This is a genomic window from Coleofasciculus sp. H7-2 (genome assembly GCF_042747725.1).
Classification (GTDB): Bacteria; Cyanobacteriota; Cyanobacteriia; order Cyanobacteriales; family FACHB-T130; genus FACHB-T130.
In genome coordinates, this window is sequence record NZ_JBHZGO010000064.1 from 1 (window position 1) to 114,857 (window position 114,857).

General features: G+C 47.7%; 106 protein-coding genes, 2 tRNA genes and 3 pseudogenes (1 of these 111 running past the window's edge). 62 read left to right on the forward strand and 49 right to left on the reverse strand.

What is annotated here, in order from left to right; translation table 11 throughout:
• Nucleotides 1-172: 172 nt before the first annotated feature.
• Both ACFW2W_RS13140 and ACFW2W_RS13145 read right to left on the reverse strand, forming a co-directional pair.
• Nucleotides 173-2,818: an ATP-binding protein gene (locus tag ACFW2W_RS13140; protein ID WP_378178467.1), complete on the reverse strand. Its 2,646-nt coding sequence runs from the start codon at nt 2,816-2,818 to the stop codon at nt 173-175.
• 168 nt (nt 2,819-2,986) lie between these two features.
• Complete coding sequence (locus ACFW2W_RS13145) at nt 2,987-3,397, reverse strand: DUF6335 family protein (protein ID WP_378178469.1); 411 nt, start codon at nt 3,395-3,397, stop codon at nt 2,987-2,989.
• Between the two features lie 334 nt (nt 3,398-3,731).
• Between ACFW2W_RS13145 and ACFW2W_RS13150 the strand changes: the two genes are divergently transcribed.
• From ACFW2W_RS13150 to ACFW2W_RS13205, 12 genes and pseudogenes are all read left to right on the forward strand, one after another.
• Nucleotides 3,732-3,986 carry a hypothetical protein gene (locus ACFW2W_RS13150; RefSeq protein ID WP_378178471.1) on the forward strand — a complete coding sequence of 85 codons (255 nt, stop codon included), beginning with the start codon at nt 3,732-3,734 and terminating at the stop codon, nt 3,984-3,986.
• Nucleotides 3,987-4,414: 428 nt separating this feature from the next.
• Nucleotides 4,415-5,515 carry a DJ-1/PfpI/YhbO family deglycase/protease gene (locus ACFW2W_RS13155; RefSeq protein ID WP_378178473.1) on the forward strand — a complete coding sequence of 367 codons (1,101 nt, stop codon included), beginning with the start codon at nt 4,415-4,417 and terminating at the stop codon, nt 5,513-5,515.
• A gap of 99 nt (nt 5,516-5,614) precedes the next feature.
• A complete protein-coding gene (locus ACFW2W_RS13160) occupies nt 5,615-6,490 on the forward strand; it encodes an SDR family NAD(P)-dependent oxidoreductase (protein WP_378178475.1) in 876 nt (291 codons plus the stop codon).
• 98 nt (nt 6,491-6,588) lie between these two features.
• Nucleotides 6,589-7,293: an SRPBCC family protein gene (locus ACFW2W_RS13165; RefSeq protein WP_378178477.1), complete on the forward strand. Its 705-nt coding sequence runs from the start codon at nt 6,589-6,591 to the stop codon at nt 7,291-7,293.
• Nucleotides 7,294-7,382: 89 nt separating this feature from the next.
• Entirely contained in the window at nt 7,383-7,787 is a 405-nt protein-coding gene (locus ACFW2W_RS13170) for a hypothetical protein (RefSeq protein WP_378178479.1), read from the forward strand.
• 278 nt (nt 7,788-8,065) lie between these two features.
• Nucleotides 8,066-9,235: a zinc-dependent alcohol dehydrogenase gene (locus ACFW2W_RS13175; protein ID WP_378178482.1), complete on the forward strand. Its 1,170-nt coding sequence runs from the start codon at nt 8,066-8,068 to the stop codon at nt 9,233-9,235.
• 66 nt (nt 9,236-9,301) lie between these two features.
• The gene (locus ACFW2W_RS13180) at nt 9,302-9,739 is read left to right on the forward strand and encodes a hypothetical protein (protein WP_378178485.1); all 438 of its coding nucleotides are present in this window, start codon (nt 9,302-9,304) and stop codon (nt 9,737-9,739) included.
• A gap of 249 nt (nt 9,740-9,988) precedes the next feature.
• The gene (locus ACFW2W_RS13185; RefSeq protein ID WP_378178488.1) at nt 9,989-11,158 is read left to right on the forward strand and encodes a zinc-dependent alcohol dehydrogenase; all 1,170 of its coding nucleotides are present in this window, start codon (nt 9,989-9,991) and stop codon (nt 11,156-11,158) included.
• A gap of 9 nt (nt 11,159-11,167) precedes the next feature.
• Nucleotides 11,168-11,350 carry a hypothetical protein gene (locus tag ACFW2W_RS13190; RefSeq protein WP_378178491.1) on the forward strand — a complete coding sequence of 61 codons (183 nt, stop codon included), beginning with the start codon at nt 11,168-11,170 and terminating at the stop codon, nt 11,348-11,350.
• A 62-nt stretch (nt 11,351-11,412) separates the two neighbouring features.
• Nucleotides 11,413-11,553 (forward strand): hypothetical protein, encoded by a 141-nt coding sequence (locus ACFW2W_RS13195; RefSeq protein ID WP_378178494.1) that lies wholly within the window; start codon nt 11,413-11,415, stop codon nt 11,551-11,553.
• A gap of 79 nt (nt 11,554-11,632) precedes the next feature.
• A pseudogene (locus tag ACFW2W_RS13200) lies at nt 11,633-12,420 on the forward strand (SMP-30/gluconolactonase/LRE family protein); the annotation flags it as partial.
• Between the two features lie 40 nt (nt 12,421-12,460).
• The gene (locus ACFW2W_RS13205) at nt 12,461-12,802 is read left to right on the forward strand and encodes a cupin domain-containing protein (RefSeq protein WP_378178497.1); all 342 of its coding nucleotides are present in this window, start codon (nt 12,461-12,463) and stop codon (nt 12,800-12,802) included.
• Between the two features lie 288 nt (nt 12,803-13,090).
• Here the strand turns inward: ACFW2W_RS13205 and ACFW2W_RS13210 are convergent, their stop codons facing one another.
• Entirely contained in the window at nt 13,091-13,948 is an 858-nt protein-coding gene (locus ACFW2W_RS13210) for a hypothetical protein (RefSeq protein ID WP_378178500.1), read from the reverse strand.
• Between the two features lie 303 nt (nt 13,949-14,251).
• Between ACFW2W_RS13210 and ACFW2W_RS13215 the strand changes: the two genes are divergently transcribed.
• Nucleotides 14,252-14,434, forward strand: coding sequence for a hypothetical protein (locus tag ACFW2W_RS13215; protein ID WP_378178503.1), 183 nt, complete (start codon nt 14,252-14,254; stop codon nt 14,432-14,434).
• Nucleotides 14,435-14,658: 224 nt separating this feature from the next.
• On the forward strand, nt 14,659-14,865 hold the full coding sequence (locus tag ACFW2W_RS13220) for a hypothetical protein (protein ID WP_378178506.1): 207 nt from the start codon (nt 14,659-14,661) through the stop codon (nt 14,863-14,865).
• A 153-nt stretch (nt 14,866-15,018) separates the two neighbouring features.
• Here ACFW2W_RS13220 and ACFW2W_RS13225 read toward each other — a convergent pair whose 3' ends face one another.
• On the reverse strand, nt 15,019-15,279 hold the full coding sequence (locus ACFW2W_RS13225) for a helix-turn-helix transcriptional regulator (RefSeq protein ID WP_378178509.1): 261 nt from the start codon (nt 15,277-15,279) through the stop codon (nt 15,019-15,021).
• A gap of 299 nt (nt 15,280-15,578) precedes the next feature.
• Here ACFW2W_RS13225 and ACFW2W_RS13230 point away from each other — a divergent pair, with 299 nt between their 5' ends.
• Nucleotides 15,579-15,809, forward strand: a complete 231-nt coding sequence (locus tag ACFW2W_RS13230) for a hypothetical protein (protein ID WP_378178512.1) — start codon at nt 15,579-15,581, stop codon at nt 15,807-15,809.
• A gap of 7 nt (nt 15,810-15,816) precedes the next feature.
• Nucleotides 15,817-16,068, forward strand: a complete 252-nt coding sequence (locus ACFW2W_RS13235; protein WP_378178515.1) for a hypothetical protein — start codon at nt 15,817-15,819, stop codon at nt 16,066-16,068.
• Nucleotides 16,069-16,174: 106 nt separating this feature from the next.
• On the opposite strand, the gene ACFW2W_RS13240 is transcribed toward ACFW2W_RS13235, so the two are convergent.
• Entirely contained in the window at nt 16,175-16,519 is a 345-nt protein-coding gene (locus ACFW2W_RS13240; protein WP_378178518.1) for a helix-turn-helix domain-containing protein, read from the reverse strand.
• Nucleotides 16,520-17,081: 562 nt separating this feature from the next.
• Between ACFW2W_RS13240 and ACFW2W_RS13245 the strand changes: the two genes are divergently transcribed.
• The 4 genes from ACFW2W_RS13245 (at nt 17,082) to ACFW2W_RS13260 (ending at nt 20,350) form a co-directional block, all read left to right on the forward strand.
• A complete protein-coding gene (locus ACFW2W_RS13245) occupies nt 17,082-17,276 on the forward strand; it encodes a hypothetical protein (protein ID WP_378178521.1) in 195 nt (64 codons plus the stop codon).
• Nucleotides 17,277-17,524: 248 nt separating this feature from the next.
• A complete protein-coding gene (locus ACFW2W_RS13250; RefSeq protein WP_378178524.1) occupies nt 17,525-19,201 on the forward strand; it encodes a hypothetical protein in 1,677 nt (558 codons plus the stop codon).
• A 16-nt stretch (nt 19,202-19,217) separates the two neighbouring features.
• The gene (locus ACFW2W_RS13255) at nt 19,218-19,553 is read left to right on the forward strand and encodes a hypothetical protein (RefSeq protein ID WP_378178527.1); all 336 of its coding nucleotides are present in this window, start codon (nt 19,218-19,220) and stop codon (nt 19,551-19,553) included.
• Nucleotides 19,554-19,681: 128 nt separating this feature from the next.
• Nucleotides 19,682-20,350, forward strand: a complete 669-nt coding sequence (locus ACFW2W_RS13260; RefSeq protein WP_378178530.1) for an HAD family hydrolase — start codon at nt 19,682-19,684, stop codon at nt 20,348-20,350.
• Between the two features lie 84 nt (nt 20,351-20,434).
• On the opposite strand, the gene ACFW2W_RS13265 is transcribed toward ACFW2W_RS13260, so the two are convergent.
• Both ACFW2W_RS13265 and ACFW2W_RS13270 read right to left on the reverse strand, forming a co-directional pair.
• Nucleotides 20,435-20,707 (reverse strand): translation initiation factor, encoded by a 273-nt coding sequence (locus tag ACFW2W_RS13265; protein WP_378178533.1) that lies wholly within the window; start codon nt 20,705-20,707, stop codon nt 20,435-20,437.
• Between the two features lie 151 nt (nt 20,708-20,858).
• Nucleotides 20,859-21,362: a hypothetical protein gene (locus ACFW2W_RS13270; RefSeq protein ID WP_378178536.1), complete on the reverse strand. Its 504-nt coding sequence runs from the start codon at nt 21,360-21,362 to the stop codon at nt 20,859-20,861.
• Nucleotides 21,363-22,049: 687 nt separating this feature from the next.
• Between ACFW2W_RS13270 and ACFW2W_RS13275 the strand changes: the two genes are divergently transcribed.
• From ACFW2W_RS13275 to ACFW2W_RS13290, 4 genes are read left to right on the forward strand one after another with little or no spacing between them, the layout of a single operon-like run.
• The gene (locus tag ACFW2W_RS13275) at nt 22,050-22,505 is read left to right on the forward strand and encodes a hypothetical protein (protein ID WP_378178539.1); all 456 of its coding nucleotides are present in this window, start codon (nt 22,050-22,052) and stop codon (nt 22,503-22,505) included.
• Entirely contained in the window at nt 22,502-23,716 is a 1,215-nt protein-coding gene (locus tag ACFW2W_RS13280) for an NRAMP family divalent metal transporter (protein ID WP_378178542.1), read from the forward strand. The genes ACFW2W_RS13275 and ACFW2W_RS13280 overlap by 4 nt, the downstream gene beginning before the upstream one ends.
• A 1-nt stretch (nt 23,717) precedes the next feature.
• On the forward strand, nt 23,718-24,077 hold the full coding sequence (locus tag ACFW2W_RS13285; protein WP_378178545.1) for a hypothetical protein: 360 nt from the start codon (nt 23,718-23,720) through the stop codon (nt 24,075-24,077).
• A complete protein-coding gene (locus tag ACFW2W_RS13290) occupies nt 24,077-24,409 on the forward strand; it encodes a hypothetical protein (protein ID WP_378178548.1) in 333 nt (110 codons plus the stop codon). The genes ACFW2W_RS13285 and ACFW2W_RS13290 overlap by 1 nt, the downstream gene beginning before the upstream one ends.
• A gap of 284 nt (nt 24,410-24,693) precedes the next feature.
• On the opposite strand, the gene pdxH is transcribed toward ACFW2W_RS13290, so the two are convergent.
• On the reverse strand, nt 24,694-25,338 hold the full coding sequence (pdxH, locus tag ACFW2W_RS13295; protein ID WP_378178550.1) for a pyridoxamine 5'-phosphate oxidase: 645 nt from the start codon (nt 25,336-25,338) through the stop codon (nt 24,694-24,696).
• Nucleotides 25,339-25,536: 198 nt separating this feature from the next.
• Here pdxH and ACFW2W_RS13300 point away from each other — a divergent pair, with 198 nt between their 5' ends.
• The 4 genes from ACFW2W_RS13300 (at nt 25,537) to ACFW2W_RS13315 (ending at nt 29,636) form a co-directional block, all read left to right on the forward strand.
• On the forward strand, nt 25,537-26,622 hold the full coding sequence (locus ACFW2W_RS13300; protein ID WP_378178553.1) for an AI-2E family transporter: 1,086 nt from the start codon (nt 25,537-25,539) through the stop codon (nt 26,620-26,622).
• A 386-nt stretch (nt 26,623-27,008) separates the two neighbouring features.
• Nucleotides 27,009-27,428, forward strand: coding sequence for a lipopolysaccharide assembly protein LapA domain-containing protein (locus ACFW2W_RS13305; RefSeq protein ID WP_378178556.1), 420 nt, complete (start codon nt 27,009-27,011; stop codon nt 27,426-27,428).
• A 26-nt stretch (nt 27,429-27,454) separates the two neighbouring features.
• On the forward strand, nt 27,455-28,264 hold the full coding sequence (locus ACFW2W_RS13310) for a segregation/condensation protein A (RefSeq protein ID WP_378178896.1): 810 nt from the start codon (nt 27,455-27,457) through the stop codon (nt 28,262-28,264).
• Between the two features lie 202 nt (nt 28,265-28,466).
• Nucleotides 28,467-29,636 (forward strand): sugar phosphate nucleotidyltransferase, encoded by a 1,170-nt coding sequence (locus ACFW2W_RS13315; protein ID WP_378178559.1) that lies wholly within the window; start codon nt 28,467-28,469, stop codon nt 29,634-29,636.
• A gap of 79 nt (nt 29,637-29,715) precedes the next feature.
• Here the strand turns inward: ACFW2W_RS13315 and speA are convergent, their stop codons facing one another.
• Nucleotides 29,716-31,773: a biosynthetic arginine decarboxylase gene (gene speA / locus ACFW2W_RS13320; protein WP_378178562.1), complete on the reverse strand. Its 2,058-nt coding sequence runs from the start codon at nt 31,771-31,773 to the stop codon at nt 29,716-29,718.
• A gap of 368 nt (nt 31,774-32,141) precedes the next feature.
• Here speA and ACFW2W_RS13325 point away from each other — a divergent pair, with 368 nt between their 5' ends.
• Complete coding sequence (locus ACFW2W_RS13325) at nt 32,142-32,819, forward strand: hypothetical protein (RefSeq protein WP_378178565.1); 678 nt, start codon at nt 32,142-32,144, stop codon at nt 32,817-32,819.
• A 117-nt stretch (nt 32,820-32,936) separates the two neighbouring features.
• On the opposite strand, the gene ACFW2W_RS13330 is transcribed toward ACFW2W_RS13325, so the two are convergent.
• From ACFW2W_RS13330 to ACFW2W_RS13345, 4 genes are all read right to left on the reverse strand, one after another.
• Nucleotides 32,937-35,495 (reverse strand): CHAT domain-containing protein, encoded by a 2,559-nt coding sequence (locus ACFW2W_RS13330; RefSeq protein ID WP_378178568.1) that lies wholly within the window; start codon nt 35,493-35,495, stop codon nt 32,937-32,939.
• Between the two features lie 526 nt (nt 35,496-36,021).
• Nucleotides 36,022-36,252: a hypothetical protein gene (locus ACFW2W_RS13335; RefSeq protein ID WP_378178571.1), complete on the reverse strand. Its 231-nt coding sequence runs from the start codon at nt 36,250-36,252 to the stop codon at nt 36,022-36,024.
• The gene (locus ACFW2W_RS13340) at nt 36,249-38,021 is read right to left on the reverse strand and encodes a S8 family peptidase (RefSeq protein ID WP_378178900.1); all 1,773 of its coding nucleotides are present in this window, start codon (nt 38,019-38,021) and stop codon (nt 36,249-36,251) included. The genes ACFW2W_RS13335 and ACFW2W_RS13340 overlap by 4 nt, the downstream gene beginning before the upstream one ends.
• 461 nt (nt 38,022-38,482) lie before the next feature.
• On the reverse strand, nt 38,483-38,659 hold the full coding sequence (locus ACFW2W_RS13345; RefSeq protein WP_378178574.1) for a hypothetical protein: 177 nt from the start codon (nt 38,657-38,659) through the stop codon (nt 38,483-38,485).
• Between the two features lie 869 nt (nt 38,660-39,528).
• Here ACFW2W_RS13345 and ACFW2W_RS13350 point away from each other — a divergent pair.
• Nucleotides 39,529-39,957, forward strand: a complete 429-nt coding sequence (locus ACFW2W_RS13350; protein ID WP_378178576.1) for a hypothetical protein — start codon at nt 39,529-39,531, stop codon at nt 39,955-39,957.
• A 335-nt stretch (nt 39,958-40,292) separates the two neighbouring features.
• On the opposite strand, the gene ACFW2W_RS13355 is transcribed toward ACFW2W_RS13350, so the two are convergent.
• The 3 genes from ACFW2W_RS13355 to hemW all read right to left on the reverse strand — a co-directional run bounded on the left by ACFW2W_RS13355 (nt 40,293) and on the right by hemW (nt 43,278).
• Nucleotides 40,293-40,499 carry a hypothetical protein gene (locus ACFW2W_RS13355; protein WP_378178579.1) on the reverse strand — a complete coding sequence of 69 codons (207 nt, stop codon included), beginning with the start codon at nt 40,497-40,499 and terminating at the stop codon, nt 40,293-40,295.
• 550 nt (nt 40,500-41,049) lie between these two features.
• A complete protein-coding gene (locus ACFW2W_RS13360) occupies nt 41,050-41,778 on the reverse strand; it encodes a rhomboid family intramembrane serine protease (protein WP_378178582.1) in 729 nt (242 codons plus the stop codon).
• A 237-nt stretch (nt 41,779-42,015) separates the two neighbouring features.
• Nucleotides 42,016-43,278: a radical SAM family heme chaperone HemW gene (gene hemW / locus ACFW2W_RS13365; RefSeq protein ID WP_378178585.1), complete on the reverse strand. Its 1,263-nt coding sequence runs from the start codon at nt 43,276-43,278 to the stop codon at nt 42,016-42,018.
• 366 nt (nt 43,279-43,644) lie between these two features.
• On the opposite strand from hemW, the gene ACFW2W_RS13370 reads away from it, so the two are divergent.
• Nucleotides 43,645-44,724 carry a PIN/TRAM domain-containing protein gene (locus ACFW2W_RS13370; RefSeq protein WP_378178588.1) on the forward strand — a complete coding sequence of 360 codons (1,080 nt, stop codon included), beginning with the start codon at nt 43,645-43,647 and terminating at the stop codon, nt 44,722-44,724.
• A gap of 134 nt (nt 44,725-44,858) precedes the next feature.
• Here ACFW2W_RS13370 and ACFW2W_RS13375 read toward each other — a convergent pair whose 3' ends face one another.
• A complete protein-coding gene (locus ACFW2W_RS13375; RefSeq protein WP_378178591.1) occupies nt 44,859-46,100 on the reverse strand; it encodes a VWA domain-containing protein in 1,242 nt (413 codons plus the stop codon).
• Between the two features lie 466 nt (nt 46,101-46,566).
• On the opposite strand from ACFW2W_RS13375, the gene ACFW2W_RS13380 reads away from it, so the two are divergent.
• The 3 genes from ACFW2W_RS13380 to ACFW2W_RS13390 all read left to right on the forward strand — a co-directional run bounded on the left by ACFW2W_RS13380 (nt 46,567) and on the right by ACFW2W_RS13390 (nt 48,720).
• Nucleotides 46,567-47,229, forward strand: coding sequence for an ATP-dependent Clp protease proteolytic subunit (locus tag ACFW2W_RS13380; protein ID WP_378178594.1), 663 nt, complete (start codon nt 46,567-46,569; stop codon nt 47,227-47,229).
• 113 nt (nt 47,230-47,342) lie between these two features.
• Nucleotides 47,343-47,939 carry an ATP-dependent Clp protease proteolytic subunit gene (locus ACFW2W_RS13385; protein ID WP_378178597.1) on the forward strand — a complete coding sequence of 199 codons (597 nt, stop codon included), beginning with the start codon at nt 47,343-47,345 and terminating at the stop codon, nt 47,937-47,939.
• 175 nt (nt 47,940-48,114) lie between these two features.
• Entirely contained in the window at nt 48,115-48,720 is a 606-nt protein-coding gene (locus ACFW2W_RS13390) for a DnaJ domain-containing protein (RefSeq protein ID WP_378178903.1), read from the forward strand.
• Between the two features lie 19 nt (nt 48,721-48,739).
• Here the strand turns inward: ACFW2W_RS13390 and ACFW2W_RS13395 are convergent, their stop codons facing one another.
• The 3 genes from ACFW2W_RS13395 to ACFW2W_RS13405 form a co-directional block, all read right to left on the reverse strand.
• Complete coding sequence (locus ACFW2W_RS13395; protein WP_378178600.1) at nt 48,740-51,217, reverse strand: ABC transporter substrate-binding protein; 2,478 nt, start codon at nt 51,215-51,217, stop codon at nt 48,740-48,742.
• 185 nt (nt 51,218-51,402) lie between these two features.
• Nucleotides 51,403-52,617 (reverse strand): NB-ARC domain-containing protein, encoded by a 1,215-nt coding sequence (locus tag ACFW2W_RS13400; RefSeq protein WP_378178603.1) that lies wholly within the window; start codon nt 52,615-52,617, stop codon nt 51,403-51,405.
• Between the two features lie 119 nt (nt 52,618-52,736).
• Complete coding sequence (locus ACFW2W_RS13405; RefSeq protein ID WP_378178606.1) at nt 52,737-53,030, reverse strand: hypothetical protein; 294 nt, start codon at nt 53,028-53,030, stop codon at nt 52,737-52,739.
• On the opposite strand from ACFW2W_RS13405, the gene ACFW2W_RS13410 reads away from it, so the two are divergent.
• The 5 genes from ACFW2W_RS13410 to ACFW2W_RS13430 all read left to right on the forward strand — a co-directional run bounded on the left by ACFW2W_RS13410 (nt 53,025) and on the right by ACFW2W_RS13430 (nt 56,554).
• Nucleotides 53,025-53,474, forward strand: coding sequence for a late competence development ComFB family protein (locus ACFW2W_RS13410; protein WP_378178609.1), 450 nt, complete (start codon nt 53,025-53,027; stop codon nt 53,472-53,474). The genes ACFW2W_RS13405 and ACFW2W_RS13410 overlap by 6 nt on opposite strands.
• 32 nt (nt 53,475-53,506) lie before the next feature.
• Entirely contained in the window at nt 53,507-53,767 is a 261-nt protein-coding gene (locus ACFW2W_RS13415) for a MoaD/ThiS family protein (RefSeq protein ID WP_378178612.1), read from the forward strand.
• A 251-nt stretch (nt 53,768-54,018) separates the two neighbouring features.
• A complete protein-coding gene (gene thrC, locus ACFW2W_RS13420) occupies nt 54,019-55,311 on the forward strand; it encodes a threonine synthase (protein ID WP_378178615.1) in 1,293 nt (430 codons plus the stop codon).
• A gap of 100 nt (nt 55,312-55,411) precedes the next feature.
• Nucleotides 55,412-55,687, forward strand: coding sequence for a MoaD/ThiS family protein (locus ACFW2W_RS13425; RefSeq protein ID WP_378178618.1), 276 nt, complete (start codon nt 55,412-55,414; stop codon nt 55,685-55,687).
• A gap of 111 nt (nt 55,688-55,798) precedes the next feature.
• A complete protein-coding gene (locus tag ACFW2W_RS13430) occupies nt 55,799-56,554 on the forward strand; it encodes a DUF2996 domain-containing protein (protein WP_378178621.1) in 756 nt (251 codons plus the stop codon).
• Between the two features lie 56 nt (nt 56,555-56,610).
• Here the strand turns inward: ACFW2W_RS13430 and ACFW2W_RS13435 are convergent, their stop codons facing one another.
• Complete coding sequence (locus tag ACFW2W_RS13435) at nt 56,611-57,087, reverse strand: TM2 domain-containing protein (protein WP_378178624.1); 477 nt, start codon at nt 57,085-57,087, stop codon at nt 56,611-56,613.
• A gap of 233 nt (nt 57,088-57,320) precedes the next feature.
• Between ACFW2W_RS13435 and acsF the strand changes: the two genes are divergently transcribed.
• The 3 genes from acsF (at nt 57,321) to ACFW2W_RS13450 (ending at nt 61,603) form a co-directional block, all read left to right on the forward strand.
• Entirely contained in the window at nt 57,321-58,397 is a 1,077-nt protein-coding gene (acsF, locus tag ACFW2W_RS13440; RefSeq protein ID WP_378178627.1) for a magnesium-protoporphyrin IX monomethyl ester (oxidative) cyclase, read from the forward strand.
• A gap of 243 nt (nt 58,398-58,640) precedes the next feature.
• Nucleotides 58,641-59,312: a hypothetical protein gene (locus tag ACFW2W_RS13445; RefSeq protein ID WP_378178906.1), complete on the forward strand. Its 672-nt coding sequence runs from the start codon at nt 58,641-58,643 to the stop codon at nt 59,310-59,312.
• A gap of 95 nt (nt 59,313-59,407) precedes the next feature.
• Nucleotides 59,408-61,603, forward strand: a complete 2,196-nt coding sequence (locus ACFW2W_RS13450; protein ID WP_378178630.1) for an ATP-binding protein — start codon at nt 59,408-59,410, stop codon at nt 61,601-61,603.
• A gap of 191 nt (nt 61,604-61,794) precedes the next feature.
• On the opposite strand, the gene ACFW2W_RS13455 is transcribed toward ACFW2W_RS13450, so the two are convergent.
• Together ACFW2W_RS13455 and ACFW2W_RS13460 are read right to left on the reverse strand one after the other, a co-directional pair.
• Nucleotides 61,795-63,396 carry an NAD(P)H-quinone oxidoreductase subunit 4 gene (locus tag ACFW2W_RS13455; protein WP_378178633.1) on the reverse strand — a complete coding sequence of 534 codons (1,602 nt, stop codon included), beginning with the start codon at nt 63,394-63,396 and terminating at the stop codon, nt 61,795-61,797.
• Nucleotides 63,397-63,539: 143 nt separating this feature from the next.
• Nucleotides 63,540-65,612, reverse strand: a complete 2,073-nt coding sequence (locus ACFW2W_RS13460; RefSeq protein WP_378178636.1) for an NAD(P)H-quinone oxidoreductase subunit 5 — start codon at nt 65,610-65,612, stop codon at nt 63,540-63,542.
• Nucleotides 65,613-65,721: 109 nt separating this feature from the next.
• Here ACFW2W_RS13460 and ACFW2W_RS13465 point away from each other — a divergent pair, with 109 nt between their 5' ends.
• Entirely contained in the window at nt 65,722-65,850 is a 129-nt protein-coding gene (locus ACFW2W_RS13465; protein WP_378178639.1) for a hypothetical protein, read from the forward strand.
• A gap of 136 nt (nt 65,851-65,986) precedes the next feature.
• Here the strand turns inward: ACFW2W_RS13465 and ACFW2W_RS13470 are convergent, their stop codons facing one another.
• A complete protein-coding gene (locus ACFW2W_RS13470) occupies nt 65,987-66,328 on the reverse strand; it encodes a thioredoxin family protein (protein WP_378178642.1) in 342 nt (113 codons plus the stop codon).
• A gap of 242 nt (nt 66,329-66,570) precedes the next feature.
• Nucleotides 66,571-67,287 (reverse strand): NnrU family protein, encoded by a 717-nt coding sequence (locus tag ACFW2W_RS13475; protein ID WP_378178645.1) that lies wholly within the window; start codon nt 67,285-67,287, stop codon nt 66,571-66,573.
• A gap of 306 nt (nt 67,288-67,593) precedes the next feature.
• Between ACFW2W_RS13475 and ACFW2W_RS13480 the strand changes: the two genes are divergently transcribed.
• The 5 genes from ACFW2W_RS13480 to ACFW2W_RS13500 all read left to right on the forward strand — a co-directional run bounded on the left by ACFW2W_RS13480 (nt 67,594) and on the right by ACFW2W_RS13500 (nt 73,896).
• On the forward strand, nt 67,594-68,598 hold the full coding sequence (locus tag ACFW2W_RS13480) for a LysR family transcriptional regulator (protein WP_378178648.1): 1,005 nt from the start codon (nt 67,594-67,596) through the stop codon (nt 68,596-68,598).
• Between the two features lie 96 nt (nt 68,599-68,694).
• The gene (locus tag ACFW2W_RS13485) at nt 68,695-70,143 is read left to right on the forward strand and encodes a protein kinase (RefSeq protein WP_378178651.1); all 1,449 of its coding nucleotides are present in this window, start codon (nt 68,695-68,697) and stop codon (nt 70,141-70,143) included.
• A gap of 29 nt (nt 70,144-70,172) precedes the next feature.
• Entirely contained in the window at nt 70,173-71,207 is a 1,035-nt protein-coding gene (locus ACFW2W_RS13490) for a PstS family phosphate ABC transporter substrate-binding protein (protein WP_378178654.1), read from the forward strand.
• Nucleotides 71,208-71,287: 80 nt separating this feature from the next.
• Complete coding sequence (locus tag ACFW2W_RS13495) at nt 71,288-72,358, forward strand: PstS family phosphate ABC transporter substrate-binding protein (protein ID WP_378178657.1); 1,071 nt, start codon at nt 71,288-71,290, stop codon at nt 72,356-72,358.
• A gap of 122 nt (nt 72,359-72,480) precedes the next feature.
• Nucleotides 72,481-73,896, forward strand: coding sequence for an ABC transporter substrate-binding protein (locus ACFW2W_RS13500; RefSeq protein WP_378178660.1), 1,416 nt, complete (start codon nt 72,481-72,483; stop codon nt 73,894-73,896).
• 65 nt (nt 73,897-73,961) lie between these two features.
• Here the strand turns inward: ACFW2W_RS13500 and ACFW2W_RS13505 are convergent, their stop codons facing one another.
• Nucleotides 73,962-74,660 carry a Crp/Fnr family transcriptional regulator gene (locus ACFW2W_RS13505; protein ID WP_378178663.1) on the reverse strand — a complete coding sequence of 233 codons (699 nt, stop codon included), beginning with the start codon at nt 74,658-74,660 and terminating at the stop codon, nt 73,962-73,964.
• A gap of 175 nt (nt 74,661-74,835) precedes the next feature.
• Between ACFW2W_RS13505 and ACFW2W_RS13510 the strand changes: the two genes are divergently transcribed.
• Complete coding sequence (locus tag ACFW2W_RS13510; protein ID WP_378178666.1) at nt 74,836-75,777, forward strand: DALR anticodon-binding domain-containing protein; 942 nt, start codon at nt 74,836-74,838, stop codon at nt 75,775-75,777.
• Nucleotides 75,778-75,934: 157 nt separating this feature from the next.
• Here the strand turns inward: ACFW2W_RS13510 and ACFW2W_RS13515 are convergent, their stop codons facing one another.
• Nucleotides 75,935-76,813 (reverse strand): Cof-type HAD-IIB family hydrolase, encoded by an 879-nt coding sequence (locus ACFW2W_RS13515; protein WP_378178669.1) that lies wholly within the window; start codon nt 76,811-76,813, stop codon nt 75,935-75,937.
• 86 nt (nt 76,814-76,899) lie between these two features.
• Here ACFW2W_RS13515 and ACFW2W_RS13520 point away from each other — a divergent pair, with 86 nt between their 5' ends.
• Nucleotides 76,900-77,871, forward strand: a complete 972-nt coding sequence (locus tag ACFW2W_RS13520; RefSeq protein WP_378178672.1) for a cation diffusion facilitator family transporter — start codon at nt 76,900-76,902, stop codon at nt 77,869-77,871.
• Nucleotides 77,872-78,155: 284 nt separating this feature from the next.
• Here the strand turns inward: ACFW2W_RS13520 and smpB are convergent, their stop codons facing one another.
• From smpB to ACFW2W_RS13540, 4 genes are all read right to left on the reverse strand, one after another.
• Nucleotides 78,156-78,623 (reverse strand): SsrA-binding protein SmpB, encoded by a 468-nt coding sequence (smpB, locus tag ACFW2W_RS13525; protein ID WP_378178675.1) that lies wholly within the window; start codon nt 78,621-78,623, stop codon nt 78,156-78,158.
• Nucleotides 78,624-79,236: 613 nt separating this feature from the next.
• Complete coding sequence (locus tag ACFW2W_RS13530) at nt 79,237-81,123, reverse strand: protein kinase (RefSeq protein ID WP_378178678.1); 1,887 nt, start codon at nt 81,121-81,123, stop codon at nt 79,237-79,239.
• A gap of 130 nt (nt 81,124-81,253) precedes the next feature.
• Nucleotides 81,254-81,424, reverse strand: a complete 171-nt coding sequence (locus ACFW2W_RS13535; protein ID WP_378178681.1) for a hypothetical protein — start codon at nt 81,422-81,424, stop codon at nt 81,254-81,256.
• Between the two features lie 96 nt (nt 81,425-81,520).
• The gene (locus ACFW2W_RS13540; RefSeq protein WP_378178684.1) at nt 81,521-81,679 is read right to left on the reverse strand and encodes a hypothetical protein; all 159 of its coding nucleotides are present in this window, start codon (nt 81,677-81,679) and stop codon (nt 81,521-81,523) included.
• A gap of 69 nt (nt 81,680-81,748) precedes the next feature.
• On the opposite strand from ACFW2W_RS13540, the gene ACFW2W_RS13545 reads away from it, so the two are divergent.
• On the forward strand, nt 81,749-83,911 hold the full coding sequence (locus ACFW2W_RS13545; RefSeq protein ID WP_378178687.1) for a tetratricopeptide repeat protein: 2,163 nt from the start codon (nt 81,749-81,751) through the stop codon (nt 83,909-83,911).
• A 145-nt stretch (nt 83,912-84,056) separates the two neighbouring features.
• Here the strand turns inward: ACFW2W_RS13545 and ACFW2W_RS13550 are convergent, their stop codons facing one another.
• Both ACFW2W_RS13550 and sfsA read right to left on the reverse strand, forming a co-directional pair.
• Entirely contained in the window at nt 84,057-84,977 is a 921-nt protein-coding gene (locus ACFW2W_RS13550) for an NAD(+) kinase (protein ID WP_378178909.1), read from the reverse strand.
• 132 nt (nt 84,978-85,109) lie between these two features.
• The gene (sfsA, locus tag ACFW2W_RS13555) at nt 85,110-85,871 is read right to left on the reverse strand and encodes a DNA/RNA nuclease SfsA (protein ID WP_378178690.1); all 762 of its coding nucleotides are present in this window, start codon (nt 85,869-85,871) and stop codon (nt 85,110-85,112) included.
• Between the two features lie 129 nt (nt 85,872-86,000).
• Here sfsA and murJ point away from each other — a divergent pair, with 129 nt between their 5' ends.
• Nucleotides 86,001-87,614: a murein biosynthesis integral membrane protein MurJ gene (murJ, locus tag ACFW2W_RS13560; RefSeq protein ID WP_378178693.1), complete on the forward strand. Its 1,614-nt coding sequence runs from the start codon at nt 86,001-86,003 to the stop codon at nt 87,612-87,614.
• 157 nt (nt 87,615-87,771) lie between these two features.
• On the forward strand, nt 87,772-88,032 hold the full coding sequence (gene nrtS / locus ACFW2W_RS13565; protein ID WP_378178696.1) for a nitrate/nitrite transporter NrtS: 261 nt from the start codon (nt 87,772-87,774) through the stop codon (nt 88,030-88,032).
• Between the two features lie 91 nt (nt 88,033-88,123).
• Here the strand turns inward: nrtS and ACFW2W_RS13570 are convergent, their stop codons facing one another.
• From ACFW2W_RS13570 to moaC, 3 genes are all read right to left on the reverse strand, one after another.
• Nucleotides 88,124-88,432, reverse strand: coding sequence for a DUF3181 family protein (locus ACFW2W_RS13570; RefSeq protein WP_378178699.1), 309 nt, complete (start codon nt 88,430-88,432; stop codon nt 88,124-88,126).
• Between the two features lie 103 nt (nt 88,433-88,535).
• Nucleotides 88,536-88,853 carry a 2TM domain-containing protein gene (locus tag ACFW2W_RS13575; RefSeq protein WP_378178702.1) on the reverse strand — a complete coding sequence of 106 codons (318 nt, stop codon included), beginning with the start codon at nt 88,851-88,853 and terminating at the stop codon, nt 88,536-88,538.
• 133 nt (nt 88,854-88,986) lie between these two features.
• Nucleotides 88,987-89,496: a cyclic pyranopterin monophosphate synthase MoaC gene (gene moaC, locus ACFW2W_RS13580; RefSeq protein ID WP_378178704.1), complete on the reverse strand. Its 510-nt coding sequence runs from the start codon at nt 89,494-89,496 to the stop codon at nt 88,987-88,989.
• A 34-nt stretch (nt 89,497-89,530) separates the two neighbouring features.
• Here moaC and ACFW2W_RS13585 point away from each other — a divergent pair.
• Nucleotides 89,531-89,604 (forward strand) — tRNA-Arg (locus ACFW2W_RS13585).
• Nucleotides 89,605-89,736: 132 nt separating this feature from the next.
• Here the strand turns inward: ACFW2W_RS13585 and ACFW2W_RS13590 are convergent.
• Nucleotides 89,737-90,570, reverse strand: a pseudogene (locus tag ACFW2W_RS13590) (Rpn family recombination-promoting nuclease/putative transposase).
• A gap of 307 nt (nt 90,571-90,877) precedes the next feature.
• Between ACFW2W_RS13590 and ACFW2W_RS13595 the strand changes: the two are divergent.
• Both ACFW2W_RS13595 and ACFW2W_RS13600 read left to right on the forward strand, forming a co-directional pair.
• On the forward strand, nt 90,878-91,060 hold the full coding sequence (locus ACFW2W_RS13595) for a DUF6888 family protein (RefSeq protein ID WP_378178707.1): 183 nt from the start codon (nt 90,878-90,880) through the stop codon (nt 91,058-91,060).
• Nucleotides 91,057-91,266 (forward strand): DUF6887 family protein, encoded by a 210-nt coding sequence (locus tag ACFW2W_RS13600; protein WP_378178710.1) that lies wholly within the window; start codon nt 91,057-91,059, stop codon nt 91,264-91,266. The genes ACFW2W_RS13595 and ACFW2W_RS13600 overlap by 4 nt, the downstream gene beginning before the upstream one ends.
• 32 nt (nt 91,267-91,298) lie before the next feature.
• Here the strand turns inward: ACFW2W_RS13600 and ACFW2W_RS13605 are convergent.
• From ACFW2W_RS13605 to ACFW2W_RS13620, 4 genes and pseudogenes are all read right to left on the reverse strand, one after another.
• A pseudogene (locus ACFW2W_RS13605) lies at nt 91,299-91,448 on the reverse strand (DUF5615 family PIN-like protein); the annotation flags it as partial.
• Between the two features lie 20 nt (nt 91,449-91,468).
• Nucleotides 91,469-92,722: an MFS transporter gene (locus tag ACFW2W_RS13610; protein WP_378178713.1), complete on the reverse strand. Its 1,254-nt coding sequence runs from the start codon at nt 92,720-92,722 to the stop codon at nt 91,469-91,471.
• A 22-nt stretch (nt 92,723-92,744) separates the two neighbouring features.
• On the reverse strand, nt 92,745-93,770 hold the full coding sequence (locus ACFW2W_RS13615) for a glycosyltransferase family 2 protein (protein ID WP_378178716.1): 1,026 nt from the start codon (nt 93,768-93,770) through the stop codon (nt 92,745-92,747).
• A 24-nt stretch (nt 93,771-93,794) separates the two neighbouring features.
• Nucleotides 93,795-94,478, reverse strand: coding sequence for a C40 family peptidase (locus tag ACFW2W_RS13620; RefSeq protein ID WP_378178719.1), 684 nt, complete (start codon nt 94,476-94,478; stop codon nt 93,795-93,797).
• Nucleotides 94,479-94,559: 81 nt separating this feature from the next.
• Here ACFW2W_RS13620 and ACFW2W_RS13625 point away from each other — a divergent pair, with 81 nt between their 5' ends.
• From ACFW2W_RS13625 to ACFW2W_RS13635, 3 genes are all read left to right on the forward strand, one after another.
• Nucleotides 94,560-95,501 (forward strand): serine hydrolase, encoded by a 942-nt coding sequence (locus tag ACFW2W_RS13625; protein ID WP_378178722.1) that lies wholly within the window; start codon nt 94,560-94,562, stop codon nt 95,499-95,501.
• Nucleotides 95,501-95,665, forward strand: coding sequence for a hypothetical protein (locus ACFW2W_RS13630; RefSeq protein ID WP_378178725.1), 165 nt, complete (start codon nt 95,501-95,503; stop codon nt 95,663-95,665). The genes ACFW2W_RS13625 and ACFW2W_RS13630 overlap by 1 nt, the downstream gene beginning before the upstream one ends.
• Nucleotides 95,666-95,887: 222 nt before the next feature.
• A complete protein-coding gene (locus ACFW2W_RS13635) occupies nt 95,888-96,823 on the forward strand; it encodes a hypothetical protein (RefSeq protein WP_378178728.1) in 936 nt (311 codons plus the stop codon).
• Between the two features lie 168 nt (nt 96,824-96,991).
• Here ACFW2W_RS13635 and ACFW2W_RS13640 read toward each other — a convergent pair whose 3' ends face one another.
• Together ACFW2W_RS13640 and ACFW2W_RS13645 are read right to left on the reverse strand one after the other, a co-directional pair.
• Nucleotides 96,992-98,362: an ABC transporter substrate-binding protein gene (locus ACFW2W_RS13640; protein WP_378178731.1), complete on the reverse strand. Its 1,371-nt coding sequence runs from the start codon at nt 98,360-98,362 to the stop codon at nt 96,992-96,994.
• A gap of 195 nt (nt 98,363-98,557) precedes the next feature.
• Nucleotides 98,558-98,649: transfer RNA gene (locus ACFW2W_RS13645), tRNA-Ser, on the reverse strand.
• 616 nt (nt 98,650-99,265) lie between these two features.
• On the opposite strand from ACFW2W_RS13645, the gene ACFW2W_RS13650 reads away from it, so the two are divergent.
• On the forward strand, nt 99,266-100,540 hold the full coding sequence (locus tag ACFW2W_RS13650) for a glycosyltransferase family 4 protein (RefSeq protein ID WP_378178734.1): 1,275 nt from the start codon (nt 99,266-99,268) through the stop codon (nt 100,538-100,540).
• Nucleotides 100,541-101,029: 489 nt separating this feature from the next.
• A complete protein-coding gene (locus ACFW2W_RS13655) occupies nt 101,030-102,757 on the forward strand; it encodes a sensor histidine kinase (protein ID WP_378178737.1) in 1,728 nt (575 codons plus the stop codon).
• Between the two features lie 29 nt (nt 102,758-102,786).
• On the opposite strand, the gene ACFW2W_RS13660 is transcribed toward ACFW2W_RS13655, so the two are convergent.
• Nucleotides 102,787-103,575, reverse strand: a complete 789-nt coding sequence (locus ACFW2W_RS13660) for a mechanosensitive ion channel family protein (protein WP_378178739.1) — start codon at nt 103,573-103,575, stop codon at nt 102,787-102,789.
• A gap of 123 nt (nt 103,576-103,698) precedes the next feature.
• Nucleotides 103,699-104,955 (reverse strand): alanine racemase, encoded by a 1,257-nt coding sequence (gene alr / locus ACFW2W_RS13665; protein WP_378178742.1) that lies wholly within the window; start codon nt 104,953-104,955, stop codon nt 103,699-103,701.
• A gap of 494 nt (nt 104,956-105,449) precedes the next feature.
• On the opposite strand from alr, the gene ACFW2W_RS13670 reads away from it, so the two are divergent.
• Nucleotides 105,450-109,487 carry a PAS domain S-box protein gene (locus ACFW2W_RS13670; protein ID WP_378178745.1) on the forward strand — a complete coding sequence of 1,346 codons (4,038 nt, stop codon included), beginning with the start codon at nt 105,450-105,452 and terminating at the stop codon, nt 109,485-109,487.
• A gap of 700 nt (nt 109,488-110,187) precedes the next feature.
• Here ACFW2W_RS13670 and ACFW2W_RS13675 read toward each other — a convergent pair.
• From ACFW2W_RS13675 to ACFW2W_RS13690, 4 genes are all read right to left on the reverse strand, one after another.
• Nucleotides 110,188-110,370, reverse strand: a complete 183-nt coding sequence (locus ACFW2W_RS13675; RefSeq protein ID WP_378178748.1) for a hypothetical protein — start codon at nt 110,368-110,370, stop codon at nt 110,188-110,190.
• Nucleotides 110,367-113,372, reverse strand: coding sequence for an excinuclease ABC subunit UvrA (gene uvrA, locus ACFW2W_RS13680; RefSeq protein ID WP_378178751.1), 3,006 nt, complete (start codon nt 113,370-113,372; stop codon nt 110,367-110,369). Before uvrA ends, ACFW2W_RS13675 begins: the two co-directional genes overlap by 4 nt.
• A gap of 105 nt (nt 113,373-113,477) precedes the next feature.
• The gene (locus ACFW2W_RS13685) at nt 113,478-114,047 is read right to left on the reverse strand and encodes a Uma2 family endonuclease (protein ID WP_378178754.1); all 570 of its coding nucleotides are present in this window, start codon (nt 114,045-114,047) and stop codon (nt 113,478-113,480) included.
• A gap of 122 nt (nt 114,048-114,169) precedes the next feature.
• Nucleotides 114,170-114,857: the end of a pentapeptide repeat-containing protein gene (locus tag ACFW2W_RS13690; RefSeq protein ID WP_378178757.1), read on the reverse strand. Its footprint extends 740 nt past the window's final position; 688 of the gene's 1,428 nt are visible here — the last part of the coding sequence; the start codon falls outside the window, past its right edge — the gene reads right to left on this strand; the stop codon is at nt 114,170-114,172.

Consider the following 114,857-nt stretch of genomic DNA (forward strand, 5'->3'; position numbering starts at 1 on the left):
TATCGATTTTTTCGCATTGCATCGTCCTGATCCTCTGGGACTGGGAGATAGGTTGCAGCTGCATAAGTTCCATACTTTTTCAGCTAGGGTTTTCCTACTAATTCTTAATTATTTCTTAAGATTCCGCACTTGGGAGCATCTGCCACCTAATCAGTGTATCCCTAACAACTGATTACGCAACCTGAGAGGGAGCCATCGGTAGTGGGGTTGCAGATTCGGCAGACTGCTGTAGCGGAATTTCTAGAACAAACTCTGTCCCTTGTCCGGGCGTTGACAGACACTTCAGTTGACCTCCGTGACGCTCCACCACCACTTGGTAGCTAATAGACAACCCCAGTCCAGTGCCTTTTCCTACAGGTTTGGTGGTAAAAAAGGGGTCAAAGATTCGTTTTTGTACGGCTTCGGGAATGCCGCAACCATTGTCTGCAATCCGGATAACTACTTGATTTTTGTTGTTAAGTGTTGTGCAAATCCGAATCGTCGGTAGTGGGGAATTGGCGATGGGGAATTGGCGATCGCCACTTTCTTCTCCATGATTCATCACCCATGACTCACGATCGATTTCCCCTTCCAGGGCATCAATGGCATTGCCCAGCAGATTCATAAAAACCTGATTCATCTGCCCAGGGTAGCACTCCACTTGGGGTAAGTTGCCGTATTCTTTGACAATCAGAATGCCTGGTTTTCCTCCCTGCGGCTTCAATCGATGCTGCAAGATCAACAGGGTACTGTCGATGCCTTCATGCAAATCCACCGGCTTTTTCAGGCTCTCATCATGACGGGAGAAATTCCGCAAGCTAAGGACGATTTGGCGGATGCGCTCCGCCCCCATTTGCATAGAATCCAGTAGTCTTGGGAAATCTTCAACCAGGAATTCCCAGTCGATTGCCTCGGCTTCTGTTTGAATTTCCGCCGCTGGCTGAGGATAGTGCTGCTGATAGAGGTTTAACAAATGCAGCAAGTCTTGGGCATACTGCAAAGCCGGGGTCAAATTACCATAAATGAAGGAGACAGGGTTATTAATTTCATGGGCGACACCCGCCACTAGCTGCCCCAAACTGGACATTTTTTCGCTTTGGATCAACTGGGTTTGGGTTTTCCGCAGCCGATGCAGAGCTTGTTTAAGTTTGGTCGTTTTCTTCCTTAATTGGGCTTCTGATTTCTGTAATGCTTCCTCAGCTTGCTTGCGTTCGACCAGTTCAGCTTCCAGTTGCTCAAATAGCGTCGATTGCTGAATGGCGATCGCTAGCTGCACGCCAAGCTGTTTGAGCAATTCCACTTCCGATGCCTGCCATTGTCGCGTCCCGGCGCAGTTTTGGGCAACGAGCAGTCCCCATAATTGAGGAGTGGATGAGGGATGAGGACTGGATGAGGAGTGAGGACTGAGGGATGAGGACTGAGGAGTGAGGAGTGAGGAGTGAGGACTGGATGAGGACTGAGGACTGGATGAGGACTGAGGACTGAGGGATGAGGACTGAGGACTCAGGACTGAGGACTCAGGACTGGATGAGGAGTGAGGAGTGAGTGATGAGGAGTGAGGAGTGAGGGATGAGGAGTGAGGACTGAGGAAGAGTCCTTTCACCTCAGCCCGGTTTTGCACAATCGGGACGACCAGATTGGCTTTCACCTGAAACTGCGCTAGCCAATCAATCTGACACTGACTGAGATTCGCCGTGTCGATATCCTCAATCGCTTGAATCTCACCTTGTTGGTAAAGAGGAAGCTGATTTTCCCCAAAACATCTGCTGTGGATCTGGGTTCCCAAACTCTCAGCCCAACCCGTGCCGACCGATTCTACAGCCCCGATCCCACGCCCATCTGGATGCAAGCGGTAGATCGTTACCCGGTCGGTGTTGAGAAATTGCCGCACTTGTGCTACAGCCGTTTTCAGGACTTCTTCCAGGTTCAGAGACTGGCGGATGCGCTGATTCATGGTTCTGAGCAGCCGTTCTCCGGTCGCTTGCTGCCACAAGGCTGTTTCTACCTGTTTGCGACCTGTAATGTCCATCACCGTCCCAGCCACCCGTGCCGGTGTATTGGTTTGGTCGCAAAACAGGGTCCCTGTAACGGCAACCCACCGAACTGCACCATCCGGGCAAAGGAGACGATGTTCGATGCTAAAGAGACGACCTGCCAAGTTTTCTGTCTGTGATGCTTCTACAATCTGCGCGATCGCTTGTGTCACGCGATCGCTCTCCTCCGGATGAATACAATTCAAATAAGCTTCATAAGTGCTACCAGAACCGGCTGGGAAACCCAATAAAGATTCTGCATTTGCCGACCAGGTTAATTGACCCGTCTGCATCTCCCACTCCCAAACGCCCATACTGGCAGCATTCAGGGCAAGTCCCAGCCTGGTTTCGCTTTTTTGCAACGCCGCTTGTGACTGTTGAAGAGCTTCCCGGCGTGTAATATCTGTATGAAAAACGAGAAACTGAGTCAGTTCACCAGTGGCGTCCCAGACAGGAGAAATAGTCAGCTCATTCCAAAAAGGCGTGCCATCTTGGCGATAATTCTTTAAGATCACCTGGCACTCTTGCGCTACCTGAAAGGCTTGGCGAATTTGTTCAATCGCAGCGGGGTCAGTATCGACTCCTTGCAAAAAACAACAGTCGCGTCCGATGACTTCTTCTGAAGCATAGCCGGTTATCTTCTCAAAAGCCGGATTGCAATAGACGATAGAAGGCTTGGGGCAGCTAGCATCCATAATGACAAGACCACCGGGCATTGCTGCTAGGACGCGATCGCACAAGCCTAGTCCTTCCGGATGCTTACTAACGTGGTGGAACTTGCCTAACGTGCCTTGCTGGCTTGCCATTGCAGCTCTCCGAAGCGATCGGTAGCGAATATTAAGACCCGGTTTCTTACGCTACACGAATCTTAACTTCTCTCTACTATACCTAACGGCATATCCCTTCAGTGTGATGTGTTATACCAAACCCAGTGCTACCTTCTTAGCGTTCCTACCTGAGGGAATTACAAGAGATTAATCTCTACGCTCCTGATAATCATCAGAAGACATAGGATCTAATTCCCAACGACGGTCATCGCGCTGTTCTAAAATTTCGTTAGTCCGCAGAAATGCGCGATCGTCCATTTCCAATCCGACAGCTTTTTCTAAATCTTCTGTTACGTTCTGATCCGGAGTGGCAGCGGTTCCACCCACGGCTTCATCACCGACTGCATCTGCCTGTTCCCAAGCGGCATCGACATCGCCGCCAGTCAGTACGGGGCTAGTCGCATTATTATATTGCGCGATCTCATCCCGCAGTCGGCGATTTTCACCGATATTGAATCCGGGTTCTGGGTGGACACCAGTGCCATAGGATTCAGTTATTTCCTGCGGTAAATCTTCGTTAGCGGTCTCTTGAGCTTCTGTATCTGGTTGCTCGGTCATACGACTACTCCTTATTCATATCGCTATCTATGCAAAATACCCAACTTAGAAATTTATCTAAATCCTCAAATAGGAAGAAAAGGGGTGCGCTCATTTAAGTTAATAACGACTTGCTACTCGCAATGCTTAGAATTGTCCGCACCCCGCAAAAATTACGGTGATTAGATTTCAGCATAGCGATTTGGTGGCAAGTAGACCTATGACTTTGGAGCGAATTAAAAGCAAATATATATATCACCTAGGAGCGAAGCAGACCGTTCGAGGGAATACATAGGCTTAAAGTCAAGACCTAGCCTCTATCGCTGAGTTGTTAGGGAAAGCAAAAGGAGGGAAAATGACGCATCACGACCATGATGATGAGCGCATCACAGGAACCGCAGACGAACACTACAACCTGATCAGCGTGCTATATCATGCCCTAGAGGGTGCTAGTACCTACGAGATTTATATTCAGGATGCTGAGGAAGCTGGAGATGATGAACTTGTAGAGTTCTTTCAGCAACTAGAAGAAGAAGAGTGTCAACGCGCCGAACGGGCGAAAGAATTGCTTGCCAAGCGGATTTCTCCGCAGCGGGCAGTTGCTAGATAGCGATCGCGAAAGCTAGCTCGGACTTATCCCCCTTTAAATTTTTGAGAGGATTCGTGGTTGAAGCAGCCACGAAGCCCCCTGTTTGCATGAGTAAAAAGCGTGCAAATCAAAAACAACGTGCAATTACGGCGCGAACTTCAGGAAGTAGAGATCGTACTTTTTCTAGAAATATTCAACGCTTCGACGAGTAATTAAGTTAAGCCAAGCGTGAAAGTTGGAAAGATTTAAGAGGTCAAAAGTGAAATACGAGCAGTTCATTAAACAGGTTAAAAGCGTTGCCCAACTCATTTTTGCCGGAAGTTCATTGAGTGAAGTTCCCAGTTTGTAAGAATTATAAAAGTAAAAAAGCATCAAAATAAGTTTTACTTGTTTCTCGCGATCGCCAAAAAATTTTCCCACTTAAAAATGTTGATAAAAGAGGAAGTTTCATGACACAGCCAAATAATCCCGGCAGCAAGAAGCGCGTTGCCATCCTGATCGAAAACGGCGTTGAAGATGCGGAATTTCAAGTCCCTTATAAAGCCTTACAGATGGCGGGAATGGAGGTCGTTGTACTCGGTTCTCGCATGAACGAGAACTATGTGGGTAAACAAGGCAAATTGTCCCAGAAACCGGATGGCACCACGACAGAAGCCGTGGCTCTGGATTTCGATGCGGTCATTATCCCTGGCGGCATGGCTCCCGACATTATGCGGACGAACCCCAACACCGTCAACTTTGTAAAAGACGCATTCGAGCATGGAAAATTGGTGGCTGCCGTTTGCCACGGACCACAAGTTCTGATTGAAGCCGATTTGCTCAGAGGTAAGCAAGCGACTGGCTTCTTCTCTATCCGCACAGACATGATCAATGCCGGTGCCCATTATGTGGATGAGCCGCTAGTGGTTGACGGCAACCTGCTCACCTCGCGTCAACCGGGTGATTTGGCAATTTTTACCACCGCTATTCTCAGCCGTCTCGGTTACGGTGGCAAAGAAGCGGCTTTACCGCATGAAAGCGATATCACTGCTGAATGGTGGAAACTGGCTGATGCTTGGGGTGGTTCCACCAAGGGCGACATTGCAAAAGGTTTGAACACCGCGCTTGCAGGCGAACGTTATTCGCAAGAAGCGTTTGAACAGTATGCCGAGAGAAGTACGGATACAGAATTGAGTTCGATGCTGCAAGACATGATCAAAAATAAGCAGCATCACATTCAAATGCTGGAAGAACGGCTAAATGCTCTGGGAGAAAAACCCTCGATTCCGGCGCAAGCTGCTGATAAATACGCTAAGTTTAAAGCTTCTCTGCAAGGCAGTGACGACACCGATCTGTTGCGTCGCACAATGGGCGATTTGCAAACCGGAGTTGTCGATATTAACAACCTGCGAATGAAATTTACCGATCCCATTTCTACCGCCATTCTCACTGAGATTGAAGTGGATTTGTCGAAGTACGAACAGTGTTTGGCGGGACTATATAAATCCCGGATGGCAGGTGAAGAAGTGAAGCCTGCGAAGCCGACGACTGGCGTTTCCGTCAAGATGTAAGTTTTGAGTGCCAAGTAAGCTGGGCATCGCCCAGCTTACTCATCTATTTGCTAATCGCTAATTCAACACTCAAAACGTTTCTCAACGACAGGAATGAGCATGAGTAGAAGACTGGAAGGTAAAGTTGCCATCGTTACGGGTGCAGGTACTGGAATCGGCGAAGCGATCGCGCATAAATTTGCGAAAGAAGGTGCCAAAGTCATTGTCAACGGACTCCCTAGCGATCCGCTTGATGAAGTCGCACAAGCAATTCAGCAGTATGGTGCAGAAGCGATCGCTTACGCGGGGGATATCTCGGAAGAATCCCACGCTCAAGCTTGTGTCAAAGCCGCCATTGACTACTACGGGCGTCTGGACATTTTGGTGAATAATGCGGGTGTGTTTTTGGTAACGGCTGAGACTCAGGACTATCCCATTGATGTTTTTGACCAGACGCTGCGGATGAACATCCGTTCCGCCTTCCTGATGACCAAGTATGCCCTACCGCACCTACAAAAAACACGCGGAAACATTGTCTCCGCTGGGTCTGAGGCTGGTTTTAATGGATTGGCGCGAAATACTCCCTACGGTGGCACTAAAGGCTGGATGCATTCCTTTATGAAAGGCGTGGCGGTCGAGCAAGCTCAATACGGTGTTCGCGCTAACTGTGTTTGTCCTGGTGCCATTGATACCGCTTGGACGCACAAAGAAACTGGGCCAATGGATGCTCAGATGGAGAAAATGCTGATTAATGCGACTCCAATGGCTCGACGCGGTACCCCAGAGGAAATGGCAAACGTCTATGCCTTTATTGCTTCGGATGAAGCGAGTTACGTCACGGGGGCACTGTGGCTGGCTGATGGTGGCGTCACAGTGGCGAAAGGAGCCGTAGGCGAGCAAACGCCAGAATCTTTGCGTACTGAACCGCAAGGAGAACTGCGTCTGGATCATGCCAGAGAAGGGCTAGAACACAAACAAGTCCAAACGATTAGTTAAGCGCGGTGGAAATCAATGTAACTCAGTTTAAGGTCGGGAATTGTCCTTAGTTGGTTGCAAATCACCCATTATCAATTACCGTTTGAGGAAAACAGAAAATGACATCCAAAGATATCGTTCCCAGCGGTCAGAATGAACCCAGCAATGTCGGCGATCAGGAGCGTTGGGGATCGTTACTCGGCGGCGGCGCACTCGTACTGATGGGTTTAAAGCAAGGCTCTCTCAGGGGAGCGTTAATGGCGATCGCGGGTGGCGGTCTGATTTATCACGGTGCGACCGCAGAAAAAGGGATTCAAGACACCATACAGGAAAAAGCAGGCATGAACCAAAGCATCAAAGTTGAAAAGACCGTCACGATCAATAAACCAGCGGATGAACTTTATCGCTTTTGGCATAACTTTGAAAACTTGCCGAATTTCATGAAGCATCTGAAATCGGTGAAGGTTGTCAACGAGCGGCGATCGCACTGGATTGCCAATGCGCCGATGGGTGCAAGTGTGGAATGGGATGCAGACATTATCAACGAGAAAGAAAACGAGTTAATCGCCTGGGCTTCAACGGAAGGAGCAGACGTTGAGAATGCTGGGTTTGTGCGCTTTTCGCCTGCGCCTGCTAATCGGGGTACGGAAGTAAAAGTCGTCATCGAATATAACCCGCCGGGTGGTCCGGTCGGTGCTGCGATCGCTAAACTTTTCGGCGAAGAACCAGAGCAGCAAGTTGGAGACGATTTACGCCGCTTCAAAATGATTATGGAAGCGGGTGAAATTGCGACAACAGAAGGTCAACCTTCTGGAAGAAGTTAAGAATTTTATTTTGTGAGATTCTTAATTACAAAGAGAGACAACTGAATTGTAGGTTGTTCTCAAAACAAAAATAAGCAACGGAGATTGAGATGAATCAAGGAATTAATCGTTTGCAAAAGATTTGTTTGCGTCTTGCCACTGTGGTTCTGGCAGCGATCGCCTTTCTAGTAATTCCGGCTTTTAGCTACAGCCCAACTTTCCAAGCGCAAGCCCAAACCCTGATTGCTGACAATGCAGATTTTAACAGAACCAGCAGCGATCGGATTAAAAAAGCCATTGACATGGCTGAAGACCACGTCGGTGACAGAGATGGAATCGGTAATACTGGCTTGAAAAACATCAAAAAGCTGGGAGAAAATATTCCCGAAACCGCCGATGTGATTCGCAGCCAAAGATTTGATAACGATCAACCCGGTGACGTGGGCGATCCCAGTGTTGTTCAAGACAAAAATAATCAGGGAGTAGCCAAGACTAAAAATCGGGCTGCTAGATAATTCGGCTTCTCACTCAATACGTGTCGTGAAATTAAGCGACTGACTGTATTACCTGAGGCTGGGATGTTTGAGAAGTAACCGATCCCCCTAGCCCCCCTTAAAAAGGGGGGAACAAGAGCCTCAAAGTCCCCCAATTTATCGGGGGATGCAAGGGGGATATCCAAAGGGTTGGTGTATTATCAACAACTTTTTAAACATCCTCTGAGGCTGGGATGTGAGAAACCCCGTCCTGCGAATAGATAAGGGCGGGGTAATTAATAAAAGGATAAACAACATCAATGAAAGCAGTTTGTTGGTACGGTGCCACCGATGTGCGGGTCGAAACCGTCCCAGATCCCAAAATTCTCAATCCGCGCGACGCCATTCTCAAAATTACTTCGACGGCAATTTGTGGCTCCGATTTGCACATTTATGACGGCTACATTCCGACGATGCAGCCGGGTGACATTATCGGTCACGAGTTCATGGGAGAAATCGTTGAAGTTGGTAGCAAAGTGACCACTTTGAAACCGGGCGATCGCGTTGTCGTTCCTTCCACTATCGGATGCGGTCACTGTCACTATTGCAACCACGATATGTGGTCGCTGTGCGACAACTCCAACCCGAACGCTTGGATGGAAGAAAAGCTCTTCGGTAACGTCACTTCAGCAATTTACGGCTACTCTCACTTATTCGGCGGCTATGCAGGCGCTCAAGCTGAATATGTGCGCGTTCCCTTCGCCGATGTTGGTGTCGTCAATGTTCCCGCAGAAATTCCCGACGAGAAATTATTGTTTATCTCTGATGCCATTCCCACCGGCTTTATGGGCGCAGAGTTATGCGATATTCAGCCAGGAGATACTGTAGCCGTCTGGGGTTGCGGTGCTGTCGGACAATTTGCCATGATTAGCGCCTATATGCTGGGTGCCGAGAGAGTCATCGGCATCGACCGTTTTCCCGAACGTCTCCAAATGGCTAGGGAACACGCGAAAGCGGAAACGATTAACTACGAAGAAGTTGATGCTGGCGAAGCGCTTAAAGAAATGACCGGCGGTCGGGGTCCCGACTGCTGTATTGACGCGGTGGGATTAGAAGCTCACGGCATGGGGGTTGAAGGGGTCTACGACAAAGCGAAGCAGGCAGTCCGACTGGAAACAGACCGTCCCCACGTCCTGCGGCAAATGATGGTCGCTTGTCGCAAAGGCGGCACGCTCTCAATCATGGGTGTTTACGGTGGCTTTGTGGACAAACTGCCCTTTGGTGCTGCTTTCAACAAAGGCTTGACCTTCAGAATGGGGCAAATGCACGGGCAGAAGTATATGCAGATGTTGCTGGACAAAGTTTTGAATGGCGAACTCGATCCATCTTTCGTCGTCACCCATCATTTACCCCTAGAAGAAGCCAAGAACGGCTACGAAATGTTTAAGCACAAAAAAGACAACTGTATCAAAGTTGTGCTGAAGCCTTGAAGTTAGTAATTGGGAAGTAAAGATTGACCGATTACGAATAATCAAATAATAAACTGGAGTGTTTTCATGAACCAAGTAATTTCTTTTTTGCAAGGTATCCGTCTACGCCAGATTGCCACTGTATTTCTGGTTAGTACTGCATTTTTTGTGATACAGGCTTTTGGTTACGGCACCCCTCTGCAAGCCCTCGCTAATAACACGACATTGACACCGGAAACGAACTCTTACCAAGTCAAAGGAGCTGATGGTTCAGTCAATGCTAGGGCTGAAACGCTAAAAGACCAGACTGAAGATACAGGCAGTAATTTATTGGAAAAAATTGGGGCAGCTGCTGAAAATGTCAAGGAAAAGCTGAATCTTGATGAGCCGACGCCTCCCAGTACCAAAAAGTTTTTCAATCAGGTTCAAGACAAAACTGACAATGTAGTTGACAAGACAGTTCAAGGGGCGCGGGAAGGTTTCAACGATGCGGCGAATAACGTTACTGGCTCTTACTCAAAATAATCTGTAATACAGCGTGTAAACTTATGTAGTTTCCTCCTTGACAAGGGGGAGTAGTGGGGGGATTTGACAAAGTTTGCTTGACATTTCAATCCTCCCAACCTCCTTAACAAGGAGGACTAAGAAGAAGTTGCACATGGCGTATGTGTAGTTATTAGTCGTTAGTGAATAGTTCCTAGTTATTGATGATGACTAATGATTAATGGCAAATAACCCATAACTAATGACGAATGACTTAAGGAGAAAAATTTAATGAAAGCTGTTTGCTGGCATGGAAACAACGATGTGCGGGTGGATAATGTACCCGATCCAAAAATTCTCAACCCGCGCGATGCTATTGTCAAAATTACGTCAACAGCGATTTGCGGCTCCGATCTGCATATTTACGATGGTTATATCCCGACAATGCAACCGGGAGATATCCTCGGTCATGAATTTATGGGGGAAGTGGTTGAACTTGGCAGCGCCGTCAAGAATGTAAAAATAGGCGATCGCGTGGTTGTTCCTTTCACTATCTCTTGCGGTAACTGTTTGTTCTGCAACCGCGATTTGTGGTCGCTGTGCGATAACTCCAACCCGAACGGCTGGATGGCTGAACAGATGTACGGTCATTCACCATCGGGTCTTTTCGGCTACTCCCACTTGTTCGGCGGCTATGCTGGAGGTCAAGCGGAGTATGCGCGGGTGCCTTTTGCCGATGTCGGTTTGTTCAAAATTCCCGATGGATTGACAGACGAACAGGTACTGTTCCTCACGGATATTTTCCCGACCGGCTACATGGCAGCGGAAAATTGCAACATTAAACCCGGCGATATTGTAGCAGTCTGGGGTTGCGGGCCAGTCGGACAGTTCGCCATCAAAAGTGCCTTCATGCTGGGTGCCCATCGCGTTATCGCCATCGACCGCATTCCCGAACGCCTGCAAATGGCTAAAGAACAATGCGGGGCAGAAGTTCTCAACTATGAAGAAATCGATGTCGGCGAAGCACTCAAAGAGATGACTGGCGGACGCGGACCCGACTCTTGTCTAGATGCAGTCGGCATGGAAGCACACGGCACCGGACCTGATGCTTTTTACGACAAAGTTAAGCAAGCCGTGCGAATGGAAACCGATCGCCCCACTGCCCTGCGGCAAGTCATTGTCGCTTGCAGCAAAGGCGGTCATGTATCGCTAGCGGGTGTTTACGGTGGCTTCCTCGACAAGATTCCAATGGGTGCAGCTTTCAACAAAGGCTTGACGTTCAAGATGGGACAGACGCACGTCCACAAATACTTGCGCCCGTTATTGGAACATATCCAAAATGGCGATATCGATCCATCTTTCGTAATCACACACCGCTTGCCTTTAGAAGAAGCAAAGCACGGTTACGAAATTTTCAAGAATAAAAAAGACAACTGCATCAAGGTTGTACTTAAACCATAAGGTCAAACTATGGAACTTGACCGATCTACTCAGGGTGAAAACACCGTCAAGATTAATAATTTGCTTGAAGAAGTCTATCACTTGGTAGAACAACTCGAACAAGAGGCACAAGAAAATCGCCAGCGTTTCCAACAAGAGATAGAAGCTGGCGAAATTCTCACCACTGAAGGTCAATCTTCTGGACAGAAATAGTTGTTTTGTCAGTTCTCTGGTAGAGATGCCGATTGATTGAGTCTCGTGAGTGAGTTGAAGCCATGATGTCAAACCCTAACAGAAGACGGGGCATCGGAAGCCTGTTAGCGCGTCACTGGTGGACGGTGGCGTTGCGGGGTGCGTTACCGAAGCGGTGCGGAACTCACTTCGCGATTCTCTTTGGTTTGGCAGTGTTTATGTAACTGGATATCAACTGCTTTTTCAGTCAGTGGTGCTGACACCGTGAAGTATCTGGAGAGAAACGTGCGAAACGTGCGATGGCTGCCAACGACTTACTTAAACGATGTCAGATTTGACTTGCGACGCGGCAAAGAAGGAATGGCATTCATTACCGATTCTTCTGATTCTGGGCCAAATGCAATTATTGTCGTAGACCTCGCTTCTGGGAAAAGTTGGCGACGGCTGAACAATCATCCCTCCACCAAAGCCGAACCAAATTTTTTGCCCAGCGTCGAAGGACAACCGTTGATGATGCGAAAGCCCAATCAACCACCCAGCTACAGCGTTTTCTTTCTGGATGAGGTACAGTCAAGCTTCCAAAATCAAAGGTTTTAGGCGATCCTCGTACCTCACTAGCTTCAAAAGTGCTGTATATTAAAATCGGTGCGGATGGTATTGCGATTAGTGCTGATGGCGATCGCTTATTTTACTGTCCTCTTGCGGGTCGCCGCTTATACAGCGTCAGCATTGATGCTTTAGCAAATGAGCAGTTATCAGAGTCGCAAGTAACGGCAACTGTGGTGGATCTCGGCGATAAAAGTGGTGCCTCAGATGGACTGGAATCAGATGCCGAAAACCGAGTTTACCTGACGAACTACGAACACAATTCCATTCTTCGCCGCCTACCAAATGGAATGTATGAAACTCTCGTTCACGATCCTCGTGTTTTGTGGCCCGATACGCTTTCTGTTGCATCAGACGGCTATCTCTATTTCACTGCCAATCAACTGCATCGCCAACCGAATTATCATAGCGGCAGAGATTTAAGAGAAAAGCCCTACAGTCTATTTCGAGTCCGCATTGATGGGAATCCAATCTTGCTCCGCTAAGAGCATTTAAACAACATATCTGAACAAAGAAGAGGCAAATATGACTGATACAACTGTAATGAAAGTAGATTCTACCAATTCCCCCAAAGGTGAAATGGGTCAAAAGTATCTCGCATCAGGCAAAACTATCTCGATGCGCCTTTGGGAAAATGAGCAACCCGACGAACCAAAAGAAGCAACTGCGCGGGAATATGAGACTGTTGGTTATGTGATCAACGGTCGCGCTGAGTTGCACCTGGAAGGTCAAATAATTTTGCTAGAACCAGGCAACTCTTGGACTGTACCAAAAGGGACATCCCACACCTACAAAATTCTGGAGCCTTTCACGGCAGTTGAGGCAACCTCTCCACCCGCCCAAGTTCACGGACGCGACGAAGCTTAATCCAACATTAATTAAGCAAAACTACTTGAATAGTACCAAACAAAAACCTGTTTGTTTTTAGAGAACAGGTTTTTGTTTGGCAATAATCACTAAGCATTAATATGATTTACATTTTAAAGAATCCATCATCAATTAGACACAAAATAACGGGCAAAACATACATAATAGATGATTGTTGAAAATTAGCGATCGCTAGATAAACTGGCAGCTAATTGTTAATTATTCAGACAAGGGCGATCGCACTCGCCCTTTTTTTGTTGAAGGCGATCGCTCTCTACTCCACCATGTCTAAATGCTGTACGCAGTGTTTGACAGCTTTACCCTCTGGTCTGGCGAACTCGTCCGGGGTTTTACTCTTTCACTTTCCTGGTGCCGGATTAACTTTTCCAGTTTCAGGTCGCCATATTTAGCATAGAGCTGTTTGATCTCTTCATTCATCTGGTCGCACTCGGTCTGTAGCCGCTGATTTTGATGGCGTAGCTGTTGAATCGCTTCCTTATGTTCCTGACAAGCTATCAGGTAAGTTTGGCGAGAGTTCGCCAGTTCATCCTGTAGCTTCTGAATGTCCTGTTTCAGCTGCTCTAATTCCTGGGATTCAACCGAGGTTGTTAAATGAACTTTTTTTGGAGCGCTTTGTTGACTGGAAACACTCTTATTATTCTCAAGCTCTAGGCGAGAGTTCGCCAGTTCATCCTGTAGCTTCTGAATATCCTGTTTCAGCTGGTGTACTTCCTGAGATTCACCAGGGAAATTTAAATGGACTTCTTGTATATAACTTTGTTGACTGGAAGGACTATCATTTTTGGCAGTCTGTAGCAATTGCAACCCGACTTCTCTGAGTCGCACCAACGTTAAATCTTTACTAAGCCCGATGTAACAGTGATAGAGTTCACCATTTATTTTCTTGCAGGCGGACCAAAAATCTCCATCGGTTTTAGTTTCTTTGCTAGCTATGAAATCAGATGTACGTTGATCGACTGGCTCAAATTTAAATGACTTAGTACTTGGTAAGTTAAGCCATTGGAACCATTGCTCAGAATCCAGATGAATGTCTTCTAGTCGTTCACCCCGTCGTGGATCTTCTACCCAAAATTCTAATGTTGCCCTCTCAGTGAATGACCAAACCTTTGGTGTCTTAGCCGCCATAATTAAGTTACACAGATAAGTTATTCGCAAAAGTAACAAGTTTCAGCATTATCCCTGGTATACCATGTAACTTTTTATCCCAGTAACGTTCCGAATTTTACGGTGGCTCTTTGCCGATAAACGTATAATTACTGAACCTCTTCAATGCACCTCACTTGTTTTGTCAGTAAATATACAAGGAATTTTCACTGGTGAAGATTTTTAGGCATAAGGTTTATTAAATCTTTAAAATAGTCAGGATTACTCTTGACATAATCTTCATAATCAGGGGCAGGCTGCAAGTTATACAGTCTAATTCGCCGGGTGAGGGCGCTAGAGGCGGAACAAGGACAAATTCCATCTGTGGCGTTGACGGCTTATGTCAGAGTAGACGACCAGAAAGCAGCCCTTTCGGTAGGTTTTCAATCTCATGTCGCTAAACCAGTTGAACCCGCTGAGTTAATTGCGGTCGTCGTGTCCCTTGTCGGACGAACTGGAAATGTCTAATTTCATCGTCAGCGACAAAAGTTTCAGATACCCAAAATGCCAAAAACGAGCGTAAGTATAGCGAATGCTTTTAGCTTATAGTTTCCTCCTCTGTGGTATGAGATAGGCGCAAAGACGGTATACCATCACGGGTGCGACTTCGGATATAAGCAAGGAGAGGGACGTAAATTTATCCTAAATTTTGCTTTCTTTAGAATGGGTCAGCAATTAGGAGAAACTTTTAAATGAAAGAGAATAGGATTACTCGAAAGCATCTAGTTTCTAGTCTGCTAACGGGTCTGTTGCTCGGCGCGATCGCTGGGACGCCGATCGGCTGGTTTACGCATCGAGCCTATGCTGAGCAACGTTTGGCTAAGAATTTAATTTGCCGAGAGCAACATCGAAATGAGCCTGAAGCGGTTGTGCAATCTATCTGCGGCTCAAGATTCTAAAGTTTTCTAATAATTGTCTTCGTGGGTGCGATCGCGCCCTTTTTTATTGCATCGGGAAGGATGCGATCGCCGTACAGGTTATTTTGGCAGATTTGGATTTTTGCGGAGGATGCGATCGCTCTAAACAGACAAACGAGCGAAAAGAGCGATCGCCTAATCCTCTTCTGAATGCGATCGCTGCGTTATCAACGAATTAGGCAAATCGTCCAAACTCTTGTTAACTGCGCTACAGAAAGCCTTCATTTGCCAAACCGTCATCGTCGGTTCTGCCAATCCCCGTTCCCAACGGCGAATGGTTGAAACTGACACGCCCATCAGTCTTACCAAGTCTTCTTGAGAGAGTCCAGCTGCCAAACGCAGTTTTTTAAACGGAGAATCAGTCTCCTCTGGTTGACTTTTCTTTGGTCTTGCCATTAACATGATAAAACCGCTCGAATTAAACGGTTTATTCAAGCGTTAGTTTACACAGAACAACAAGCAGACAGCTCAAAAAGCCGTCATTTGGCTAGTTAGCTGCCCGGAATAGTTGTTTCTCACACCATTTCACTTTATGGCTACAACAGATCCGACCATTGCCCCCCTTTTTAAGGGGGGTTGGGGGGATCTTCAATGTGTCATCACTCAGAGTGAATTGGTATCAGAACAAAAAGTTTAACAGCCTATGCGACCAAATCGTTCGCCTTGGCAATCTTTGTCGTGTCCATAAAAGATTTATGACCTACTTTAACCAGCTGCATCCCTGGTGCATCATCCTCCCACTGCCTTCCTTACAGTCAATTGTCGTTGCCCGTTTTCGTCGTCGCGGCGACGCGGAAGCACATCTGCAAATCCTCAAGCGAACCATCCCCAACGTCACCTACGAAATCATCTTCGACGTGACACCCAAACCCGCCGACCAGACTAACGAGATGGAATTACCCCAACCCAATCCTCACCTCAACTGAAGCGATTATGACGATATTGTTTCGCCAGATTAAACCTTTCAAATTTCGGATCGCCTTTGACCTGATTGCCAAATTCTTAGGCATTCCTCAATCCCAGATTGTACGCGCTGAATGCTGGCGTTATATTCTGTTTGTTCATCGGCGCGATCGCGGTGGACAATTCATCAGTTACCGTAAACTGGTGAGTGTGGATACAAGCGATCGCTTCCCTGATTCAAACTTGTACAACCCTGGAAGACTTGCGCCAAATCTGGATTAAACGCAGGGATGATCTCACCAGTCGGTTGGCATGAAGTGCCGCGACGGCGCGATGTACATTCGCTTTCTGGTTAAAACTAGCAAAAGAGCGATCGCAATTGACACGCTTAGTCACGGAAATTTGGGTTCCAAGCTTCCGTACCAATCAGCAGCAACTCTTCCAGCGTCAGAATCCGATTCTCAGTCGGGTGTTCGGGTTTGAGAACGTCTAAGAGTATCCACAAAATATCAGGTGCTGGTTTATTCAGGTTTCCATTCTCAATTCTCGAAATGGCTGCAATGCTCACCCCAAGAACTTTAGGCAATGACTCTCCCAACTCTCCATAGAAGTGGGCCTCATACTCCTTCGTCTGTTCGCTCAACTTATGAACACTAAAGCCTTTCGCTTCCCGACAGGCTCGTAAGAAGTTGCCCATCTGCCGCAGTCCTTCATCTGTAAACCTTCGTCTCAACGACTCTCTCTTCCTTCTTACAGGTAAAACTGCCAGTAATCGCCTTTACTGCCTAAAGCTAAGCTATTATGCCTCACTTTGCGACTATTTTTTTCAAGTTAGTAACTTGAATCATTTTATGTTACAATGTTATAAACAAGGGTTAACCTTTTAACCTTCCAGTAATCCCCAACGAAGTAGTATTTCCAGCTCATAGCTGCTGGAAATTAAGCCAGATGAGTGCTGTTTGTGCTAACTACAAGGTTCGCACGCCTGTACGCATCTACCCAATCAAATATCTATGAACAAATCCAAAGCGACAGAAGCACTGCGGGTAGCACCGGGAATTGCTGCCATCAAAGCAGCACTGAACCAACGCGGCGATCGCATCTGCTTTCCTCCATAAACAGCCCATCTGGACTGTCTGGGTTACAGATAACCAATACTAACTGGCATTTCAGCGCACTCCCATCAGCCGATGGAGACTGCACTCGCAAAAGAACGATAGCGATCGCTACACCCTCATCGCCATCATTCAAAGCACATTCACCAAAAAAAACCTAGGTATCATCGGGAAAGTTTTATGACCTACTTTAACCAGCTTCACCCTTGGTGCCTGATGCGTCGCCTACCCAAGTTGCAAACCTCGGTTGTCGCTCGTTTTCGCCGCCGCTGTGACGCAGAAGCCCATCAGCGAGTTCTCCAGCGCATGGGTCCAGGCGTGAGCTACAATATCGTTTTCGACGTGGCAATAAAATCTGCCGATGCAACTACCTAATTAAAATCACCCCAATAAAACTCTCACATCAACTGAAGCGATGATGAGAGTTTTATTTTGCCAAATTAAATAATTGTTCTACTTTTCCCAGTTGGCTTGATAGCGCCATTTCCGCTATCTTGTTAAGCGTTACCTCTGCTTTTGTGAGGGTAAAAATCTACACTCAGGCGGTTCAGCCTCCAGACAGACGAGAGACGGCGTTTGTACCTTTAAAGTAGCAGAGATAATTGATTGCTCTGCGAGGCATCATGCGTTTGATGAAGGTGTTGCCGAAGGTATCGCGCCCAATTTTCCTGCTAGCTTTAGTTGTCGTCGTCATCGGCTTTTTGGCTTTTCAAATTGAGCTAGCCATTCCCGCAACACCCAGTCTCTACAACACCTTTACACCCCTCACGAAGCCTGCACCGCAGGAGATCGGCTCCTATGATGTGTTGGGATACGCGATCGCCAAAGACGAAGCACAAAGCCTGCTGGAAACTGAGGATGGGCGCAAGCAACTTCAAGCAGAAAATGGGGCGGTTGCGGTTACAGAGGACTTGATTAACCTGGGACGCAAGGCTTTTTACTCAGAAACTTTTAAAGATCAGGTCTTTCAGACTGATGTAGTCGGGGCGCTGAATGGGCCAATCAACCTAGTGACGATGACGAAAGCGATCGCGCGACTAGGAGGAAAACATACCACGAACCTCCAGATTCCCATCGATAAAGATGTCACCATCGGCGGGAGAACTTTTACCGCCGGAACCTTGCTGAACACCGGAATGGACGTGCCTGCTGGTTCAATTCTGCCGCTGGGAATGCGTACCAGCATTGAGAAGGGTAAGGTTCGAGTCGGCATCACCTGCGCCTTGTGTCATGCAGCAATCGATAGCAAAAGTGGGCGCGTTATCGAAGGTGCGCCGAACAACAATGTCGATCCAGGCTTAGTCTTAGCGATGGCTACCAACTCCGCAGCGATGTTCCACCAGACGGGTGTAAATCCCAGCAAACTCCCCTTGGGCGATCGCACTTACATTAACGCTGATGGGGCAATCGCCCGTCTCCCAGATGTCAAAGCCGTAGAAGATGCCGTCGATGCCGATTTGCTCGCTTGGCCTCCGGGTAGCTTTGATTCTACCGGAAACATGGTCAACAATCCCTCCCAGAATCCTTCCTCCTATACCCACAAAGCTTGGCCCTACGGCTGGAGTGGAAACGCTGCTATTGGCTGGTTTCACGGACTGACTACCCTCAACAGTAACGTTCACGCCACCAATTCCGACGCAACAACCGGGGCTGATTCCAGTCAAGCGTTACTGAATATTGACAAAGAGACATATTTGGGAATTATTTTCCAAAATTCAGCCAATAAAGCTTTCCGGTTGCCAGAAGGCGCAAAACCATCAGAATTCTTTGAAAAAATCGATCCCACACCAGGGGAACCGGGAATGAACCAGGTGATTAAGATGCCTGGATACCCGAAAGGTTCGCCTTTTATTTTGGATGGGTTGATGGCAAATTCACCCGGATTCCCTGTCGGCGAACAACTTAACGGAATGTCAGCTTTTCAGAATAGTTTGGCACCGCCCCCCGTTCAAACTGCTAGCACAGACACCCTGAAGCGGGGTGCAGCAATCTTCTCAAAAGCTAGTTGCGTTGAGTGTCATAGCGGACGCTACTTCACCAACCATGAAGTGATTGCAGCAAATGAGATTGGAACTCAGCCCTCACGGGGTCCGGCGCAGTCTTCCTTTGTCCGCATCTTGACAGCACCCCAGACGTATCCCAGTAACGTCCCAGTCCCCCTGCCGCCCGATCCGCCCGTGTTATCAGTGCCGACCGATATCACGCCACAGCGATCGCTAGAATTAGCCTTTGCCATCAGCAACCCAGCTGGCGGTTACAAGGTGCCTAGCTTAATTGGGCTTGCCGTAACCGCGCCTTAATCTCCATGATGGCGGTGTGGCAGCCAGTTCCGAAGCACTGAAGCGAGATGAAGATGGCTTTAGCGTTGCCGATCCCAATCGGCTGGGTATGGCAGGTACGTTGCTCAAAAATATCCAGCCCGATCCCAGCGCTAGCTTGCGAGTGCTGCTGGATCGCCACCTGCGCGAAGCCACGGTAGCCGCTAACCGAGAGAATTCTGACTTACAACAGTCGAATGTAGACGGCAGCGGACACGCTTATTGGGTAGACACCGAGGCTGGTTTCACTCCCCAAGATCAGACTGATATCATTCAATTCCTCCTCTCGTTGGATGATGACCCGGAAGTGCTGCCAGCGGTAGTGTCAAATTAGCAAGCGATCGCACTTTTTCTTCGCCTCCCTAGGAATTGGGGGGTTGAAGGGATGGAAGCGGTAATCAAAGCCAAGAAAATCCCGCTTAAAAAAGGGGGACAAACACAAAATCCCAAATTAATACAACAATGAAATTGCAAGGCGTAATTTTAGATGTCGATGGTACCCTGGTTCTGAGCAATGATGCTCATGCCCAAGCTTGGGTTGAGGGATTTGCAGCGTATGGTTATGACGTACCCTTCGATAAAGTTCGACCGCTGATTGGGATGGGTGGCGATCACATTATCCCGAAAATGGTGCCGGAATTAAATGACGAAGAAGGAGATGGGAAAGCCGTTTCCCAGAAGCGTAGAGAACTGATGGTCAACCGCTTTGCACCAACATTGCCTCCTACAAAGGGCGCGAGAGAACTGATCTTGCAAATGCAGCAGGCTGGATTAAAGCTGATTATCGCTACCTCTGCATCGAGTCAAGAACTCTCCCCGCTGCTGAAAGCCGCACAAGTTGACGATCTACTTGATGAAGCGACAACATCTAGCGACGCCGATGCCTCTAAACCAGCACCAGACATCGTGGAAGCAGCATTGAAGAAGATCCAGATGCAACCAAATCAGGTAGTGATGATTGCCGATACACCCTACGATATTGAATCTGCGAATAAAGCTGGCGTGGGTGTAATTGCGGTGCGCTGTGGTGGCTTTGACGATAATCAACTCAAGGATGCGATCGCTATCTACGACAACCCAGCCGATCTGTTAGCAAATTATGCCAGTTCTCCCTTAAACCCATCTATATAACTCTAGTCAAAAAGGCAGCAGCATCATTCGCCACTGCCTTTTTTTTACGGTTTTATGTCGGAAATGGTGGCGAAAGCCTGACCATTAAGCGTATTCTTCGTCTGCGGGATCGCCATAAGGATCTTCACTAGCAGAACGAACATCACCAAACTGTCCGTACTCGCCGGAATCCGCCGGATCGCCAAATGGATCTTCGCTGGCGGGGCGGACATCGCCGTACTCTCCGGAATCCGCCGGATCGCCAAACGGATCTTCGCTGGCGGGGCGGACTTCCCGATCGTCGTAGTTGGTAGCGTCTTGGTCGTCATTAGACCCAAGCACGGCATCCTGCACCTTTTTAAAAAACCCATCTACCATGATTTGTCTCCTTTTTCAATTGGTGTTGAAACGGCTGTGTAGAGGGTACGGATTTATTCCACATTGCCGTTGTGTATCTTACGGGCGTTTTTCGGGCGTTTTTCGTGGCTAGTGGTGCGATCGCATATTTGCAACGCAGGGATAGCAGCGCTTACTGTGCTGGGACTGGGGCTTCACTCGCTTCAGGCAGTCCCTTCAGGTCGCGCCCCGTGGGTCTGTTATTATAGCCCTGGAAGTCACGATACTGTTGCGCCTCCTCCTCCGGAACTCGAATTCCTTCAGCTGGTGGCGTTACCCAGTGAGCGCGATTTTGGGCATCGCGGTAGTAAACGCGCCCGTTCTTGGAAAGGTAGTATTTCCCCTGCGCCCCCTGCTGTTGCTTGTTCTTATTCTTGTTGTAAAGATAGTAGAGTGCGGCTGCACCCGCCAAAGTGATTGCCACTTTCTGACCCGTTGATAATCCTTTCTTGGCTTGGGGTTGGTTTGTGGGGGCAGGATTGGTCACTGTTCCACCCCGCGTATCGTCAACAGGTGGCGGCGGAGTGCTAGTCTGCGACTCTCCGCAAGCATTTAAAAACGGAACCATTAGCAACGCTGAAAGCAGCAGCGCCATTGGGCGTAAAAATCTTTTACCCTGCGGGGCTATTGTATTCATCGATTTCCTGTTCTCCCTCCGTTTCAGGATGCCTTTTTATCGAGCTGTTATGGGAAAACCTGGCGCTGTTGCAAAAACACTTTTTTAGGCAATGTCAATTAATTTCCAACAAGCAGTTGAAATGGGACATTTGCAAATGACTGAACAACAGCACAAGTACAGTATTTTTGTTTCCCTTGAATCATGAACCAATTTATTGACAATTGTCTACAACTCTAGATAGAAATTTTGGCTAGTCTTTTATCCAAAAGGAATAGACCCGAAAGTTAGTCATAAATTAGTCAGTATTTGACAACAAGCAATTGCCTCCTAATAGGGGTTTTGCCTCCCTATCGTTCGGTTGATGTGCCAGCGGAGTCATCGGGAGAGCGATCGCCTACAATCACTAATTAGCTCTGTTGATGCCTTATGTCAATTTTTTAGGCAAAACTGTATAAAAAAATATACAAACCAGCAAATATAGCGTTTCCAGAGTTGGGTGGAATATATTGCCGTTCTCACGTTTAGTAGGGGCATGGCAATCAAAATGCCCCTACAGATGTATTGCACCCAACCCTTGAATTGCTATAAATGCTCCGTGAAGCGATCGCCCGATTTTATTGTATGCTTCAATAATCAACCAATCTTCCTCGGAAATCCTTCAAATGGTATACATAATGACAGTTCCAGGCAGACAAGAATAGTCTTATGAATGCTGCCTTAGTGAAACGGTCAAAACAGATGCAATGGATACGGGTAGGTAGTCCTTTATTGTTGTTGACATTATTAACCGCTTGTAGCAGTCAATCCTCCACTAAAAACATAACAAAGGATCTACAAGTTGTCACCTCGTGGGCAGCAACAGTTCAAATGGTGAGTAATGCTTGGATACGCGGTGCTGTTCCCACAGCCTATACCAAACAAACACTGAAAAAAGCGAAGCAAGAACTCGAAAAAGAAACAAGTAAGCTAACACTACAAGCTTCCACAGAACCAGAGCGAAAACTTCTGGAGGAGCTACATCATCTTGAGGTCACGCTGAGTCAGATATCGCAGGGAATTGAGCGGGAAGATCGCCCGAATGTAGCTCAACAAATCCAAGAATTAACCAAGGAAAATCACGCGCTTAACACGCAGGCAAAAAGTGTAGGTGTACAGCAATGAGTAAAATCCTAGAAATCGCCCTCGGAATTGTTACGAGTATCGGAGGTTTCTTGGATGTGGGAGCGATCGCCACCGCATCTGAAGCAGGTTCTACATTTGGTTTCCAACTAATCTGGGTAATTATCCTAGGCACCATTTGTGTAATGTTTCTAGTAGAAATGTCAGGACGATTAGCCGCCGTCAGCAAACATACTCTAGCGGATGCAGTACGCGAACGGTTTGGGTTCAATTTTTATATCATTCCACTAATTGCTGAAATCCTGGTTGATTTTCTGGTGCTAGCCGCTGAAATTGGTGGTGTTTGTATTGCCCTACAACTGGTAACGGGTATTAGTTTTCAATGGTATGCTCTACCCGTTGCATTTGCCATCTGGTTACTTTTGTGGAAAGGAACCTTTGGTCTCATCGAAAATGGCGTTTCACTCCTAGGACTAATTACACTTGTTTTTGTCGTCGCCACCTTCAAACTGCATCCAAATCTAACAGAACTTGGCACGGGTTTATTGCCAACCCTACCCAAACATGACACCGCACATTATTTATTTATTGCTGTTAGCATTTTGGGTGCATTAATCAGCCCTTATTTGTTTTATTTCTACTCATCCGGTGTAGTAGAAGACAAGTGGGATGAAAAGTATATCGGTGTGAATCGCGCCGTTGCGATCTTAGGCATGGGCTTCGGCAGCATTGTATCGCTTGGAGTGTTAATTGTGGCGGCACTTGTCCTTTATCCCCAAGGCATCCAAGTGGATAGCTACGAACAGGCAGCGCTGATGCTAACACAACCTTTTGGTTACTGGGGCTTTATCCTGTTTGCAGCATCGTTGGGCATCGCCTGCTTTGGCGCAGCCCTGGAAGTTACCCTCGACACCGCCTACATTGTGGCTCAAGCGATGGGGTGGAATTGGGGCGAAAATCTGCACCCGAAAGATGCCGCACGGTTTAGTTTCGTCTACACCGCGTTCGTCTTTCTCGCTTCACTGCTGATGGTATTTGGTATCGATCCTTTGCAATTGACTCTCTTCTCAATGGCGATCACTACGCTGATTTTGCCACCCGTGATTTTGCCTTTTCTGGTTTTAATGAATGATGAATCTTATGTCGGTCAGTATCGTAATGGTTGGATTAGTAACAGCGTTGTAATCTTGGCGATCGCGCTAGCTTTTGTACTAGCAATTGTTGCCATCCCCCTAGAAATTATTGGAGGCTGAGATGGATATCATTCGAGATGTTCTCGATAACCAGCTAGTTGATCGCAATCAGCAGAAAATGGGCAAAATTGACGGGATTGTAATGGAATTGCGAGATGGAGAACCACCACGACTGGCTTACATCGAAGTAGGTGCAACAGTTCTGGCGCGACGGTTGCACCCGCGATTGGAACGTTGGGTAGCAGCAATCTTAAACAAGTGGGGTGCTAAGCACAGCCAACCGTTTCGGATTCCTCTATCCAAGGTGCGCGACGTTGGCATTGATGTCGAAGTCGATCTCGAAGCCGAAGCAACGCCAGCGTTAGCCTACGAACAATGGCTGCGCGATCGCATCATTGGGCGGATTCCAGGGGCAAAATAATGGCTCATAGTGAAATACATCTAGAACTGCTCCTGGGCAAACAAGTGCTAGATTCGACCGGCAAACCCGTCGGACGCCTTGAGGAGGTGCGAGCCGAACGGGAAGGCGATGAATGGATTGTCCGGAGATACCTGATTGGGGTTCCCGCTCTGTTAGAACGGTTATCAACTTGGACAATTGGGTTAGCGATTTTGCACAGTTTGGGAGCGCGTAACTTGCACGGTGGGTATGAGGTGCCGTGGGAACAGATGGATTTGGCTGACCCTCAAAAGCCGCGCTTGCGCTGTACTCTAGAAGAATTGAAGACATTGGAGCAATCAAATTCGCAGTAGGAAATTGGAGATTTTGCGACCATCACAGCAAAATTGCCCTATATTGTGACCTCTCCCCAACTCCTCCTATTAGGAATGGGAAAAGAATTTTTAACTTGGGAGCTAAAAATCCAAAAAAAGGTAGCATAAGCATTTGTTGGGTTTCGCTTACGCTCTACCCAACCTACAAATACAAGAACCGTTAGGTCTTGTATTTGAGTCAACTGAGACCCGCTATAAACGAACCGCACAGGACAGAGAATGCAGAGAAATCCCTCTTCCTCTGCGCCCTCTACAGTTCCTCGTTAAGGTGATAATCGCTCAATTACCCAGTTGCCATCGTCAAGCCGTCGGTAGTACAAGCGATCGTGCAGCCGACTCGGACGCCCCTGCCAAAATTCAATTGCTGTGGGAATGACTCGGAAGCCTCCCCAGTGTAGCGGTCGAGGAATCTCCCGATTTTCATATTGCTCTTTGAGTTCCTGCAACCGTTGCTCAAGTACCTCGCGGCTTTCAATGACTTGGCTTTGCCGCGAAGCCCAAGCCCCTAGCTGGCTTAAGAGCGGACGGCTGTGAAAATAGGCTTCTGATTCAGCATCTGACACCTTCTCCACCCGTCCCTCAATCCGCACTTGGCGTTCCAATTCCGCCCACCAGAAGACCAAGGACGCCCACGGATTGACGAGAAGTTGTTGTGCTTTTTGACTCTCGTAGTTCGTGTAGAACACGAAGCCTTGTTCGTCGAAGTCCTTGAGCAGCACCATTCTGGCGCTAGGCTTGCCATCAGCCCCGACGGTCGCAACAGTCATGGCATTGGGTTCAAGAAGCTGAGCTGCCCGTGCTTGGTCAAACCACTTTTGAAATTGTTGAAAGGGATTGGGGTCACTATCCGCTTTGCTAAGTCCAAATTGGGTGTAATCTTTACGCAGATCGGCTACGCTTGTATCCATCTTTATGTTTTTTCAATCCCTAATTAAGTATTTTCAAGCCTTGCTTGACCCCAGTTTTCATACATCCTACAAAAAAACTTATCACTTGCGGCTATGTTTATGGACTTTAGACTTTAGACTGTCTATGGGCTAGAGTTTAAAGTCTAGCCAGTCGTTCTACGAGTACCCAGGGAGCCACTGCTAGAGGTTGTGAGTGCGATGCGCCGTTCAGCCAATCTTCAACGCCTGCTGATTCTCGGTTTGACCGGCCCGATTGTGGCTCTAAATATCTGGGTTCTGTCCCAGATATTTCGCTATTTTGAGCATCTAATTACCATCCTCACCATTGCGGCAATTCTGGCTTTTTTACTGAATTACCCGGTGCGGATGTTAGAGCGGGTTCGCTTCAATCGGACGCAGGCGGTAATTATCGTTTTGGTGGCGACTTTAACGCTACTTGTCATTTTGGGCGTGACCCTGGTACCGATATTGGTAGATCAAACGACTCAACTGTTAAAAAACATTCCAGATTGGTTAGAGGCAAGCAATCAAAATCTAGATCAGTTGGACACTTGGACAAAAACTCGTCGTTTGCCTTTGGATCTCAAAGGGTTTAGCCGTCGCGTCAGTTATCAGATCGAAAACCAAGCGCAGGCTCTAGCTAGTCAGGCGTTTGGCGTGGCGCTAGGAACGTTGACCGGATTAATTGATGTCGTGTTCGTGGTGGTGCTGGCATTTTATATGTTGCTGTATGGCGATCGCTTGTGGAAAAGTTTGTTTAACCTTCTCCCACCTCAAATCGGTCTGCCATTGAGCGAATCCCTGCGGCTGAACTTTCAGAACTTTTTCATTACCCAAGTCCTCCTAGGACTGTTTATGATGGCAACGCTGACGCCAATTTTTTTGAGTCTGAACCTGCCGTTTGCCCTTTTGTTTGGCTTGCTGATTGGGGTTGCCGAACTTATTCCCTTTATCGGCGCTACCTTGGGGATTGGTTTGGTGACGCTTCTGGTGATGCTGCAAGATTTTTGGCTAGCCGTTTGGGTAGCGATCGCATCGATTTTCATGCAGCAGATCAAAGATAACCTCCTTGCTCCTAAGTTAATGGGCGATTTCACCGGACTCAATCCGATCTGGATCTTTATCGCTTTATTGATAGGAGGTCAGATAGCTGGACTGGTCGGGATTCTGGTGTCTGTGCCCCTCGCGGGTACGATTAAGGACACTATCGATACCATCCGCCTTTTGCGTCAGCCCTCAGTTGTGACGACACAGACTGTTTCTCGAAACCCCAATGACAGTTGAAGGATTACCAGAATAGATACCCCCGCCCTAAAAGCTATCAGCACAACAAACCAAGCTAGGATGCGCTGGCGAACTAAAAAAAGATTCTGCACGATCCTCAATATTGGTTTGTCTCGTGTCATTTCAACACTTTTATTTTTGTTCTATGAGGAGAAATCGGCTTCCACTGTCATCCAAAATCAGCGCGATCGCTCCTGCACTCAGACAACATTAACAGTTGCAGCTTTTTGGTTCGTTATTTTCTCAAAACTGAAGAGTATATGCACTTGGCGTGGACGTAGATTAGGATAGGTGAGGCTCAACTCATTCTCATCCTTAAATAGCTAATTCATCCTGTTCTTCCTTGTAAAATTAACAATGAATCTGCATTGTTTAGGAGTTAACTGATGCGACAGATTAATTTTTTGCTGATCTTCGCGGTGTTACTAGCGCTAGTTTTATTCAGCTTAGAAAATACCGAGCCTGCCGCCATTCAAATTGTTCAAGGTGTCGAAGTGCAAGCGCCCTTGTGTATTGAACTGATTCTGGCGACAGGTCTTGGAGCTGCCTTAGCGTGGATTTTTAGTATCTGGACGCGGTTGCTGCGAAGTTTAGAATCCGGAAAACAATTGCGTCAGATGCGTGCCAAAGACGAGCGCATCCAAGAATTAGAGGAAAATATTGAACACTACAAGGCAGAAATCGAAGAGAAACAAAGCCTGCCCTTAAACGCTACCCTCCAGACTGAAGACACAGAGGCGAATGGGGGGAAGCTAGCTAGTCTCGCGGCAGCAAAAGAACAGGAAGCCCTTGCCCAATCAATTTAGCTTCAATTGAGCTTGAGTTTATGCCGATGACCATTGGCCCAGCCCAGGAAGCGATCGCCCTTTTAATCGATTTGGCTCAGCGGGGAGAAATTGATCCCTGGGATGTCCAGGTGATTGAGGCGATCGATCGGTGCTTATTGGAACTGGAGAAAGCCGGGAACAAGCCCTCTGGCACCTTTGAAGTAGAACTGTCCCAATCCGGGCAGGCTTTTCTATATGCATCCATGCTGGTGTTACTCAAGGCGGATACGCTCTTTACGCAATCGACCCCAGACAATCTCGATCCCACCGACGAGCTGGACGACACCGCCGCCGATCCCAGACAATTGCCAACGCGGCTGGAACGCCATTTGCGACGCCGAGGGACAGCAATGCCTCCTCAAACTCGTCGCGTCACCCTACAGGAATTAATCGAACAGCTACAGCAGATAGCCACTGTACTGGAAGAAAAACCTGCTGGCCCAAACGCGACCAAAGACCCCAGTTATCGCGCCCAGTCCCGTTCCCAAGCCGCCCGCGCGATCGCTGCCCTCGCTCACCAGGAAAATCTGACCGAAACCGCAGCTCAGTTAGAGCGCTTTTTGAGCGGTCATTGGCCCCAAATGCCCCCTGGTCAGGATTGGCTGGAATTAGACCAGCTGCTAGAGTTATGGGCAGGGGTAAGACAACTCTCAGCACCGTTAAACGCGCATCAATTGCCTGAAGAGGTGGATACTGCGCCGAAACACCATGACCGAGTGGGAGTTTTTTGGGCGCTGTTACTCCTGTCTGCTCAGTCTAAGGTAGAGTTAGCCCAAGAGGAGTTCTACCAAGACCTAAAAATCCGAACGCTTTAGCGAATGATGATTCTGTACTTTCACAGGGGCGCATTCAGCGACTGCCGGTACGTTGATTAAACGCTAGGGGTAGAAACATCTAGAATATCGACAAGGTCAATCGACTAAAATGTTTGACCCGCCATCCTTTGCCTTCAGTCAAGGGATGGAATGCAGCTAAATGCACGAAAACAAAGTGGCCTAGGTTGAGGAAAAAATATTCATGAAAGCCATGATTCTGGCGGCTGGTAAAGGTACCCGCGTTCGTCCGATTACCTACACCATTCCCAAACCTTTAATTCCAATTCTGCAAAAACCAGTGATGGAGTTCTTGGTGGAACTGCTCAGGCAGCATGGGTTTGACCAGATCATGGTCAATGTCAGCCATCTTGCTAACGAAATTGAAAGCTATTTCCGGGATGGTCAGCGTTTTGGGGTGCAAATTGGCTATTCCTTTGAAGGCCGGATTGAAGAAAATGGCGAATTGATCGGCGAAGCGGTCGGTTCGGCTGGTGGGATGCGGCGCATCCAAGATTTTTCTCCGTTTTTTGACGACACCTTTGTGGTGCTGTGTGGAGATGCGCTGATTGACTTGGATCTGACCGCAGCGGTGAAGTGGCACAAAGAAAAAGGCGCGATCGCGACGATTGTGATGAAATCAGTGCCACGGGATGAGGTTTCCAGTTACGGAGTCGTCGTCACCGACGAAGAGGGACGAATCAAAGCCTTCCAAGAAAAACCGGCAGTGGAGGAAGCGCTCAGTACCAATATCAATACCGGGATTTACATTTTCGAGCCAGAAGTTTTGGATTACATCCCCTCTGGTCAGGAGTACGATATCGGTGGTCAGTTGTTCCCCAAACTGGTAGAAATGGGTGCGCCTTTCTACGGCATCCCGATGGATTTCCAGTGGGTGGATATTGGCAAAGTGCCGGACTACTGGCGGGCAATTCGCAGCGTGTTACTGGGAGAAGTCAAAAATGTGGCAATTCCCGGACAGAAAGTGGCTCCCGGTATTTATACGGGCTTGAATGTGGCGGTGAACTGGGACAACGTTGACATCACAGGTCCTGTCTACATCGGTGCCATGACGCGCATTGAAGATGGAGCCAAGATTGTCGGTCCCACCTACATTGGACCCAATTGCTGGGTGTGCAGCGGCGCGAAGGTGGAAAATAGCGTAATTTTTGAATACTCCCGCCTAGGCCCAGGAGTGCGCTTAGTCGATAAGCTGGTGTTTGGACGCTACTGCGTGGATAAGACGGGTGCCACGATTGATGTCCAAGCCGCAGCCCTCGATTGGCTGATTAACGATGCTCGTCAAGTTCTGCCCTCTAATCCGCCAGCAGAACGGCAAGCGATCGCCGATCTGCTGGGGATGGAAGCGATTTAAGTCATCGGGAAGCGGTAATCGGTAATGGGTAGTCGATAACAAGTAAATTCTCTACTCATTACCCATCCCCCATTCCCCATCACGACGAGAGATAAGTGTATCGACTCAAACTCTGCTCGTAGTTTTGCAGCAATCGCTGGGATTCCTGGATGGTAATGCGCTTATCTAGGAGTGCTTGTTCGCATAACCGACGAATCTGCTCAATCAGATCCTCGGAATCGTACTGTACATAACCCAAGACTTCCTTCATGGTGTCACCTTTGACGACGTGTTCAATTCTGTAGCTCTTGGGGGTCAGATGAATGTGAATCGTATTGGTATCGCCAAATAAGTTGTGCAGATTGCCCATAATTTCCTGGTAAGCTCCATTCAAGAACATCCCCAGGTAATAAGGTTCGCCAGACTTCAGCGTATGCAGTTCTAAAACCGACTTGACATCTCGCAGGTCGATAAACCGATCGATTTTGCCATCGCTGTCGCAGGTGAGGTCTGCCAAAATTCCGCGCCGCGTTGGTTCCTCATCCAGCCGATGAATCGGCATAATGGGAAACAGCTGGTCAATCGCCCAACAATCCGGCGCTGATTGGAAGACAGACAGGTTGATATAGTAGATGGAAGCCATGATTTTTTCCAGGTCTTCCAGTTCGTCGGGAACGTATTCCTGCTTCCTGGTAATCGCTAGAATTTTTTCACAACAAGCCCAGTAAAGACGCTCGGCTCTAGCTCGTTCGGTGAGGCGCAAAATCCCCAAATTAAATCGGCTGATGGCTTCTTCTTTGAATTGAGTGGCGTCGTGGTATAGCTCTTGGAAATTCTCCTCATTAATGGATTGGTAGGTTTCCCAGAGATAATTAATAATCGGAGATTCGCCCTCTTTTGGGGGTTCGGGTGCCCCGGATGGCACGTCGCTAGTGCCGAGGACATCAAAAATCAGCACCGACTGATGGGAAGCGATCGCTCTCCCACTCTCGCTAATCAGCGTAGGAACGGGTATCTGGTGTTCGGCACAAGCTTCCTTCAACTCTGCCACGATATCGTTGGCATAGTTCTGCATATTGTAATTTTTGGAAGCATAGAAATTGGTTTGAGAGCCGTCGTAATCCACGCCCAAACCGCCGCCGACATCGAGATATTTCATGTTAGCTCCCAGCTTGGCTAACTCGACGTAAATCTTGCTAGCTTCTTGGATGGCATCTTTAATGACGTTAATCGCAGAAATCTGAGAGCCAATGTGGAAGTGCAACAGTTGCAGCGAATCCAGCAAGTCAGCGTCTTGTAATTGGTTGACTGCCTGGATAATTTCGGGAATGGTCAAACCAAATTTAGCGCGATCGCCCGTAGATCCTCCCCAGCGTCCCACACCTTGGGTACTCAGCTTCGCCCGGATGCCCAAAATTGGCCGAATTCCCAACTGACGGCTGGCGTCAATACAAAGTTGTACTTCTTCAACCTGCTCTAACACAATCAGCGGCGTTTGCCCCAGTCGAGAAGCTAACATCGCCGTTTCGATGTATTCCCGGTCTTTGTAGCCATTGCAGATGAGTAATGCCCCAGGCGTATCCAACATCGCCAAAGCAATCATCATCTCTGGCTTCGAGCCAGCTTCCAAGCCAAACTGATGGGGTTTACCAAATCGCACCAAATCCTCAACCAAGTGCCGCTGCTGGTTGCACTTGACCGGAAAGACGCCTTTGTAAGTACCGGAATAGTTGTAACGAGCGATCGCTTTCGCAAAACAAGCGTTCAATCGCTCAATCCGGTCTTCTAAAATATCTGAAAAGCGAATCAACAGTGGCAGCCCCAGATTCCGCTGCTTCAGGGCATTGACCAGTTCAAATAAATCCAGAGAACCACCACGCTCTCCCTTCGGAGAAACTGTAACGTGACCGGCTGCATTAATCGAAAAGTACGGTTGACCCCAACCTTCAATCCGATACAGGTTCTCACTCTCTTCTATTGACCAGGATGGGGGCGAGCTTTCACGGCTTATCCGCGTCAAAGCCATGTCATGTTTTTCCCGTCCTGCATTTCTCCGGGCAAGGGCACCGGAGGTGCCAGGGTTATTCGATGAACTCTGTGCCACAATTTCTTCCTGTGATGGCTCTTCTTCAATTGCTGGCGTAAACTGCTCGCCCATTTTTTATCTATCCTCCCTGTCCCCTGTCGAGTAGCTAGTCTATCGCATTCACTCATCATAGGCAGGCGTGTTGTCTTGAATCAGTACCTGCGGTTGGATGTCTGTTTAATTCCCATTCCAAAATTTGCACTTGGGGATTGTCTATGAGTAATTCTCTGCTTTGAAAACTCTCAAAGCTGCAAAAGCTCGGCTTCTTGCCTGCTACAACCACCTCTTTTTCCTGGTTACTAAATTTCTTTGTCTGAAAGATGGCAGACAATTTTTGCTAAAATCTGCCTCTAGTGAGTTATACCGAGTTTTTCAAATTTTGATAAAACTTTGATATAAATTACCCAATATCTATCAGCCGTGCTAGTTGAGGGCGTTCAATGCTCAATCAGCCCGATAAGCCTCCTATACAGCGCTTTAGCCTTGTTTTTCTGTACCAGATGGTTCAGAAGTACCCACTCGCCTTTTGGGGTGGTTTGTGGGCGTCCGTGATTACCATCGCCGCAGTAGCAGCGCTAGGTCTAGTTAGTACAGGCCCCGTCGAGCCGGAGGAATCTAAACCTGTTGAACCAATGCCTACCGTAACGACGGTTCCAGAACCAGAGACACCACCACTGCCAAGCTTCACAACCAGTCAGTCATCCGAGACCCCGTTGCCAAGCTTTACAGTGGTTCCGGAAGCTCCGAAGCAACCGGAAGTGCCACGGTGGTTGTATGGTGCGATCGCATTGGGCTTTGTCACTGGAACGCTGTTGATAGCGCTGAACCTGAGTCGTTCATCGCAGCGTAAATCTCTCAAACGGTCAAAGCCGACTGCAAGCGTCCGCAAAAAAACACCCCACCCGACTCAAAAGCGTCGTCCCATGCCGCCAAAGCAAGCGGCAGAAGACTTCCCTAAACCTCAAGAAGTGCCCCTAATGATGACAAATTATGGGATGACTGAGGTAACAGTGGTGCCTCCAGACGAAAATCATCCTCTGGATTGGGGCGAGGATAGTCTGGCAGAAATCATGGATATGCGAAAGCGGCAGTCTCTCTCTTCGTTGCTCAAAAAGTAATCGTTAATGAAAGTTTTGAGTTTTGAGTTTGAAGAAAGTTTTTAATTCAAAACTCAAAACTCAAATTTTTTTACCAAATACCAGAATTCAAGATGCAAGTAAATATTTTTTAGCTAATTACTTTTGACTTGCCGAAAGTAGCGATCGCCAGTCTTTAATTGCTTTTTCTGACCAGAGCCAGTTTTTACTAAGGGCTTCGGGTTGCAAGTTAACCGGGTCTTCGGAGATCGCCTTTTGCCGCAGCTTACGCGCTTCATCCAAAAGTTTTGCTTGCTTATCAGCGGGTTGGGATGCAGCCAATTTACTAAGCCCGATCGCTAATCCTGCATAAGTGGTCAAAGCTTCTTGTTGGGCAACCGATCCGGCGACAGCGGCTGGCTTTTCTTCTATCAAGTAAAACGCATCAAACCAAATTTGGTTAGCACGATCGAGATTCCCTTCTAAGTAGTAGGCAAACCCTAGGGCATTGAGGTATTTGGCAGACTTGGGTTGCTTTTTGACAGCTAGCTCCCAGAATCGACGGGCATCATCCAAGCTGTAATCCTTGCTGCCAGTTTGAACAGACTGCCACGCCAGACGCCCTCTCAGGAAGCTAATGGCTGGGTCATCGATTTTCTGTTTGCTAACGTTGTCAAGCGCCCCTTGGGCTTGCGGTAACGCTCCTCGGTTGAGCAATTCTTCTACAGCCACCACTGCGGCGGATAAGTTATTTTGACTGAACTGTTCAATAGCGATCGCCGTGACAGTCGGGGTATTGGCTGTCTGGAGATTGACATTTTTGAGGTTGGGACTAGGGAGCGCCGGAAGCGAGGTGATCGGTTTCTCCTGAGAGAACAACAAGTCTGAAGGTTGCGGACGACGTTGCAATAACCAGAAACCCAAAAGCGCGATCGCCATCGTCGATCCTAACGCCAGCAAGGCTCGGAGTGGGACACGCTTGACTCGTCGCTGTGCGTCCTTCCCGTCCCCACGCTGCCAGAATCGCTGCCAGGGTTTCCGGGCAGCATATCCCAGTAGCGATTCTTCCGACCCCGCGTTTTTAGGTGCTGACTGAGCAGCGATCGCTGGAGTGACGGGTTGAGGGGATGTTTTCGACACGAGTAGCGGGTGAGCGGTGATGGTCGTCAAATTCTCCCTTTCTCCTGGTCTGTCCCTCTGCTGGTCTGCTTCTGTTTCCCTATGCGCCTCTGCTGCTAAAGGTTCGGGCTTCAGCTGGCGAAACAGATCCGCTACCATTGCTGAGTCGTCTTCGTAGCCAATATCGTCATACTCCAAATCATCAACCGGATCGACCCAGTCGGGATCGTCATACCCGTATAAGTCATCCTCTAAGGAAACGTCTGAAGCCTCGTCGGTGCTTAAGAAACCGGATCTAGACACAGCCGGTGCCGTGAATACCGCTTCTTCCTCCCGATTAGAAAGCGTAGAGCCAAGCCCTCCCCAAGCCAGGTCTGCACCAGTTGCGTCAGGCAACTGAAGTCGCTCTGCTTTGGCATTGATGGCATGATGACCCGGTGTCAAGTAACCGTCAAATTCCGGGTGAAGATAGAGGATGGGTAAAGCCCAGTAAAGCTGGCGAGAACCGTAGGTAGAAATTAAACTTTGCCGCGCTCGACTCAGGCTGAGGTCAATCGGATAACCTTGATTCAGATTGCCGTAAAACCGCCGCGCCAAGGTCAAAGCGACTTGATCCGGAATTCGTTCTGCCATCGCCAGCACGCTCTTGATTCCGCGTTTGACGAGCGCTTCTGCCAAATTCCCCTCTGCCGCACCGTCACTGGGATCTGAGGCGGCGGTATGAGCGCCCCGACAAGAGTTAAACACTGCTAGCTGGACGCCATTATTGACGAGCAACCCCGCTAAGTCATCCCCGCTTAACATCTCCGTCAGCCCGGTTTGGCGGCTCACTAGGTAGAGATTGCCGCCGTAGGCTCCTTGGTCGCTATGACCTGCGTAGTGGAAAACTTGATATTGACCTTGTTCCAACTCGTGCGTCAGCTGCTCCGTACCGGGTTGTTCCAGAACGGTGAGTTGAATTTCTGGTAAGCCATTCCGGGAACGGTGACTCAGTTCTGCTTGCAGGTGACTGACTTCTTGTTTGAGCGCCAAACTTTCCTGGTCGTTGGGGGCGGCGATCGCCATCAAAATTTTCAGCAACGGTTGATTTGACCCAGAACCTAACGAGACGGTGGGACTTCTCAACCTTGTACTCGTCTGGTAGCGGGAGAAGGCAACATCGGTGACCGTCGCTAGGGGGCGATCGCCATCGTGCAATACTTCCCAAGGCAAGCTGAGTAAGCGACTATCTTTCAATCCCAAGCGCAGCCGCAATACTTCTTGCCGGTCTTGAGCGATCGCTTGAGCGATCATCCAACTATCTCGCAGCGTCCCTTGGAACAAAGCATCGTAAAGCTGCTGCCCTAGCGCCACCAAGTTAAGAGAAGATTGAGTAACTTCTCGGTTCGGGGAACCCGATCGAGAAGTATCGCTAGGAGACAGAGCCATCAGCAAAGGATCATTCATCAGGTGCCTCGCCTGAGCCAACCAATCCTCCACTTGCCACGTTACCTGCTCTTCAGCAAATGGGACGGCACCCGGTGCGGCAACCCATTCTGTCCGCACCCAATATTTATTTTCCCCTAAGGGATTTACAGAGATATGAAATTCCTGAGCCACTGCTACTATGCACTCCTGCTTCAGTTAGAACCCTCTAGCTGCTTTTCTGACCTGGAGGAGGAATTGTTTCCCTTTCTTCCTAGATTGATTCAATTTACTTAAAGTTTCCATGAAGAGCAATTTCGTTTTTTTTGAACGCAGATGCTGTTGATGGATGCCGGGAAGAGCAGGGAGAAAATTTCTAATTTAATCGTTAAATTTGCCCCGACTTAATCCGGATAGTTGAGGAATCCTTCAGAAGAGTAGATTGGTAGATGCACCCTGATTGACATCCCCTGGCTCGCCGGTTTGAGCCGGGGATTTTTTTTGTGATTCGTTACGCGGTGTACAACTTTCTGTATTTCTCCCGGCTTCAAGGGTGGGTAGAGGGAGAAGAGCAAAATTTGCTTGACATTTCTATCCCCAACCCCTGCGATGGGAGCGCCGTTGCGCTAGAAAAAAGACAAGCTAAGAAAAAGTTGCACGTAGCAGATTAGCGATCGCTCCCACCGCTTTGAACGAATGAGCGATCGCCGATCGCTCATGACTAATCTAAACTGACTTCCTCAAAAGATTTAACTTCTAGAACCGGGCCAATCATCGCGAAGGTCATCACGTCGTTTCGCACCTCACCTTTGACTTTCACTTTTAGTCCCGATTTGCGTAAATCTTCTGGAGCTTTGTGGAGTTCATAGGTTTGACCCTCTTGTGTGACCAGTGCCCAGGTGCCTGGACCGAGTCCCTTGCGTTCGATGGTACCTTCTACGCTAATGCTCATGCTGTTTGCCCTTCTCCTTTGCTGGATAAATAGGCGAGTCCGATACACAGGAGGGCATTGGTAATTAGGAATAGCCTAGCGATCGCGCCATTACCTAACCACAACATCGCCGGATCTGCTACGGCACTCACTAATAAACAGGATGCCACGCCCAAGGTCGAGCCGATCGCAAACCACTTCCAACTGCGGTGTCCTAGTAGCAATGCGACTAATGCAAAAGGAATCAACACGCTGGCAAAGATGGGATTCAATAAATCACTGCCTTGAATCGTATTGCCCAGTTCCGGAATCGAACTGCCCATCATCCGGAAAGGCCACTGGGGAAGATCGAAAATATAGAAGCCGCGCAGGAAGAATAATCCAGAACTACCGGCAACCAGACCGCTGGTTAGCGACCAACTCCAGCCAAAGGGGAAATAATTCCGCAAGAACCACGCGAGGATATAAGAACCCAATACCATCGCAATCTTGGGTAACAGTGCCACCGCACCGCCATCAATCCAGAAGCGAGGATTGAGATAGCCATTATCGCGCAACCAGCGGAAGAAGTCGCGGAAGGTAATTTGCCCGCGCACCGCCAGTTTTACAGCCGCAGAGGCATCGAGATGACCGGCACCAAAGTAGTTGAGAGCGTCATCTGGAATCACCCGTGCCGACTTTTTGAGGACGCCTAATACTTCTTCCGGTTCTGTCACGCCAGAGGCTTTAACTAAAGCCGCGACACCGGCAACGTGGGGAGACGCCATGCTGGTGCCTTGGAAAGCAGCAAAGGTGGGAATCAACTTACCATTTTCGTCATAGCTAATGGTTTCTTGCAAAATCCCACCCGATGGATTTTCTCCGGTGATTGCGCCACCAGGGGCTGAGATATCCACACCGGCACCATAGCTGGAGTAAAAGGCTTTTTCACCGGCAGAATCAATTGCTGAAACACCGATAACGTGGGGATATCGAGCTGGGTAGGAGGCAGAATTCTCATTAGAGTTGCCTGCTGCGGCTACGATGACGACGCCTTTGTTGTAGGCATAATCAATCGCTTCTTGCATTACCTGACTTTCGCCGCCACCGCCCAAGCTCATGTTAATGACATCAGCACCGTTATCGGCGGCAAACTTGATTGCTTCGGCAATATCGGCAACGGTGCCGCCGCCTTCTGCACTCAACACTTTCAGAGGCATGAGGCTGGCTTCGTAAGCAATACCAGCGACGCCATAGCCATTATTGGTGGCTTGGGCAACGGTACCGGCAACGTGGGTGCCGTGCCCGTTGTCGTCATCCGCCTCGTCGCGGTTGTTAACAAAGTCGTAGCCTTGGACAAACTTGGTATCTTTCAAGTCAGGAACGCGACTGATGCCGGTGTCAATGACGGCAACTGTCATACCTGCGCCTTTGGTTTCGTCCCAAGCAGATTCTACGTTGATACTCCGTAGGTTCCACTGCTTGCTGTACTCTGGGTCGTTGGGGACTTCCAGAGCTTTGTAGACATAGTTCGGTTCAATATATTCGGTTTTTTTGGCTAAAGGCGATTTTTTCAGAGCTTTCAGCAGATTGCGATCGCCTTTAATGATATACAAATGATCCGATTCGGAGAATTCGCTGTTGTACTGAGCGCCAAGCGATCGCACCTGTTGCACCACCTCTGCTGGTACGTCTTCGCGGAAATCCAGCACAATCGAGTCAAACTCACCTTGTGCTGCCAGTCCCTTGAAGTTAAACAGGGCAAAACCTACCCCCAATAAAAACAAGCACGCTATCAAAAGCTTTCTCATATTCACCCGTCTTGTGAGCGCCAGTTTCTCCCCACGATAACTCATGCATCTGCCTCGTGGTGTATTTAGTTTTTAGTTATTAATTTTTGTTTTTTGGAGTAATACCGCTCTTTTGCAGTAGCAAGCGATCCGAATCAGGCTGCTTGCTGCTGCAAAAGTTCTCTAGAAGCGGGAGAACCCTGCCCTTATTCTTACTGAGTACTTGTGGGTTTTCAGCCTATGAGCGTCTAATACTCACAGGACTTACGCAAAGCTTATACATATACAGTACTTACGCAAAGCTTATACATATAGCCTTCTTGTCGGTTCAATCCCCTGTGGTTGCCCTCAGATGTCGCGCAAGTTGCGTAAGTTCTGATATAGCCTTCTTGTCGGTTCAATCCCCCTGTGGTTGCCCCAGATGTCGCGCAAGTTGCGTAAGTCCTGACTCAGTTTGAGGTGAGAAAGACATTCCCTTGCCGTTAGCGCGTTCCTGCGCCTTGACTATTGTCCGAGAACCCTTGATTGGGCGGTTCGTAGGTTTGAATTTGTGTAGTATTATCGGGAGTTCTGCTGGTGAAGTTAACTTTAATATTGAGCAGTTGCAAACAAAATATTAAGATAACTATACCTGTGATTTTCATTAGTAGATGACCCATAAAATCTTTGTTAGTTTTGGAAAATGGGTTTAAATGCTATTTTTTGATTTCTTGGTTATAAATTCTAGGTTCTTATGCTAATAAACTGGATGATTTACTTTAAATAGTTTTTCAAATAGAGTTTTATCTTATATACTAATTAAATATGTTAGGTATAGCGCTGACATCAACCTTTGTTGCTCCAAGCGAGAAATTCGACCAGTAACAAATGTCTGATAAATCACTTGCTCGATGGTGAACTGGGGTAGATAAAGGTGAGATTGCATCTTGCTTTGTTGAACTCGATGCTTTTAATTATGAAGGTTTTATAAAGAGCATCTAGTGATAGAAACCTATAGCAAAATGTGACATTATTGCTGTAAATATTTGATTGAAATCCCCAAGTTTGAGTGATGGGCTTGACTCACAAAATGTGACTGGCTCTTCACGGCTTTGTGATCTCGATCGTAGCTAGAAACCGGGTGCATCCCAATCAGAGCCAAAATATCTAGCGATGTTCGCGATCGCGGCTACGCCAACCCCCTTACTCCTCTTCAGAATAACTATGCATTACCCAAATCTGTTGAAATCATGTAGAGGTGAAGCATTCGCGCAGAAATATTTGGGTTGAACAGGACTTATGCAAAGCTTTACATATAGCGCTTTGTAGGGGCAATCCCCCTGTAGTTGGGTCTTTCAGATGTCGCGCAAGTTGCGTAAGTCCTGTTGAAGTGACTTGTACAAGGCGCGAATGCTTCACCCTCAACCTGAGAATCTCTATACCCAGCATTTATACTTAGCAGATAGCCGAAGGGGAGCTAACCAGGGATAGATGCAATCGTCTGTTAGGCTGCAAGATATCAGAATAGTGAAAGGGCGAAAATCCGACAATGGAAAGAGGTTTGTTGTGGCTGCCCCTACTGGCAGCGTTTACCTGGCTGGCTTGGCAAGGCTGGAATGAGTATCAAAAAGTTGAAGCTTATCGCCTCTGGGCACAGCAGTTTGAGCGATCTAAGTACGATATCTATGCGGTGCTGGCTCAAAATGACAGCAATTTGACCTGGGGAAAACCCACGCGCCAAGGTCCGGTGGAGGTGCAAACGTTTTCTCTGAAGGATGTCAAAGCGATTCGGCTGCTGGTAGATGACAAGCCTACAGATTTAGAAGCACTGCCCAGTAAAGGTCGTGTCGCCTCGTTGGAATTTGTCTTTGCACCAGCAGCTTCGGTGAAAATCCCTTTTACTGAAATCCCCCTCGCCGCCGAATGGGGAAAGTTTCTACAGCAGGAATTACAAAACTTGGCAGAGGGGAAAGTGTAGCGATTCTCTGGCAAAGAGGCAAGGCGGGTTTTGGACTTCTATGGGATGGCGATCGCTCATTTCTCCGATGTATGGAATGTCAGCGCCAAAAAAACCCGTATTAACGGGTTTATAAGCGATCGCACTACTTAAAGGGAAAAACTAAACTATTAAAGAACTTCTTTCATGGACTTGACATCATATACGGGTTGCTATGCATAGATTCTGCTTGAGAAAATTGCTTTTTCAGCCTCCGACAATCCGTAAAACAGAAGTGTGCTAGTAAAGGAGAAATTAAAAAAATTGGCTTCCTAACTTTCAGACTTTTTCAACTTACTCGTTTTTCTGAGTGTGTTTTAAATTACAATTGCTTCAGCTCGTTTCTGCGGATCTTCGTGCGAATATTCGTAGGAAAGTTTAAACCGAGGAATTCCCAGTTGACAACCTTGCCATCCACCTTGAACTGTTACGCCAAGGGTTTGACAACAGCCGCCACGTCGTCCCATCGGGTTATAAAATTGACAATAGCGACAGGCTGAAACTGGCGAATTTAAGGGTTTCATAAAGTATTTCCTTTGAGGAACCATTTCAAAAGCAAGATTGATCTGTCTTTATAAAGTATGCGATCTGATTTTTACAATCAGCTATAACTTGTACGATATCCACTTAAAACATTGCATTTCATCATAAAAAGTCATTAAGTTGCTTAACTTAAACATGAGCAGTAACTTACCATAGATTAAGCAATTGCAACATTGCTCAAAACTAACTGTTATCAAGCATTCTATAGACTGGATAAAATTCTCCCACTCCCAAACAAACGGTTGTCGATTGGTTAGAGAAAATTTATAAAGAAAATCCGATTACTTTAATTCTCCTTTTTAAGGGTGGCAATAAGATTCCGGCTTCTTTTTAAGGTACCCTAGGGGGAAATACAGTTCACTACCGAATCGTTGTAAGTTGGATTGAGCGATCAAACCCAACAAATGCTTATGAGTGTTGGGTTTCGTTCCCTCAACCATTCCCTACGTAGGTTGGGATTTTTAGCTTTAAGTGAATCGTATGGCGCTAGGGGGAACCTGCGCCTAAAGTAAAGATTTTTGTTTTTAATATTTACTTTATGAATCGCTTCTTATCGATACTTCTTTTCAACAACAACACAAGAATCGCACCCATTGCTAACCCCACACCATGCGCCCAATACCCAACGCCCACGGGATTGACGCCACCGGAAATATTTAAGCTACCGATTCCATAAAACATCTGCTGAATAAACCACCAGAATAGATAAAACAAAGCTGGCAGTTCAATGGGGATAAACACAATTACCAGTGGCAGGATGGTATCAATTTTTGCCTGGGGAAAACTCAGAAAATAGGCTCCGAGGACAGATGCGATCGCGCCATTGGCTCCAATTAATGGCATCGTCAAAGTAGAGTCCAGCAAAACTTGTACTATGCCCGTCAAAATGCCACCCAGCAAGTAAAGTAGCAGAAACCGCCTATGTCCGAGAAGATTCTCCACACTCTTTCCAAAAACAAATAAGAATAGGAGATTACCCAAAATTTGACCAAAGCTGCTGTGGAGAAACATCGCCCATAGCAGGGAACTGGAAAACATCAGCAAGGCAACCCACGCTGCTGGATTTTCCCCAGTGAGGGCATCTGAAATCACAGCACTTATTCGGGCAGGAACGATACCCCAGTGTTCGATAAAAGCGCTTAGTTTACCTGCAACCTCTAGTTTTAGCTCCCACAGAAACAAAGCAACATTGATTCCGATCAGGGCGTAATTAACAATCGGTTTGCTGCGACTGGGGATGTTATCAGCAATAGGAATCATAGATTGGTAGTTTCTGGAAACGCAAAGGGCAAGAAAGGTTTATGCAAAGGTACACCAACAGGACTTACGCAACATCACCACATCTGAGGCAACCACAGGGGGATTGAACCCGAAAAAACGTTATATGTATAAGCTTTGCGTAAGTCCTGACCAAGTAAAAGATTATTGACTTTCTAAATTCTTGGCGTTTTCTTGGCGCTTTCCTTGGCGTAACGAGAGCGTTTCAAAAAAGACAACTTATCCCAACTGACTAAATAAATCTGCCAAAACAACATTAGAAAATAAAAATCCTTCCGGATCGGTTAATCTCAATCGTCCATTTGGTGCGAGTTTCTGGGCGTCAAGCGCGATCGCTTCCCCGCTTTCGCCGACAATTTCTACCCAACCTTGCTGGTAATAGGGTTGCAAACACGTCCAAATTTGTTGCAGCGTCTGTTTGCCAAACTGTTCGGCTAAGGTTGATAAACTGAGGCCCTCTGCTAGACGCAACCCCAGCATCAATGTTTCCAACAGTACTTCAGATGCCAATGTTTGAGGACAATCCCACACGCCACCTGCTTTGACTATCTGTTGCATCCATTCGTAATATTCCCGTGTTTTGCGGGGACGGGTGAACCGGCACCCTTGCAAATAACTGGCGGCACCCATGCCAAAGCCATAGTAGGGGCGGTTTTCCCAGTAAACTCGATTGTGGCGGCATTGATGACCGGGTTTGGCATAATTAGAAATTTCATAATGCTCGTAACCGGCACTGGTGAGAACTTGCTGCGCCAGTCGGTACATCTCGGCAGCAATTTCATCTGTGGGAAGAGGTTTGGCACCGGGTTGATACTGACGCCCAAAGGCAGTGACGGGTTCGACTTGGAGATCGTAAATTGAAATATGAGTGGGAGCGATCGCTACTGCCGTTTCTAGAGACTCCTGCCAATGTTCCAAAGTCTGATGCGGCAAACCAGAAATCAAATCCAAGCTGAATTCGGGAACCCCCACTTTGCGGACTAGCTCCACAGCTGCAAAGATATCAGAGACACCATGCGATCGCCCGCACACTTCCAACAGTTCTGGCTGAAACGCCTGTACCCCCAGACTGATTCGATTCACTCCATCTGAGCGGTAGCCTTGAAGTTGTTGCCAGTCAAAGGTGCCTGGGTCCATCTCCATTGAAATCTCAGCATCGGTGGCAATGCCAAAGCAAGCATCAAGTTGAGTCAAAATTTGCTTTAGTTGTTGCACCGATAACAGCGAAGGAGTACCGCCTCCAAAAAAAACTGTTTTTAGGGAATTTCCCCATGCTGGTGTAACTTCAATTTCTTGGCACAATACCTTAACATACTGCTCAATTGTGCCAGAGTTCTTACCAGTCTTGCGATCCCCTACCACAGACACTGGAAAATCACAGTAAAAGCACCGGCGTCTGCAAAATGGAATGTGGAGATAAGCAGAGCTGGGAATACCCAAATCAATATTTTTTCTGTCCGGGATTAAATAATTTAATACCATGTTTGCATCAATACTCAATATAGCGATGAAATACTTAAATATTTGATTAACAGTTGTTACTTTACTGAATCGTTGTCAGTTCTTTTCTTATCCTAGCAATAATACGCCAAGCCTATACCCATTATTGTTTCCTGCCTTCTGGAAGCAATATAATTGGCTAATTTTTCGGAGTTGTTCTTTTTAATAAAAAAGAAGTGGCTTCATCAAAATAACTCAAATTGGATTAAATGCTGATGTTAAATCAATTGTCATCCGTAAGGGTGAAGGCAATAACACAAAAGATATAATAAAACCAATGTAAATTTGTATCATTTCCTGAGAGCCGCTTTCAGGAATTGAAGCAATCATCCCAAACAACTGGAAAAAATGCTTGACGCAATCATTATTCTTTTATTCATCCTAGCAGCGGCGGGAATCGGGTTCGACGCGATTGAATTACTGCCCAGCGGTGCCCTACATCAAGTCAGCAATCAGGACGCTTTACGCTGGATCTTCGCCGGGTTTGCCGCCCTGGTTGGGGGTGCTGCCGGTTTACTCGTGCAGACGACCTATCGACGCTTGGAAAAGAGAGTCCGAGAAATGCCGATCGAGGTCATTTTGACCAGAGCAGTCGGCTTGGTGATCGGCTTATTAGTCGCAAACTTGATGCTGGCACCCGTTTTCTTGCTACCAATGCCCTTCGATTTTGCTTTTATTAAGCCCCTCGTTGCCATTTTAGGCAGCGTAATGTTTTCCTACTTGGGGGTCACTTTAGCAGATACTCACGGTCGTTCCTTCTTGAGGCTGATTAGCCCCCACAGCGTAGAAACGATGTTGGTAGCAGAAGGAACCCTCAAAGCTGCCTCGACCAAAGTTTTAGACACCAGCTGTATCATAGATGGTCGCATTGAAGAACTGCTGAACACTGGCTTTATCGAAGGTCAAATCCTCGTACCACATTTTGTCTTGCAGGAACTGCAACAGCTGGCAGATGGTTCCAACGATTTGAAGCGAGTCCGGGGACGGCGAGGGCTAGATATCCTGAACCAAATGAAGGATGCTTACTCAGAGCGGATCGTGATCCACTCCGCCGACTACGATGAAATTCCCAAGGTGGATGCGAAGTTAGTCCGTTTGACGCAAGAAATCAATGGTACTTTGCTAACCAACGACTACAACTTGAGTAAGGTTGCCACTTTGCAGAAAGTGCCGGTGCTGAATATTAACGATTTGGCTCAGGCAATTCGGGCAATTTATCTGCCTGGTGATAGCCTGGACATCAAAATTCTCAAGGGTGGCAAGGAACCGGCTCAGGGCGTCGGCTATCTGGACGATGGCACAATGGTGGTTGTGGAAGACGGGCGCGACTACATGGGTGGCGAAATCCGAGTAGTGGTAACAAGTGCCTTGCAGACTTCGGCGGGGCGAATGATTTTTGCTCGCCCTCAAGCGTCCGTTGTGGCTTGAAGTGGCGATCGCTACTGGTGGCACCTAGAAAGCCCAGAAGCCGCACTCTTAGCTGCACTCTTAAAATTATCAACGCCAAGAAAGGTACGCAGAAGTAAATTGCTTCCTCTGCGTACCGAGAGCGTTAAAAAATCCTACTCCTGCAAAATAGTTTTAGACACAATCCGCGTCTTCTTCCTATCTGCTTCCGAAAGTTCTTCACCCGATTGCAGCCTCGTGGCGCTGGTTTGGAGAACCGTCGCGGCTCCCTTATCTCCCATTTGCAGGGCAGTTTTGGCAGCAGTTTGTAACATCGTCGCCGCACCCACGCGATCGCCTTGTTGCAATTTCGCCTCTGCTAACTGAGTTTGTCGGTATTTCGCCAACGCCAAAATAGACTGTTGCACCTGAGGATTGGGTGCGGGTTGGTAACTCTGGACAACATTCGCCTCGACTAAGACCCGTTGAGAAAGTAGCCCCATTTTATCCTGGGCGGGATCGTCGTAGCGGACTTGTACCTCAGCGATCGCTTGATGCCCTGGGGTCAGCTGGCTGACGTAAAGATTCGCCAAAATGACTCGCGGTACATCTTTCATCAAGTCTCCCAGACGTACCATATAGCGCTCTCCTTCTGGTTGCACCGGCAGTTCAATGGCATCTGGAGCAACTTGGGCAATGGGTTTGAGTTCTGCTAACCGTACTTTCGGCATCAAGGAAAGCAACAGGTAGGCATTTGTCAACCCCACCGCAGAGATCCGATTAAACAAGCGTCCAAACTCATCGACTGCCTGTTCGGGACGCTCAATATACGACAGCGTACCGCCACCCGCATCGGCAATTTTTTCCAAAATATCCTGGTTCCAGTGAGCGCCAAATCCCAATGTATTCAACGTCAGGTTGTAGCCAGTCGCCACTTGGGCAAATTTCAGACAGCGGTTGTTGTCGCCATGCTCATTTTCGCCATCTGTTAACAGAAAAGCTTGAGAAACCGTTTCCTTTTTGCCCTTCGCCAGTTCTTCAATTCCCAGTTTTAAACCCTCATCAATCGCAGTACCGCCATCCGCACTGAGCCGATTTATCTGTTTTTTAATGTTTTCTGGGTTGTCAATGACTTGGTTAGGGACAAGAACTTTGGCTCGGTGATCGAAGGCGACAACAGAGATGCGATCGCCCGGTGCGAGACGATCCACAAGACCGATCGCTGCCTGTTTCACCGTTTCCAGGGGGCGTCCATTCATCGAGCCACTGTGGTCGAGAATTATACATAAATTGAGCGGGGCACGATCTTCAAGATCCCCAGCGATCGCAGAAATCGAAATTTCTAGTTGACGCTGGCTACTCGCTTGAGTCGCGTCAATATTGATATCATTCAAAGCAGGCTGTAAACCAACTCTCATAGCACGCTCATTCCTGGCAGAACAAGAAGGGATCGGAGTAACCACAAGACTAAACGCTAACGCTCCGGAAAGGGAACCGTAAAATTACCCCAACCGCGACCGGGCTTATTTTCTACAATAGCTTGCAGCCCAACATGGCGGAAGCGGTCAGTCAAAAGATCGCAACTCTTTGCAGAAAACGCGATCGCTGGGGTGGATTTTACCCATCGCCTTTCGCAAAAACCGACACTTAAACTCAGGTTTCCCTGTTTAAAAACCCAAAAATTGGGAGATTTGAAGACCCACTTTCCGGCGTTCCGTCCCAGAAAGCCCACCTACAGCAGCTAAAGCGACATCAAGCCACCCTCAACCTTACTAAAAGCGGTAAAGGGAGTAAAACTGCTAGAATCCAGTCAGTACGGTGGGGCACACCGGAATTTAATGTCAAATTAAAGATAGCACCACTATTGCAGCTTTCCGATACGCCATGAACTCACCCATCCAGGCTGTTCAAGCTCCCTACTACGGCGGCGATAGCTTCTACCGGACACCGCCTCCAGACTTACCGTCCCTGATCTTAAAGGAGCGGATTGTCTATCTGGGAACGCCATTGGTGCCAGAGGTAACGAAACTAATCATCGCCCAACTGCTGTTTTTGCAGTACGAAGATTCTGAAAAACCGATCAAAATCTACATCAATTCCACTGGCACCTCGCGTTACGACGGCGAACCGATTGGCTTTGAAACCGAAGCCTTCGCCATCTGTGACACGATGAACTACATCAAGCCGCCCATTCATACCATCTGTATCGGTTCGGCAATGGGAATGGCAGCAATGCTACTATCTGCTGGGACTAAAGGTTATCGCGCTAGTCTGCGCCATGCCACAATTATCCTGCATCAGACCAAGAGCTACGCTCGCGGTCAGGCGACGGATATTCAAATCCGAGCCAAAGAAGTGCTGGCTAATAAGACAACCATGCTGGATATCCTATCGCGCAATACAGGTCAGACCCCTGAAAAAATTGCTAAGGATATGGATCGACTCTTCTACATGACACCGGAGCAAGCTGTAGGATATGGCTTGATCGATCGGGTTCTAGAGTCTAAATCAGATTTACCAACACCGCTTCCCGCTGGTGTCATCTGAAGAATTAAAAATTAAAAATTAAAAATTTGAATGTCTTCATTTTTAATTTTTAATTTTGCATTTTTAATTCTTTGGATACCAATTTTCACTTTTTACGAACGGAGTTCTACATCATGCCTATTGGCTACCCTAGAGTTCCCTACCGGATGCCAGGGGGACAATATACCGAGTGGATTAACATCTACGATCGCCTTTACCGGGAACGGATTATTTTCTTGGGCGAAGACATTGACGATGAAATGGCTAACCAGATAATTGCCGTGATGCTTTATCTGGATTCGGAAGATCCGGGCAAGGACATCTATCTCTATATCAACTCTCCGGGTGGCGTAGTCACGTCTGGCATGGCGATTTATGATACCATGCAGCACATCAAATCAGAGGTGGTGACGATTTGTGTAGGCTTAGCGGCATCAATGGGTTCATTCCTGCTGACCGCTGGGACAAAAGGCAAACGTCTCGCTTTGCCTCACTCGCGGATTATGATTCACCAACCTTCTGGTGGTACGCGGGGACAAGCCACAGATATTGAGATTGAGGCGAGAGAGATTCTGCGGATTCGTCGCCAGCTGAATCAGATTTATGCTGACCGGACGGGTCAGCCTATTGAGAAAATTGAGAAGGACATGGATCGTGACTTTTTCCTGTCTGCCCAAGAAGCGAAGGAATACGGTCTAATTGACCGTGTTATCGAAGAACGTCCGAAGTAATGAGTGATTAGCTGTTAGCTGTTAGCTGCTTGACGGGTAGGTAGCCGCAATTGTAAACTTGGGCTTCCGACAAGATTCTCAAAAGCTAATAGCTAACCGCTAAAAGCTAATGGCTAGAAATAAACTCCCGACTATCAACAAAGATTAAAGACTAATTGATTAGATGATTCCTCTGATGAACCTCGCAGATTGTTACCGGGTGTTGGGGTTAAGATCAGGGGCATCTTTTGCAGAAATTAAAGCGTCTTACCGACGTTTGGCACGGCAGTATCATCCCGACGCAAATCCTGGCGATCGCCAAGCGCAGGATAAATTTATAGAGTTGACGGAGGCTTACAAGTTCCTACTTGGCGTGGTAGATAAGTCTGAGACGGTTGAGAAAGTATCCCATCAAGAACAGACCGCTGCACCGCCTCCTCAACCCGCCGTTACGAAGGTGACTCGCAAAGAGACGCCAGTTCAAAAACTTCCCGACTTGTCGATAATTGAGCAACAGCTGAAGTGGAGTTCTTATCAGCAGTTGCAGCAGTTGCTGAAAAATCGCCGATTTCCCCGCGCGATCGCCCTCATCGAAGGACTCGCTCAACGTCTGCCAGAAGATCCAGAAGTGCGTCAGTGGCAAGCGATCGCTTATCAACGTTGGGGGCGTCAGCTGATCGCTGAAAAGCAACTGGAAAAGGCAAGAATTTATCTAAAAAAAGCCCTGAAAACCGACCCCCACAATCGCTCTCTCTGGGCAGAAGTAGAACGAGATTTTCGCCGCTTAGAGCAGATTTTTTGAGGCTTTAGCGACCTGGAAATCAAAATGATTTTTCCGGTTTGCAATTTCCTAAATTCTTAACTTTATCTGGGGGATAGTCTACAGGTACAAAGGTGTAACTATCAGTCGCACAGTTAGGTGGCACTACTTTTACTAGGGTAGAAATAGGCTCTTTGCGATCGCCACCTTGAAAACTAATCACACCTGTAGCTCCTTGGGCTTGGAAGTTTGTGTCTGCTAAAACCTGTTGTACACTAATACGGCTCGGTGATGATTGTGTTGGTTTTTCTAAAGCCTTTATCAAGGCAAGAGTTCCATCATAAGCCGTAGCAGTACGCCAACTTACATCTCCTTTCCATAACTTTCTAGCTGCCTGGGGAAATTCTTGGTTGGGGCTGTCCATTTGATGCCAAGGTACAACTACCACGAAACGGTTTGAGGCATCTTTCCCTAACAGTTGTAAAGTCTCAGGATTGTAGAGAGTACTGCCTCCCCCTATCCAATTACGACCCTGATTAGCTTTGATTAACTTTAAGGTTTTATCAACGCCATAAGTAGTGGTTCCACCATCGGGAAATACGGCAAACGCTGTAGCTCCTTGTTTTTTTGCGTGAGCGATCGCAGCAGCGGCATTGAAAAGAGGATTAGACAAATCAAACTCCATCACTACCTTTTTGCCGCTATTTGTGAAGCTATGTAGAAATTGATTTCTTAAAGATTGGCTGAAACTGCTCTGCGGAGCGTAAAAGATTGCTGCTGTATTCTGACGGGCTTCTTTAATTAGGTAGTTAGTTAAAAATTTGGCAGTCACCTGCGTATTAGCTACAGTGCGAAAGAAAACATGATTGGGAATAGTACCCCATTGTGAAAGTTCTTCCGATGTGCTACCCGGAGAAATCACTACCAACCCGTGCTTTTGATAAACAGGCATAGCTGCCAGCGTCACTTCACTTGCATAGTGACCGACGACCGCTAGAAGATCCTCTTTCAACACCAGTTTCTCTGCAATTTGTCTAGCTTGATTGCGGTTATTAGCATCATCTGCAATCACTACTCTAAGACCAACACCATTAATCTTTTTCCCCTGATTGATTTCCTCCTGCGCTTGGGCGACTCCTCGCAGAATTTCCATAGCTGTGTCTGGACTTTTGTCTATAGGAGCAACCACAGCGATTATGTAAGCTTTTTGCTTTCCAAGTCTGGCATTATTCAGGTAAATTAAAGTTTCAGGATCGCTTGGCTGTTCGTCCCGTGCCTTATTTAGTAAATTAACGGCTTGTGCATATTTACCACGGGCAAATTTTTGTACCCCCTGTTGCTTAAACGATACTTCATGACCTGGAATCAAAACTTCTTCCCCACAACTTAAATCGTCTTCAAGCTTTGAATCACAAGCTGTAGCTGTCGAAAGTTTCTGAGGTTTCTGAGGTGGCAGGATCGCGAACCGATAGATTACTGCTACTACTCCTGATAGAAGAATTGCACTCATTACTAGAATTAGTACAAGCTTTGTATTTCCTGAGTTCAAAATTCTTGTACGTTCTTCGTCTGAACGATTGTCGCCAGGAGGCAAAGTAAGAGTATCGTCGGAAGGTGGTGTCCGCCGACAACTGTTGATTTGCGTTTCAATTTCCTCTAAGCGTTGCACGATTTCTTGGGCATTATTAGGTCGATTCCCTGAGAAGGGAGCCATCAGGTCATTAATTAAAGTTGCCAACTCTGGTGAAACCTGTGGGGCACTGTTTCGCCAATTCAACTGACCTGTTTTGGGGTTTTCAGGCAGATCGTGGGGATGTATGCCTGTCAGCAAATGAATGAAGGTGCGCCCCAAAGCATAGAAATCAGATTTGGAAACAGCTCTACCATCGGCTTGTTCTGGGGGTGTATAGCCGTGGGAAATAATTACTGTGCCATCCCTTCCGGCTAACTTGTGCAAGTAGGTTTCTGTGGCTTCCCGGACTGCGCCAAAATCAATCAACACCAGTTGATTGTCAGGTCGCAGCATAATGTTAGACGGCTTAATATCCCGGTGGAAATAGTTGCTTTGATGAACTTGCTGCAATATTTCTGCCAGTTGTTTCAACCAGGCGATCGCTTGCTTTTGGCTGATAGGTTGATGGTTCCGACTGCTCAAGCATTCTTTTAAGTTTATCCCCTCAATTTTCTCCATCACCAAGCAGTGCAAGGGCTTTTCGCTATTTAGGTGACATAGCTGGAAGTATCCATCTGCCTCTACTTTGGGAATCCCTTGATGATTCAGCTTCTTTAGAACTTCGGCTTCCCGCTGGAATAGGCAGATTGCCTTCTCATAATCAGTGAGCAAAATTTTCAGGACTTTTTTTGTGCCTTCCCGACGCACGTCCTCCACCTCAAAGGTTTGACCAAAGCCTCCTTTGCCCAGACGTTGGATGACCCGATAGCGCCCTTCCACTAAACTTTCGGAGCCACAGTCAGGACAAGTGCTTTGATTACCTGGTTCGTTGAAATTGCGGCAGTTGGGATTAATGCAATAACTCACGGCAAACACACTATCCCGATTTGAGTGGGAATGTTATAGAATTATAACTTCTATAGCAATCCTAAATGATTTGCACTCTCCCTGTAGAGACGCGATTAATCGCGTCTCTACACTAAGGCGAATACTCGCGCACAACTTAAATAGGATTGCCATAGCGCCAAATAACTTTATTGTTCAACCGCTCGTTAATTAATCTTTCTTTTAACATACCTTCTCACAACTGGCTGAAGCGTATAAATAACTTCATTGCCTTCGATTTGCTTTTCTATCAGCGAACGACGTTCTAATGCTTGAATCGCTTCCATAATTTCTGAAGTTGAAACCTTTACATTGATTTCTCCTTTTAATTTAAGGATGGAGCTGGGATTGAGATTAGTAGCTAAATTAAACATTATTTCTTTTTGAAAATTTGATAATCGTTGCCAGGAAGTATCTAAAATTAGATGGATGTCGCCTAAAAAAATCGTTTCTAGTTTTAGGAAATCAGAAACTTTACCAGCAAAGGAGGCTTTTATATAACTGGCAATAATATTTAAAATTAAGGGATTCCCTCGATAGATTTGAAAAAGGTTTTTCCAGTGGTTCTCGTCTGACAAACCTTTGGCTCTAAATATTTGCCAAGCGTCTGTATCATTGAGATCGGACAGGAGTAATGAACGAACGAGTGGGGTTTCTCCCTGCATTAATGCAACTTCATTAGGTTGCTCCCGACCGATTAGCATTAAGCAGCTGTTGTGGCGCTCTCTTCCCACCCGTCTGAATAGTTCGCCGTAGCCTTCATATCCTTCTCGATAGTACCCAGTTGCTTGACCAGCACCTAGAATTGTTTCGACTTCATCCAAAATCAGCAGACATCGGTGCGAACCCGTGGAAAGAGTCGTCCCTTTGGGATATCGCAGAGACTCAATTAGCTGGGAGATTCCGCGACCAATATCTTTTGGTAAATCGATTGACTGCCCGTTGGAAAGAAATCGGAGCAAGTCTGCTAAAAGGTCCTCTAATGATGGGGCAGAACGTAGCGATCGCCAGATGAAATAATTAAACTCATTCTGAATTTGCTCGGCTAGCATCACGGACAGGGCTGTTTTGCCAATTCCCCCCATGCCGAACAGCGTTACTAGGTGGCAATTATCGGCGACAATCCATTTCTCAAGCAGAGTCAGTTCTTCTGTGCGCCCATAGAAACCAGAGACATCAGGCGCTTCACCCCAATCAAGTATGGGCATCTCACGCGCTTCTGGTTCTTCAACTGCACCTGCATCAACAATCTCCTTCCAGTTGCCGATACCGACAGCTTCGCAAATATTAATAAAAGTCTCTTGCTGAATGGGTTTTTTCTGCCAAAACCGTTTCAAGGTTGCTTGCGTAGTCAGGGCAGCCTGCCACCAAGAAACGGTCATTGTTTTTGTCCAGCCTTTCCTTTTTCTGGCTTTATCAACGCTTTCTAGTCCGCGTGCAGATGCTCTCTCGGAACCCGCCATACGTTAAGCTCTTTATCACAATTCTCGCTTATTCTGGCTCACCTTTCGGTGCAGCGATCGCAGCAGTACCCTGAAAACTGAGCCAAAGAGTCAGCAAAAAAGTGAGCCGTGAAGCTGAAGCGTCTCTGGCAATCTGAGAGTATGGCAAGCAGCATCCCAGTATTGGTCGAGGTAATAGTGCGAGTAGCAGAATCATCGTGATATCCACTAGCTGTTTTGCAGACAAATCTAGCGCGATCGCACATGGCAACGTTAACGCGATCGCTCGCCTTCTGGGAAGTCTGTCCTTCTTTACAGAGATCGCCAGTCCGGTCTTTAAGAAGATTATGCAACCGAATCAAGCCCTAACCTACTGCAATGTCATGGAACTGCTAGTTGCTCAAGAAGTACACCGGCAACTCCAGCAGCTACCGCCAAAGTTGGTCAAGTATATCAATCCAGCACAAGCGATCGCCTACGCCCTGAATCGTCTGCCTGCCCTGTATGCGACCAGTCCCAGAGGATGGTATCTACAGCAGCAACGGGCTAAAGCTAAGTTAGCACCTCAGATTGTCGTGGCGGTAGGTCAAGCATTGGCGGCTGTGCAACAAGATCCCTTGAACGTGGCAATTCCCCTCAACTTTGCAGAAAACGCTGAAAACATCGAAGAAAGTGCATCTGATTCATCTGATGCGGATGTTGAAGAAGCCAAAAGCCCCGATTTCTTCCTTTCTTGGGTGCGATCGCTTTTTGGATTAGGGGGTATTAACAAAGCGGATGGTCGGCTAAAGCGCTAATCTAATGCCAGCACCCTCTAGTATCAGTTCCTATGTCCACTGAAGCGATCGCTGTCACCGTCAAATTATTCGCCGCCTATCAAGAAGCTTATGGCGTTTCAGAACTGGTGCTGAAAATCCCTCCAAATACAGCCGTTTCAGCGATACTAAATAAATTTGCTTCCGAACATCCAGAGCTTGACAAATGGCGTCAAATTACTCGCTTTGGCGTTAATTTTCAATTTGTCGAACCAGACACCATTCTGCATGATGGCGATGAAGTCGTGCTGATTCCCCCCGTTAGCGGCGGTTAGGAAAGGCAAAAGTTAAAAGCAAGAAATTCGGTCTTTTCATCCCAATTCATCCCAAATCCGCTTTAATTACCTCTTTTTCTCAAATCTGCGACTGCGGAGTTCGTTTGCATAGCCCCAGCCTTCAGACTGAGGGCTAAATTTTGTATCCTAAATAACATTTAATCCCGACTAAAAGAGTCGGATATGTTTGACGGGTATTTTTGCCTGTGTTAGTATCAACCGAACGACGGACGTAAGGAGTGTAAATACCCATGATCCAGGCAACCCAGTCAACAACGGCAACCTTTAGAGCGCTGAAGTGTAAAGAGTGCGGCACCGAATACGAACTCAAGGCAACTCATGTCTGTGAGTTCTGTTTTGGCCCTCTGGAAGTAACCTACGATTACGATGCTCTGCGCCGCACCGTAACTCGTGAAAGCATTCAGGCAGGGCCAAACTCAATTTGGCGCTACCGTTCCTTCTTGCCAGTCGCCACAGAAACGCCGATTGACGTGGGAACTGGCATGACACCACTGGTAAAAGCCCATCGCTTAGCTCGTCGTCTGGGTATTAAAAATCTTTATATTAAAAACGATGCCGTCAATATGCCCACCTTGAGCTTTAAAGATCGGGTGGTGTCGGTAGCTTTAACAAGAGCGCAGGAGTTAGGATTCACTACGGTGTCCTGCGCCAGTACGGGTAATTTAGCGAATTCTACCGCAGCGATCGCTGCCTACGCCGGTTTAGACTGCTGCGTCTTCATTCCCTCCGACCTGGAAGCAGGTAAAATTCTGGGTACACTCATCTACGGTCCCACCGTCATGGCAGTTCAGGGCAACTACGACCAAGTAAACCGCCTCTGCTGCGAAGTTGCTAATACACAAGGTTGGGGATTTGTCAATATAAATTTGCGTCCCTACTACTCAGAAGGTTCCAAAACCCTCGGCTACGAAGTAGCAGAACAGCTAGGCTGGAAACTGCCGGATCATATCGTCGCTCCGCTGGCATCTGGCTCTCTGTTCACCAAAATCTACAAAGGATTCCAAGAATTTATCAACGTTGGACTGGTTGCTGATAAGAGCGTCCGCTTCAGCGGTGCCCAAGCCGAAGGTTGTTCCCCCATTGCCCAAGCTTATCGGGAAGGACGCGACTTCGTAACCCCCGTGAAGCCGAATACAATTGCCAAATCAATTGCCATTGGCAACCCAGCCGACGGGGTTTATGCGCTAGAAGTAGCCAGGAAAACCAATGGCAACATCGAATCAGTCAACGATACTGAAATTGTGGACGGCATCAAGCTATTAGCTGAAACCGAAGGTATTTTTACCGAAACTGCTGGCGGCACCACAATCGCCGTGCTGAAAAAATTGGTAGAAGCGGGTAAAATTGATCCCGAAGAAACTACCGTTGTTTACATTACCGGCAACGGACTGAAAACCCAAGAAGCGGTGCAAGGATACATCGGGGAACCCCTGACAATTGAGGCGAAGCTGGAGAGTTTCGAGCGTGCATTAGAGCGTTCTCGGACACTCGAACGCCTCGACTGGCAGCAAGTCCTGGTTTAATCGCTATCAGTTTTTTGTGATGAGTCATTAGTTCCTACTGGGTTGCTAATGACTTATCACTCATGACTACGGATGAATGACTACTGAATAATCTTTAACTATGACAGTCAAAGTTCTCGTTCCTACTCCTCTCCAGAAGCTTACAAACAATCAAGCCACTATTCAAGGCAATGGCAGTACGATTAGTGAATTGCTCGAATCCTTAGAGCAAAGCTTTCCTGGCATCAAAGTGCGTTTGTGCGATGAAAATGGTGAGCCACGTAGATTTGTGAATTTCTACGTCAATAGCGAAGACATCCGCTTTTTGGAAGGAACTCAGACACCCCTAAATGAGGGTGATGAGGTGAGCATTGTGGCAGCGCAGGCGGGAGGCTGATCCAAGCTAGGATGAGCAGTAAAGGATTTCCATCCCGAATAGGGATTTTTAATCCTATCCCCATTCACGCTGCATACATTTAAAAAAATCACCAACTTGCGGATAAGTCCAATGGCAGAAGAAACGAATCACAATGACGCCGGAGAGGTGGCTCCTAGCACTGTTGACAAGCAGGCTCCTAGTGTGGCTGAAGAAAATGCTCCCAGTACGGATTCTGACGTAGCAACCGACATTCCGACAGCAAACGCACCCGCTCCAGAAGCTGTGAATCCAGAGGTGAATCCGAATGCGGCTGGAGAGAAATCTTCTACAGAGGCATCAACCCCAGATGACTCGGCTCAGGTTCAACCAGATGTTCAAAAAACCGCTCAAGCTGCTAAAGAGGATAAGCCAACGGGTGCCAAAGCTGCTAAAGCAGATAAGCCAACAGGTGCCAAAGCTGCTAAAAAGGACGAGTCGCCAGAAGGGGATAAGCCAGCTGCTAAAGCGGCTAAAAAAGAGAAGGCACCTGCGGTAGAAGACAAGCCTTTTGTTGAGTTTATTCAACAAGACTATTTACCAGCTTTGAAAACAGCACTTGAGAAAAAGGGCGTCCAAAATTTAGAGCTGAAGTTTGACAAGAAACCGCTTCAAGAAAGCTCAGAATGCTGGCAAGTCAACGGGAGCTGGCAAGGGGGAAAGCGGAACTTTAACCTTTATTTTCCCGAAGAAGACATCCAAAAACAAAGAGCTTTTTCCTGTTTTGAAGGCTCTAGACCCAGTATAATTGAGCCTTTCTTGTGCGATGAGCGCAAGATTACGCTGGATTTAATGGTGTTTGGCGTGACGCAGCGGTTGAATGCTCAAAAGTGGCTGGAAAGAAATTAGTCGGGGAAGGTGATTAGTCATTAGTCATTAGATAATCACTAATGACTAATGACCAATTACAACTCAATAAATTCATAAATGACAACGCCAGTTTCTGGGTGATTGTCAACCATGACGTAGCCACTTTTGAGCATTTCTTTCAAGGTGGCTTCTACCTTGGCAAAGCTCACACCTGTATCCATCACCGCTTGGGTAACGGAAAGTTTGCCACCTCTAGCAGCAGCGGCTTTCACAAGTTTAACCATCAGTTGATCGCGGGTAAGATCCTGTTTGGTAAGAGCGATCGCTGGTGGCGATAGAGGTACGCCAGTGGAGGATACCCCCAAGCGGTTTTGCGAGTTGGCGTTATGTTCTTCCACCATGCCGGGAATCAGGAATAAATCCACGAACTGCCCGACGCCAAACAAACCCCACGTAAACAGCCACAGCAGACCCGTGCCAATTTTGCCATTGTACAGGCGATGCAGCCCCGCTATCGGTGGGGACAACAAACAAGCTAGCCAAAGAACATAGGCAGTCGAGACGTTCTTCATAAGATTCCTAGCGCTTGAGATGTCCTAACTTCAATCATAGAATTTTGTTCTTAACTCTTGCATCTAGGAATTGAGCAGCGAGAACTCTCAAGATGTCACAAAACTTGACAGCGTGTAGCAAGTCTTAACGTAACAAGTGCGATCGCTCTCCTGTAGATTGGTAGACTGGAACGCAAGCCTTGAGTTAAAGCGACGGAATCATAATAATAAGAGAAACAAGAGAGACAAAGAATATGGTGGATTCCCTCAAAAAACCCAGCTTTGAAGAATTAAGACCAGGGGTGAAAGTACCTGCGAAAGAAACCCTACTGACGCCCCGGTTCTACACCACCGACTTTGATGAAATGGCGAAGATGGATCTGTCGCCAAATGAAGATGAACTCAAGGCGCTTCTGGAAGAGTTCCGCGCTGACTACAACCGTCACCACTTCGTGCGGGATGCCGAGTTTGAACAATCCTGGGATCATATCGATGGGGAGACGCGCCAGTTATTCATTGAATTTCTAGAGCGTTCCTGCACGGCGGAATTTTCCGGCTTCCTACTCTACAAAGAACTCGGACGCAGGTTGAAGGACAAAAACCCCCTTTTGGCAGAAGGCTTTAACTTGATGTCGCGGGATGAAGCTCGTCATGCTGGCTTCCTGAATAAAGCGATGTCAGACTTCAATCTGTCATTAGATTTGGGATTTCTGACCAAGAATCACAAATACACCTTCTTTAAGCCGAAATTTATCTTCTACGCTACCTATCTGTCCGAGAAGATTGGCTATTGGCGGTATATCACCATTTATCGGCACCTAGAAGCACATCCCGAAGACCGCATTTATCCCATCTTCCGCTTCTTTGAAAACTGGTGCCAGGATGAAAACCGACACGGCGACTTCTTCGACGCCGTAATGAGAGCGCAGCCCCAATTCTTGAATGATTGGAAGGCAAAGCTGTGGTGTCGCTTCTTCCTGCTGTCAGTGTTTGCGACGATGTATCTCAACGACATCCAGCGTTCCAAATTCTATGCAACACTCGGTCTGAATGCACGGGATTATGACATTCACGTAATTCAGAAAACCAATGAAACCGCAGGACGGGTATTCCCAGTAATTCTGGATGTAGAGAAACCAGAATTTTACGAGCGCCTAGACGTGTGCATCAACAATAATGAGAAGCTGAGTGCGATCGCTAACTCCAACACCCCCAAATTCCGGCAATTCTTCCAGAAGCTACCCCTTTATGCTTCTAATGCTTGGCAGCTGGTGCGCCTGTACCTAATCAAGCCGATTGATATGACTTCTGTGCAAGGTAAAGCCCGCTAATTTTGAGCATCTTCCCTCAACTAAAGTGGTTCTGCACTAAGCAGAGCCACTTTTTTTAGAAATTGAAACCCAAGCGATCGCAGAGGTTTACGCAAAGGAGTCACGATCCATCTTCCTTTGCGTACCTCTGCTGTTCCCTTTGCGTACCTCTGCGTTGAAACTTCAAGATTTTTGCTGGAAATGAATTTATCTCAAAACACCCTTCAACGACCCATCTGGCTAGTAACAATCAGCATTTGCTTAATGGTGGGGATCTCGCCTACCCAGGCTCAAACCCAGACTCAAACCCAGCCGCCAGGAACGCCCAAGCCAGAGGCTAGCGAGTTGGATTTAAGTCCAGAAATGATTGAAAATAGTCCCGTTTTGCAGCGTTGGCGGCGAGACGTGCCGAATGTGTTAGAAGAAATTCGCAATGACCCCAGCTTTCGGACTAGGGTGCGCCTCGGCTACTCCCAGTTTCCTTCATCTGGGCAAGCTGGGGGAGCCAATATTGGTGTGGAGGACGTGTTTATTGGTCGCACCGGCTTAACCGTCAGCGGCGATTATCAGACTGCGTTCAATAGTCAGCGCGAGGCTTATGGAGCAGATTTACGTTACTATGTACTTCCCTTGGGCGGCTACGTCAACATCGCCCCCCTCGTGGGCTATCGGCATTTAGAAACTGACCGATACTCAACAAATGGCTTAAATGTCGGTGCTAGGCTGATGTTAGTTTTATCTCGCACTGGTGCAGCCGATATCTCCTTAACTCAGAGTTGGGTTGCTCCAGCAACGAATGAAGAAGTCGGTATCACAAAGCTTTCGGTAGGCTATGCCTTTACCCGTAACCTGCGCTTATCGACAGACATTGAGAAGCAAAATGCCAGACAACACAAAGATAGCCGGGTTGGCATCGTACTAGAGTGGATGCCTTGAATGTTTGGATAATTGGATATTTCAATATTTACGACATTTAACCTTAAAAATATCTCAATATAGAATGCCATTACAAAAAGAGCCTTTGCCGACCTATGAACGCCTCAGACAATTTAGAGCTGTTCGGGCTATTTTTGCAACACACACCCGCTGCTGTAGCGATGTGCGATCGCCAGATGCGCTACTTGCTCGCTTCTCGTCAGTGGCTAATCGATTACGGGCTAGATGACCAAAATATCATTGGGCGATCGCATTACGAAGTCTTTCCTCACCTTCCCGACCAATGGCGGCACAAGGCTGAGCTAGTTTTAACTGGGGCGAGTTTAGGGGAGTCGCAGGAAAGTAGCTTTGTTTGCCCTGACGGTTCCTGCGTGCCGGTAAAGTGGAGCCTGCATCCTTGGAAGCACCCTAGCGGTGAAAGGGGTGGATTGATCCTGTCGGCAGAGATGATCCAGAGTGAGGAATTTTTCCATTCCATCTACGAAGGCGTGGAAAACGCCATCTTTGTTTTAGATGTGGACGCACAAGGAGTTTTTCGCTACCTTAGCTGGAATCCACCCATAGCGCTCGTTACTGGCATCAGTAGTGCCCAAGCTAAGGGCAAGACTCCCCAAGAACTATTTGGTTCAGATTTGGGTAATTCTTTGCACCAGAGATATACAAAATGTCTCGTCGCTGGGGAATGTACTTTCTATGAGGATTGCATTCCCTTGCAGGGTGTAGACACTTATTGGCTAACCACTTTAACTCCACTGCGGGATGCTGCGGGTCGCATCTATCGAATTATCGGCACAGCAAGTAATATCAGCGCTCTCAAGCAGGTTGAGGAAGCCTTGCGGCAATCAGAAACTCGGTTTCGAGAACTAGCGCAGCGAGAAGAACTACTCAACCGTCTTGCTAGCCAAATTCGCAGTTCGCTGGATCTCAATACCATTCTGGAAACAGCTGTGCAGGAAATCCGCAGATTGCTGCAAATTGAGCAGTGCCTTTTCATGTGGTATCGTCCCGATGGTGAGTCGGCAATTTGGGATGTATTGCATGAAGCGAAGGTAGACAATTTGCCTAGCTTTTTGGGTTCCTATCCGGCGGAACCAACCAGTTTCCCAGCCAGACAACTCTTAAACCGAGAAATCATCCATTTGGATAATGTTGAAGCTTTAACCGACCCCGATTCATGGCAATTCTTCCGATCGCTGGGGTACGCTTCTATACTAAATTTTCCGATAATGACTCGCACGGGTGAACTCGGTGTAGTTGCCTGCGGTCAATTTAGTAGTCCCCGAACTTGGCATGACGATGAAGTGGAACTGCTCTCGGCGGTTTGTGACCAAATCGCGATCGCCATTAACCAAGCAGAACTTTATACTCAAACTCTTGAAGCCGCTGCGATCGCTCAAGCGCACGCCACCCGGCTCGAAACCACACTTCAGGAACTCCAACTTACCCAGTCCCAACTCGTTCAAAGTGAAAAAATGTCCAGTTTGGGTCAGCTAGTTGCTGGAGTAGCGCATGAAATCAATAATTCCGTTAACTTCATCTATGGCAATTTAGCCCCTGCGAACGAATACACTCAAGACATTCTTGGTTTACTACAACTGTATCAACAGCAATATCCTCATCCAACGCCAGAAATTCAAGACGAAATTGCTGCGATTGACCTAGATTTTCTGATCGAAGACTTGCCTAAATTACTTTCTTCAATGAATGTGGGGGCAGAGCGCATTTGTGAGATTGTGCGTAGCTTACGCAATTTCTCTCGCCTTGACGAAGCCGAGATGAAACAAGTAGATATCCATGAAGGTATCGAAAGTACGCTCCTAATTCTGCAAAATCGCCTCAAATCCAAACCGGAGCATCCCCCTATCCAGCTAATCAAAGAATATAGCAACCTACCCGAAGTAGAGTGCTATCCGGGACAGCTCAACCAAGTATTTATGAATCTTCTCACCAATGCAATTGATGCTTTGGATGAGTACAACAAAAAGCGATCGCTTGAACAAATCAAAGCCAACGCCTGCATGATTCGGATTCGTACCGAAGTGCTTACAAGTAACCGAGTAGCGATCAAAATTGCCGACAATGGGCCAGGAATGACAGAGGAAGTCAGAAAGCGACTTTTCGAGCCTTTCTTCACAACCAAGCCAGTTGGCATTGGCACAGGGCTTGGTTTGTCGATTAGCTACCAAATTGTGGTCGAAAAACACGGCGGTCAACTCAAATGTATTTCAGCGCCCGGTCAAGGGGCAGAATTTGTGATAGAAATTCCCCTACATCCGCAATCACAAATTTGATCTAATCGCCAATTAATTACTAATTATTAACAAAAAGGGCGGACATTTAATTCCGCCCCGAAAAGGATTATTGATTAGACTTACGCACAGATCCCCCTTGCATCCCCCGATGAATTGGGGGACTTTTCCGGTTCCCCCCAATTTATCGGGGGTTAGGGGGATCTCTGCGTAAGTCCTCCTCTTTTAATTTTCTAGCGATCGCCAATTTCTGGTGCCCGCAATGACAACAGGGGAATATCCGCCTGTGCCTGTGTCGGAACCTGTCGCCCACTCGCCAGCGTCGGTACTGAATCTCGCAGTCGCGCCGTCAGCTGCAAAGTGGTTGCGTCGTAAATCTCAGTCAGAATTTTGGGATACAAGCCAATACCAATAATCGGCACCAACAGACAGGCGATGATAAACACCTCTCGCGGTTCCGCATCGATCAAGGCTTCGTGTTCCACTAATTCCTTGTTCTCCGGGCCGTAGCAAATTTCCCGCAGCATCGAGAGTAAGTAAATGGGAGTCAGAATCACGCCAACAGCGGCTAGAAAGACCACCACCACCTTGAAAGTGGGGTTATAAGCATCGCTGGTCGCAAAGCCGACAAACACCATCAACTCTGCCACAAATCCGCTCATCCCTGGCAATGCTAATGACGCTAGGGCACAAGTAGTCCACATGGCAAACATCTTTTTCATCCTCAGCCCGATGCCGCCCATTTCATCCAGCATCAGGGTGTGGGTGCGGTCGTAAGTGGCTCCCACGAGGAAGAACAAGCTTGCCCCAATCAAACCGTGGGAAACCATTTGCAGCACCGCACCGCTCAAACCCAGGTCAGTAAATGTGGCAATCCCAATCAGCACAAATCCCATGTGGGAAATCGAGGAATAAGCGATTTTCCGTTTCAGGTTACGCTGGGCAAAAGAGGTCAGGGCGGCGTAGATGATGTTGGTAACGCCCAAAATCACCAAAACGGGCGCGAACACTGCATGAGCGTCCGGTAGCATCTGGGCATTCATCCGAATCAGAGCATAACCGCCCATTTTCAGGAGAATTCCCGCCAGCAACATATGCACTGGCGCAGTCGCTTCGCCGTGAGCATCTGGTAGCCAGGTATGCAGGGGAATAATCGGCAGTTTGACGCCGTAGGCAATCAGGAACCCAGCATAGATCCAGAGTTGGAAAGTTAGAGGGTAATCCTTGGCAGCGATCGCTCTCATATCAAACGTCACGGTATCGCCGTAGAACGCCATCGCCAAGGCGGCTACTAAAATGAACAGCGATCCGCCAGCCGTATAAAGAATGAACTTGGTAGCCGCGTACAAACGCTTCTTACCGCCCCAAATTGCCAGCAGCAGGTACACCGGAATCAGTTCCAGTTCCCACACCAGGAAAAACAACAGCATATCCTGACCGGCAAACACGGCAATCTGACCGCCGTACATCGCTAGGAGCAAAAAGTAAAACAGCTTCGGCTTAAACGTCACGGGCCACGCCGCCAAAGTCGCCAGCGTAGTGATGAAGCCGGTGAGCAATACCAGCGGCATTGACAAGCCATCCACGCCCACCGACCACTTTAAGTCGATTTGGGGCACCCAGGAGTAACTTTCCACCAGTTGCAGACCGGGATTAGAAAAGTCGTACTGAGTATAGAAGGCATAAACCATCACCACGAAATCAATCAGCCCAATAATTAGGGCGTACCAGCGTACCGTCTTACCATCTTTATCTGGCACCAACGGAATCAACAGCGATGCCGCGATGGGGAACAGGATGATAAAAGTCAGCCAAGGAAAATTAGCTGTATTCATGAGATATCAAATCGTGAGCAATAAGGTTTAGCTGTCAGCTATGAGTAAGTGTACTTAAAAAGGAAAAAGGAAAAAGCTGAAAACTTTTTCCTTTTATCTTTTGTTGACAGCGGGTAGAAACACGCAGCGAACGGTTTCTAAATTTAAGTCACACCAAAGACAACCACGCCCACTAGCACCGCCCCAAATACAATCAGAGCATAGAATTGGACGCGACCTGTTTCAAAGTATTTCAGACTTTCACCACTCAACAGCGTCGCCAAGCCGGTCAAGTTGACTGCGCCATCGACCACCCGGAAATCTACTTCCATGACTTGCCGCGCCAAGCGGCGGCACCCTTGAACGAAGAGAGTGTCATAGATTTCGTCAAAATACCACTTGTTGAGCGACAGCTTGTAAAGGAAGGGGATTTTGGCAGCGATCGCCGCCGGATCGATCTTGCCTCTCAAGTACATCAGAGAAGCCAGCGTAATCCCAATCAAGGCAATTCCGACCGAATTACCCCCCATGATCAAAAATTCTGTCAAATCAAACTCAGTGGCTTTTTCCAACACTTCGGTGATTGGTTCGCCGGGGGCGTGAATGAATTCCTCAAAATAATTGTGGAAAGGCGTCCCTACCAAACCAATCAGCATCGACGGCACCGCCAGAACGATCAGGGGCAGCGTCATCGTCAGCGGTGACTCGTGGGGATACTCGCTGTGGGCGTGGTCATCGTGACTGTCATGGGCTGTGGAGGACAACTCTCTGGTATCCATCGCCCCAGGGCCAAAAGCGAATTCGACCTGGGGAGATTTAGCAGCCGCCAGTAGTTCCTGCTTGATGCCTGATTCATGCCCCCGGAATTTGCCCTCAAACGTCCGGAAGTACATCCGGAACATATAGAAAGCAGTCATTCCAGCCGTCAGCCAGCCGACGACCCACAGCGCCGGATTCGCGCCAAAAGCACTTCCTAGGATTTCGTCTTTCGACCAAAACCCAGCAAAAGGTGGAATCCCACTAATCGCCAGAGTTCCGACCAAAAAGGTGAGGGAGGTAATCGGCATATACTTCCGCAGTCCTCCCATCATCCGCATATCCTGTGCCAAGGCGGGATCGTGACCCACCACTGATTCCATGCCGTGAATCACAGAACCAGAACCCAAAAACAGCATCGCCTTGAAGTAGGCGTGTGTCATCAGGTGAAATAGACCGGCAGTATAGGCACCGACGCCCATTGCCATTACCATGTAGCCCAGTTGGGACATGGTGGAATAAGCTAGACCCTTCTTGATGTCGTTTTGGGTAATGGCAATGGTTGCCCCCAAAAATGCGGTAAAGGCACCCGTCCAGGCAATCACGTTCATTGCCACTGGGATGTCTTCAAACACGGGATACATCCGCGCAATTAGGAAGACGCCCGCTGCTACCATCGTTGCTGCGTGAATCAGGGCGCTGATGGGGGTAGGACCTTCCATCGCGTCTGGTAGCCAGACGTGCAACGGGAACTGGGCAGATTTTGCCACCGGCCCCATAAACACTAAGATGGCGAACAGAGCGGCAAGGCCGGTACTCAGGTAGCCTGATGCGACAAATGCTTGCAGGCGATCGCCTATCACGTCGAATTCAAAGCTGCCCGTCGCCCAGTACAGCCCCAGCATCCCTAACAGCAGCCCGAAGTCGCCGACGCGGTTGACGACAAAAGCCTTTTGGCAAGCATCCGCTGCTGCCTTCCGGTCATACCAGAATCCGATCAGTAAGTAAGAACACATCCCGACCAGTTCCCAGAAAATATAAACCTGTACCAAGTTTGGGCTGACCACCAGACCCAACATGGAGGAACTAAACAGGCTCAGATAGGCATAGAAGCGCACATACCCCGGATCGTGAGCCATGTAGCCATCGGTGTAGATCATCACCAGGAAGGCAACACTCGTCACGATGACCAGCATCAGGGCTGTCAAGTGGTCAATCGTGTAGCCCATATTCAGGTGAAAATTCCCCGCTGCTGCCCACTCCAGGGTACGGGTGTAGGGAGCATGACCTTGAATTTGACTCCAGAGCAACGCCAAGGAGAAACCCATCGCCACCCCTAGCAGGGAGACTATAACCACGGCGTTTAACTGCCGCAGACTGTTGGTAAATCGATTAATCGAGATTAGTCCCAGACCGACCAGCATCGCCCCAGCTAGCGGCAGGACTGGGATGATCCAGGCATACTGATAGAGCAGTTCCATCACTGACGCCTACTTTATATTTCTTCACTAACTTGGTAAGACCGTTTACATTGTGACACAGACGGTCTCTAAAGTATTTATAACTAACAGTTTAGACAGCGAGGAACTTGTGAGCAAAATTAAACCCACCGATAGAGAGGATCGGTGGGCTGACAAAAGGGTAGGGCGTTGGATTCAGGTTGAAAAGTCACCAGGAGCGAAAAAAATTTATCAGGACTTACGCAACATCACCACATAGTAAGGGCAACCACAGGGGGATTACCCATACAAAACGCTATATGTATAAGCTTTGCGTAAGTCCTGTTTATCTTGGATGGTGGATAACTCACGCGATCGCGCCAGTTATCCACCATCCGGGTATCTGAAGAGCAATCTCAGGCAGAATTTGGCAAATAACTTACCATAATTTTTTCTAGCGCCATACGTAAATCATCCCGTCCTTGAAAGCTATCAATGCGGTGAACCACCTTGCCGTTTTCAATCAGGATGATCGTTGGTAGACTCTGGAGGCGATAAGTATTCGCCAGTTTTAAATTTTGATCGGCATTAATTCCGACTAATTTGACTTGTTCGCCCCATTCTGATTGAACTCTGGTCAGCAGGGGGTTAATCAGCCGACATAATCCACACCAGGGTGCCCAAAAATGAACCAAAACTGGGGTGGAAGATTCTAAAACTTCTTGTGTAAACGTCCGTTCGCTAACAGAAAGCACCATGATTCCTCTAGTTTTATTTGCTTTTACTATTGAAAATCAGCCAAAAGGAGGAAGTAAAGCAGTCAACAATGAAGTAAACTCTCTCAGCTTACTCTAGCGCAACCAGTACACCAGTGCGTATCTACACGTCTAGGCATCTATGGGGACGCTAAGACGGTAGAACCAGAGCGTAATTAAGCTGAAAGTTATTTGGGATCATGCTACATCCATTTGGGATCGCGTGGCTCAGCATAATTGCGGAACTACCATCTGACACGAGCTGTCGCCTGGATCAACCAAGGGTGCGCCCACCACAACAGCAGAATGAAAGCAGTGACCCCCAGATAGGCAGGGCGGAGAAACTCCTGCCATTTCAGGGTTTGACGCCCTTGCAGGAGCGCCTGGAAGGGGACAACGGAGGTGCGAACTTTCACTGCTTCAAAAGCTTCCCCATAGCGATCTAAAAGACGGCGATCGCCATGCCAAACTGCGAATAAATGATGCAGCACTAGCCCCACTGAAGTTAAGAGAGTAAAAGTCGTGCCAATCCAAAGCGTATGGGCAATACACCAAATCACCTGTCCGACCATTTGGGGATGCCTGGTGATGCGGATAATGCCAGTTTCGTAAAGATGCACTTGAGGCTTTTCGATGGCGGCAATTTCCAACAAGTTGAAAGTCGCTGGATAAAGAAACAGAAACGAGATCACCGAAAGTACCCACACAACCGACTGGACGCCAGGGACGCCCTGAACTTGCCACAGTTGTAGCCCATCATAACGATGATTAATGAAATAAACGATCAACACCACCGCTAGGGGAAGACTGACGAGGGCAAATAGGATGCGGTAGAGTCGGGGACCGATTTTTTTTTCGCCCCAAGGACGCAGTGCGGCGAGACCACTGTGAGCGATCGCAAACCCTAAAAGCAGTCCTAGCATTGTGTAGTGGCTAGGAGTCAGAACGCCAAAGAAATTCATAAACTTTTACGTAATTTCCAGTAGAAAATAGACCCCCCAAGTATTCCCTGAGAGACTTGATCTCGTGTTGTGTTACTGTCGATGACTGAGAGGCTTTACAACGAAGTGGGCTATCAATCGCTTGAGTTAAGCCCTATCTCTCGCAAGAGAGCGCTTAGCGATCCTTCGGTCATTGGTGATGGGTCATCGGTCAAATGTCAGCAGCAACCAACAACTGACAACTGACAACTGACAACCGACAAAAAGCTAACAGATCGCCGAGCTTTATGCCTCAGTCGCTCCTTTCCCTTTTCAGGTAAAGCCTGTATGTCTGACCTTCCTTTCACTTTAGACCAACTCCGCATTCTTAAAGCGATCGCTGCCGAGGGAAGCTTCAAGCGTGCCGCCGATAGCCTGTACGTCTCCCAACCCGCTGTCAGCCTACAAGTCCAAAACTTAGAGCGGCAGTTGGATGTGCCGTTGTTTGACCGGGGAGGACGCAGGGCACAACTGACGGAAGCAGGGCACCTACTTCTCAGCTACGGCGAAAAAATCCTGACGCTTTGTCAAGAAACCTGCCGCGCCATTGAAGACTTGCAAAATCTCCAGGGTGGCACCCTGATTATAGGAGCTTCACAGACAACAGGAACCTACCTACTGCCCCGAATGATTGGGATGTTCCGCCAGCAGTATCCAGATGTGGCGGTGCAATTGCACGTTCACTCGACGCGCCGCACGGCGTGGAGTATCGCCAACGGGCAAGTTGACCTGGCAATCATCGGGGGAGAGGTTCCTTCCGAACTACAAGAAGCATTAAAAATTATTCCTTATGCTGAAGATGAACTAGCGCTGATCTTGCCAGCCTTACATCCCCTCTCCAAAATCGGTACTATCCAGAAAGACGACCTTTACAAATTGCAGTTCATTGCCTTAGACTCCCAATCCACCATTCGCAAGGTAATTGACCAAGTGCTAACCCGCTGCGGCATCGATACCCGACGCCTCAAAATAGAGATGGAACTCAACTCGATTGAGGCAATTAAAAATGCCGTGCAGGCAGGACTTGGGGCGGCGTTTGTCTCCCTATCGGCGATCGAAAAAGAGCTGCAAATGGGCATCCTCCACTACGCAAAAATTGAAGAGGTGGTGGTCAAGCGGATGCTGTGGGTGATTGTTAACCCCAATCGCTACCGCTCCAAAGCAGCAGAAGCTTTTAGCCAAGAAATTTTACCCGCCTTTGCCTCCCCCGGATGGGCAAAGGAAATGGAAGCGTCATCTCCAATAGAAGCAGATGGGTTCAAGGCAGCTGCTCCTAACTCCGCAGGCAGTTAATTTCAGTTTTAGCCAGTTGTTAGTTGCTAATAGCTAATAGAAGTATGGCTAATAGCTCTTGAACAATTAGCAATTACCAACGCTCGATTAGCCCTCATGGAAATTTACTGCACCCGTCCCGGCTGCCCTCGCCCCCTGAATTTTTTTGCCGATCTTGATGACAACAACCTTGTCAAAACGGTGCAGCAGAAGTATTGCACCGCCTGTGGAATGCATCTGATTTTAGATGGTCGGTATCTATCGACAAAGCTGTTAGGACGTGGGGGATTTGGGGCGGCGTTTTTGGCACGCGATCGCCGCACGCCTGGAATGCGCCGATGCGTAGTCAAACAGTTTCAGCCTGCGGGAGATTTAACGCCGCCGCAGCTACAAATTGCCCAAAATCTATTTGCACGGGAAGGAGAAGTTTTAGAAGAACTGGGCAGCCATCCTCAAATTCCCGACTTATTTGCTTTCTTTGATATCACAGTCCCCAGCATCCAACCAGGAAAGCAAGACAAGTTTTTCTATCTGGTGCAGGAATTCATTGATGGGCATAACTTGGAAGAGGAACTGGCGCAGAAGGGGAAGTTCTCCCAAGACGAGGTGTTGTTCTTGCTGCGAGAAATCCTCCCGGTACTAAAGTTTGTCCATAATAGTGGCTCCATCCACCGAGATATCAAGCTCTCCAACATTATGCGCGATCGCAATGGTCGGCTTTATCTGTTAGATTTTGGTGCTGTTAAGCAGGTGACGAAGGCAACGCCTGGTGGATCGTCAACCGGAATTTATTCAATGGGATTTGCACCGCCAGAGCAAATGGCTGGGGGTCAAGTGTATCCCTCAACGGATTTGTATGCTCTGGCGGTGACTTGCATTATCCTACTCACGGGCAAGCAGCCAACCGAGTTATTTGATGTCTACAAAAACCAGTGGAATTGGAGACCTCATGTGACTGCGAGCGCAAGCATTGCAGTAGCCAGAGAGTGGAATCGCTTCGCCGATATTTTAGACCAGATGCTATTGCCTGCACCAAATCAACGTTTTCAGTCCGCTGATGAAGTGCTGCACGCCCTCACTCCTTCATCACCGTCACCTCCGCCTCCGGTACCAGCTCAGATGCCCCCCCGCGTCCCTGCTCCAGCCGCCACCTCTCCTCCAACTCCAGTCCCTACTCCCCAGCCGCCCGCCCCCATTTCTCAACCCTCGTCTCGACGCAGATTTTCTCTACTGGAGGTTTTAGGAGGGGCAGCTTTTACTGGGTTTGAAGGTGGATTATTGTTTATTGCTTTGGGCAGTTTGCTGTCATCCCCAGGGCTAAGCATTGGATTATTGGGGATGACGATTGGGGGTCTGCTGTTTGCCCAATACCGCCGCGTTATTGAAAAATTTGATTTATTGATTATTGCGGGAATAACGCTGGCGATTATGCTGTTCTTTCCCGCCTTGCGAGACGGGTTTACCCTTCAGTTGGTCGTCTTTGTGGCTATGTTAGCTGGAGCAGGCGCGATCGCAGTGACTGCTCTATTTCGCCTAATTTATAAATTACTTGCTAATTTTCTCTAAGCTAATCGTGAGCTTCCTGAGTAACCATAATGTCTCAAAAGAACGAAACCCCGGTTCTGGTCTTAGCTCTCCTATTAACCTTGGGGTTGCTGGGCGGCGGGTTTTGGTGGTTTACGAATCGGTCAGGCGTTGATTTAGGAGGTTTGCGGTCTAATCCAACCAACCAATCTACACAATCCACAGGGGAAACTTTTGCTCAGTTACAAGGCGTTCCATCGGGACTTTTTAGCTACGGTGGCAGCACAACTTGGGCACCTATTCGTAAAGAAGTAGACTCAGACATTCAAACTGTCTGGCCTAAGTTTGTGCTACGCTACACCGACCCCACGACTGGTGCCCCCGGTTCTGGCAGTGGCATCAAAATGCTGTTAAACAACCAGCTGGCTTTTTCTCAATCTTCTCGCTCCATCAAAGATGAGGAATATCAGCAGGCTCAAGCCAGAGGCTTTACTCTCAAAGAAATACCAGTAGCGATTGATGGAATTGCCCTCGCCGTTCACCCAAACCTGAATATTCCCGGTCTGACCATTACCCAGCTTAAAGACATTTATACCGGCAAAATTACTAATTGGAATCAAGTCGGTGGCTTGAATCTCCCCATCACGCCTTACTCTCGCCGGATAGAAGAAGGAGGCACCATTGAATTTTTTGCCGAAAATGTTTTAGGGGGGCAGAACTTTGGTGCCAATGTTCAGTTTATCGGCACGACGACCGAAGCCCTGAGACAAGTCGCTGATAATCCTGGCGGCATCTACTACGCCTCGGCTCCGGAAGTGGTCGGTCAGTGTACCGTTAAACCGCTGCCGCTGGGTCGGAACTCCAATGAATGGGTGCCCCCTTATCAGGAGCCTTTCGTACCTCTTTCCCAATGTCCAAGCCAGCGCAACCAGCTAAACGCTGCTGCCTTTCAAAGCGGTCAATACCCAATTACCCGGAGATTGTTTGTAATTGTCAAACAAAATGGTCAAATCGACCAGCAGGCAGGCGAAGCTTATGCCAAATTGTTGCTAACGGCTCAGGGTCAGGACTTGATTAGCAAGGCTGGATTTGTCAGCATCCGCTGAGCAAATCGCTCCTTTGGCAACCACCAATTTATGCTATGACCTTGAACAGGTCAGCATTGTTGACAAACTTGCAAGCGGTTATGTCCCAAAAAAACGAAACCACGGTTCTAGTCTTAGCTCTCCTGCTCACTACTGCCTTATTGGGCGGTGGCTTTTGGTGGTTTACCAAACGATCTGGTGTTGACCTTGGTGGTTTAAACAAAACCACCAATCCCAGTGATTCTGCTGCCAACAACCGGGATCAGCCCTATAGTTCGACACCATCCACGGGTGAAGGCTTTCCCGAAGTGCAGAAGGTTCCCACTGGGCTGTTTAGCTATGGTGGCAGCACCTCTTGGGCACCGATTCGACTCGCAGTAGACTCTCGTATGCAAGCGGCGCGACCTGAGTTTCGGCTGCGCTATGTTGAGCCAAATACCGGCTCTGCTAGCTCTGGCGCTGGCATCAAAATGTTACTAGACGGGAAAATTGACTTCGCCCAATCCTCCCGACCGATTCTTCCTGCCGAGTATAACCAGGCACAGCAGCGAGGGTTCGGTCTCAAAGAAATTGCGATCGCGATTGATGGATTGGCAGTCGCTGTTAACCCAAACCTGAATATTCCAGGTTTGACCTTAGATCAGCTGAAATCTATCTACACGGGTAAGATTACGAACTGGAAAGAATTAGGCGGTCCGGATATCCCCATTAAGCCGTATTCTCGTTCCCTTAATGCCGGGGGGACGGTGGAACTGTTTGTTGAAGAAGTCTTGAACGGTCAACCTTTTGGTGCCAATGTTGAATTTGTCTCCACCACGACTCAAGCACTGCAAAAACTTGGTGGTAGTCCTGGGGGAATTTACTTTGCTTCTGCGCCAGAAGTGGTGCCACAATGTAGCATCAAGTCTTTGCCAGTTGGGCGAAGAACGGGTGAATTTGTAACGCCTTACCAAGAGCCTTTTGTGCCGCTTCAAACGTGCCCTGGTCAACGCAATCAGCTGAACATTAAGGCTTTCCAAACGGGTCAGTACCCCCTGACTCGTAAGCTGTTTGTGATTGTTAAACAGAATGGTCAGAGAGAACAGCAAGCTGGTGAAGCTTATGCGAATTTGTTGCAGATAGAACAAGGACAGCAACTGATTTCTGAGGCTGGATTTGTCAGACTCCGCTAATCAATTGCTGTTAGCGATTAATTACTCTGGTTTGAGAGGCGATTTAAAATAAAATTTTTAACGCCTAAAAAGAATTTAATTAGACTTATCAATAAGCCCTATTTCTTCCTGCTTAACCATCCATGTCCCATAAAAACGAAACAACGGTTCTTGTTCTGTCACTATTCATTACAGCAGGTCTTTTGGGGACTGGTTATTGGTGGTTCAAGAGCAATTCCGGTACGCCAATTGCTCCGGAAAAACCCGATTCGGTGCAATCAAGTCAAGTGCCTATAGCACCAGGTTCTATAAGCGCTCGGATTAGTGTAGGGGAAAAAATTTTAGTTGCGGCTAACACGAACTCGGATAAACAAGCCGGGGTGCAAGCCTTTGCAAGTGGGGATTTTGCTGGCGCGATCGCTAAGCTACAATCATCTCTGCAAGCGAATCGCAACGATCCAGAGGCTTTAATTTATCTCAACAATGCCCGGATTGGCAAGCAAATCAGCTACACCATTGCAGTCTCTGTACCGATTGGCAACGATATTAATGGAGCTTTAGAGATGTTGCGCGGTGTCGCTCAAGCTCAAACTGAAATTAATCAAGCCGGGGGAATTAAAGGAATTCCGTTGAAAGTAGCGATCGCTAATGACGACAATAATCCAGAAATTGCCAAACAAATTGCTACCACATTGGTCAATAATCCAGACGTGTTGGGTGTTGTCGGTCCTTATTCCAGCGATGTCACTTTGGCGGCAGGAACTACTTATAATGATGGCAAATTAGTCGTCATTTCCCCGACTAGCACCTCAATTAAACTTTCCGGTTTTAGCCGCTACGTTTTTCGGACTGTTCCCAGTGACTACGTGGCAGCCAGGGCATTATCTGAATATATGCTCAACAAATTGCAACGGAAAAATGCAGCCGTTTTCTTTAATTCTCGGAGTGCCTATAGCCAATCGCTGAAATCGGAATTTGTCACTGCTGTGTCGTTGGGAGGAGGACAAGTATCGAATGAGTTTGACTTATCCGAACCCGGTTTTAGTGCTGCTAGGAGTATTGAACAAGCGATCGCTCAAGGTGCCCAGGTGCTAATGTTAGCAGCGAATACAGAGACTTTAGACAAAGCCCTGCAAGTCGTGCATCTGAATCGCAAACGATTCACTCTCTTGGGGGGAGATGATGTTTACACGCCCAAGACTTTGGAAGTTGGAGGTGAGGCAGCAGTTGGGATGGTGCTGGCAGTGCCTTGGCATATCAATAGCGATTCGACATCAGAGTTTCCCCGCCAATCCAGACAACTTTGGGGTGGCGATATAAATTGGCGCACCGCTTTGTCTTATGACGCTACGCGGGCTTTGATTGCAGCCTTGCAACGCAATCCGACCCGAACTGGAGTCCAAGCAGCCCTCAGGGCATCGGATTTTTCTACTACTGGGGCATCAGGCATCATCCGGTTTTTACCGTCAGGCGATCGCAATGCTGCCGTCATTTTAGTCCGCAGTCAACCGGGTACCACCTCAGGCACCGGCTACGATTTTGTACCGCTTCGTCCTTAATCAGCTGCTAGCCATGAGCAAGCAATAGCAAGGACAACAAACTGATGGCAATACGCCCAAAACAGCTAATTATTGTTAGCACTCAAAGCAGACGCCGGTAAACAGAGCAAACTCTCCCCTTGAGTTCTGATTAATCCTTTTTGACGTAACTTACCCATTAAGCGAGTCACGGTGACGCGAGTAGAACCAATGGCACTGCCAATTTGGGCATGAGTCAGGGGAAATGGTAGACAGTAACCGCTATCTTGAGGTTCGCCAAATTCTTCGATCAACAGCGTCAGGAATCCCAACAGCCGATCGATTGTCCGTCGCTGTCCCAGAGTACTCAGCCACAGTAGCTTGCGCTGGTGCTGATACCGAAACGCATCAAATACCTCGCGCCGGAAGTGAGGCCAGTTGTCCAGGTCATGCCAGTACATCCAAACTACAGAAGTTTGATCGACGTGGGCATAAGCCTGAAGGGTAAACGGTGACTGGGCAACAATTTCAAACGGTTGTCCTGCACCCACGAAGCCTAAAAAAGCTTCTTCTGGACTCAAACGCAGGGCTTTAACAGCGGAACTACTGGTGTTGGCACTAACTTGAGCCGTGCCGACTAAGCGGACTGCACCCCGTTGGACTAGATACAAAAGTCCTGGTCTAGCTGGAATCCGCTCATCTTTACTAAAAGTCCGATAACGGTAGTGTTCCTGCGCCCAGTCTAGAATCCGTTGCCAGGTTAAAAAGGGTCGAGATACCTCTGATGTGGAGGATGGTGAATGCATAAGTGGCAGCGATGATCTTTTATAAATTTTACCAGGATTACAAGGTAGCAAAAAATACTTCCTCATGCGCCTGCTTGAGTTAGATATTCTTCTGGGAAAGTTCTAACCTTAGGTAGAGGCAAGAAAACTAGACTAGATAAGAGAAATACGTTTTTGAAAGGGAGTGAGTGTGAAGGTGAATTTACCTGCTGTTAATTGCCTATCTCTGAAGCAGCAGATGCTTATTCAGCTACAAGCAGCTATCGGTTTGTACAGAGAAAGATACATTCTCGACAAGGACGCGATCGCTTCGCATCTGACAGAGAAAAATGTGCCGTTGAGTGCTGAGCTGATGACTGTTGCCGGAATCTCTCTCCAGCGATTTCAGGGGAGTACGGGCATCCTATACAGGTCGAGTGTAGCGCTCAAACTTGCGGCTCTCTGGCACCTGCCAGCACTAGAGATTGCAACTGAGCTAGCTGCCTATCTCTGTGCTAGCGTCGATGACGCTCAGGGAAAGGTGGGTTTACAAAATTTGACAATTCAAGTCATTCCTCCCGGTTTCATTGATTTCCAACTCACCGATGCGGAAATAGCCCGTTGGTTGCAGCTTTTGGTGTCAGGGGAACTGAGTCAAAGCCAGGGAGTTCCCAATTATTCATTACCCATTACCGATTACCCATTACCGATTAGTTGTCCCCAACCCTTATCAAGTCTTTCAAAAGTACAGTACATTCATGCCCGTTGCTGCTCTTTGCTGCGCTTAGGGCATCGGGAGAATCTAATCCAGCTCAATGACTCGCTGGCGCTGATGCTAGTCTACCCAGAGCCAATTCCTTGGCTGACTGCGGACGGGCAACTCCAGTTGGTTCATCCAGCAGAACGCCGCTTGATTGCCCTGTTGCTGGAGTTGCTAGATGAACTGGGGGGCATGAATCAACCTAAGTGGGTAAAACGGGCGTTTGATGCGAGTCAGGCTTTTGAAACCTTTTACAGTGAATGTCGCATTTTTGGCGAAGTCAAGACTCAGACGCCCCATCTGGCGCAGGCAAGATTGGGGTTAGTGGGAGTAACTCGCTCAATTTTGAAATTACTCTTGCAAGACAGGCTGGGCATTTTGGCACCCATAGAACTTTAGTCTCACCATCGTCTACCCCTAGTTAGAAAATTTTATAAAAAGCACTAGACAAATGGAATGATATGAAATATTATTGCTCTTGTGTGAGGAGCGAACCAGTGAGAGGACCGAGACGAAACACGGCCAGTCGTCGGTCCTCTTTCTGATCTAAAGGGTTTTAAAGTAAAAACATTTCAATGGCAGCGGCGGCACCATCTTTCTCCACACTAGGAGCCACCCACTGCGCGATCGCTTGAACATCTGCGGGTGCATTCCCCATCGCTACACCAATCCCAGCGTATTCAAGCATCTCCAAATCATTAAAGTTATCGCCAATCGCCATCACATTAGCGGCGTCTAGTCCTAATATCTCTTCAGCTAAGTAACGCACTGCCGTTCCTTTATTCACACTGGGGTGAGTCGCTTCAAAGAAAGTCGCGACAGAGGTTGTCAGGTAAAGTTCGGCTGGGGTGTAACGCTTTCGCAACGTCCCCAGCAAATTGTCAATCACGGTAGTGTCGTCACATAGCGCCAAAACTTTCGTCGGTTCAGCAATGGAGAGGGCGTTACGCAGGTCGCCAACCACGATAGGCTGGATGCCAGAGCGTTGTGAGTAAGCTTTGGTTGCTGATGTCAGTTCTCTGACATACAGCTGATCGTTGATGTAGAAGTGGACGGAAAGTAGCGATCGCCATTCCGGCTCCTCAAAGTATTCCAACAATTGCAATACCATTAGCTTAGAAACGGGCAAGTGACGGAGAAATTGCTGGGTGACGGGGTCTTGAATCCAAGCACCTTGATAAGCCATCACCGGCAACGTGGAGCCAACATCTTGATGGAAGCGCAAAGCAGAACGATACATCCGACCTGTAGCGATCGCAATGTGAATACCCTTTGCTTGAACGGCACGAATTGCCCGAAGTACAGGTTCTCTGATAGTGTTGGATACACCGGCAATCGTGCCATCAATATCTAAAACTAATAATCGAATCGCCTTGGCATCTAAATGGGGAGAGCTTACCTCAACTACCTGGTTAGAAAAAGAAGGGTTTGACATGAGTTGTTCGTTGTTCGTTGTTCGTTGCTAGAGTAACCAAACCTCTAAACACTAACAACCAAAAACTAATAACTCCTTAAAAGACTATGACCGAGGCAAAGAATCGCTATCGCGCCAGTCGTCGGGTTTTATTTGCGACGCTTTGGCTCACCTTGTTCGTTTTATCAGTTAAAGTTTCAGCAGGTTGGACAACGCGATCGCTCAGTCTGTTAGCGGAGTCGCTGCACACCCTGATTACCAGCTTTAGTATCTTGTTGAGTTTGCTGGTCACTGCCGCACCCGACCGTCTAGCAGGGCGGGAAGTGCATGGTCATAGCAAACTGGAAAGCGTGGCAACGCTTCTGCTCGTAGCTTTTTTGGGCTTTGCCTGCTTAAATTTGCTGGGAATGTCCGCCCAACAGCTAGCCGCTGCGACCAGGGTTGTCGATCTCCCGTTTCCCACCGATGTGAGTCTACCCCTGATTCAATTGCTGGGAGTGGTTGTCGCCACGACCCTTGCCCTGGCGCTCATGGGCGTGTACCAAGCCAGAGTTTTAAATAGCCCTGCTGTGCGTTTTAATGCCATTCAGTTGTTAAAGGATGTGGGGCTGACCATCTTAGTGTTAGCAGGCTTCGTAGGAGTGATGTGGGGTTTCTTCTGGCTCGACGTGATGCTGGCAGTTTTTTTAGTCCTTCTAGCCGCCAGAAGTTGTTGGTACGTAGTGAATTGGCAGTTACCGCTGATGGTGCAGCAGACTGCGATCGCTCCTGAAGTTTTGGCCCAAATTGCCCGTCAGGTTGGGGGCGTCACCCACTGTTACCAGATTGAGTCACGAGGAATTGTCGGGCGTTTAGTGTTGGTGCAGATGCATCTAATTCTGCATCCAGAGTTTATGGGGATTGCTTCTCTAATTGCCGAGCGCATTGAGTTGGCGATTCGAGAGCGCTACGGTCCCATTCAAGCCATTTTCTATATTGATGACGATGTTCGAGAGCTGGAAAACTACAGCTTCTCCAATCCAACTTTAGAAGTGAACGGTATTCCTTATCGACGAGATGAGACACACAGCCAAAATTAATCAGGACTTACGCAAAGCTTACACATATAGCGTTCTTGTCGGTTCAATCCCCCTGCGATAGCGAAGCGCCGACCTGTCGGTTCGCCCTCAGATATGGTGATCTTGCGTAAGCCCTGTTAATTTTGAGTGACGCTTCTGGTAGTTGGGGACTAGCACTTCATCCCAATTCAGGCTTGTTGACGCTTCACTTGCGATTCGTCTTTTGTCCCCCAATTGATCGCGGGGTTGGGGGAATCGAAATGTAAAGCAAATTTTGCCAGATCCGCCTTGACTGCCCGATCCCATTAGTAATTTTTCATCGCCCGTTCCATATCGCGCTTATCATCGCGCCGCTTGATGTCTTCGCGCTTGTCGTGCAGCTTTTTACCTTTGCCAAGACCCAAAGTAACTTTAATCCAACCCCCCTTCAAATACATCTTCAGGGGTACTAACGTTAAGCCTTGCTGTTCCACCTTGCCAATCAGCTTGCGGATTTCTTGGCGGTGCAGCAGCAATTTGCGAGTGCGACGGGGGTCATGGTTGAAAAACGCGCCGATGCCCTTGTAGGGTGAAATGTGGACGTTCAGCAGCCATATCTCACCATCGCGAATCAGGGCATAGCCATCTCGTAGATTGGCCTGACCCAGACGAATCGATTTGACCTCGGTGCCAGTTAACTCCATTCCCGCCTCATAGGTTTCCAAAATTTCATAGAGGAAACGGGCTTGCCGGTTATCGCTAAGAATTTTTATACCTTCGTTCTTTTCACTCATTGCAGCCCAGCTGTGGAAAACCTTCTCTTAACGTAGCCTTAAAACAGAACCAGTTGCAACAGACTACAGAGGGAGCAAGGGAGCCGGGGAGAAGATCAATTACTCATATCTTGCACCGACTCTGTTAACCCGCCAGCGATTCAAATCACTGGCTAATAGCTGAAGTCCAAGTTGCAACAGACTACAGAGGGAGCAAGGGAGCCGGGGAGAAGATCGCAGGACTTACGCAAAGCTTATACATATAGCGTTTTTTCGGGTTCAATCCCCCTGTGGTTGCCCACACTATGTGGTGATGTTGCGTAAGTCCTGGATCAATTACTCATATCTTGCACCTACGCTGTTAACCCGCCAGCGATTCAAATCACTGGCTAATAGCCCAAGTCCATTAAAATGGACTGAAACTCCTTATTAGTCCTCTTCAGAGGACTTTCGCTATAAGCTGTGGAACTTGAGTTCCGGGCTGGTTATCGAGTTGGTGCAAGATATCAGATTACCAACTATAGCGGTTCTTACTTGACTCAACCCTTGAACCGCTATAATTACCCATTCCCTCAGTTAAAAGGGAATGAGTCTTAGGATAACTTCGAACCGCTATAATTACCCATTCCCTCAGTTAAAAGGGAATGAGTCTTAGGGTAACTTCTTGGAGGCGGCTACCAGGGTTCATATCTCGTCGATACGTTGCACCGACTTCCCTGCTTCTGGATGCATCTTGGCGCTCTGCTGAAGTCTGGGAAGCAGATTGGGCAGCTTTTTCGGCTTCCGCCTTTTTTTCGGCTTCAGCTTGGAGATGCTGCTTTTCGGTATACTCCGCACTCTTGGCTAAAGCTCTCGCATAGGTAGGAGTGTCTTGGGAAATCTGTTGCAGATAATTTAACGCACCCGCAAAGTCTGTTACAAATGCCCGCTCGTAGGCTTGTTGTAACAAATAATCAGCTTTGATATGTTGCTTTTGTGTATATTCTGCAATCTTTGGTTGAATTTTTGCCCCAGCAGGCGTTTCTTTGGGAATTAGTTTGAGATAGTTTAGGGCGCTGGTAAAGTCTTTTTCTGTTGCTCGCTCGTAGGCTTTTTTTAATAATTGTTGAGATTCTGCTTCAATTTTGGGTTGAGCTTTCTGAACAAGTGGCTCTATCTTTTTTTGCCAGTAGGAAATTTTTGGAATCTTACGAGCTGCCTCTAGCATATCTAACCACCGGCTTTCCTTAAATGCTTGTTCGGCGGCTTGAAATTGAGCGGCAGCGGTATGCCACTCTTGGCTCCACTCGCGCGCGGTGGCTTGAGCTTCTGGATAGATGGGGCTTTTTGCGGGAATGGATTTTGCCAGGGCGATCGCGCTTTGGAAATCTCCCGTCTGATATTTCTCCTGCGCTGTAACTAAAATGTCTGATGAAGACTCTGACGGAAAAGCATTCAGCAGAGAATAAAGTCCGCCGGTTATCACCAAACTATTCGCCGCAATCCCAATTCCAAGTCCAGTCAGTATAGGAGAATGTTGAGGTTTGTAAGAGCGAGTATTTCCCTCGGCTTTACTTGAGTTTTGAAGTGGAAATTCTTTAATTGTGGCTTTTTGAGTTTCTTTTTTTTGACGATGAACGACTGCCTTCTGTACGGGTGGCTGATTGGTTGTCTTTACTACTGATTTCTGGCTTCCGTCTAACGACTGGAGGGCTTGCAGTACCTCCGAAGCCGACTGGTAGCGGCTTTTGAAGTGGTAGCGTACCATCTTGTTTAGGACAGAAACTAAGCGATCGCTCAGGAGACGCATTGAGGGACTGCTGATAAAAAGGTGCTGCCAGATCAGCTCACCCGTCTCAGGATCTGCTTTTAATTGTGCAGGTTCCACGCCGGTTAATGCTTGGATGCCAATCACTCCCAAAGCATAAATATCGCTATTCCGGCGGGGATGTCCGATGAGTTGCTCTGAGGGAATGTAGCCTAAACCACCAACAGCCAAGGTCGTGTTGCTCTGTGCTAGATCGGGAGTTGAATGCTGTGGCTGCGCTGCACCAAAATCTACTAAAAATAACTTGCCATCCTCGGCGCGTCTGACTAAATTGTTCGGTTTGAGGTCGCCATGAATGATGCCGTGACTGTGAACAAATGCCAGGATACGCAAGACTTCTTGCAGCATTTCAACAACTTCGGTTTCCGTCCAGCGTTTGACGCAACCTTGGCTCATTGGCAGTTCCGCACTCAGCTGATGTCCTTGAATAAATTCTTGTACCAAATAGAATTCTTGGTTTTCTTCAAAGGAGTCCAACAGATGGGGAATTCGGGCATGGTTGCCAAGTTTTGTCAAGATTTCTGTTTCGCTGAGGAACCGACGCCTTGCACTTTTCAAACTGTGGGGGTCTAAACTTGCAAGACTAAAGTGTTTGACAACGTATTTTGGGTTGCCTGTTTGGTGAATGTCTTCGGCAATATAAGTCTGTCCAAAAACTCCAGATATCAAGAGTTGGACAATTTGGTAACGCTCTTTTACTAATTTTCCAATCATGGAGTAAATTGCCAGCTCGTTATCTAGTGAATTTTCAAAACACATCTAGATAATTTTTTCAGCAACTTACATCTATTTCCGGAAGCCAGTGATATGTGCTATGCAGCTAGGCGACACCGCTCGTTACAGTTCACTGTAGTGGCGTCGCGGGTGGTACGGCTGGTGTAATCGACGGGGTCGCCGCTGTTACTCCTGGTGTGGTCGGTGTGCTTGGGGGGTTAGATTGGGCAAGACCTAACGTGGAGATAGCGACGGGCGCTGAAAAGGCTAGAAGAGTAGTAAAGACAAACTTTTTTATCATTTGTGTGCCTATGGTTAACTTTTATCAAAAGAGGCAGGTTGCATATTGACAAAAGTAAGTTTCAGCTCACCAGCAATCCCCTTGCTATGGGTAGAGTCAATCGCCTACCCTGAGAAAGACGTTTGAGCTGAGAGCGATCGCGCGATGGGGGGTTGACTGGAAGCTGCGGTGTGTCCAGAGAAGCGATCGCATCAAATCACCTGATGGATTGATTTCACCTATGTAGGTGGAGTTAGGCAAGTTCTTCTGTGCCAAAATCGATTTCAATGATTGCGCGATTTTTCTGCAAAGACGCTTTCCTAACGCTAACGGCTACGAAACTACATGAACTTAGTTATCGGACAAACACTGGGAGGACACTACCAAATCATTAACTCCTTGGGAGGAGGAGGGTTTGGTCAAACTTATCTTGCCCAAGATATGTATCTTCCTGGCACCCCTCGATGCGTTGTTAAGCTACTCAAGCCTCAAGCAACCGATCCCCAGACTTTGCAAACCGCGAGACGCCTATTCGAGACGGAAGCAAAAGTTCTGCACCAGTTAGGGAATCACGATCGGATTCCTCGACTTTTCGCTTACTTCGAGGAAAATCAAGAGTTTTATCTGGTTCAGGAATTCATTGAAGGTGGCGATCTTAGCCAGGAACTACCTACAGGCGGTAGCAGTGGAGTAACCCCGCCGCTATCTGAGGATGAAGTGATTTCTCTGTTACAAGAGATTCTGGAAATATTAGAATTTGTCCATCAACAAAATGTTATCCACCGCGATATCAATCCTCGTAATTTAATCAGACGTCAGCAAGATAACAAGTTAGTTTTAATTGATTTTGGTGCAGTTAAACGAATTAGCACTCAAATAATTAATGGGGCGACAAGTAACTTTACTGTTGCCATTGGTACTCCAGGCTACTTACCGAGCGAACAAGCGAACGGAAACCCCAAATTAAGCAGTGATATTTATGCGGTAGGAATGATCGGAATTCAGGCGCTCACCGGCTTATTTCCTAACGAATTACCAGAAGATTCCAAGACGAGTGAAATCATTTGGCGCAACTATTCGTCAGTCAGCACCCCTCTCGCAAATGTTTTAGACAAGATGGTGCGTTATGATTTTCGGCAGCGCTATCAATCTGCTGCTGAAGCATTGCAAGCTCTCAAAGATTTGAAGATACCGACGGGTGTCACAATCATGGTTGCACCATCTGTAAAATCACCCGTTCGTCCTACAAGTCAGAAAAAAAACAAAAAATCACGTTCGCTCCCCTGGAAAATTTTAATCTCAACGATTGTCTTAGGATTAGGAACAGGTGTAGCAATTTTTATGGTTAATTTTATTAACTCTTCTAATGCGACTGACTTGTATAACCGAGGCAAGACATTTTCGGAATTAAATCGGAATGAAGAAGCGCTCAATGCTTATGACAAAGCAATTAAAATTAGACCAGACTACCTAGAAGCGTGGAATGGTCGCGGTCAAATTCTCTTCAATCTGAAAAAATCAAAAGAAGCAATTGAAGCTTATGACAAAGCCATTCAGATTAGCCCAGAATCCTTTGAAGCTTGGGCAGGTCGCGGCTATGTACTGGATAAATTGGAGCAATACAAAGAGGCTATTGCTTCTTTCGACAAGGCTTTAATTATTAATCCCAATTCACTAGAAGTTTGGAATGGTCGCGGCGAAGCAATGACTAATTTGCAGCAATATCAAGAAGCAATTGAATCTTTTGATAAGGCAGTGCAATTTAAGCAAGACTACTATCAAGCTTGGCATAGTAGGGGCTGGGCGTTGCATAATTTGCAAAAATACGAGGAAGCGATCGCGTCTTATGACAAAGCTGTAGAATCCAAATCCGACTACTCCCAAGCTTGGTACAATCGGGGTAACTCCCTAATGAGCTTGCAACGTTATCAAGACGCGATTGAATCTTATGACAAGGCGGTAAGATTTCAACCCAATAACTACAAAGCTTGGCATAGTCGAGGTAATGCGTTAGTGAATTTGCAGCAATATAAAGATGCAATTGACTCGTATAAACAAGTCACTAAAATTCAGCCAAATTACTCTAAAGGATGGTATGGGATTGGTTGGTCGCTACATCAATTACAACGATATGAAGAAGCGATCGCTGCCTATAACCAAGCGATAAAGTTCAATCGAAATGATTACCTCATTTGGTACAATCGAGGTAATTTACTTTATAATTTGAAACAATATCAAGAAGCGATCGCGTCTTATAATCGAGCCGTTGCCATCAAGCCAGATCACTACGAAAGCTGGTTCAGTCGGGGCAATGCGTTGTTTAATGTGAAGCGGTATGAAGAAGCGATCGCATCTTATGACAAGGCGATTCGATACAAGTCAGATTACCAACAAGCCATAGAAGCCAAACAGCGATCGCAGAATCAATTGAAGCAGGAAAAGCTGACTGTAAAAGCAGTTGCAGAGTCAGCTAAACCAGCAAAGCTGAAGGGTGAGAAAAAGAAATAAGTTGCTGTGCGTTTAAAATACATAGCGATCGCGTCGGTTTGGTAATGGATAAATTGAAATGCTTTTATGCCCACCCTACTGATTGCGATCGCTGCAATTTTAAAATGCAATGCTAGATTGCCAATGTTTCAACTCTACAACATCCTTAATTTCGGTGATTATTACTGTACCGAATTCTGGCTCCTGCCCATTGCAACTTTTCGCGGAGTGTCTGGTAATAAGAATAGTTTTCCCGCAAAATAATAAACTTAGCCAGACAATTTGCCATACGGATATCGACGCGCTGTCCGGGCCAGATGGCAGTTGCCAAGACACCATCCATCCATAATTTAGTGTTTAATTCGTAGTCAGCTAAAGGCCAAACGCTGACGACAGAACCAGAAGGGATGACAATTGGGCGACTCGCCAGACTCAGAGGGCAGATGGGCGTAATGGTAATCGCTTCCATGCCAGAGTGGACGATGGGGCCATTGGCAGAGATAGTGTAGCAAGTGGAGCCGGTGGGAGTAGAAACAATCAGTCCATCTCCCTGATATTGATCGACCACCTCTCCATCAATTTCCATTTCTAAGATGGAAGTAATCATACGGTCGGCGGAGGCAGGTTTGATGCACATTTCATTTAGTGCGAGGAAGCGATCGCTCACAGGCTCCATATTCGTGCGATTCCCCTCAAATAATGCCGCTTGCAACATCATCCGCCGCTCGATTGCATAGCGATCTTCGCAAAGTCTGTCCCAAACCTGCTCCGTATCTTGAAAATCCTCAAACGGCTGGGTTAAAAATCCCAGGTGTCCCCCCACATTCACCGCCAAAATCGGGATACGATCGGGAGACAGATGCCGCGCCGCAGCCAAAGCCGTGCCATCGCCGCCCAATACTATCGCCAGATCGATTGGATGCATTGCAGAAGCCAAAAACACTGGATAGGGGTTATCCTTGGCCCCACTTGGCCCCATCAGTACGTGGCAATTGCGTTTTTCCAGTTGTTTAGCACATTTTTCTGCCCAGCTGCGGCTGAGGGCATCTCCTGCCTTGTGTGCAATGATGACGTTTTTTAGCTCCAATTTGCCTTTACTCAATCGAGGTTAGCTATTTTTCAAGATACCTATCGCTCTGCATTTGGGCTACCTTTCCGTTTTTCCCACCCCGTTCGCAGTGCTACCGCGTACACACAAGTCGGCAGACCTCACCCCAAGCTATTCTGGCAAGGATAGGTAAGTTGTCTGCGCGGGCATTGAAGGCAGAAAATCTGCTAAGCCTAAGTAGCGTATTCCTTCTGGGGTAACTTCAAAGCGGCAGGGTAATACTTCCACGCCTTGGGCAACCGCATCGCGCAACAATTTCCCATACAGTGGATCGGTACTGTCTCCAGGAGCAAAATGAGTACAGTCACCTCGATTCACAAAATAAAGCATCACCGCCCGCGTCCGAGGAATTAACGCAGTCAGTTCCCGCAGGTGCTTTTGTCCTCTTGTCGTTACTGTATCGGGAAATAGCACCAGTTTCCCTTGCGCCCAAGTCGTGCTTTTGACTTCCAAATAAATTGGTAAATCGGAGTCATTCCCAGTCAGTAAAAAATCTACCCGACTATTTTTTTCTACCCCATACGGCACCTCAAAGCGAACTTGGCTGTAACTGCCCAATGTTGGGAAAAGGAACTTTTCTAGCGCTAACTTAATGACCCGATTTGGCAAAGCTGTATTCACTCCCACCCAAACGGGTTCGGTATCGTAAACTTGAATCATTTCCCAGGTATAAGGCAATTTCCGCTTGGCATTGTCGCTATACGACACCTGCACGGGACTACCGGGCGTTGAAACCCCAGTCATCGGACCGGTATTTGGACAATGGGCGGTGATTACCTCCCCAGACGCTAGTTCAATATCGGCAAAGAAACGCTTGTAGCGTTTGAGCAAAATTCCGGAGGAGAGAGTCGGGTAGCGGTAGAGCCAATCCATAGTACTTTTAACGCAGAGGTAAGGCAGGGAAATCGTAAAGGAGCGCAAAGGAGATTTTAACTTGGCGTACCTTGGCGTTAACCTTTGCGTTTAAATAAGATGAGCCAATTGAGGGATTGTTAACCGTTCGTGACTGAAAAGCAGAAAACCGCTCGGACACTCGCTAGCATTGCCGGAATTGTGGCAGTTGCTACGCTGATTAGTAAAATTTTTGGGTTAGTGCGCCAACAAGCGATCGCCGCCGCTTTTGGCGTGGGTGTCGTTGCCGATGCCTACAACTACGCTTATGTGATTCCTGGCTTTTTGCTGATCTTACTGGGTGGCATCAATGGCCCTTTTCACAGTGCGATTGTCAGTGTTTTGGCCAAGCGCGACAAATCGGAAGCCGCGCCCCTAGTGGAGACGATTACAACGCTCGTAGGCGGGATACTCCTACTCGTCACGATCGTCTTAATCGTGTTTGCGGGTGTTTTTATTAACCTGGTGGCACCCGGTTTAAGCGAGACGCCGCAAGGAATGCAAGTGAGAGCGATCGCCATCCAACAATTACAGATCATGGCTCCGATGGCGCTGATGGCTGGGCTGATTGGGATTGGTTTTGGCACCTTAAATGCGGCGGATATGTACTGGCTACCCTCCGTTAGCCCCTTATTCTCCAGTATTACCGTAATTGGCGGACTGGCAATCTTGGCGCTACAACTCGGCAACCAAATCAACCTACCCCAATACGCCGAAGTGGGAGGACTGGTGTTGGCGGGGGGAACCCTTGCCGGTGCCCTGTTGCAGTGGCTAGTCCAACTCACTGCCCAGTGGCGGGCTGGCTTGGGTAAGTTACGCCTGCGCTTTGACTGGCATCAGCCGGGGGTCAAGGATGTCCTGAAGGTGATGGGACCGGCAACGCTTTCCTCCGGGATGCTGCAAATTAACCTCTACACCGATTTATTTTTCGCCTCATATATCCCCACAGCAGCGGCTGCTATGACCTATGCGGGACTTTTAGTCCAAACGCCCCTAGGAATTATCTCGAATGTAATTTTAGTACCCCTGCTGCCCGTTTTTTCGCGGCTTGCTGCCCCTGAAAATTGGCCCGAACTCAAGCAGCGGATTCGTCAAGGATTACTCCTGACTGCCATTACTATGTTGCCTTTAAGTGCCCTGATGGTGACGCTAGCAACCCCCATCGTCCAAGTGGTTTATCAACGCGGAGCCTTTAAATCTAGGGCATCTGAGTTGGTTGCTTCAGTGCTGATTGCTTATGGCATCGGGATGTTTGTTTATTTGGGGCGCGATGTACTGGTGCGGGTATTTTATGCCTTGGGCGATGGAGAGACGCCTTTTCGTATCAGCATTGTCAATATCTTCTTCAATGCCCTGCTAGATTATATTCTCGTTCAAGATTTCGGCGCACCCGGTTTGATTTTAGCCACGGTGACGGTGAATACGATTTCAGTGGTGGCGCTAGTTTGGATGTTGAACCGCAAGCTCAACGGCTTGCCTTGGCAAGAGTGGAGTTTGCCAATTTTGGGTTTGACAGGTGCTAGCTTTTTAGCTGGTTTAGCCAGTTGGGGTGTCAGTACAGGTTTTCAACAAGTTTGGAACGCGAATGGGTTGCTGGTGCAGTTATTGCAGGTAAGTTTAGCTGCATTCGTTGGCTTGAGCGTTTATGCTTTCTTGGCGACGCGGCTGAATTTGCCAGAAATCGATATTTTTGTGTCGCGGATTCGCCAGCGCTTTGTGAGATAGCGAACCGACAGGTCGGCGCAACGCGCGATCGCACTTGAGCTTGCTCAATCAGGTGTATGAAACAATACCAAACTTCAGGGGAAGGTGTGGTATCTAAACATTAAGCCGAGATGAGTATTGAGGCTTGGCTCGCCTAGCTTAGCGATCGCAACCACTAATGAAGACACTTAAAGCATATCTTGTCAGCTTATTTGACAAAGAGTTTATCCCGACCGGATTAAAAACGGCTCTATTTGTCGGGACTCTTTTGTTTTTGATCAATCACGGGGTTGCCTTTTTCCAAGGCGAAATGACGCGCGATCGCTGGATTTCTGTATTGCTGACCTACCTGATGCCTTATCTAGTTAGTGTTTACGGTCAATACGCTTATCGTCGCAAGTTAATCAAAACTTCTGCGTATCAAACTAAACATTTTTAGTAATGCAACTGGCTCTTGCCAATCCTTTTCGGATCGGGCAGATGTAACCCCTTCCCTACCAAGGAAGGGGAACGGAAAAGCTACAGCTTTTTTATAGGTGGCGCTGGAATTCTTCCAGAATATCCATCAGGTTTACCTGGCACTGCGTAGGCAACAAATCTACTAGGGGAACTTCCCGCTTCCCGCCGCCTAACTTGATGGGAATACTTTGCAGGACTTTCACCATCTGATTTTCATCTAGAGAATTATCAACCAGTAGGGGATACAGCTTTTCTGCCACAACAGTATGCAGCTTGGCATCCTGCAAATAGAGGTGCCATTTAGCAACGTCGATATACACGTTTTCGCCGATTTCGGCAGCGAGGGATTCAATTGCTTCAGAAGTGTTGGTTCTATCCATAGGATTTACTTTGGTTATGTGGATAGGGAATCTAATTGCTTTCATTGCAATCGATCCCCGTCCGAGTTTGAATCTACGAAAAGCAAGAAACAGCGATCTATCTTTAGGTAGTTTTTTTGGATTGCTCTTTAGTTTTCGGCTGGAATCCTAAACCAGCAGTGGTATTTCCAGATCCTGCTACTGGACTGGAATAATCTGCGAGTGCAAAGATATACAGAGCGTGGGCAGCTAAGACTAACGCCCATCCGCCTGTCACCCAGGTTGCCCAAGGCCATGTAGCATTCTGCAAGTTGTGGAAAAACCACAAGCCAGAATTACAGGCACCAAAAATCGCCACATGGATGGCAAAATTCATTCTATCGTCGAGGCGACGATAGGCGGGGTCATTGCGGTCTGGTTTGCGAGGCCAACGAGGAGGCATGGAAGTTATAAGTTATGAGTGTTGAGTTTATAGGGGCGGGTTTTTCCGAAAAACTTGATATTTCACTGACATCTTGAATAAACCCACCCGTTCTTGAGTTGTTAGCGCTAACAACTAAATTCATTCTAAGCCTCTAACTACCCTGTCCTTGGCGGAGGTAATCTCCCGACTTGCCACCCGTCTTACTCACCAAGCGAATCGATTCAATCACCATCCCCTTTTCCAGCGCTTTCGCCATGTCGTAGAGGGTGAGTGCCGCGACAGAAACCGCTGTTAGCGCTTCCATCTCCACGCCAGTTTCTGCCTTGGTGACGACTTCCGCTTGAATCTGATATCCAGGCAGATTGGCGTCAGGCATTATCTGAACTTCTACTTTGTGAATCGGCAAGGGATGACACAGAGGAATTAGCTGGGAAGTTTGCTTTGCCGCCATAATCCCAGCAATTCGCGCCGTTCCGAGTACATCTCCTTTCGGCGTATTTCCTGCTAGAATCGCCTCAAATGTCTCTGATGACATCCGCACCTGTGCAGCAGCAACAGCATGGCGTCGGGTTGGCGCTTTGCCGGAAACGTCCACCATCTGAGCCTCACCGTGGGCGTCCAGATGAGTGAGCGGTTGATTTTGAGAAAAATTTTGCGTCATACAGTTGGGCTGTGCTATTATAAATTTCTGGTGAGGGCTTGTAGCTCAGTGGACTAGAGCACGTGGCTACGGACCACGGTGTCGGGGGTTCGAATCCCTCCTAGCCCGTTAAACAAGGCAAAAGATAAAACTTTTGCCTTGTTTTTTTATATCAACTTATTATTACGCTAACTTCAGCGATCGCCCTTTGCTAGACAAAGGCGACAAAGGAGCGATCGCATTCCCAACCATACCCGACAGCTAGAACGAATGCTCATCCAACCAGACAACTAAATCCGATACTGCCTGAAAATCCAACAATGCTAGAGCCAAGTCCTCTAACTGCGTGACGGATAATGCTTGAATGCGCTGTTGCAATTCTTCGTCAAGATTATCAAATTGACGGGTTAGCTGACGCATAACTAGCGATCGCGCCTCATCTTGTTTTCCTTGTTGTCGTCCTTTTTGGATGATGGCTTGATAAGTTACAGATTCTTGCATAATTTCCTCCCGTAAAAGTTGGCGAATTAAACTTTCTTCAAACCGTAAACCAGCCAGCACCTCGACACAAGCAGCAAGATTTCCCCGTTGCTGTGGTTCTTCGATCATATCGATCTGGGCTGCGACTTGCTCTAGTAAGCTGTTAGGGGTGTTGCTTCTAGCTAGAGTCGCCAGTGGCAATAATGCCGGGTTTGCCAAAAGTGGTGCCGGATCTTGCTCCCACAAGCGAATGACTCTATAGCGATGTCTGGTGTTACGAGCGCTAAACTCTTCGGTAAAGACACCTTCTGAGGTAGTAGACTTTAAAAAAATTACGACTTGTTCAATGTCACAACGGTATTTTCGGTGCAGTCTTAACTAATAATCCAGCATTCTCAATGGCAGTGGGGGATTAGATGCTGGCAGAGTTTGAAATTCGATGTGCAGGATACAGTTGCCAGTTTGCAATAGTGTGAGAGAATCGGCGCGAATCGGTTCTGCACTTAGTTCAGTTTTGAGTACCTGAATGTCAGTAGCTTCATCTGAAAGTAGCCATAGCACAAACTCGGCTGGGTATTGTTCTGCAAGGTATTTGCAAATGTTATCAGAATCCAATTTTTAGCAGGTGCGATAAAGATATGTGCTTACTTTACACCCGTAATGGTGAGCGATCGCACTCCTTCCAACCAAAGCTAGGACTTAGGCAACATCACCACATAGTGTGGGCTTTTCCCAGGGGGATTGAACCCGAAAAAACGCTATATGTATAAGCTTTGCGTAAGTCCTGCAAAGCGTGATCGCTAAGTAAGGGGGAGTTCTCGGTTTGGGTGTAGTTGTGAGGTTGTCAGTGGAAGAAATGCAGTTGAGTGAGTGCGGGGATTCACTTCTGATACGCTACATTTGATGTATCTTCAATTGCAACTTGCCAACGCAGAAACAGTCAGACACCACTATATTCCTCTGTCAGTTGCTTTCCAATTTGTACCAGCCAATCCAAGTTTTTCGTTACGACCAGATATTAAAAACGATTTACATTCAGGCTGGAATGGCTGATGAAATCGCGCTCATAATTGATGAAGATGGAAGTTGGGAGTTTGTTCTATGACACTAAATTTGTCTCAAATGACGAATGCTGAGCTAAAGAGATATCTTTCCGAACATAGGAATGAGGATGAAGCCTTTCGAGCAGCGTTAGAAGTTTTAATGAACCGTCGTAACCTCGCCAACCGCCAACCATATCCTTTTGACCTTGCGAATCCTGAAATCGAAGTTGAAGCCATATTGAAAGAGAAGTTTAAGCAAGCTGAGTAGTGGTGGTCTAACATTTGGAGCGAACCATAAAGACGATTTCGCTTTGCAAAGTCAGCATCTTGGGTAAGAATACAAAACCTTTGAAGCTTTGCAAACTCCCACATATCGCTATCGCTTGTCTCTAGTAAGCGTAAGAGAATGCGATCGCACTTATCCCCACAAAAGTAAAAGTGCGATCTCATTCTCTTACTACCCTCAGCGCTTACTTATTCAAGGCGTAAACATCCCGTTCGCGTCCAAAGGCGAAGCGGAGGGAGTGGGATAAATTTTTGCTGGATAGGGTGGCAAAGATAATCAGTGCTAGGAAGCACATGGCAGTAGTAATGGTAAACATTCCTCGGTAGCCAATGGGTTCGGCAATGGAACCCAAAACGGGACCCGCGATCGCTATCCCGACATCAAATCCAGTGATGCACAAAGCAAAAACTCTGCCTCGTTCTTGGGGAGAGGAACGGTCAGAAATCAAGGCAATCATCATTGGCAATAACGTTCCCGATCCTGCGCCTTCCAAAAAACCCGCCAGCAAAAAGTTCGCCGCAGTATATGCCTGAGAAAGTATCAGCATCGCTAGCGCGTAGCACAATATACTACCAGTGATAAAGATTCCCCGTCCATAGCGGTCGGAAGCACGACCGATAATAATCCGGGAAATAAAACTAGCCATTGCAGCGGCAGTGTAAAACCAGCCAGCATTCAAGTCAACTTGTGCATCCTTGATGAATAGAGGCACGAAGGTACTCAACGCGCCAAACCCCAAACCGATCAGCAATAAGACTAAAGCCGGAATTCGCAAGCGATCGCTTGCCAGCAGCTGCCAAAATTGCTGTTGTGCGGCTGAACTTTTAGACGATGCTTCCTCAACATCCGGTGACTGGTAGAGACTCCGGGGTTCATTGACCTGATTAACACCAAATAAACCCAGCACTCCTAGCGCCGATGCCAGCAGAAATAGGGGCGTGTACCCAGCTTGAGCTTGCACTAAGCCACCAATGGCTGGTCCCATTGCCATCCCAATCGGTGTCACCAAGCTCATATAGCCAATGATCTCACCCCGCTTGGACACTGGGGACAAATCAACCACCAAGGCGCTGTAACCAGTCGTGAAAGCCGCAATGCTAATCCCGTGGAACGCTCGCAGCAGCATCAACAGGGGAATTGACTTGACAAATAGATAGCCCAAAGGCGCGATCGCTGCCACAGTCATGCCAATCAGCAGTACCAGCTTGCGACCGCGTCGATCTGCCAGACGTCCCAGCCACGCGCGACACAAAATCAGTCCGATGGCAAATGCTCCCATGACCAAACCGATTTGTTGCGTCCTTCCGCCCACAGACTCCACATACAGCGGCAGCGTCGGTAGCAAAGAAGCCATACTAGACCAAAATAATAGCCCAGCCGTAAATAAAACCAACAGATTGCGACGACTGGGCGGCTCTAGCGTCCGAAAAACTTTCAAAGCTTAATCCCTTGTTACACTTTTAGCCTTCCCTTTGTTTACTATTGTTAACATTCTCCCCAACAACTTCCCTCACCCGATAGATTGGTCTGCCCTGAGACTCGTGATAAGTTCTCATTAACAACTCTGCGAGCAGTCCAAAAGAAAACAATTGCACGCCCGTCACCAGCAGCACGACCGCCAAGATCAATAACGGGCGATCGCCAATGCTCTGACCGAAACCCACTTTTAAAACCGTTAAATACACACCCAGCAGCGTCCCCAACGCCATTGCAATAATGCCAAACAGCCCAAAGACGTGCATGGGGCGAGTGAGGAACTTTTTCATAAAGTAGACGGTTAACAAGTCCATCACGACTCGGAATGTCCGCCCCAACCCATACTTACTGCGTCCATAGCGGCGGGCATGGTGCCCCACTGGCAGCTCAGTAATTCTTGCCCCCTCAATGAAAGCTAAAGCTGGCAAAAATCGGTGCAATTCCCCATAAAGATTCATATCCGCCACCAATTCTGAGCGGTAGGCTTTCAGGGAACAACCGTAGTCGTGCAACTCTACACCCGTGACTCGTCCAATTAACCAGTTAGCGATTTTAGACGGAAGCAGGCGAGTTAAGGCGGCGTCCTGCCGTTTCTCACGCCAGCCACTCACCAAGTCATAGCCTTCTTCTAACTTTGCCAGTAGCCGGGGAATATCCGTCGGGTCATTTTGCAAATCGCCATCCATTGTGATAATCACCTTGCCTCGCGCATAGTTAAACCCAGCCGACATTGCCGGAGTTTGACCGTAGTTGCGACGCAAAAGCACTGCTTTTAAGTTGTCGCGGGTTTGCGCCAAAGATTTAAGCAGTTCCGCTGAGCCATCCTTGGAACCATCATCCACGCAAACAATTTCGTAGTTCAGATTCGTCTCAATTAAAGTGGTAGCGATCGCTTCAATCAGGTGGGGTAAACTCTCCACCTCGTTATAAACCGGCACTACTACAGAAACATCGGGGATACCGTCAGCAGAAATTTCGCTCTGCGTTACCAGTCTTTCAGGAATTAACACGATTGCCTCCCACCTCTTGGTGTCTTATTGTCGTTGTGGTTGATAACTGGCAACCACTCGCCCGCAAGAGCGCAGTTGCCGAAAATACGACTGACTAATCGAATCTCCCTGTTCCGAAAGGATATCAATCCCAATTCCATTGCGACCCTGTTCTTGACCGGAACTATGAATATAACGTTCTTCTCCTAGGTATAAACCCACATGGGTTGTTCTATCGCCGATGCCAAAAAAGATTAAATCACCTGATTGTAGCGCTTGAATCGCAATCGATTCTGTAAAAACTTCCTGCTGATAAGAATCTCTCGGCAACCAAATTCCAGAGGCAGCAAAAGCGGCTTGCATCAGCCCGGAACAGTCATAATTTGGCCCTACTGTTCCGCCCCAGAGATAATAATTCGGCTGTTGCATCGCCGCTTGCATAAAGGCGATGACTTGGGGTAAGCGATTTTGAATTTCTGTCGGGGAGATAGTGTGAGCTTCGTAGGGCGTTTGAGCCTCCTCAATCTCTTTGAGGTCTTGAATTGCCACCCAGCCGGAATAGTCATCTTCACGCAGACAAACCTGGATAGACGATACATCCGTCTTTGGCGACAAAATCCGCAAGTGACGCCCGGTTGCTGCCTGAGTTGCCAAACGAGTACAACTGGAGGAATCATAGAGGTTTAGATTGACTCGACACTGGTACTCGCAGAATGGGTCATGGGTCATGGGTCAGTGGTTGTTGGTCAGTGGTACAAACTATTGAACAATTGACAACTGATAACTGACAACTGATAACAACTGATAAAAATGACATTTTTTCACAAAGACGAACAACTAGAAAAACTAGGCGATCGCATTTTAGAAGCAACTTGGGCAGAATTTCCGGGATTAGCCCGCAACCAAATTGCCTTAACCTGGGTAGTCTACGATCCCCCAGTGCCCGTCAATACCGGCGGTGCCCTCAGCTCAGAGGAATTCTGGAAATATCCAGTCCGGGGCTTTAGCTATCGCGGTGTCGAGCGAATATTTCCTGCCAGCATCGTTAAACTGTTTTATCTCGCCGCCGTACAAGAGTGGCTAGAACAAAATATGCTCCAGACTTCCTCTGAGCTAGAGCGAGCCATCCGCGACATGATTATTGATTCCAGCAACGATGCCACCAGTTTAGTGGTGGATGTGTTGACTGGCACCACTAGCGGCCCGGAGTTGCCACCAGGGCCATTTGAAACCTGGCAGTTGCAGCGCAATATCGTGAATCGCTACTTTCAATCCCTCGGCTGGACAGAGATGGAAACCATCAATGTCAATCAAAAACCTTGGGGTGACGGCCCCTATGGGCGAGAGCGGGCATTCTTAGGGGAGATGCGGGAAAACCGCAATATGGTGACGACCAATGCCACGGCGAGGCTGCTACATAGCATTGTCGGGGGCGTCGCTGTTTCATCCGGGCGATCGCAAGCAATGATGGGACTGATGAAACGCAGCCTCCATCCAGAAGACGATGAAGCCTCCGACGAGGAAAATCAGGTTAGGGGTTTCTTAGGTGCCGGACTGCCTGCAAACGCCCAATTGTGGTCTAAAGCCGGTTGGACGAACCAAGTTCGTCACGACGCCGCTTATATCGAGCTACCATCACGGCAACCTTATCTGTTGATTGCGTTCACCGAAGGCAAAGCAAATAGTAAAAACAAAGCGATTCTACCCTTTGTTTCCCAGAAAGTCGTAGCGGCAATGGACAGCCTTACCTAGTGCAATCCCCGGTTACAGAAGCGATCTCGATCAATGACGAAGAAACCCTTTTTTACAATAAAAAGGGTTTCTTCGTCATCAAAGTGAGCAATAGGTCGCATCCCAAGCATCCACGTCTAGAAATTGCGATCGCTACTGATGAGATAAAGTCTGAGGAACCGTGAATAAAAATCTCTCTTGTCACTCTCTCACCCTCTTTCTTACATTTCACCTGTCAACATCAATTTCGTCGAATACTAGCCACTTCCAGCTAATAATCCTTCCTTGGTGGGTAGCAAAATCTTTTAAAATTTCCTAAATTGACCACAGGGAAATATAATTTCCGAGAGAATAGGCAATTAAGGTTGGCTTTCGTAAATTTTTGAGGAAATTTTTGAGGAGTGACCGTGAATACAATCTTTTCTAAGCGTGTTTCTTTCTTGCTGGGTCTGACGGCACTGACGGTTCTCAGCGGTGGCTTGTCAGCTAGGGGCCAAACGCCCACTGCCACAGTCATTGACCAAAAGACTCCTGCGGTCGTTCAGAGTTCAGAACCTGCCGCATCTGAGGCGATAACTGAGCCAACGGTAATGGGTATGCCAGTTGTCAACCCAGTTGTCAAGCCAGCAGGTGTCACACCGATTACCCAATCAACTGTCCCGGCATCACCACAATATAATGTGAACCAACAGCCGGTCAACCTCTCTGAGTATCAAGATGCAACCCTGACTGAAGAAAGCGCCAAGCCTGCGGCACCAGAACCTTCCTCCTTGGCAGAAACTGATGGTACTGCTACGCAACCGTTTCCCGGCGTAACCACTTCTGCCGCCGCTCTCGCCGCGCCACCTCAGCAACCAACTTCTGAAACTCCAAACTTACCCAATGACTCTGAGGTTGCTCAAACCGACATCGAACTCGGTCGAGCCACTCGTGCGGGTCGAAGCTACGTCGGGGTTGGCTTCAATATTGGTTTCGGGGGTGATAACGCTTTGGGCGATGGTAGCTTCGCAGTAATCAGCAAAATTGGTCTAACCAATACGTTGTCTTTACGCCCTTCCGTGCTACTAGGTGACGATACGACCTTTCTGATTCCAGTGACTTACGACTTTAACATCCGACAATCAGATCCGTTTGAACCCGTCAGATTCGCCCCTTACGTTGGTGGCGGTGTAACGATTTCCACGGGTGATGACAGCGACATTGGTTTCCTGGTTACGGGTGGCGTCGATGTGCCTTTGACACGGCAATTTACAGCAACAGCAGCTCTAAATGTCGGCTTTCAAAGCGATGACGTGCCGGTGGGATTAATCCTGGGTGTGGGTTACACCTTCCCTGGCTTCTAGAGAAAGTATAAAGTAAAAGCCAAAAGGCAACAGAGAAAATTTTGGTTTCTCCTGTTGCCTTTTTACTTTCAGGACTTACGCAAAGCTTATACATATAGCGTTCTTGTCGGTTCAATCCCCCTGTGGTTGCCCTCAGATGTCGCGCAAGTTGCGTAAGTCCTAACTTTTTTACTTTTTATTGGTTACTTCTACTTGGGGGCTGACTTTGCCTGTCACTGCCAACTCACCAGTGGGTTCCACCGCCCAGACATCGTAGCTACCGACCACATCGCCGTTTGCATCAATATCCACGTTACCGCTAGCTCCCTGGTAGTTAATCTCCTCACCCTTACGCACCAGTTCTAGCGCTTGACAAACATCGCTCACTTCTTTGCCTGGGGCATTGGCGACATCACGAAGCTTACTTTTAATGCCTTCGCCGGTATTTAACTTAGCGTTTTCGGCTGCTAGTACCATCAAAGCGGCAGCATCCCAGGCGTGAGGGACATAGGCGCTCAATCCCCTTCCGGTTTTCTCTTTCCAAATCTTGGTGAATTCAGCCAGCGCTGGTCCATTGGCACCGGGAACCGTGCCGATTGCCCCAGCTAATATAAACTTGCCATCACTGGTTTTGCCGACCTGCTCTGGAAAGTCCTGGGAATAGGCACCATCTGTCAGCATCACCTGGACGCCTTTACTTAGACCTTGTTCGTAGGCAGATTTCAAGAACAAGCTGCCGGTTTCGGCGTAGACAACCGCTGCTACGGCGTCCGGTTTGCCATTAAATGCTGCTGCTGCTTCGCTTTCAAAAGTGGCGGCTTTGGGGTCATAACGAGTTGGCTTGCCTTCGTTGACAATAGTGCCTCCTAATTTTTTGAAGGCTTGCACAAATTCTCGTTCAAAGCCAACTCCATAGTCGTTGTTGATGACGACAGTGGAAACGCGCTTAAACCCTTTGTCTGTTGCTAGTTTTGCTAAAGCCTGAGCTTGATAGGTATCGGGGGGAGCCGTTCGCGCCCAATAACCTTGAAATTCTCCTTTTTTGGCTCGTTCGGTAAAGACAGGGCTGGTACTACCCGGTGAGATAAACATCACCTTGTTGCGGACAGCGACAGGCACGGCGGCACTAGAGACGCTGCTGGCAAAGGAACCGACGACGCCAGCAACTCTGTCTACTTCCGTTAGTTTGGTCATTCCTGCGGTGCCAGCGTTGGGATCGGTTTGGTCATCTTCAGGAATAAATGTGACTGGCTGATTATTGACGCCGCCACACTTGTTGACGGTGTCTACTAACAAACGGATGGCATCTGGTAGGGGTTGTCCCACAGAAGATAGGTCGCCGGTGGTAGGCAGCAGTGAGCCAATCTTGAGTCCGGAACCGCTGGTGGCTGGGGTAGATGCTGTTGTCTGGGTGGGGCTACTGGTTGGCGTGTTATTACTTGCCGTTGGTTGAGAAGTGTTTTGGCAAGCAGCGGTTAGAAAACTTGTCGCTAAGGTGGTAATTGCTAGGGCGCGAGCCCAACTCGGTTTGATACTTCTGGCTGAAGCGGGTCTGCTCATTTGCGTGTTTAACTCTTCAACAGTCCACGATTGAAATCAAATATTTTAATTGATCTCAGTTGTTTAAGAATACAGCGATCGCTTCTGCCAGCATTTTAGCTAGCAGCAGAAGCGATCGCTCTGAGGTGTGAAGAGTGAGGCGTCTGGTTTTAGCTGTTGGGCTTCCCCTCTTGCCTCTTTTGTATGCTTTTAAAACGGAGAGGGAGGGATTCGAACCCTCGGTACGGAGTTACCAACCGTACAACAGATTAGCAATCTGTCGCTTTCGACCACTCAGCCACCTCTCCTAGGTGACGAATATACATAATACCAGATATTAATGAATCGAAGCTGCTGTCAAAAAAAATTTTCTTTTTTTCGATGCCTGGTCATTCCGCGTGAGTCTTCGCAGTTGGAGGGAAATCCATAATTCATCCTCCCCGTTGCGACTCTTTGCTTGTTTCCCGTTCCTAAGTATAATTACTTATTAGTAAATTCTTCATAGCTGGCAAAGAAATCAAATAATCTTTTACAACCCAGTTTCCGTAAAGGTTGGACGATTTAAATATTCCCGCGTTACACGATTAAGTCTAGAAATCCTCACTTCCCTGACTATTGGAGGACGGAAAAATGGGAATCCATTCGCTAAGGAGGTCATTTATATGCCCTTTGACTTAAAATTTTCCTTCTTTAGGAGGAGGCGATGACACCAAATAATACCCTATCGTCCCTCGGAAGGTTGAATATTGTCGGGTAGTAGGTTCTCTCCAGTAGTTGATGTTCATCATCAACAGCGAAGCTTATCCTATGATCAAAGCAAGTAAAGATTCCTTAAGTTCGCGTGGGCTGAAGAGGCAACTGAGTAGAATGGTCAACCCCCGCTTCGCCCTGGACGTTGTTAAGTTACAAAACTGATAAAATATTATGCTTTCCACAAACAACCAGCACATTGCTCTGATTTCCGTCCACGGAGATCCAGCAATTGAAATCGGTAAAGAAGAGGCTGGCGGTCAAAACGTTTATGTACGTCAGGTGGGTGAGGCACTTGCTCAACAGGGGTGGCAGGTAGATATGTTTACCCGCAAAGTTAGTCGCGATCAACCCACGATTGTTCAACACAGTTCTAATTGTCGAACGATTCGGTTAACGGCTGGTCCTGAAGAGTTTGTCCCCAGAGACCATTTGTTTGAGTATCTACCAGTGTTTGTTGAACAGCTGCTCAAGTTTCAGCAGCAAGAAGGCATCGAATATTCTGTAGTACACACAAATTACTGGCTCTCATCTTGGGTGGGAATGGAGCTGAAGAAAGTTCAACCCATCAAGCAAATTCATACTTACCACTCTTTGGGAGCAGTTAAATATAAGTCGGTTTCGACGATACCCTTGATTGCTACCACGCGGCTAGAGATAGAAAGAAAGGTTCTAGAGACAGCGGAACGGATTGTCGCCACCAGTCCGCAGGAAAAAGAACATATGCGATCGCTGGTTTCTGCAAAAGGCAGCATCGACATCATCCCCTGCGGCACCGATATTCACAAGTTTGGTTCCGTCACCCGCGAAGCAGCACGACAGCAACTGGGAATCGACTCCGACACCCAAGTGGTCTTCTACGTGGGACGATTTGACCAGCGCAAGGGGATTGAAACGCTAGTTCGCGCCGTTGGCAAGTCCCAGATGCGCCAGCAGGGGAACCTGAAGCTATTTATCGGGGGTGGTTCTCGTCCCGGTCAAAGTGACGGTAAAGAGCGCGATCGCATCGAAAAAATTGTAGGCGAACTGGGACTGCAAGACATCACCACCTTCCCCGGACGGTTGGGTGACGAAACCCTGCCAGTTTACTACGCCGCCGCTGATGTTTGTGTCGTACCCAGTCATTACGAACCCTTCGGCTTAGTGGCGATTGAAGCAATGGCTTCTGGAACGCCCGTGGTTGCCAGCGATGTCGGCGGACTCCAGTTCACCGTCGTCCCCGAAGAAACTGGTTTACTGGCACCCCCGAAAGATGACGCCGCGTTTGCCGCTGCGATTGACCGTATCCTCGCCAACCCAGAATGGGGCAACCAGTTAGGTAAGAATGCAAGAGTGCGGGTAGAGAAAATGTTTAGTTGGGATGGCGTGGCGTCTCAACTGAGTGACCTTTACACTCATCTAATAGTGAAAGAAGCTGCACCCGAACTCGTCGGTCAAGTCAGCGCCTAAATTTTACCCAGCAGTTTGTCCTGCGGGTACCCTACCAAGTAACCACAAAGTCTTCTAGTTGTACCAGTAATGTTGGTACAACTACAAGGCTTTTTTTACTTTATACTTCTTTTCAAAGAAAAATCATTCTACATAATTGCTTATAGCAATTCCCTTTTTGCAAGCAACGATTTGAGTTTTTATCACTCTCAAACTATCCGGATTTGGAGTGGATTGGTTGCAATTTATTAGTGATGGAAGAAATAAAATGACTGGTCTGAGTTGTATTATCTTGTTTTATATGTACTTAATTTAAATTTTTACAATCTGATTATAAGTTCCGTTTTCCCATCCAAAATCCTCAATCTAAAATGGTGTTAGCCTCAAGTAATACACAGTAACAGATAATGAAATTGATACCAATTCACTTTGTGCTTGCAACTTTGCAAAAGCGCACGGTCGTGTGCCCTACCTTCCTATACCCTGCAATCAATTAGAGAAAGGGTATTAATGACCTATGATGACCCTAACTCAAGCGTGCAGAATACCAGCGTGAAACGGCTATTTCAAACAGCATGGAACCTTCTTTTGAACGCTATTCAAGGCATTTACGGTCGTCTTTTTAGAAGAAGGCGTCGCCAGTTAAGTCGTCAGCCACTGCGACAAGACGCCTCAATCGATTCTGGATTGAATCGAATCAACCTCACCCCATCGATACCGACAGAAGAAGTCAGGAACAGCCCACCCTTACCCCTCAATGAGGCAGATAGGCTCAAAGCGCTAAATCGCTACAAGATTCTTGATACTCCTCCTGAAGAGGCATTTGACGATTTGACGGCTCTGGCAGCCCATATTTGCGGCACTCCCGTTGCTATAGTCAGCCTCGTCGATGCTAATCGGCAGTGGTTCAAATCAAAAGTCGGGGTGGAAGCAACCCAAACGCCAAGAGACGTGGCATTCTGCGCCCATGCCATTCTGCAACCAGATGACTTGCTGATTGTACCCAATGCCTTAGAAGATGAGCGGTTTGCCAGCAACCCGCTAGTGACCTCTGACCCTCATATCCGGTTTTATGCTGGCACCCCCTTGGTGAGTGCTGATGGCTATGCTATCGGCACCCTCTGCGCGATTGATCGGGTTCCACGTCATCTCACCCCAGAACAGATGGAAGCACTGCGGGCGTTAGGGCGGCAGGTGGTCAGCCAGATGGAGTTACGGATTAATCTGGCTAAATTAGAACGTACTATCAGCAAGCGTCGGCGAGTAGAGGAGGCACTCCGCCGCAGTAATCAACGACTTCTGCAAACCCTCAAGACGTTGCGAAATACTCAAGCCCAACTCATTCAGAGCGAAAAAATGTCGAGTTTGGGTCAATTGGTTGCCGGTGTCGCCCATGAAATTAACAATCCTGTCAACTTTATTCACGGCAACCTGCCCTATGTTAGTGACTATGTTCGGGATCTCCTCGATTTGCTAGCCTTCTACAAAAAGCAATATCCCCATCCCGATAGCGAGATTCAAAAAAAAGCAGAAGCGATTGATTTGAACTTTCTCACAGAAGATTTACCGAAGACTCTGAGTTCTATGAAAGTGGGTACTGACCGTATCCATCAAATTGTTTTGTCGTTGCGGAACTTCTCCCGGTTGGATGAATCCGAGATGAAGCGAGTTGACATCCACGAAGGGATTAACAGCACGCTATTAATCCTACAGCATCGACTCAAGGCTACAGCGCAGAATTCTGGTATTGAAGTGATTAAAGAGTACGGCGTCCTTCCACCCGTTCAGTGCTACGCTGGCCCTCTGAATCAGGTGTTTATGAATATTTTGAGCAATGCGGTGGATGCTCTAGAGTCGTCAATGGTCAATGGTAAGCTGTCAGCAGTTAGTGAAAAAACAACTGACATAGAGACGCAATTCATCGCGTCTCTACCAACTGACAATGCTTGTATTCGCATCTGCACTAGCCTTTCTTCTGACCGATCTCATGTAGTGATTCGCATTGCTGATAATGGTTCTGGCATACCAGAAGAGATTAGGGCAAAGATATTCGATCCATTTTTCACGACAAAGCCTGTAGGCAAGGGCACGGGAATCGGACTGTCGATCAGCTACCAGATGATCGTTGAGAAGCATGGTGGGGTACTGAAGTGTCTGTCTGAACCAGAACGAGGAACAGAGTTTTGGATTGAACTCCCGATACACGCGAACAGAATGAACATGAAGGATCAAGGATAATGCCGCATCCTTCAGGAGTAGGCGGAAAACTACAGCGACAATTCTGGTTCTCGCAGTGCTTCTTTCACCAGCTGTTGCACTTCGGAACGGACGTGATCGTAGGCTTCAGCGGCACACCAAGGACGCAGATATAAAATTGTTCCGGTTGCTGAGATGGAGGCAACGTGACAAGTAGTTTTTGGATCTTCCAAAACTAAGGGATGGGGTTGAATCAGGGACAAAAGTAGGGTGATAGTCGGTTCGATCGGGCGATCGCTAATATCAATCTCTAAATCTACTCGTCGCTTGCCTAGTACGGTGGTATTTTTCAGCGTCCCGCTAAATAATTGCCCATTCGGCACTGTAATCACTACGTTGTCTCGCGTTACCAGCGTGGTAGAGAAAATGCCGATAGTATCCACCACCCCAGCAGCCCCCGCCCCTTCAATAAAATCGCCTACCTCAAACGGGCGCAAACTAATGAGCATCACACCGGCGGCAAAGTGAGATAGGGTATTCTGCAACGCTAAACCTATTGCTAAACCAGCAGCCCCCACTACCGCGACGACGCTGGTTGTCTCTATTCCCAACCTGTTGAGAACGGCAACCATCCCGACTACCAGCGTGAAAATCTCGGCTACCTGAATCAGGAACTTGCGTAAGGTTGGCTCTGTGCGACCCAGCGCTTTGCGGGTAAGACCCCCCACCCAACCTACGGCTAATCGGGTGAGGAGCAGAATCGTAGCCGCCCAGAGAAGGTTCTGTAGAATCTTAAAATACGCTTGACCAATCAGGTAGTTCCATAACTGGGATGCAGCTTCAATAGAAATAATATCCATTGTCAATCGTTTTTTACCAGAGAAAATGAATTTTTGTCTGCCACTATTCTTATTCTGAGTAGGGGTACGGCAGTGGCGTGCCCCTGCATCTAGAAGGAAAGACTTGCAAGTTATCAACTTGCTTCAAGACGGTGTAATCTGTTCTGATTCCAGGGGTTGACCGACTGCCACGCGAGGTAGACGATGCTTGAAGCCGCAGAGAATTTCCCAGGAAATGGTGCCTAAAGTCGCCGCCCAGTCATCAGCAGAAATTTGGACGTTACCTTCTTTCCCCAGCAGAGTGACGACTTCGCCAGTTTGTAAATCGGGGATGGCGCTGACATCCAGCATCAGCTGATCCATTGTAATTGCGCCGATTTGCGGCACCGGCTGACCTCGGAGCAAAACTTGCATTTTGTTGGAGAGGTTGCGGGGAACCCCGTCTGCGTAGCCAATGGCGATCGCGGCGAGGCGCATATCCCGACTGGCGACGAACTGATGTCCGTAGCTGACGCCCGTACCGGCTGAAATATTTTTTACTTGCGTCACCCGTGCTTTTACTTGCATGACGGGTTTGAGATTGATGGCAGGCTTTAGATGGGGCGCGGGGTAAAGACCGTAGGTTGCTAAACCCACTCGCACCATGTCGTAGTGTAAGCTTAAGTCGCTTAAAGCGGCGGCTGAGTTTGCTAGGTGCAGACGGGGAGGCGTCATTCCTGTGGTTTTGATGAGAGCGATCGCTTCCTCAAATCTGTCTCGCTGCTGTCTCATCACCGTCGGATCTGGACTATCAGCCGTTGCCAGATGAGAGTAGATACTGGCAATTTTGAGCTGGGGCAATCGCTGCACCAAGGCGACCAACTCCGCTGCTTGCTGCCAGGGAGTGCCTAGGCGAGACATTCCGGTATCTAATTTTACATGAACCGACAAAGAACGAGTAGGGGCAATGCCTTGTGCTTGCCCCAGTGTCTCGGAAAAGACCAAAGCTTGCTGAGGGGTACAGATAGTCGGCTGCAAATTCCAGTGAGCGATCGCTCGCACTTGTTCTGGTGTATTACTGGCACCTAAAATCAAAATCGGTGCCTGAATCCCGGCTTCTCGCAGTTGAATTCCCTCTGGAATCGTAGCAACACCCAGCCAACTTGCACCCGCTTGGCAAGCAACCTCGGCAACCGTAATCGCACCATGACCATAAGCATCCGCCTTCACCACCGCCATCAGTGCCGTTTTTGGCGAGAGAAAACGCCTCAGCTGCCGCACATTATGAGCTAAAGCGGCTAAATCAATTTCCACCCAAGCCCGTTCCTTGAGCGTATCCGTAAAATTTTCTCGCCGTATTTGGGTAATATTGGGGTACCCAGAGGAAGGCATCCCTACAGGAGTCGGCTCCCAACTTAGCATTTAGACTCACTCCTCACTCACTCACACCTGTTAGTTTAGGACTTACGCCTTCAAGCCATTACTAGACTATTGGTATATCTAGCTCTAGCTTTCATCGGTCGCGTTTAGAGAAAACCCTAGGGGAAGTCCTACAGTTAACAACTTAGAGTGAGCGATCGCGTCCGGATCGTCAAGTAGTCTCTCGGTGTTATTAATTACAGATTGTGGCTGTCGTTCGCAAGGCAGCTAGGATGTTGGCATTCACCCCTAGCCTTTCCTCGTGTTTGGGTGTCGGGGGTTTTCGCCATTCCGGGTGCTTCTCCAACACAGCTTGTTGACGCGATAATCTGAAGATCCCGCTTTTCGTCAAACGTCTGGAGGTATATTTTGGCAGAAATAGTGCTGAATGCTGAGTTTACGAGGAACATTGAAGAAGATAATTTGACATTTTCCGCTCTCAACACTTAGCACGAACGGGTCAACCCGCCTTTATAGGACGGACTCAGCACTAAAGCATGAGACTGCGAACGAAGACACTAATGGTCATTGGCGCGACACTCGTCGGTCTGGTAGGGGTGCTATATGCTACCTCTTCCACCATTTTGTTGCGGAGCCTCAAGCAGGCTGAGGAACAAAATACCCGTCAGTTGGTTAAGGCAGTTCTGAATGTTTTTGCCCAAACTGGCGATGACTTTAGTTCCAGATTTCGCGATTGGTCGGCGTGGGATGACACCTACAACTTTATTAAGAATCCAAACCAAGCCTATAGGGAGTCGAATCTAGCTCCAGAATCGCTCTACAACTTGCAGATCAATTTGGTGCTGTATATCAATAACAGCGGTGAAATTGTCTTTGGGACTGGGTTCGATCTGAAAAACCAGAAAAAAACACCGATTCCACCAGTCCTCAAAGAACACCTTGCTCTCAACGACCGGCTTTTAGAGCGTCCCAATTCTCATCGCATTTTGTCGGGAATCATCCTGGTTCCGGAAGGGGCAATGCTGATTAGTTCGCAGCCGATTTTGCCTTCAAATAGCAAAGGTTCTATCCGGGGAACTTTGATCTTTGGGCGTTATGTAGATGATGAGACGATTCAGAAGTTGGCAAGAATTAACCGTTTGCCCGTGACGATGTACGGGATGAACGATCCTCAAATGCCTAAAGACTTCCAAGCCGTGCGTTCTGCTTTGTCGGAACAACGCCCGATTATAGTGCGATCGCGCAACGAAGATACGATTTCTGGATATGCTCAGATTAAAGACATTTATGGCAATCCGGCTTTGCTGTTGCGGGTGGATGTCCCCAGAGAAATCTACAAGCAAGGAAAGATTCGCCAAGGCTATCTGATTTTGTGTCTGTTGGTGGCGGGAGTGGTATTTGGCGGAGTGACGCTGCTGCTGGTAGAGCAATTGGTGCTGTCTCGATTGGCAGCTTTGAGCGCAGGAGTTCGGAAAATTGGCGCGAGTGGCGATCTTTCGCTGCGGGTATCAAGTCAAGGAAAGGATGAATTGTCCAGCTTGGCACTGACGATTAATGGGATGCTAGAAGCGTTGGAAAAATCTGGACGCGATCGCCTTGAAAGTGAAGAACGTCACAGCGCTGTGGTTGAGCAAGCTTCGGAAGGAATTGTTCTAATTGATGCTCGATCTTCTCAAATTCTGGAAGCCAATACTGCCTTTAAGCGCCTGCTGGGTTACAGCCATGCAGAAATTTTACAACTGACACTTTACGATCTCGTCCCCCACGAGCGAGACAGCGTTGACTTTAATATTGAGCAAATCTTAGCCAACAAACAACACTACTTGGGCGAACGGCGCTACCGGCGTAAAGATGGAACGCTGGTGGATGTAGAAGTGAGTGCCAACCCGATTTCTTATGGTGGCAGAGAGGTGGTGTGTGGCGTAGTTCGGGATATTAGCGAAGCGAAGCGCGACGAAGTCGTTCGCAAACAAGCGCAAGAAGAAATTCTTCTGTTGCAGACAACCACGCAAGCGATCGCGGATTCCTCTGATTTTCACTCAGCTTTGCAAGTCACGCTGGGCAAGGTATGCGAGACAATCGGCTGGAGTTTTGGGGAAGCTTGGATTCCCCACCCAGCAAGTGACTTTCTCGAATGCAGCCGGGGTTGGTATGGCGGTAAGGATGAGGTATCCCCCGCCTTGAAGAAATTCAGACACTGTAGCCAGAAGCTAACTTTTGCTTTCGGGAACGGATTGCCGGGACGAGTTTGGTCATCGCAGCAGCCAGAGTGGATTGATGATGTTTCAATTCAGCCACAAGCCGTTTTTGAGCGTGCCGCAATTGCCCAAGAAAGCGGATTGAAAGCAAGTTTCGCCATTCCGATTATTGCGGCAACGTTTTGGAAATCGTGCCCCCTGCCGATTCAGGAGGGGCACAGCACTGGCGTGCCCCTACAGCAGTCACCAGTGCTGGCTGTTCTGGTTTTCTTCAGTTTCGACAGCCAGGAAGAAGATCGGCGGCTGGTGGAGCTAGTATCGGGCGTTGCGGCTCAGCTGGGTTCCGTCATTCAGCGCAAGCAGACGGAAGCGACACTCCAAGAAAGCGAGACTCGACTCCGCAGACAGCAGCGGGCGCTGATGGAATTAGCGACGTGTCAGGCTTTATACACGGGCGATTTGAGCGCGGCATGGCGGGAGATTACCGAGACAGCCACGAACACGCTGGGCGTCGAACGAGCCAGTATATGGCTTTATAGACAAGAAATCGTTGATGGCAATGAACCGGCTGCAACATCCCAAAACCCGAATCCAAAATTGGTCTGCGTTGACTTGTACGAACTCACTCAGGAGCGCCATAGCAGGGGCATAGAGCTGCACGCAGTTGACTATCCGGGATATTTCCAAGCGCTAGAAGAGGAACGCGCGATCGCGGCTTCTGATGCCCATAGCGATCCTCGGACAAAGGAGTTTTCCGCTGCTTATTTAACTCCTTTAGGCATTGCCTCAATGTTGGATGTCCCAATTCGGGTGGGTGGACGAACGATGGGGGTGCTTTGTCTGGAACACATCGGTACGCCAAGGCAGTGGGCGCTGGAGGATCAGAACTTTGCGGCTTATTTAGCGTATATGGCTGCTTTGGCAATGGAAGCGAGCGATCGCAAACAAGCAGAAGCTGCCCTCGCTAGCAGTGAAGCGAAATTTCGCTCTCTGATTCTCAACAGTTCGGATCTGATCGCTATTTATGATGCAGATGGCATTACCCGCTATCAAAGTCCTTCGATTGTCAGTATTTTGGGCTACCAACCAGAAGAATTGACTGGCGTACACACTTTGGGCATGATTCACTCAGAGGATCGTCGCCGCGTTTTAGAGGCTTTCCATCAGGCTCTTAACAACCCTCAGGCTGTTTTTTGCATCGAATATCGTTTTCCCCGAAAAGATGGCTCCTGGTGCTTTCTAGAATCAACTGGGAGCAATTTGCTAGCCGATCCATTCGTGGCAGGCATCGTTGTTAATTCCCGCGACATTACCGAGCGCAAGCAAGTGGAAGGCGCACTGCGGCAAGCCGAAGAAAGATATCGCAGCATCTTTGAAAACGCAGTTGAAGGCATTTTTCAAACCACACCGGATGGGCGCTTCCTCAGTGGGAATCCTGCCCTAGCACATCTTTATGGCTACTCTTCCCCGGAAGAATTAATCGCCAATGTAACAAACGTTGAGCGGCAACTTTACGTTGACCCAAACCGACGTGCGGAATTTATTGCTGCCATGCAAAAGTACGATTCTGTATCCCGGTTTGAGTCTCAAATTTACCGCCAGGACGGCAGCACTATCTGGATTTTGGAAACCGCACGCATGGTTAAGAATTCTCAAGGTAGAATCCTTTACTACGAAGGCACTGTCCAAGATATTACGAATCGCAAGGTAGCAGAAGAAGCACTGCGCTATCAACAGGAACAATCGGAACTACTGCTGCTCAATATCTTACCCGCCCCCATTGCCGAGCGATTGAAACTTCAGGAAAGCACAATTGCCGATAGTTTTGCCGAAGTCACCGTTTTGTTTGCTGATATTGTTGGCTTTACCCAACTTTCTGCCGATACATCACCCACCGAACTTGTCGAATTGCTCAACAAGATATTTTCGGCTTTCGATCGACTGTCCGAACTGCATGGGTTGGAGAAAATTAAGACGATTGGGGATGCCTATATGGTTGTCGGCGGTCTGCCAATGCCCCGCAGCGATCATGCCCAGGCTATAGCCGAAATGGCGCTGGATATGCAAGATGCGATCGCGCTATTTAACCTAAAAAATGCGAAAAATTTTCAGATTCGAGTCGGCATTAGTACAGGACCTGTGGTTGCTGGCGTTATTGGTATCAAAAAGTTTATCTACGATCTGTGGGGCGACACGGTAAATACAGCTTCTCGGATGGAATCCCACGGTCTTGCCGGTCGAATTCAAATCACTGCCACTACCTATGAGCGATTACGAGATCAATATATTTTTGAGGAACGCGGTATCATCCATGTCAAAGGCAAAGGCGAGATGACGACTTATCTTCTGACTGGCAGAAAAAGTAGAAAAATTTAACTCCCATCAGCAAGTTGTAGGGAATGGTTGAACGACAGTGAAACCCAACAATTATATATGTGTCTTGAGTAACGTTGCCTCAACCATTCCCTACGCAAGTCTTGTATTTTTAGTGAGACTTAGACATTTTCTAGCTTCTCTTCCCTCTGCGTCCTCTGCGTTCTTGGCGGTTCGTTAAAAATTAATCGGCAATTAGAATAATAATGGGTTCTCATTGAGTCCCGCTTCCCCCAGTGCTGTTGCCATCAAATCTTCTAATCCTAGCGTCTGCGCCCACTGACTCAAATAGCCAAAATCAAGCTTTAGATATCGGTACTATTGAGATTAGCAAGTTGTAGGGAATGGTTGAACGACAGTGAAACCCAACCATTGTTTATGTGTGTTGGGTTTAGTGCTGTACAAGCAAGTCGATAGGGAATCGACGATGCAAGTGAAACCCAACCATTGTTTATGTGTGTTGGGTAACGTTGCCTCAACCCAACCTACTAGCGCGTCTAGGCTAAAATGCTGAGTTGAGGAAATTCGCTCTCATCAAAATTTGCAAGCATTATATAGCAATCCTATTTGATTTGTAATATATTTTTTTGACGAACCGCCAAGAACGCCAAGAACGCCAAGAGAGAGAAAGAAGAGAATTTTAGAAATCACTTAGGATTGCTATAGGCGTTGCTTTACTCAACAAATTAGGCTAGACGCGCTACTACGCAAGTTTTGGATTTTTAGCTATCAAAGCCCATTGCTGAATTCCTTTCGTTGCTTCATTGAGCAAATGCGCTTTTTTCCAAGCAGGCATCTGGCGAAAAGCCAGCATTAAAAATCTGTCAATTTCTGGACTGGTATCGCGGGATTGCGGCTGGTAGGTTGACGGATTAAAAATGGTCATTTTGGGGGATGCTGCTGCAATACTTGTTTCAAATATTGCCCGGTATAAGACTTCGGATTCTCCGCCACTTTTTCTGGCGTTCCCACCGCAATTAACTCTCCACCTTTATTACCCCCTTCGGGTCCCAAATCGATTACCCAATCACCGCTGCGAATTACATCTAAATTGTGTTCGATTACTAAAATTGAATTTCCTTTATCCACCAATCTTTGCAACACATCTAGCAACTTGTGGACATCGTAAAAAGATAAACCCGTTGTCGGTTCATCGATTAAATAAAGCGTCTTACCTGTAGCACGACGAGAGAGTTCAGAGGCTAACTTCACTCGTTGCGCTTCACCACCAGAGAGAGTGGGTGCAGTTTGTCCTAAACGGATATAACCGAGTCCCACATCTACTAAAGTTTGCAACCGTGTTGCCGCTTTAGGGATATTTTTAAAAAATTCCAAAGCTTCTTCTACGGTCATGTTGAGAACATCGGAAATAGATTTGCTTTTATACTTGACTTGTAGAGTTTCTCGATTGTAGCGATCGCCTTTACAAACTTCGCACTGCACGTAGACATCTGGCAGGAAATTCATCTCAATCACATTCACGCCTTGTCCGCCACAAGCTTCGCAGCGTCCACCTTTAACGTTGAAAGAAAATTGCCCCGGTTTGTACCCTCTCGCTTTGGCTTCTATAGTTTGGGAAAACACATCTCGAATCGCATCAAATATACCAGTATAAGTAGCTGGATTAGAACGAGGGGTGCGTCCAATTGGAGATTGGTCAATGACAATTGCTTTATCAATTGCGTTCAATCCCTTGATTGCTTCCAAGTGTTTAGGGAAGGGAACTTTGCGGGTGAGGTGGTGTTGTAAGGCTGGGTAAAGTAATTCGTTAATTAGTGTAGATTTGCCAGAACCAGAAACGCCGGTGATGCAGACAAGTTTACCCAGCGGAATTTCGACATCTATATTTTTTAAGTTGTTGCGGTAGGCATTTTTGAGAATTAGCGATCGCCCGTTTCCATCTCTCCTCTGTGCAGGTGTTTCAATCACTTGCCGTCCCGACAAATAAGCACCCGTTAGCGAATCCTCTGCTGCTAACAATGTCTCTAAGTCACCTTGAGAAATAATTCTTCCGCCATGAATGCCCGCACTAGGACCAATATCAACAATGTGATCAGCAGCACGAATAGTTTCTTCATCATGCTCGACCACAATTAATGTATTGCCCAAGTCGCGGAGTTTAATTAAAGTTTGCAGCAAGCGTCCATTATCTCGCTGATGCAGTCCGATACTCGGTTCATCTAACACGTAAAGGACGCCGGTTAAACCCGAACCAATTTGGGTGGCGAGGCGAATTCGTTGCGCTTCTCCACCCGAAAGTGTCATTGCCGGACGGTCAAGCGTAAGATAATCTAAGCCAACATCAAGGAGAAATTGCAGCCTAGCTTTAATTTCTCTAAGTACCAAATCGCCTATTTGAAACTGGCGATCGCTCAATTTCAAATTATTAATTCGTTCCCGACTTTCCCCAATATCAACGCTCGTCAAGTCGCGAATCTGATACTGTCCCAACCGCACAGCCAGCGCTTCCGGTTTCAATCGCTTCCCTTGACACACTTCGCAAGGTTGCTCGACGAGATATTGCTCCAGTTTTTGTTTAATTAGTTCCGAATTGGTTTCATCATATTGCTTCTGGAGTATAGCGATAACACCTGCGTAGCGTCTAAAATCATTTCGACTTTCGTTCCAAATTGATTTGTCAGCACCATGCATAATGATGTGCTGCTGTTCTGCTGTTAGCTGATTCCAGGGTGTCTGGATTTCAAAACCATACGCTTGTCCGACATTGTATAGTAGGGAGAGATAGTAGGAATTATCCTTTTCTGACCAAGGCGCGATCGCAGCATACACCGGCGACTCCGGAAAAGGCACCAGTAACTCTGGTGAAAATGTCCGCAAACTACCCAATCCGTGACACTGAGGACAAGCACCATAAGGTGAATTAAAGGAGAACAATCGCGGGGAAAGTTCATCCATCACCGCCCCATGTTCTGGACAAGCAAAGTTTTCTGAAAAAACTAATTCATTGGAGCTTTCCCGATAGGAATTATCAGTATTTGTAGAATTTTCTTGTACATTTTCTGGATTTGTGGTAGATTCCTTAGTGTCCGTAAGACTAATACTGCCTAATTCTATAGGTTTAGATGTATCATTTAATACCTCTATAACCGCAATTCCACTGGCATGACGCAGACAAGTGCTGAGAGAATCGGTTAGACGCTCCTGAATACCGGGTTTCTTAATAAGTCGGTCAACGACAATTTCAATCGTGTGTGTATAATTTTTATCTAATTCAATAGAATCGGACAGTTGAAACACCTCTCCATCAACTCTGACGCGAGCAAATCCTTCAGAAACCAGGCTGGAGAGCAATTTTTGATGGGCGCCCTTTTTGCCGCGCACCACAGGCGCTAAGATTTGGAAGCGGGTGCCATTGGGCAGTTCCAGGATGCGATCGCACATTTCATCAATAGTCTGAGGCGCAATCGAGCGATCGCACAGGGGACAGTGAGGCTCACCCGCGCGTCCAAACAGCAGCCGCAGATAGTCGTAAATCTCCGTTACCGTGCCAACCGTTGAGCGGGGGTTGTGAGATGTCGATTTTTGGTCAATCGAAATTGCCGGACTAAGTCCCTCAATCGCATCCACATCTGGCTTATCCAACTGCCCTAAGAATTGCCGCGCGTAGGCACTCAGGGACTCCACGTAGCGCCGCTGTCCTTCTGCAAAGATGGTATCAAAGGCGAGGGAAGACTTGCCGGAACCAGAGACGCCAGTAAAGACAATTAAGCGATCGCGCGGCAGTTCCAGATCGATATTCTTCAGGTTGTGCTGCCTAGCGCCGCGAATGCGAATCGCGTTTTGGCTGTTTTGATTTACGCCCGTGGAATGATGCCCGTTTGAGGACTCAGTTGGTAAAGCATCCGAAAGATTGACACGGTCAGACATGAGGGCAGAGCGAAACAGTGCTTAACGATCTTAGCGCTGGCAAGGGGCTGCGCTTGATGAGTTAGCCGATTAATAATTTATGGCTAACCGAACGGGTTAAACCTATCAACTAAGCGCTAATACATCTTCATACAGGGCTGCGATCGCGCACCTAAAATCAACGCTAGCCAAGTGAACTTCTTCCCCTTCTCCGTAGGGATAGAGAACCCATCGCCCCTCAGCATTGCGGCGAAAACACTCTAGACTTACCCTTTCTTGATTGATTAATACATATTCTCGGAGAGTTTCTAATGTTCGGTAATCAGCAAATTTTTCACCTCGATCAAAAGCCGCAGTCGTTGGAGAAAGCACTTCGACAATTAAGCAAGGGTAGCGCTTGAAATCATCAGGAGTTCTATCCCGTTCATCACAAGTCACCATCACATCGGGATAATAAAAGATATTAGCTTGCTCAATCCGAGCTTTCATCTCTGCCATGTATACACGGTAGCCAGAACCACGAACATGGTTTCTCAGCAGCGCAAATAAATTTCCCGCAATAGTTATATGGGCATCGCTTGCGCCTGCCATTGCATAAATTTCCCCTTGTCTGTACTCGTGCTTGATGGGACTTATCTTCTCACCTTCTAAATAGTCTTCTGGGGAAACGTAGATATCGCTTTTGCTGAGAGTCATATTTAATAGCTCTTGTGGAATACTTCCATTTTAGCGATCGCGTCTACTTGGTGAATTACCAGATACAGAAATAGCGATCGCATCCTGCTTACGTGCGACATCACCCCTGAACCGCACTACGTTTATTGATGTATCGTGCCATCAGGCATAATTGCTTCTGTGAGGTTGGCAGATTCCAAGTTGGCACGCTTTAAATTAGCACCCTTCAAATTGGCACCTTTCAGATTGAGATTCTTCAGGTTGGCACCTTCCAAGTTGGCATATTCCAGGTTGGCGTATTCCAAGTTGGCGTGTTCCAAGTTGGCACCTTTGAGTTCGGCACCTTCTAAGTTGGCACTTTCTAAATCTGCCCCCCACAAGTTAGCACGTTCCAGTTCAGCACCTTCTAAGTTGGCACTTTCCAAATATGCCCCCCACAGGTTGGCACTTCCCAAGTCAACACCTTGTAAATTGGCAGCGATCAAGTTAGCACTCTTGAGGTTGGCACGCTCCAAACTTGCATACTTCAGGTTGGCATTAACCAAGTTGGCACCCTTGAGATCGGCACCTTCCAGGTTAGTTTCTTGAAGATTACACGCTACGCACGTATTCGTTTTTAATAAGTGCCTGACGGAACTGCCCTTTTGGTAAATGAGGAAAGAAGTTGTGCCCAATAAAATAATGCTAATCGTTGCTACATTCAGAGTAGTGAATAACTTTTTAGCTCTTATTGCCTGAACTAGAGTTTCTAGCTCGATAGCACCGCCAACAACTGGAATTGGCTTCAATGCTTTTAGAGCGATCGCTGCATTATTAAAGCGATCTTTGACA

Coding starts and splice junctions, on each gene's coding strand:
- ACFW2W_RS13245 (WP_378178521.1), top strand. CDS start 17,082: ATGACCTACTTTAACCAGCTTCACCCTTGGTGCCTGATGCGTCGCCTA.
- ACFW2W_RS13220 (WP_378178506.1), top strand. CDS start 14,659: ATGAAAGAGAATAGGATTACTCGAAAGCATCTAGTTTCTAGTCTGCTA.
- ACFW2W_RS13655 (WP_378178737.1), top strand. CDS start 101,030: ATGACCTATGATGACCCTAACTCAAGCGTGCAGAATACCAGCGTGAAA.
- ACFW2W_RS13460 (WP_378178636.1), bottom strand. CDS start 65,612: ATGGAACTGCTCTATCAGTATGCCTGGATCATCCCAGTCCTGCCGCTA.
- ACFW2W_RS13660 (WP_378178739.1), bottom strand. CDS start 103,575: ATGGATATTATTTCTATTGAAGCTGCATCCCAGTTATGGAACTACCTG.
- ACFW2W_RS13675 (WP_378178748.1), bottom strand. CDS start 110,370: ATGACCATTTTTAATCCGTCAACCTACCAGCCGCAATCCCGCGATACC.
- ACFW2W_RS13230 (WP_378178512.1), top strand. CDS start 15,579: ATGACCTACTTTAACCAGCTGCATCCCTGGTGCATCATCCTCCCACTG.
- ACFW2W_RS13385 (WP_378178597.1), top strand. CDS start 47,343: ATGCCTATTGGCTACCCTAGAGTTCCCTACCGGATGCCAGGGGGACAA.
- ACFW2W_RS13260 (WP_378178530.1), top strand. CDS start 19,682: ATGAAATTGCAAGGCGTAATTTTAGATGTCGATGGTACCCTGGTTCTG.
- ACFW2W_RS13380 (WP_378178594.1), top strand. CDS start 46,567: ATGAACTCACCCATCCAGGCTGTTCAAGCTCCCTACTACGGCGGCGAT.
- ACFW2W_RS13265 (WP_378178533.1), bottom strand. CDS start 20,707: ATGGTAGATGGGTTTTTTAAAAAGGTGCAGGATGCCGTGCTTGGGTCT.
- ACFW2W_RS13360 (WP_378178582.1), bottom strand. CDS start 41,778: ATGATTCCTATTGCTGATAACATCCCCAGTCGCAGCAAACCGATTGTT.
- ACFW2W_RS13165 (WP_378178477.1), top strand. CDS start 6,589: ATGACATCCAAAGATATCGTTCCCAGCGGTCAGAATGAACCCAGCAAT.
- sfsA (WP_378178690.1), bottom strand. CDS start 85,871: ATGGATTGGCTCTACCGCTACCCGACTCTCTCCTCCGGAATTTTGCTC.
- nrtS (WP_378178696.1), top strand. CDS start 87,772: ATGAAGACACTTAAAGCATATCTTGTCAGCTTATTTGACAAAGAGTTT.
- ACFW2W_RS13375 (WP_378178591.1), bottom strand. CDS start 46,100: ATGAGAGTTGGTTTACAGCCTGCTTTGAATGATATCAATATTGACGCG.
- ACFW2W_RS13325 (WP_378178565.1), top strand. CDS start 32,142: ATGCTCAATCAGCCCGATAAGCCTCCTATACAGCGCTTTAGCCTTGTT.
- ACFW2W_RS13285 (WP_378178545.1), top strand. CDS start 23,718: ATGGATATCATTCGAGATGTTCTCGATAACCAGCTAGTTGATCGCAAT.
- ACFW2W_RS13430 (WP_378178621.1), top strand. CDS start 55,799: ATGGCAGAAGAAACGAATCACAATGACGCCGGAGAGGTGGCTCCTAGC.
- ACFW2W_RS13155 (WP_378178473.1), top strand. CDS start 4,415: ATGACACAGCCAAATAATCCCGGCAGCAAGAAGCGCGTTGCCATCCTG.
- ACFW2W_RS13300 (WP_378178553.1), top strand. CDS start 25,537: ATGCGCCGTTCAGCCAATCTTCAACGCCTGCTGATTCTCGGTTTGACC.
- pdxH (WP_378178550.1), bottom strand. CDS start 25,338: ATGGATACAAGCGTAGCCGATCTGCGTAAAGATTACACCCAATTTGGA.
- ACFW2W_RS13535 (WP_378178681.1), bottom strand. CDS start 81,424: ATGATAAAAAAGTTTGTCTTTACTACTCTTCTAGCCTTTTCAGCGCCC.
- ACFW2W_RS13670 (WP_378178745.1), top strand. CDS start 105,450: ATGAGACTGCGAACGAAGACACTAATGGTCATTGGCGCGACACTCGTC.
- ACFW2W_RS13350 (WP_378178576.1), top strand. CDS start 39,529: ATGGAAAGAGGTTTGTTGTGGCTGCCCCTACTGGCAGCGTTTACCTGG.
- ACFW2W_RS13495 (WP_378178657.1), top strand. CDS start 71,288: ATGTCCCAAAAAAACGAAACCACGGTTCTAGTCTTAGCTCTCCTGCTC.
- ACFW2W_RS13415 (WP_378178612.1), top strand. CDS start 53,507: ATGTCCACTGAAGCGATCGCTGTCACCGTCAAATTATTCGCCGCCTAT.
- ACFW2W_RS13205 (WP_378178497.1), top strand. CDS start 12,461: ATGACTGATACAACTGTAATGAAAGTAGATTCTACCAATTCCCCCAAA.
- hemW (WP_378178585.1), bottom strand. CDS start 43,278: ATGGTATTAAATTATTTAATCCCGGACAGAAAAAATATTGATTTGGGT.
- ACFW2W_RS13455 (WP_378178633.1), bottom strand. CDS start 63,396: ATGAATACAGCTAATTTTCCTTGGCTGACTTTTATCATCCTGTTCCCC.
- ACFW2W_RS13310 (WP_378178896.1), top strand. CDS start 27,455: ATGACCATTGGCCCAGCCCAGGAAGCGATCGCCCTTTTAATCGATTTG.
- ACFW2W_RS13275 (WP_378178539.1), top strand. CDS start 22,050: ATGAATGCTGCCTTAGTGAAACGGTCAAAACAGATGCAATGGATACGG.
- ACFW2W_RS13435 (WP_378178624.1), bottom strand. CDS start 57,087: ATGAAGAACGTCTCGACTGCCTATGTTCTTTGGCTAGCTTGTTTGTTG.
- smpB (WP_378178675.1), bottom strand. CDS start 78,623: ATGAGTGAAAAGAACGAAGGTATAAAAATTCTTAGCGATAACCGGCAA.
- ACFW2W_RS13160 (WP_378178475.1), top strand. CDS start 5,615: ATGAGTAGAAGACTGGAAGGTAAAGTTGCCATCGTTACGGGTGCAGGT.
- ACFW2W_RS13480 (WP_378178648.1), top strand. CDS start 67,594: ATGTCTGACCTTCCTTTCACTTTAGACCAACTCCGCATTCTTAAAGCG.
- ACFW2W_RS13390 (WP_378178903.1), top strand. CDS start 48,115: ATGAACCTCGCAGATTGTTACCGGGTGTTGGGGTTAAGATCAGGGGCA.
- ACFW2W_RS13520 (WP_378178672.1), top strand. CDS start 76,900: ATGACCGAGGCAAAGAATCGCTATCGCGCCAGTCGTCGGGTTTTATTT.
- ACFW2W_RS13145 (WP_378178469.1), bottom strand. CDS start 3,397: ATGACCGAGCAACCAGATACAGAAGCTCAAGAGACCGCTAACGAAGAT.
- ACFW2W_RS13140 (WP_378178467.1), bottom strand. CDS start 2,818: ATGGCAAGCCAGCAAGGCACGTTAGGCAAGTTCCACCACGTTAGTAAG.
- ACFW2W_RS13515 (WP_378178669.1), bottom strand. CDS start 76,813: ATGTCAAACCCTTCTTTTTCTAACCAGGTAGTTGAGGTAAGCTCTCCC.
- ACFW2W_RS13175 (WP_378178482.1), top strand. CDS start 8,066: ATGAAAGCAGTTTGTTGGTACGGTGCCACCGATGTGCGGGTCGAAACC.
- ACFW2W_RS13485 (WP_378178651.1), top strand. CDS start 68,695: ATGGAAATTTACTGCACCCGTCCCGGCTGCCCTCGCCCCCTGAATTTT.
- ACFW2W_RS13410 (WP_378178609.1), top strand. CDS start 53,025: ATGCAACCGAATCAAGCCCTAACCTACTGCAATGTCATGGAACTGCTA.
- ACFW2W_RS13170 (WP_378178479.1), top strand. CDS start 7,383: ATGAATCAAGGAATTAATCGTTTGCAAAAGATTTGTTTGCGTCTTGCC.
- ACFW2W_RS13270 (WP_378178536.1), bottom strand. CDS start 21,362: ATGAATACAATAGCCCCGCAGGGTAAAAGATTTTTACGCCCAATGGCG.
- ACFW2W_RS13180 (WP_378178485.1), top strand. CDS start 9,302: ATGAACCAAGTAATTTCTTTTTTGCAAGGTATCCGTCTACGCCAGATT.
- ACFW2W_RS13335 (WP_378178571.1), bottom strand. CDS start 36,252: ATGAGCATTAGCGTAGAAGGTACCATCGAACGCAAGGGACTCGGTCCA.
- uvrA (WP_378178751.1), bottom strand. CDS start 113,372: ATGTCTGACCGTGTCAATCTTTCGGATGCTTTACCAACTGAGTCCTCA.
- ACFW2W_RS13340 (WP_378178900.1), bottom strand. CDS start 38,021: ATGAGAAAGCTTTTGATAGCGTGCTTGTTTTTATTGGGGGTAGGTTTT.
- ACFW2W_RS13370 (WP_378178588.1), top strand. CDS start 43,645: ATGCTTGACGCAATCATTATTCTTTTATTCATCCTAGCAGCGGCGGGA.
- ACFW2W_RS13400 (WP_378178603.1), bottom strand. CDS start 52,617: ATGACCGTTTCTTGGTGGCAGGCTGCCCTGACTACGCAAGCAACCTTG.
- ACFW2W_RS13545 (WP_378178687.1), top strand. CDS start 81,749: ATGAACTTAGTTATCGGACAAACACTGGGAGGACACTACCAAATCATT.
- ACFW2W_RS13650 (WP_378178734.1), top strand. CDS start 99,266: ATGCTTTCCACAAACAACCAGCACATTGCTCTGATTTCCGTCCACGGA.
- ACFW2W_RS13570 (WP_378178699.1), bottom strand. CDS start 88,432: ATGGATAGAACCAACACTTCTGAAGCAATTGAATCCCTCGCTGCCGAA.
- ACFW2W_RS13345 (WP_378178574.1), bottom strand. CDS start 38,659: ATGGGTCATCTACTAATGAAAATCACAGGTATAGTTATCTTAATATTT.
- thrC (WP_378178615.1), top strand. CDS start 54,019: ATGATCCAGGCAACCCAGTCAACAACGGCAACCTTTAGAGCGCTGAAG.
- ACFW2W_RS13620 (WP_378178719.1), bottom strand. CDS start 94,478: ATGACCCATGACCCATTCTGCGAGTACCAGTGTCGAGTCAATCTAAAC.
- ACFW2W_RS13195 (WP_378178494.1), top strand. CDS start 11,413: ATGATGTCAAACCCTAACAGAAGACGGGGCATCGGAAGCCTGTTAGCG.
- ACFW2W_RS13470 (WP_378178642.1), bottom strand. CDS start 66,328: ATGGTGCTTTCTGTTAGCGAACGGACGTTTACACAAGAAGTTTTAGAA.
- speA (WP_378178562.1), bottom strand. CDS start 31,773: ATGGGCGAGCAGTTTACGCCAGCAATTGAAGAAGAGCCATCACAGGAA.
- ACFW2W_RS13305 (WP_378178556.1), top strand. CDS start 27,009: ATGCGACAGATTAATTTTTTGCTGATCTTCGCGGTGTTACTAGCGCTA.
- ACFW2W_RS13150 (WP_378178471.1), top strand. CDS start 3,732: ATGACGCATCACGACCATGATGATGAGCGCATCACAGGAACCGCAGAC.
- alr (WP_378178742.1), bottom strand. CDS start 104,955: ATGCTAAGTTGGGAGCCGACTCCTGTAGGGATGCCTTCCTCTGGGTAC.
- ACFW2W_RS13210 (WP_378178500.1), bottom strand. CDS start 13,948: ATGGCGGCTAAGACACCAAAGGTTTGGTCATTCACTGAGAGGGCAACA.
- ACFW2W_RS13235 (WP_378178515.1), top strand. CDS start 15,817: ATGACGATATTGTTTCGCCAGATTAAACCTTTCAAATTTCGGATCGCC.
- ACFW2W_RS13190 (WP_378178491.1), top strand. CDS start 11,168: ATGGAACTTGACCGATCTACTCAGGGTGAAAACACCGTCAAGATTAAT.
- ACFW2W_RS13640 (WP_378178731.1), bottom strand. CDS start 98,362: ATGAGCAGACCCGCTTCAGCCAGAAGTATCAAACCGAGTTGGGCTCGC.
- ACFW2W_RS13600 (WP_378178710.1), top strand. CDS start 91,057: ATGACACTAAATTTGTCTCAAATGACGAATGCTGAGCTAAAGAGATAT.
- ACFW2W_RS13575 (WP_378178702.1), bottom strand. CDS start 88,853: ATGCCTCCTCGTTGGCCTCGCAAACCAGACCGCAATGACCCCGCCTAT.
- ACFW2W_RS13475 (WP_378178645.1), bottom strand. CDS start 67,287: ATGAATTTCTTTGGCGTTCTGACTCCTAGCCACTACACAATGCTAGGA.
- ACFW2W_RS13505 (WP_378178663.1), bottom strand. CDS start 74,660: ATGCATTCACCATCCTCCACATCAGAGGTATCTCGACCCTTTTTAACC.
- ACFW2W_RS13685 (WP_378178754.1), bottom strand. CDS start 114,047: ATGACTCTCAGCAAAAGCGATATCTACGTTTCCCCAGAAGACTATTTA.
- moaC (WP_378178704.1), bottom strand. CDS start 89,496: ATGACGCAAAATTTTTCTCAAAATCAACCGCTCACTCATCTGGACGCC.
- ACFW2W_RS13315 (WP_378178559.1), top strand. CDS start 28,467: ATGAAAGCCATGATTCTGGCGGCTGGTAAAGGTACCCGCGTTCGTCCG.
- ACFW2W_RS13530 (WP_378178678.1), bottom strand. CDS start 81,123: ATGATTGGAAAATTAGTAAAAGAGCGTTACCAAATTGTCCAACTCTTG.
- ACFW2W_RS13355 (WP_378178579.1), bottom strand. CDS start 40,499: ATGAAACCCTTAAATTCGCCAGTTTCAGCCTGTCGCTATTGTCAATTT.
- ACFW2W_RS13490 (WP_378178654.1), top strand. CDS start 70,173: ATGTCTCAAAAGAACGAAACCCCGGTTCTGGTCTTAGCTCTCCTATTA.
- ACFW2W_RS13625 (WP_378178722.1), top strand. CDS start 94,560: ATGACATTTTTTCACAAAGACGAACAACTAGAAAAACTAGGCGATCGC.
- ACFW2W_RS13500 (WP_378178660.1), top strand. CDS start 72,481: ATGTCCCATAAAAACGAAACAACGGTTCTTGTTCTGTCACTATTCATT.
- ACFW2W_RS13445 (WP_378178906.1), top strand. CDS start 58,641: ATGGTGGGGATCTCGCCTACCCAGGCTCAAACCCAGACTCAAACCCAG.
- ACFW2W_RS13250 (WP_378178524.1), top strand. CDS start 17,525: ATGCGTTTGATGAAGGTGTTGCCGAAGGTATCGCGCCCAATTTTCCTG.
- ACFW2W_RS13185 (WP_378178488.1), top strand. CDS start 9,989: ATGAAAGCTGTTTGCTGGCATGGAAACAACGATGTGCGGGTGGATAAT.
- ACFW2W_RS13280 (WP_378178542.1), top strand. CDS start 22,502: ATGAGTAAAATCCTAGAAATCGCCCTCGGAATTGTTACGAGTATCGGA.
- ACFW2W_RS13290 (WP_378178548.1), top strand. CDS start 24,077: ATGGCTCATAGTGAAATACATCTAGAACTGCTCCTGGGCAAACAAGTG.
- ACFW2W_RS13425 (WP_378178618.1), top strand. CDS start 55,412: ATGACAGTCAAAGTTCTCGTTCCTACTCCTCTCCAGAAGCTTACAAAC.
- ACFW2W_RS13225 (WP_378178509.1), bottom strand. CDS start 15,279: ATGGCAAGACCAAAGAAAAGTCAACCAGAGGAGACTGATTCTCCGTTT.
- ACFW2W_RS13450 (WP_378178630.1), top strand. CDS start 59,408: ATGAACGCCTCAGACAATTTAGAGCTGTTCGGGCTATTTTTGCAACAC.
- acsF (WP_378178627.1), top strand. CDS start 57,321: ATGGTGGATTCCCTCAAAAAACCCAGCTTTGAAGAATTAAGACCAGGG.